This is a genomic window from Paraburkholderia tagetis (assembly GCF_022213065.1).
Lineage (GTDB): Bacteria > Pseudomonadota > Gammaproteobacteria > Burkholderiales > Burkholderiaceae > Paraburkholderia > Paraburkholderia tagetis.
Genome location: NZ_JAKLJA010000030.1, coordinates 1 through 90,453 on the forward strand (window position 1 = coordinate 1; position 90,453 = coordinate 90,453).

Here is a 90,453-nt window from a genome sequence, read left to right on the forward strand (position 1 = left end):
CCGGCGAAGCATAAGCCGGGCCTCGTGATTCACACGGCGGGCTGGCCGCTCGAAAAGGACACTTATGGCGGCTCGTTCCTCTACCACATCGACAACAACCAGGTGATGGTGGGCTTTGTCGTCGGTCTCGCGTATACGAATCCGTATCTCTCGCCGTTCGAGGAATTCCAGCGCTACAAGATGCATCCGGCGATCCGCAAATATCTGGAAGGCGGCAAGCGCGTTTCCTATGGCGCGCGCGCGATGACGGCAGGCGGGCTGATGTCGCTGCCCAAGCTCGTGTTCCCGGGCGGCGCTTTGGTGGGCGACGATGCGGGCTTCCTGAACGCCGCGCGCATCAAGGGCAGTCACGCGGCGATCAAGACCGGCATGCTCGCGGCGGACGCGGCGTTCGAAGCGGTGCAGGCAGGTCGCCAGAACGACGAACTTGCCGCCTATCCGGAAGCCTTCAAGCAATCGTGGCTGCACACGGAACTCTACAAGGCGCGCAACTTCAAGCAATGGATGAGCAAAGGCCTGTATCTGGGCACGCTGATGGTGGGTGTCGAGCAGAAGCTCTTGGGCGGCAACGTGCCGTGGACGCTGCATCACCAACATCGCGATCACGAGATGCTCAAGCCTGCATCGCAGTGCAAGCCCATCGAGTATCCGAAGCCCGATGGCAAGCTCACGTTCGACCGCCTCTCTTCCGTGTTCATTTCCAATACGAATCACGAAGAGAACCAGCCCGCGCATTTGACGCTGAAGGATGCAAGCGTGCCGGTGAACGTGAATCTGCGTACCTATGCAGGCCCTGAGGCGCGCTTCTGCCCGGCCGCGGTCTACGAATTCGTGAAAAACGACGACGGCAGCGATCGCCTGCAAATCAACGCGCAGAATTGCGTGCATTGCAAGACCTGCGACATCAAGGACCCGACGCAAAACATCGTGTGGGTCACGCCCGAAGGCGGTGGCGGGCCGAACTATCCGAACATGTAACATCGGAAATCGGGAAAACAAAGCCGCTCCTCGGAGCGGCTTTGTTGTTTCATGCAATCGCGGCGACCCATGCCGATCAAAGCGGGCGCGGTACGATCAGCTCGCCGCCAGCGCTTCCAGCCGCGCGCTCGTCATGCAAGCATGGACGTAATCAGGCGTCGCTGGCCGGGATCTTCGGCGTCGTCACGGCAACGTCGCCGTTCTGCGCGCGATGGCGCAGCGCATGGTCGATCAGCACGAGCGCGAGCATCGCCTCGGCGATAGGCGTCGCGCGGATGCCCACGCACGGGTCGTGGCGCCCGAAGGTCTCGACCGTGGACGGCTCGCCCGCCTTGTCGATCGAGCGGCGCGGCGTGCGAATGCTCGAGGTCGGCTTGATGGCGATCGAGACCGTGATGTCCTGCCCCGTCGAAATACCGCCGAGCACACCGCCCGCATGATTGCTGTGAAAGCCATCGGGCGTGAGTTCGTCGCCGTGCTCCGAGCCGCGCTGCGCCACGCTGGCGAAACCCGCGCCGATCTCGACGCCCTTCACCGCATTGATGCCCATCATGGCGTGGGCGATATCGGCGTCGAGGCGGTCGAAGAGCGGTTCGCCCCAACCCACCGGCACGCCGCTCGCCACCACGTCGATGCGCGCGCCGATCGAGTCGCCGTCTTTACGCAGCGCATCCATGTAGGCTTCGAGCTGCGGCACGACGTCGGCGTTCGGGGCGAAGAACGGGTTTTCGGGCACATGCTTCCAGTCGACGAACGGCACGTCGATCTCACCGAGCGCGCTCATGCAGCCGCGCACTTCCACGCCAAAGCGCTCGCGCAGCCACTTTTTCGCGACCGCGCCGGCCGCGACCGTGGGCGCCGTCAGACGCGCCGACGAGCGGCCGCCGCCGCGATAGTCGCGGATACCGTACTTCTGCCAGTAGGTGTAATCGGCGTGACCCGGACGGAAGGTCTCGACGATGTTGCCGTAGTCCTTGCTGCGCTGGTCGGTGTTGCGGATCAGGAGCGCGATGGGCGTGCCGGTCGTGCGCCCTTCGAACACGCCCGAGAGGATCTCGACCTTGTCCTCTTCCTGGCGCTGCGTGACGTGGCGCGAGGTGCCCGGACGGCGGCGGTCCAGGTCGATCTGGATGTCGGCTTCGGTGAGCGCCATGCCGGGCGGGCAGCCGTCGATGACACAGCCGATGGCCGGGCCGTGGGATTCGCCGAAGGTGGTGACGGTGAAAAGCGTACCGAGCGTGTTGCCGGACATGGCGGTCGTCCAAAGTGAATCGGGGAATCCAGCATTATGCCAGCCCGCGCGACGGCCCGCCCGGGTCGTCCGGGCGCGGCCCCGTCCCTGCTGCCCCTTCCTGCTGCCCCCCTGCTGTCCCCTCCTGCTGCCCCTTCCCCCTGCCGTCAGCGCCGCGCGCCGCGCAACTCGGCCACGGTGCGCTGCAACTCGTCGACCGTCACGTCGCCGGGCGCCACCGGCTCGCCCACCGCCAGCGTGAGCCGGCTCGTCAGCCCGCGCCGCACCGGCCGCTCCTGACCCGACGCCGCGTGCCGCGAGAATGCGCTGCCCCAAAGCCCGCGCAGCGCCATCGGCACGACCGGCGCGGGATGGCGCCTGAGGATCTCTGTCACGCCGTGGCGGAATGGACTCATGTCGCCGGTCTTCGTGAGCTTGCCTTCCGGGAAGATGCACACGAGTTCGCCCTCGGCGAGCGCGGCGGCGCAGGTCTCGTAGGCCGCCGCGAGCAGCGCCGGGTCCTCGTGCGCCGGCGCGATCGGAATGGCCTTCGCCTGCCGGAACAGCCGGCCCATCAGCGGCGAGCGGAAGATCTGGTGATCCATCACGAAGCGGATCGGCCGCGGGCTCTCGGCCATGATGACCACGGCGTCGACATAGCTCACGTGATTGCAGACCAGCACCGCCGCGCCTTCTGCGGGAATGCGCTCGGCGTGGACTAGCCGCACGCGATAGACCGTATGCACGAGCACCCACGCCACGAAGCGCAGCAGGAACTCGGGCACGAGCGTATAGATGTACGCGGCCACGACGATATTGAGCAGCGCCGTCGTCAGAAAAATGCCCGCAATGCCGACGCCCGCTGCCGTCAGCCCCATCGCCATGAGCGCCGAGACGATCATGAAGAGCGAGTTGAGGATGTTGTTCGCGGCGATGATGCGCGCGCGATGACTGGGCGCGCAGCGGCTCTGGATCAGCGCATAGAGCGGCACGCTATAGAAGCCGCCGAACATCGCGAGCAGGAACAGGTCGGCCAGCACCCGCCAGTGCGCGAGCGTGCGCACGAACTCGCCCACCGTGAGCAGATGCGGCGCGGCGGGCAGCGCATGGCTCGCGAAGAACAGGTCGATGCCGAACACGCTCATACCGATCGAGCCGAGCGGCACGAGCCCGATCTCGATGCGCCGGCGCGAAAGCCGCTCGCACAGCAGAGAACCGATGCCGATGCCGAGCGAGAACATCGCGAGCAGCAGGGTCACGACGTCGGGATCGGCGGAAAGCACGTCCTTCGCGAAGTTGAAGAACGAAGCCAGAAAGGTCGCGCCGACGAACCACAGCCACGAAATCCCAAGCAGACTCAGGAACACGGTGCGGTTGCCGTGTGCGAGACGCAAGTTGCGCCAGGTCTCGGAAAACGGATTCCAGTTGATGCGCAATTCCGGCTGCGGCGGCGCGCAGGGCGGCACGAATGCGCTGGCCACGCGGCCGATCAGCGCGATGCCGATACACAGACCGCCGAGCCACCACGCGCCCACTGGCGGCCCCGAGGTGACCGAAGCGACCGTGGCGGAAGCGCCCTTCGACACAGCAGACACGGGAGACACGGCATCAGACGCGCCGATGCCGGCCGCGATGCCGCCCATGATCGTCCCGATCAGGATCGCCACGAAGGTGCCCATCTCCACGAGCCCGTTGCCGCCGACGAGCTCGTCGGCCGCGAGTTTTTGCGGCAGATACGCGTATTTGATGGGTCCGAACACGGTGGAGTGCACACCCATCAGGAACGTGCACAGGTAGAGCAGCGGCGCGCTGTGCATCCAGAAGCCCGCCGCGCCAATCAGCATCACCGCGATCTCGAAGGTCTTGACCCAGCGCATGAGAACGGCTTTGTCGTATTTGTCGGCGACCTGTCCGGAAGTGGCGGAAAAGAGCACGAACGGCGTAATGAAGATGGCCGAGATCAGGAACGCCACGGTCTTCGGATCGACGCCCGAAAAGCGCGCCGCCTGGTAGGTCACGAGCGATGTGAAGCCGATCTTGAAGACGTTGTCGTTCATCGCGCCGAGAAACTGCGTCCAGAAAAACGGCGCAAAGCGGCGCTGGCGCAGCAGCGCGAACTGCGAGCCATGGCCGGTCGCATCGGGGGGCGCGTCGGGGGCCGCACGCTGCGCAACGGGCATCGGTCTTTCGCTCATCGAATTGGATTCATGCTGTAGGAATGGGAGGCCAGACGCGAAAAAGCGCGCTTGATGCGCGCTTTTTTAAGCGGGTTCGTGCGGGTTCGCCCCGGGATGCGGCTCGCGCGCAAATCCGCGCGCGGCGCTTCAATCAACGCCCCGAATTTTGCTCTTCTTCGGGCCAGTCGCGAATGTAGGCCTTGAGCAGCTTGTTTTCGAAGCCCTGCGCTTCCACCACCGCCTTCGCGACGTCATAGAACGAGATCACGCCCATGAGCGTGCGTTTATCCATGACGGGCAGATAGCGCACGTGATGCTCGAGCATCATGCGGCGCACTTCGTCGATGTCGGTTTCGGGCGTGCACGTAATGGGGTGGTCGTCCATGACCTTGCGGATCGTGGCGGTGCCGACGCTGCCACCGTGGGCGCTCAGCGTCAGAATGATCTCGCGGAATGTGAGCATGCCGACCAGGTCCCCATACTCCATGACGACGAGCGAGCCGATATCGTGCTCGGCCATGATGTTCACCGCGTCGTGCAGCGAGGTGTCAGGCGTAACGGTGAAGAGCGTATTGCCCTTGACTTTGAGAATGTCGCTCACACGCATGATGTGTCTCCTGTGCCGATGGGACCTGGCCGTGAAGCACCGAGGCTCATCTCATGCAACAAAATGTTGGCGGCCATGCCGCCTGTCGTGAATTGTGGGGAAAATGCCGAAAAGAAATTCCTACCTCTTTTCGATGCTATCGGAAAGGCCGGTAAAAGGAAAGCCACGGGAAAGATGTCGCGACCCCGCCCGAAAGGCTCGAATCCGTCAGAAAACGGCCCTCAAACACGCTGGTGGAGCGTCCCGACGCAGGGGCTTTCGGGGAGCTGCTAGGCGCCTCATCGGCCATTCCCCGCCCGGCGCGGCCGGTGTTACGATGCCAGCACCCTTCACCCGACGCCGGTTCGCGCCGGCCGTGCTGCCACGATGTCCGATCCACGCTTCGACACACTCGCGCTGCATGCCGGCGCCGCGCCCGACCCCGTCACAGGTGCCCGCGCGACGCCGATTTATCAGACCACGTCATTCACCTTCCGCGACACCGATCACGCCGCCGCGCTCTTCAACATGGAGCGCGCGGGCCATGTGTATTCGCGCCTCTCGAACCCCACGGTCGCCGTGTTCGAAGAGCGCGTGGCAGCGCTCGAAGGCGGCGCGGGCGCGATCGGCACCGCGAGCGGCCAGGCGGCGCTGCATCTGGCCATCGCCACGCTGATGGGCGCGGGCGCGCATATAGTGGCGTCCACGGCGCTCTACGGCGGCTCGCATAACCTGCTCGACTACACGCTGCGCCGCTTCGGCATCGCCACGACCTTCGTGAAGCCAGGCAACCTTGACGCCTGGCGCGCGGCCCTGCGGCCCGAGACGCGCCTGCTGTTCGGCGAGACGCTGGGCAATCCTGGCCTCGACGTGCTCGACATCGCCGGCGTCGCACAGATCGCGCACGAGCACGGCGTGCCGCTGCTCGTCGATTCGACTTTCACGACACCGTATCTGCTGCGTCCGTTCGAACACGGCGCCGATTTCGTCTACCACTCGGCCACGAAATTCCTCGGCGGCCACGGCACGACCATCGGTGGCGTGCTGGTGGACGGCGGCACCTTCGACTTCGACGCCTCGGGCCGCTTCCCCGAACTCACCGAGCCCTACGCGGGCTTTCACGGCATGGTGTTCAGCGAGGAGAGCAGCGTTGCGCCGTTCCTGCTGCGCGCGCGCCGCGAAGGCCTGCGCGACTTTGGCGCGTGCCTGCATCCGCAGGCCGCGTGGCAGCTCCTGCAAGGCATCGAGACGCTGCCGCTGCGTATGGAGCGGCATGTGGCGAACACGCGGCGCGTTGTCGAATTTCTCGACGCACACGACGCCGTCCAGGCCGTGGCGTATCCCGAGTTGCCGAAGCACCCCGACTACGCGCTCGCGAGGCGCCTGCTCCCGCGCGGCGCGGGCGCCGTGTTCAGCTTCGATCTGGCGGGGGGCCGCGAGGCGGGCAAGCGCTTTATCGAGTCGCTCGCGCTCTTCTCGCATCTCGCGAACGTGGGCGACGCGCGCTCGCTCGTGATCCACCCCGCCTCCACCACGCACTTCCGCATGGACGAGGCAGCGCTTGCCGCGGCGGGCATCGGCGCGGGCACCATCCGCCTGTCGATCGGCCTCGAAGACCCCGACGACCTGATCGACGACCTCAAGCGCGCGCTCAAGGCGTCACAGAAGGTGTCGCAGAAAGCGGCCCCCGGCGCCGCCGCCAAAACCGCAGCCTCTGCGGGCAAGGAGGCGTCATGATCGTCGACGTCGCAGACAAAGCCGTCTACGCCTATACGGGCGGACGCGCATTCGATCCGGCCCGGCCAGTAGCGGTATTCGTCCACGGGGCGCAGCACGATCACAGCGTGTGGGCGCTGCAATCACGCTATTTCGCGCACCACGGTTTCAGCGTACTGGCCGTCGACCTGCCGGGCCATATGCGCAGCGCGGGCCCGGCGCTCGCGAGCATCGGCGCGCTCGCCGACTGGCTCGACGCCCTGCTTGCGGCGCTCAAGGTCGAGAAAGCGTTCGTCGCCGGACACAGCATGGGCTCGCTCGTCGCGCTCGAATTCGCCGCGCGCCACCCGGAGCGCGCCTCGGCCATCGCGCTGCTCGCCACGGCTGTTCCGATGGCCGTCTCCCCCGCGCTGCTCGAAGCCGCGCGCGAGCGCGAGCCGGAAGCCATCGCGCTCGTGAACGCGTGGTCGCATTCGACGCTCGCCGCCAAGCCTTCGAGCCCCGGCCCCGGCTTCTGGCTGCGCGGCATGAACCAGCGGCTGATGGAGCGCGTCTCGGCGCAAGGCGCGCCGCAGCTCTTTCACACCGACTTCGCGGCCTGCAACGCCTACGCGAACGGCCTCGCGAGCGCGGCCAAAGTGCGCTGCCCGGTGCGTCTGATTGTCGGCAAGCGCGACATGATGACCCCGCCACGCGCGGCCAGCGCGCTCGCGGGTGCACTCGCTCAGGCGGGCGTCATCGTCGATACGGTGACTCTGGACGCGGGACACGCGCTCATGACCGAACAACCCGATGAGACGCTCGACGCGCTCTACGGTTTTGCGGTGCAGCATGGGCCGCGGGTGGGAAACGGTTAATCGGACTGTTGGCGGGCCGGCCAGTGCGAGCCGCTTGCAGGCGCGCCCGGCCCCGGTTGCACGGTCATGCGGATCGCCGCAAAATGATTGCATGAGCGACCCTTGCGCAGCGGCACGCAACGCGCAAAGGAGGAAACGATGAGCCACCCCACCCAGGCTGAACACTTCGCGAATTTCGCGCAGTTCTATCCGTTCTATCTGAGCGAGCACAGCAACCTCATGTCACGGCGGCTGCATTTCATCGGCTCGCTGGGCGTGATTGGCTGCGTCGCCATGGCGATCGCCACGGGCGACTGGCTCTGGCTGCCCGCCGCCGTGGTATGCGGCTACGGGTTTGCCTGGATCGGCCACTTCGCGTTCGAGAAGAACCGCCCCGCCACCTTCCGGCATCCCATCTATAGCCTGATGGGCGACTGGGTCATGTTCTCGGATATCTGTCGCGGAAAGATTTCGATCTAGCGGCGTGTGCTTCCCGTAACGGCTTTACGACGCCGGATGGGGCAACGCCGGATGATCCGCGCCCGCATCGGTAAGGCGAGCGAGTTCGCGCCGCATCGCCAGCAGCGAGGCGAGCGAAATCGAGAGTTTGTCGTTTTCCAGCGCACCTAGCAGCAAGGCGGCGTCGATATCGCTCGACTTGAGCTGATACGCCAGCTCCTTGCGATCGATCACGAACCGCGCGTAAATGCGCTCCACCGAGATTCGTGCGGGATTCGCGACCAGCACGTAATGCGGCTTCTCGCCGTCCTTTTCCAGCCGCCCGATCAACTCGTCCTCTTCCAGATCCGCCACGAGCCGCGTCACGGTCGCGAGGTCGCGGCGCAGCAGTTGCGCGAGCTGCTCGGCGGTGCTGCCGGGCTGCCCAGCGTCGCGCGCATCCGCCAGTCCCGCGAGCAACTCGAGGGCGTCCAGCAGATCGCTGCCCGGAAAGCTCGGCCGGTTGAAGCGCCCGGTGCGAATCTCGGGCAACACCGACGTGATCATCGCTCCCACTAGCGTGATGAACCAGCTCAGATACATCCACAGCAGAAACATGGGCGCCGCCGCGAACGCGCCGTACACCGCCGTATAGGTGGGAATGCGCCGCACGTAAAGGCCGAAGCCGCGCTTGGCCAGCTCGAACGCAATGGCCGCCGCAATGCCGCCCACCACGGCGTCGCGCCATTCCACACGGCAGTTCGGCAGATAGACGTAGAGCATCGTGAAGGCGACCGCCGTGAGCGGCAGCGAGGCGCCCATCAGCATCCAGTCGAATAGCATCGAGACATGCTGCTCGGTGGCGAGCGCGGCCGAGCGCGTGAACAGATACGACGAAATCGACAGGCTCACGCCGATCAGGATCGGCCCGAGCGTGAGGATCGCCCAGTAGACCAGCACCCGCTGTGCGAGCGGGCGCGCCTTGCGCACGCGCCAGATCACGTTGAACGCCGACTCGACCGTCATCATCGTCATGACCGAGGTCACGAACAGCACGATCATGCCCATCGTCGTGAGGCCCTTGGCCTTCGACGCGAACTGGTTGAGGTACATGAAGATCTGGCTGTTGATCTGCGCCGGCATCAGGTGGTCGGCGAGAAAGCCCTGCAGCGAATTCTGGAACGACGCGAAGATGGGGAACGCGGTGAAGAGCGCAAACGCAACGGTGGCGAGCGGCACGATCGAGAGCAACGTCGTGAACGTGAGACTGCCCGCCACCTGCGGAATGCGGTCTTCGCGGCTGCGCCGCGCGGCGAAGCGCGCCAGCCGCTCCACGATATCCAGGTCGATCCGTAATCTCGACAACACGTCCATTGGCCTGCCTTCTTCAGATGGCGCGCCACATGTCACAGAAAACTCGCGGCGAACCCACCCCCTATAATATCCCGTCCACCGACGAGGCCCGATGAAACCGATTCTTGTGCTTTATTACAGCCGCCACGGCGCGACCCGCGAACTGGCGCGCGCCATCGCCCAGGGCATCGACAGCGTGTCCGGCGCTGAAGCGCGCGTGCGCACGGTGCCGCCCGTGTCCACGGTCTGCGAGTCCACCGCGTCCGATATTCCCGACGACGGCCCGCCCTACGTGGAGCTGCGCGATCTCGAAGAATGCGCCGGCCTCGCGCTCGGCTCGCCTACGCGCTTCGGCAACATGGCCGCCCCGCTCAAGTATTTCCTCGATGGCACCACGCCGCAATGGCTCTCGGGCGCGCTCGCGGGCAAGCCGGCGTGCGTCTTCACGTCCACTGGCAGCCTGCATGGCGGCCAGGAAAGCACGCTGCTCTCGATGATGCTGCCGCTCCTGCATCACGGCATGCTGCTCGTGGGCATTCCCTATACCGAGAGCACGCTCACGTCGACGCAGAGCGGCGGCACGCCCTACGGCGCATCGCATCACGCGCGCGCCGACGGCCGCAGCCACGGCCTCACCGCCGACGAAAAAACGCTCGCCGTGGCGCTTGGCGTGCGGCTCGCGCGGGCGTCGCTGGCGCTCTCACAAGGCGAGCGGCCGTAGTCTGCTGTAGAGCACCATCGTCCGCGCGACACGCGGTCGCGAACTTTACCGTCATCAGAGAATGTGTGGCGCCAGGATGTTTCGACCGGCGCCATCGAGCCCCGCCGGGGTCAGCGCCCCGAGGTCAGTCCCGAGGTCAGTCTCAATGCCAGTCCCAATGCCAGCCTCCTCGCCTCTCCCGCACACCGACATCGCAGAACGTCGCGCCGCCGCGCTCGGCGCGTTCATCACGCTCGCCGCGCTCACGCTGCTGTGCATCGCCTGGGAATGGCGGCTCGCGCCGCTGCGCCCCGGCGGCAGCGCGCTGGTACTCAAGGCGCTGCCGCTTGCCGCGGCGCTGCCTGGCGTGCTGAAGCGCCGCCTCTATACGTTGCAATGGGCGTCGATGCTGGTCCTCCTCTACTTCGCCGAGGGCATCGTGCGCGGCATGACCGACCCCGCGCCCGGCAACCTGCTCGGCTGGATCGAAGTCGCGCTGGCGCTCGGGTTCTTCGGATGCGCGCTCGCCTATGTCGCGCCCTTCAAGCGCGCCGCGCGGCGCGCCAAACGTGAAGGCGCGTGAACCGCTGGCGTGTCACACTAACTCTTTAGCCAGAACAGCATACCGGCCGTCGAGCGCAGGCGCCCCCAGCGCCGCGCTCCGCCCCCGCAGACAACCCGCCCGCCATGACCCCAAGCACCGCACTCGCCCCGCAAGCCTTCCTCGACGCCTGCGCAGCCGCCATCGGCGCGCAGCACGTGCTGACCGACGCCCACGACACCGCGCCCTACCTCGCCGACTGGCGCAAGCGCTATCAAGGCACGGCATGCGCCGTGCTGTGCCCCGCGAGCGCCGAAGAAGTCACCGCCATCGTGAAGCTCGCGCACGAGCATCGCGTCGCGCTCGTGCCGCAAGGCGGCAACACCGGCCTGGCAGGCGGCGCGACGCCCGATGCGAGCGGCCGCGAAGCCGTGCTCAGCCTGCGCCGTCTGAACCGCGTGCGCGAGATCGACGCGCACAACAACACGATCACCGTTGAAGCGGGCGTGATTCTCGCCGAGGTCCAGGCGCGCGCCGCCGAGGCCGGCCGCCTTTTCCCGCTCTCGCTCGCCGCCGAAGGCAGTTGCACGATCGGCGGCAATCTCTCGACCAACGCGGGCGGCACCGGCGTGCTGCGCTACGGCAACGCGCGCGAGCTGTGCCTCGGTCTCGAAGTCGTGACGCCGCAAGGCGAACTCTGGGACGGCCTGCGCGGCCTGCGCAAGGACAACACGGGTTACGATTTGCGCGATCTTTTCATTGGCGCGGAAGGCACGCTCGGCATCATCACCGCCGCCGTCATGAAGCTGCACCCGCAGCCGGCCGCACGCATCACGGCGCTCGCAGGACTCGCATCCGCGCACGCCGCGCTCGACTTTCTCGCGCTCGCGCAGCGCTTCGCCGGACCGCTGCTCACCGGCTTCGAGCTGATGTCGGACTTTTGCATGCAACTGGTCGGGCGGCACTTCCCGCAGTTGCGCTATCCGTTCCAGCAGCGCCACGCGCAGGTCGTGCTGCTCGAACTCTCCGACAACGAAAGCGAGGAACACGGGCGCGTACTCTTCGAGCGCCTCATGGAAGCGGCGCTCGAAGAAGGTTTCGTGGAAGATGCCGTGGTCGCGGAAAGCCTCGCGCAGTCGCAGGCATTCTGGAATATCCGCGAGCACATTCCGCTCGCGCAGGCGCAGGAGGGGTTGAACGTGAAGCACGACATCGGCGTGCCGATCTCGCGCATCGGCGATTTCATCGAGGAAACCGACGCCGGGATCGCGCGTGCGGTGCCCGGCGCGCGCATGGTCACGTTCGGTCATCTCGGCGACGGCAATCTGCACTACAACGTGCAGGCGCCCGAAGGCGGCGACCCGCAGCGGTTCCTCGCGGAAAACGAGAAAACCTTGAACACCATCGTCTACGACAGCGTCGAGCGCCATCGCGGCACGATCAGCGCGGAGCACGGTCTCGGCCAGTTGAAGGTCGACGAGAGCGCACACTACAAGAGCGAAGTCGAGCTCGCGCTGATGCGCGCCGTAAAGAACGCGCTCGATCCGCTGAATCTCATGAATCCGGGCAAGGTAATCCGTTGAATGCAGCGCCGAATCCGTATTCGGCGCAAGGAGGCGAAGTGAAAGTCCGTGTGCTATCCGACCTGCATCTGGAAAACGACGAGCCGGACACGATCCCGCACGCCCAGGCCGACCTCGTCGTGCTCGCGGGCGACATCCATAATCATGGGCTGGGCTTGCGCTGGGCCGCCGAGACGTTCGATCCACAAGTGCCCGTGATTTACGTGCCGGGCAATCACGAGTACTACGACGGCGACCTGGGCGCGCTCGAAGCGGCCATGCGCGACGCCGCCGCGACGCTCGACAACGTGCATTTCCTGAACAACGGGACTTACGTCGATCCGGCAGGCCGCTTTCGGGTGCTAGGTACGACGCTGTGGGCGGATTTCGCGCTGTTCGGGGCCGACGAAGCCGCTGTCGAAGCGGCGATCCAGGCAGCAAAGCGCGTGATGCTCGATTTTCGCGGACTTATCCAGGTGTCGTGGCCCGCGAGCCCCGAGGCCGCCGCGCGCGATTTCACGCCTGCGGACTCGCTCGCGCTGCACGCGCAGGCGCGCGCGTGGCTCGAAGCGGAGCTGGCCAAGCCGTTCGCGGGTCAGACGATCGTCGTCACGCACCATGCGCCGCATCGGCTGAGCCTCGCGGCGCGTTACGCGGACGATCTGGTATCGGCGGGTTTCGTGAACGATCTCGGCGCGCTGGTGGGGGCGCCCGCTGCGCTCTGGGTGCACGGCCACACGCATACGTGCTTCGACTACACGATCAATGACACGCGTGTGGTGTGCAACCCTCGCGGCTATCGCGACCGGCGCACCGGCCAGCCGGAGAATCCGGCCTTCGCATGGGACAAGGTGGTGGAGATCTGAGCACCGCGCCGCCCGGCATGGGCGTGCACGGCAGCGGGCATGGCGGGGAAGGCCGCGCCCGCAGAGACGATCAGCGCAGGCCGCGCGTGCGGTCGTCCGGGCGCTGCACGCGCAGCCTGACGGGTTGAAGCTGGGCGCGGCGCATACGCAGCAAGTCGCGCGACGCGGCGATGCCGATCATGCCCATCATCACGGCGATGGCGATCATCAGATGCGTATTCATGGAAAACCTCGGGTTCTGGCGGATTGACGTTTCAGTTTCGCTACCTTATCAAGCCGCCGCGCTGGCGTGCGTAAGGAAGTGTTGCGATAACCCAAAGCTGTAACAGGCTGTCACCGCACGCCGTCGGATCCCCTGCTTCCAGGCTCCCCATCTCAGGCCAACTCGGGTCACCTCAGGTCCGCGCGAACTGCCGCAGCTCGGCCTGATCTTCCGCCATCGTCGCAGGCAGGTTCTCGCGCAGCAGCTCAACCCACGTGCGGATCTTCGCGTCGAGATACTGGCGCGATGGATACATCGCGTAGATATTCATCTCCTGCGACTTGTACTCGGGCAGGATCCATACGAGCTCGCCGCTGCGCAGCCCGCCGATGGCCGAATAGATCGGCAGCAAGCCGATACCCATACCTTCGCGCACCGCCACCGCATTGGCCTCGGCGACATTGACCTGGAACGTGGCCGGGCCAAGGTCGATCGTTTCGTCACGGCCGTCGGGACCCGTGAACTGCCACTGCGCCGCCGGAAACACCGGCGTCACCATCTGCAGGCAGCGATGATTCGCCAGGTCGCGCGGCGTCTGCGGCACGCCGTGGCGCTCCAGGTATGCCGGCGACGCGCAGGCAATGCTGAACGCGCTCGTCAGACGCTGCGAGACGAAGCCCGAATCCGGCAGATCGGTGGCCAGCACGAGCGCGACGTCGTAGCCCTCGTCGAGGATATCCGGCATGCGCTGCGCGAGCGTGAGGTCCACGTGCACGTCCGGATAGCGCTGCTGATACTGCCCCACCGCCGGCACCACATAGTGCTGGCCGAAGCTCGTCATGGCGTGAACCTTGAGCTTGCCCGAGGGGCGCGCATGCGCGTCGCCGGCTTCGGCTTCCGCCTGGTCAACGTAGGCCAGGATCTGCTCGCACCGCTGGAGGTAGCGCTCGCCGGCCTCGGTGAGCGCGATGCGGCGCGTCGTGCGATTCAGGAGCCGCGTGCGCAGATGCGCCTCCAGATCGGAGACCGCGCGCGACGCGTAAGCCGTCGTCGTATTCAGGTACTGGGCGGCGCCGGTGAAGCTGCCGGCTTCCACCACCCGCACGAATACACGCATGTTCTGAAGCGTATCCATAACAATCCTCTAGCTGACGGACGAATTGTTACACATTCCGTAAGGGCGATTGTCTCAGTTCCCGTAAGAATGCCTTGCATCCTTACCGGTTATTCGCCAATCAAGCAAAAAATATAATGCGGTACGTCAATCTACGCATGGAAAAGGAGTAAATCGTGCAGTCTCCGGTACCGAAAGGACTAGCCGCACTCACGGTTCTTACGTTCTCGTTGATAATCGCGGGCTGCGCCAGTACCGGGGGAATCGCACCGCAAGCGAAGCACACGGACGCATCCGAACTGGACGTCGGCTCGGCCATCCGCGCCGCCAACGCCGACGCTCAATGGCCCGCCAGCGACTGGTGGCGCGCTTACAACGACCCGCAACTGAACGCCTGGATTGAAGCCTCGATCGCGGGCAATCCGTCGCTCGCGGCCGCCCAGGCACGCGTGCGTGAAGCGCGCTCGATGGCTGGCGTAGCGCAAGCCGGCCTCCTGCCGCAGGTCAACGGCAGCATGTCCATCCAGCGCCAGCAGTGGGCCGACAACGTCTATTACGGTCCGGGCCCGCTCGCCGGCGCAAACACGTGGAACAACACGGCCACGCTCGGCCTCTCGTACCACCTCGACCTCTGGGGCCAGGACAAGAACAACGCCGAGCGCGCGCTCGACATGGCGCACGCCACGGCCGCCGACGCGCGCGCCGCGCAACTCGAGCTCGAAGTGAACGTGACGCGCGCGTACATCGATCTCTCGATGAACTACGCGCTGCTCGACATCGCCAAGCAGACGCTCGCCGAGCAGCAGAAGATTCTCGCGCTCGCGCAAAAGCGCCTCGCGGGCGGCATCGGCACGCAGCTCGAAGTGAGCCAGGCCGAAACGCCGCTGCCCGAATACGAACGCCAGATCGACGCACTCGAAGAATCCATCGCGCTCGGCAAGAACCAACTCGCCGCGCTCGCGGGCAAAGGCCCCGGCGCGGGCGAGTCGATCGCGCGCCCGGCGCTCTCGCTCGCCGCGCCGGCGGGCCTGCCCTCGGCGCTGCCGGCCGAGTTGATCGGCTATCGCCCCGACGTGGTCGCGGCGCGCTGGACCGTCGCCGCGCAGGCGCGCGGCATCGACGTCGCGAAGGCCGAGTTCTATCCGAACATCAACCTGCTCGTCTCGATGGGCGGCTATGCGGCGGCCGGCCCGCTGTTCCAGTTCCTCAAGTCGATGAGCGGCAGCTACGCGGGCGGCCCCGCGCTCTCGCTGCCGATCTTCGATGGCGGGCGTCTGCGCGCGCAGCTCGGCGCGCAATCGGCGGCCTACGACATCGCCGTCGAGCGGTACAACCAGACGCTCGTAACCTCGCTCAAGGAAATCGCCGACCAGATCGTGCGCATGCGCTCGCTCGCGACGCAAGAGGACGACGCCCATCGCTCGGTCGCGGCCGCGCAGCGCAACTACGATCTCTCGGAGGCCGGCTTTCGCCGCGGGCTCACCGACTACGTCAATGTGCTGATCGCGCAGACGCAGTTGCTGCGCGCGCAGGAAGGCGTCGCGCACATCCAGGCCGCGCGCCTGGCCGCTCATGCGACGCTGGTGGCGGCGCTGGGCGGCGGGATGATCGACCCGGCGAGCGGGGCAACGGCGGCAGGACCGACGCAAGCCGAGCAATTGCCCGCGCACGGCAAGAAGACGCGCGACGTCCCGCTCATGCCGGCAGCGCTGCTCGCGCCGAAGCTGCCTGACATGGGTGCGGTGGATGCAGGCAATAAGGTCGATGCGGCAGATGCTGCGGGCGCGGACCGCGCAGGCAACGCAGGCTCCTCCGCAGGCGCCAAAGCAAACGCAAGCGCCTCCGTGCACTGAAGCCCGCGACCATGCAAGCGTCCTCTCCCACTTCCACGCAACCGGGCGGCCCGCGCCTCTTCCACGCGTTCGCCGACTGGGCGCGCACCGACGGCCTCGTCTGGCTCTATCTCTTCAAGGCGATTGCCGCGGCGCTGCTCGCGCTCGGCATCGCGATGAAGCTCGATCTACCCTCGCCGCGCACCGCCATGACCACGGTGTTCATCGTGATGCAGCCGCAAAGCGGCCCCGTGTTCGCGAAAAGCTTCTACCGGATCTGCGGCACGCTGGTCGGCCTCGTGGTCATGCTCGCGCTGATCGGCCTGTTCGCCCAGCAACCCGAGCTCTTCATCGCCAGCACGGCGCTGTGGGTGGGCATCTGCACGGCAGGCGCCGCGCGCAACCGCAATTTCCGTTCGTATGGTTTCGTGCTCGCGGGCTATACGGCGGCGCTGATCGGTATTCCGGCCTCGCAGCATCCCGACGGCGCATTCATGTCGGCGATGACGCGCGTGGCCGAAATCTCGATCGGCATCCTCGCGTCGGGCTTCGTGAGCGCCGTGGTGTTCCCGCAGTACACGGGCGAACTGCTGCGCTCCACGGTGCGCCGCCGCTTCTCGTCGTTCGTCGATTATGTGTCGGCGTCGCTGGGCGGGCGCGTCGAGCGCTCGCAGATCGAAGCGACCAACGCGCGTTTCGTGGCCGACATCGTCGGCTTCGAGGCGAGCCGCAGCACGGCCGTGTTCGACTCGCCCGACGCACGCATGCGCGCGGGGCGCCTCGCGCGCCTGAACACGGAGTTCATGGCCGTCTCGACGCGCTTTCACGCGCTGCATCAGTTGATGAACCGCCTGCGCAACGGCGGCTCGACCGTCACCGTCGACGCGCTCGAGCCGTACTTCCGCGAGATCGCGCCGCTCTTCGACAAGTCCGGCGAGCCGGTGCTCACCGCGGCCGACGCAGTGCACGTCTCGAAGCAGCTCGAGGACTATCGCGCGACGCTGCCCAGGCGCGTGCGCGAAACGCGCATGCAGCTCGAAGCCGATCTGGACCAGCAAGGCAAGAGCGCGGAGACGCGCGCCGCGCGCCTGCTCGACTTCGACACGGCCACTGAGCTCTTCTACCGCTTCGTGCACGAAATGAACGAGTACACGGCGACCTACGCCTCGCTCGCCGTCGACACGCACTCGCGCGAAAAATGGATCGCGCGCTACGAGCCGAAGACCAATCTGGTCGCGGCCGGCGTGGCGGGCCTGCGCGCGGCCATCGTCATGGGTCTGCTCGCGACTTTCTGGATCGCCAGCGCGTGGCCGAGCGGCGCGACTCTCGTGCTCACCGCCGCGGCCACCTGTGCGCTGGCCTCCGCCTCGCCCCAGCCCGCGCGCATGTCGAGCCAGATGGCGGGCGGCACGATGCTCGCGTCCGTGGTCGGCATGTTCCTCACGTTCGGCGTGTTTCCGCATATCGACGGCTTTCCGATGCTGTGCGTCGCGCTCACGCCCGCGCTCGCATTCGGCGTATTCCTCACGACCCGCCCCGCGTATATGGGCTACGGCATGGGCTACTGCATCTTCCTGTGCTTCCTCGCAGGCCCGGACAACGTCGTGCAGTACAACCCGGCCGGCTATATGAACGACGCGCTGGCGCTCGTCATGTCGATGGTCGTCACCGCCCTCACGTTCGCCGTGCTCCTGCCGCCGTCCGCGCCGTGGCTGCGCAAGCGTCTGCTCGCCAATCTGCGCGGCCAGGCCGTGCACGCGTGCCGCGCGCGCTGGATCGGCACAAGCGGGCTCACGGGCCTGCGCAACCGCTTCGAAAGCGGCGCGCGCGACCTGATGTTCCAGTTGCATGCGCTCGCGGGCAGCGACGAGGCGCTCCGCCAGGACACGCTGCGCTGGATGTTCGCGACGCTCGAGATCGGCAATGCCGCGATCGATCTGCGCGAGGAGCTGGCCGCGGTATCTGCGCGACCTGCGGCGCAAGCCGGAACACAAACCGCCACGCAAGCCGCCGCGCCCGTGCGTACCACGGACGCACTCCGGGCCGGCACCGCATGGCGCGACGCCACCGATGCCACGCTCAAGGCCGTGAGCGCGCTGTTCGCGCGCCCCGACGCGAATCGCTACACCACCGCGCTCGCCGCGACCCGTGCGGCCATCGCGGCCTGCCAGGGCGTGCTCGAACGGATCGTCCAGGAAGACGCGCCGCGCGAAACGCGCCATCGGCTGCAGCGCATCCTGAGCCATCTGCATTTCATCCGTACCGCGCTCATCGATCCGCAATCGCCGTTCGCGGCGGACCCAGGCGCGACCCCATCGGCGGACAACCATCCCGACAACCCGCAAGGAGCAAACCATGCCGCGTGACGTTGCGTTTCTCGACGCCTACATTCCGGCGATCGTCCTGCTCTTCATCGTGGGCGCGGCGCTCACCTGGGTGCTCGATTCCGTACTGGCCCGAACCGGCCTCTACCGGATCGTGTGGCACCCCTCCCTCTTTCGCGTGAGCCTGCTCGTGGTCGTGTGCTGCGTGCTGGGGCTCGTCGTATATCGCTGAAATAGCAGAACTCGCTGAAAAACGCTGAACCGGATTCAAACGAATCATGACTATCCGAAACATCATTGGCTTTATCGCGACGGCCATCATCTTCGCCGTCGCCATTCTGGTCGGGCGCGTCCTGTGGGTGCACTACATGGACGAGCCGTGGACCCGCGACGGGCGCGTGCGCGCCGAAGTGGTGAACATCGCGCCCGACGTCTCGGGCGCCGTGGTCGAGCTGCCCGTGCGCGACAACCAGTTCGTGCACAAGGGCGACCTGCTCATGCAGATCGACCCGTCGCACTATCAGATCGCCGTGGAGCAGGCGCAAGCAGCCGTGGCCGCGCGCAAGGCCGAGCTGACCATGAAGCAGGACGACGCCCGCCGCCGCGCCGACATGGACAGCCAGGTCGTCTCGCAGGAAAGCCGCGAAAACGCCTCGCACACCGCGAATTCGGCGCAGGCGCAGTACCAGCAGGCGCTTGCCGCGCTCGACGCCGCGAAGCTCAACCTCGATCGCACACGCGTGATCTCGCCCGTGGACGGCTATATCACCAACCTGCAGGTGTTCCAGGGCGACTACGCGATCGCCGGCCAAGCCAAGCTCGCGGTGGTGGACAGCCATTCGTTCTGGGTCTACGGCTACTTCGAGGAAACCAAGCTGCCGCACGTGAAAGTGGGCAACAAGGCCGACATCAAGCTGATGAGCGGCGGCACGCTCGAAGGCCACGTGGAAAGCATCTCGCGCGGCATCTACGACCGCGACAATCCGCAAAGCCGCGAGCTGCTCGCCGATGTGAACCCCACCTTCAACTGGGTACGCCTCGCGCAGCGCGTGCCGGTGCGCATCCACATCGACAAGGTACCGGACGGCATGATCCTCTCCGCGGGCACGACCTGCACCGTGGTCGTGAAGCCGGGGGCCTGAAGGTTCATGAGGTTCATGAGGCCCATGAGGTTCATGTGAATGAAAAAGCGCGCACTCGGGCGCGCTTTTTCATTGGTGCGTCTGAACATTGCCTGAAGCTTCTAACCATAAACCAGGTATCGTCCGACAGCGAATCACCTGAACCTGCAAAACTTATCCCAGCGCTCGAACAGATTCCTACTACCTTGACACGCCTCAACACAAAAATGCGCGACACCTAAGAGTATTCTGAGTTTTGTGTCCTTCGCAAAGTGATGCGCGTGAGCTTTCTTTACGACCACGTTCCATTTATCTTCGCCCGCCCCCTCGCTGCGCCTACCCCAGCCGCCGCGCAAACGCCGGCGCCGCCGCGCATCGTCGTGCTGGGAATCGGCAATGTGCAATGGGGCGACGCCGGGTTCGGCATGCGTGCAATCGAGCGTCTCAAGGCCGGCTGGCAGTGCGCGTCGCACGTGGAGTTCGTGGCGGGCGGCACCCAGGGGCTCGCGCTCCTGCCGCTCGTGGAGTCGGCGCAACGCATGCTCGTCTTCAATTCGGCGGACTTCGGCTGCGCACCCGGCACGCTGTGCGTGCGCGAAGGCGACGAAGCCGTGCGGCATCTGCATACGCGTCCCGTGAGTCTGCACCAGATGGATTTCGCCGATGCGCTCGCGTGCGCGCAGCTCAAGGGCCACTATCCGCGCGAGCTGGTGCTGATCGGCGTGCAGCCGTTCGCGCACGACGATTACGGCACGGGTCTCGGCCCAACGGTGAGCGCGCAGCTCGATCCGGCGGTCGCGATCGCATGCCGCTGGCTGCGGCGCTGGCATGCGCAGCCGCGCCCGCTCGCGCAGCCCGTGTAAGCCCGTGTAATGGTGAACCCGCGTTGCCCGCGCCCATTGCGCTGCACTATTCTCGACTATTCAGAGCCGGATCCGGCCGCCACGCGGGCGCCCCACCAAAGCGCCAAGCGCCGAGCCCGCGACACCGCACGGGAGGATGGACGTCATGCGCCGTTACCGCGAGTTCCACCGCGAGTCGATTGACCGACCCGAAGACTTCTGGTGCCGCGAAGCCGCGCGCATCCATTGGCAGACGCCGTTCACCGAGGTGCTCGACCGCTCGAATCCGCCCTTCGCGCGCTGGTTCGTGGGCGGGCGCACCAACCTGTGCTTCAACGCCGTCGACCGGCACCTCGCCACCCGCGCCCAGCAAAACGCGCTCGTCTACGTGTCGACCGAGACCGGCATCGAGCGCCGCTACACCTACGCCGATCTGCACGCCGAAGTAAACCGCATGGCCGCCGTGATGCGCTCGCTGGGCGTGAAGCGCGGCGAGCGCGTGCTGATCTATCTGCCGATGATTCCCGAGGCCGTGTTCGCGGTGCTCGCCTGTGCGCGCCTGGGCGCGATTCATTCGGTCGTATTCGGCGGTTTCGCGGCGCCGAGCCTCGCCGCACGCATCGACGACGCGAAGCCCACGCTGCTCGTCTGCGCCGACGCCGGCGCGCGCGGCGGCAAGGTGATCGACTACACGCCGCTTGTCGACGAGGCCATGGCGCGCGCCGAACATGCGCCGCCGCGCGTGCTGCTGATCGACCGCCAGCTCGCGCCCGAGCGTCTGAACGCGCCGTATCTGGTCGACTACGAGCCGTTGCGCGAGCAGCATTACAACGTGCAGATTCCCTGCGAATGGCTCGAATCGAACGAGCCTTCCTACGTGCTCTACACCTCGGGCACCACCGGTAGACCGAAGGGCGTGCAGCGCGACGTGGGCGGCTACGCGGTGGCCCTTGCTGCGTCGATGGAATACATCTTCGAGGGCCGCGCCGGCGACACCATGTTCACGGCATCGGATATCGGCTGGGTCGTGGGCCATAGCTACATCATCTATGCGCCGCTGCTCGCGGGCATGACCACGGTGATGTACGAAGGCACGCCCGTGCGGCCCGACGGCGGCATCTGGTGGCGCCTCGTCGAGCAGCACCGCATCAATCTCATGTTCACCGCGCCCACCGCGATCCGCGTGCTCAAGAAGCAGGATCCGGCGCTGCTGCGCGCCGCCGATCTCTCGAGCCTGCGCACGCTGTTTCTCGCGGGCGAGCCGCTCGACGAGCCCACGGCGGTCTGGATCTCGGACGCGCTCGGCAAGCGCGTCGTCGACAACTACTGGCAGACCGAGACCGGCTGGCCGATGCTCGCGATCCAGGGAGGCGTGCAAGCGCTGCCGCAGAAGGTCGGCTCGCCGGGCGTGCCGTGCTACGGCTACGACCTCGTGCTGCGCAACGAGCATACGGGCGAACCGTGCGCGCAGGGTGAGAAAGGCGTGATCACGCTCAGCTACCCGCTGCCGCCGGGCTGCATGCAGACCGTCTGGGGCGACGACGCACGCTTCGTGAATACGTACTGGGAGAGCGTGCCGGGCCAGCAGGTGTATTCGACCTTCGACTGGGGCGTGCAGGACGAGAACGGCTACGTGACGATCCTCGGCCGCACCGACGACGTCATCAACGTGGCGGGCCACCGGCTCGGCACGCGCGAGATCGAAGAAGCGATCTCGTCGCACGCAGCGGTCGCGGAAGTGGCCGTGGTGGGCATAAACGACGCGGTAAAGGGTCAGGCCGCACTCGCGTTCGTGGTGCTGCGCGATGCGGCTGCGGCGGCGGATCCCGCAGCGGCGGACCAGCTCGCCGCCGCGCTCGCGGCTACCGTGGACCGTCAGCTCGGCGCCATCGGGCGGCCCGCGCGCGTGCACTTCGTCTCGATGCTGCCGAAGACGCGCTCGGGCAAGCTCCTGCGCCGCGCAATCGCGGCGCTCGCCGAGGGGCGCGAGCCGGGCGAGTTGCCGACCATCGAGGACGCGACGGCATTGCAGCAGATCCGCGAGGCGGTGGAGCAAGCCGGCAAGGCTTGAAGTGGCAAATGCGGTGGCAAATGCAGTGCCAAATGCGGTGGCAAGAGCGGCAGCAAATGCGCGGCAAGTGAGACGGCAAGCGACGGCGCGAGCGCGCCGTCTTCAAGAAAGCTGGGTGGCGCGTCGGGCCCGAGCCCCATCCTTCGTCATCTCCGCCTTCTCGCCGCCCTCTCCCGCCTCACCCGCCTCGACGCGCTCACGTGAGGGCAACGCCGCGACCGCCAGCGCCGCCACGAGCCCCGTCACCGCGAAAGCCACGAAATTCCACGACCAGTCCGCGCCCACACTTGCGATATAGCCGCCCATGAGCGGTCCGCACATCGCCCCGAAACGCGCGAAGGACAGCGCCCAGCCGGTGGCCGCGCCGCGCGCATGGGACGGATAGAAGTGCGTCAGATGCCCGGTGAGGATCAGCGAGGCGGAGATGCTGCCGATCCCCGCGAGCGCCACGAGTGCATAGCTCACGACGAGCGCGTTGCGGGTCATCAGCGCGGCGATCGCCAGCGCACCGATGGCATAGGCCAGCGCGACCGTCGCGCGCACGCCGAAGCGGTCGGCGACCTTGCCGAGCACCACGCCGCCGCACGCGGAAGTCAGGCTGAACACAAGCAGGAACGCGAGGCTCGAGCCGAGATCGTAGCCTTGCTTACGCATGATCATCGGCAGCCAGGTGTTCAGGCCGTACACCAGCAACATGCCGCAGAACAACGCGATCCAGAAGCACGCCGTCGCGCGCAGGCGGCGCCGCGCGAAGATCGCCGCCACGACATCGCGCAGGCTGGCGCGTTCGTGGGATGCTGCTCCCTGCGCCACGGGAAGCTCGCCCGTCACGCCGAGCCGTGCGGCCAGCGTCCGCGCCTCGCCCTGGCGTCCGCGCGCAACCAGATATTCGAGCGACTCGGGCAACGCGCGCGCCATCGGCACCAGTGCGAGCAACGGCAACGCGCCCATCGCCATCACGCCGCGCCAGCCCCAGGCGGGCAGCAGCGCCATCGCTGCGAGCGCCGCGCACAGGATGCCGAGCGAGTAGCCCGAGTACATCATCCCGTAGTTGAAACTGCGCCGCGCCGGCGGCGAATACTCGATGGTGAGCGCGGCGGCCACGGGAATCACGCCGCCGAGACCGAGGCCGCCCAGGAACCGGCACAGACCGAACCAGAACGGCGTGGGCGCGAGCGCCGCGCCCGCCATCGTGAGCGAGAACAGCGCGACGCAGGCGAGCAGCATGCGCCGCCGCCCGAGCAGGTCGCCGAGCGTGCCAATCGCCATGCCGCCGAAGAACATGCCCGCTAGCGCGTAGCTGCCGAGCGCGCCGAGCTGCATCGGCGTGAGGCTCCAGTGGCGGTCGGCGGCGAGCGCGGGCAGCACCGCGCCGAGACTGCCGACGTCGTAGCCTTCGAAAAGAACGGACAAGCCGCAGACGAGCAGGACTGCGCGCGTCGTGCGCGCGGGGATGGAGCGGGCATCGGACATGGGCGGGCACGGCGCCTTCCCGCCCGCGCATCTCCTGGTGCCTTAAAGAAGAGTCTTAAGGCGTGGGCACGGGCTTTCGGGCGCGATCGGTCAATTAAGGTTGATCGGTTCGCGCCAGATTACTTTAGATATAAATAATTTCACAGTCATTGTTAACCCGCGTCTGAGTGCTGACTGCGGGGCGGACTGCGGGCTGACTGCGGGGCTGACTGCGGCTTGACCGCAGATGGACGGCGGGTCGCCCAGACCCGCGCCGCTCAGCGCCCCGCCGGGGTGTACGACGCGAGAAAGTGCCGCAGAATGCCGGTCGAATACGTCCCGGCAATATCCGTGAGGAACGACGAGAACGAGGTGCTGGCGTGCTCGTCGGCGGTGTCGGAGATGGTGCGCACCACGGCGCACGGCAGGTCGTACTCGTAACAGACCTGGGCGATCGCGGCGCCTTCCATTTCCACGGCGAGCGCGCCGGGCAAGGCCGCGCGCAATGCGTCCACGGCTGCCGCGCTGGCCACGAATTGATCGCCGCTGATCACGAGCCCGCGATGCACGCGAGGCAGCGCGGTTTTAAAGCGCGGCAACGCGGCGCTAAAGCGCTCCGCGAGCGCAGCGCCCTCTTGCGCGACGAAGCGCTCGCACGCGGCGGCCAGCGCATCGGCCAGCGCATCGTCGGCATTAAAGCGCGAGCGCGCGAGCAGCGGAATTTCGTGGCGCGGGAACAGCGGCTCGGCGTTCATGTCGTGCTGGAGCAGCGTCTCGCCCACCACCACATCGCCCACATGCACGTCCGGCCCCACGCCGCCCGCGACGCCGGTGAAGACCACCGCTTGCACATCGAATACGTGGATCAGCGCGCTAACGGTTGCCGCAGCAGCCACCTTGCCGACGCGCGCAAGCGTCACCACGCAAGGCACGCCGTGCACCGTGCCGAGGTGATAGTCGCGCCGCCCGAGCGTGCGCGTGACCACACCCGATTCGGCCTGCATCGTGGCGATCAGGTCGCCGAGTTCCTGGGGAAGCGCGGCGAGCACGCCAAGCGGACGTGCCGCGGGTTGACCGGCGGCGCCGGGCTGAAGGGACGATGAGTTCATGGCTTCGATGGCCTGCCGAATTGCGTCGATGATTGACGTCGCCGATTTACATCGCTGACTTACGTCGTGGATGTAGATCGACGCGTTACGTCACTGTGTTGTTTTGGTTCGTGAGAGCGGCGCTCATTCCACCGGCTGCAGCTTCGCCACGGCCAGCGCGAGCCACTTCTCGCCGTGGCGCTTGAAGCGCACCTGCGCCTTGGCATCCGTGCCGCTGCCTTCGAGCGCCGTGATTGTGCCTTCGCCGAATTTCGTGTGGAACACGGCCTGGCCCACGCGGAAGCCCGTTTCGGCCGCGCGCTGCTCGTTGGCGAACGCGGGCGCCGGGCTCTTGTCCGCGACATAGGCATCGCGATCGCGGCTGCCGCCGCTCTTGTTGCCGCCACCGCCGCCGCCCGGACGCGCAAACCAGTCGCGGCCCCAGCCGGCGTTATCCGAGCGCCCGCCCCAGCGCGAGCCCGCCTCCACCTTCGGCGTGAGCCACTTGAGCGATTCCTGCGGCAACTCGTCGAAGAAGCGCGAGCGCACGTTGTAGCGCGTCTGGCCGTGCAGCAGGCGGCTCTGCGCGAACGAGATATAGAGCCGCTCCTTCGCGCGCGTGATCGCCACGTACATCAGGCGGCGCTCCTCTTCGAGGCCGTCGGCCTCCATCGCGCTGTTCTCGTGCGGGAACAAGCCCTCTTCGAGCCCGGTGATGAATACCGCCGTGAATTCGAGGCCCTTCGCCGCGTGCACGGTCATCAGTTGCACGGCGTCCTGGCCCGCCTGCGCCTGGTTGTCGCCGGCTTCGAGCGACGCGTGCGAAAGAAAACCCGCAAGCGGCGTCATGACATCGGGGTTCTGCGCGGGATCCGTGATCGCGGGCGCATCGAGCACTTCGATCTCGCCGTCCTGCGAGACGATCTCGGGCAGCGCGCTCGCGCCCGGGCGCAGCGGAATCGAGCGCGCCGGCGTGTCCATGCCGTAGCCTTCCTCGCTCACGAACGCGGTGGCCGCGGTCACGAGTTCCTGCAAGTTCTCCAGCCGGTCCTGGCCTTCGCGCTCGCCTTGATAGAACTCCGCGAGACCGCTCATGCGCACCGTGTACTCGACGGTTTCGGGCAGGCTCATCTGCGCGGTTTCGGCGCGCATCTTCGCGACGAGATTCGCGAACGAGCCGAGGCTCGTGCCGGCCTTGCCCGTGACGTACGGAATCGCCGCCGCCATCGAGCAGTTGTAGAGGCGTGCGGCATCCGCGAGCTGCTCGATCGAGCGCGCGCCAATGCCGCGCGTCGGGAAGTTCACGACGCGCGCGAACGCGGTGTCGTCGTTCGGGTTGTCGATCAGGCGCAGATACGCGAGCGCATGCTTCACTTCCTGGCGCTCGAAGAAGCGCAATCCGCCATACACCTTGTACGGCACGCCCGCGTTCACGAGCGTGTGCTCGATCGTGCGCGACTGCGCATTGCTGCGGTAAAGAATCGCGATCTCGTTGCGCGCGAGCCCCTGGTTGATAAGCGCGCGGATTTCCTCGACGATCCAGCCCGCCTCCTGCGAGTCGGTGGCCGCCTCGTAGACGCGCACCGGCTCGCCATGGCCCGCGTCGGTGCGCAGGTTCTTGCCGAGACGCCGCGAGTTATGCGCGATCAGATAGTTCGCCGCATCGAGAATGTGACCATGCGAGCGATAGTTCTGCTCGAGCTTGATCATGTGCTTCACGCGGAATTCGTTCTCGAAGTCGCGCATATTGCCGACGTTCGCGCCACGGAACGCGTAGATCGACTGGTCGTCGTCGCCCACGGCGAAGATCGCGTTGCCCGGCCCCGCGAGCAGCTTGAGCCACGCGTACTGGAGCTTGTTGGTGTCCTGGAACTCGTCGACGAGGATGTCGCGAAAGCGCGCCTGGTAGTGCGCGCGCAGCGGCGGGTTGTATGCGAGCAGCTCATAGCAGCGCAGCAGCAGCTCGGCGAAATCGACCACGCCTTCGCGCTGGCACTGCTGGTCGTAGGCTTCGTAGAGCTCGACGAATTTGCGGTTGAAGTTGTCGGTGACGTCGACGTCCTTCGGCCGCAGGCCCTGCTCCTTCGCGTTGTTGATGAAGTACTGGACGTTCTTCGGCGGGTACTTTTCGTCGTCGATGTTCAGGCCCTTCATCAGACGCTTGATGGCCGAAAGCTGGTCGGCCGTGTCGAGAATCTGGAAGGTCTGCGGCAGGCCGGCGTCGCGGTAATGCGCGCGCAGCATGCGGTTGCACAGGCCGTGGAAGGTGCCGATCCACATGCCGCGCGTGTCGATGGGCAAAAGCGCCTGCAGGCGCCCCATCATTTCGCGCGCGGCCTTGTTCGTGAAGGTCACGCCGAGGATGGTGGCCGGCGACGCGAGGCCCTGCTGGATGAGCCACGCAATGCGCGTGATGAGCACGCGCGTCTTGCCGCTGCCGGCCCCGGCCAGGATGAGCGCCGGTTCGTTCGGCAACGTGACGGCGGCGTGTTGTTCGGGGTTCAGGTTCGCGAGCAATTCGGGCATGAAATGAAGGGCGCAAAGAAGGCCGCAAAGAAAGCCGCAAGCAAGGGCACTATCAAGGGCACCCCGGCGGCGGGCTTTGAAGTAGACCATCATTATAAAGGCCATGCCGGCCCCGGACCGGCCCGCGGCCCGTGCTGACGGCGCTTCCCCTTATAATCGAAGGTTTTCAGCATCTTTTTTCGGCAGATTCCACCCATGAGCGACAGCACGCTAGCGAAAAGCTTCGAGCCGCAGACGATCGAAGCCCACTGGGGCCCCGAATGGGAGCGCCGCGGCTATGCCGCCGCGACCCTCACGCCCGGCCGCGCCAACTTCTCGATCCAGTTGCCGCCGCCGAACGTCACCGGCACGCTGCACATGGGCCACGCGTTCAACCAGACGATCATGGACGGCCTGACGCGCTATCACCGCATGCTCGGGGAGAACACGCTGTGGGTGCCGGGCACCGACCACGCAGGCATCGCCACGCAGATCGTGGTCGAGCGCCAGCTCGACGCGCAGAAGACCTCGCGCCACGACCTCGGCCGCGAGAAGTTCGTCGAGCGCGTGTGGGAATGGAAGCAGAAGTCGGGCTCGACCATCACGAGCCAGGTGCGGCGCCTGGGCGCCTCGATCGACTGGTCGCGCGAATACTTCACGATGGACGACAAGATGTCGGCCGCCGTGCGCGACGTGTTCGTGCGCCTCTATGAACAAGGGCTGATCTACCGCGGCAAGCGCCTCGTGAACTGGGACCCGGTGCTGCTCACCGCTGTCTCCGACCTCGAAGTGGCCAGCGAAGAGGAAAACGGCAACCTGTGGCACCTGAGCTACCCGCTCGCGGACGGCTCGGGCCACCTCACGGTCGCCACCACGCGCCCGGAAACGATGCTCGGCGACACGGCCGTGATGGTCCACCCGGAGGACGAGCGCTACGCGCATCTGATCGGCAAGATGGTCAAGCTGCCGCTCGCGGACCGCGAGATCCCCATCATTGCCGACGAATACGTGGACCGCGAATTCGGCACGGGCGTCGTGAAAGTCACGCCCGCGCACGACTTCAACGACTATCAGGTGGGCCTGCGCCACGGCCTGCCGATGATCGAGATCCTCACGCTCGACGCGAAGATCAACGAGAACGCGCCCGAAAAATACCGCGGCCTCGACCGCTTCGAAGCCCGCAAGCAGGTGGTGGCCGACTTCGAGGCGCTGGGCCTGCTCGAATCGGTGAAGCCGCACAAGCTCATGGTGCCGCGCGGCGACCGCACGGGCGTCGTGATCGAGCCGATGCTCACCGACCAGTGGTTCGTGGCGATGAGCAAGCCGGCCCCCGAAGGCACGTTCAATCCGGGCAAGTCGATCACCGAAGTCGCGCTCGAAGTGGTGCGCAACGGCCAGATCAAGCTCGTGCCGGAAAACTGGACGACCACGTACAACCAGTGGCTCGAAAACATTCAGGACTGGTGCATTTCGCGCCAGCTCTGGTGGGGCCATCAGATTCCGGCCTGGTACGGCGAGAACGGCGAGATCTTCGTTGCGAAGAGCGAGGAAGAGGCGCATGCGCAAGCCGACGCCAAGGGTTACAAGGGCGCACTCAAGCGCGACGAGGACGTGCTCGACACGTGGTTCTCGTCGGCGCTCGTGCCGTTCTCGTCGCTCGGCTGGCCGGCCGAAACGCCTGAACTGAAGGCCTTCCTGCCCTCCTCCGTGCTGGTCACGGGCTTCGACATCATCTTCTTCTGGGTCGCGCGCATGGTCATGATGACCACGCACTTCACCGGCAAGGTGCCCTTCGACACGGTCTACGTGCACGGCCTCGTGCGCGATGCCGAAGGCCAGAAGATGTCCAAGAGCAAGGGCAATACGCTCGACCCGATCGACATCGTCGACGGCATCGAGCTCGAGGCGCTGGTCGCCAAGCGCACCACGGGCCTCATGAATCCCAAGCAGGCCGCAACCATCGAAAAGAAGACGCGCAAGGAATTCCCGAACGGCATCCCCGCCTTCGGCACCGACGCGCTGCGCTTCACGATGGCCTCGATGGCCACGCTCGGGCGCAACGTGAACTTCGACCTCGCGCGCTGCGAGGGCTATCGCAACTTCTGCAACAAGCTCTGGAACGCCACGCGTTTCGTGCTGATGAACTGCGAAGGCCACGACTGCGGCTTCTCCAAGCCGGGCGCCTGCCAGCCGGGCGATTGCGGCCCGGGCGGCTACACCGACTTCTCCCAAGCCGACCGCTGGATCGTCTCGCTGCTCCAGCGCGTGGAAGCCGAAGTCGCGAAGGGCTTCGCCGACTATCGCTTCGACAACGTGGCCAACGCCATATATAAGTTCGTCTGGGACGAATACTGTGACTGGTACCTGGAGCTCGCGAAGGTTCAGATCCAGACCGGCACGCCCGCGCAGCAACGCGCCACGCGCCGCACGCTCCTGCGCGTGCTGGAGACGGTGCTGCGCCTCGCGCATCCGGTGATTCCGTTCATCACGGAAGCGCTGTGGCAGAAGGTGGCGCCGCTCACCGACGCGTACCCTCAGGGAGCAGCCGAGGGCGAGGCATCGATCATGATGCAGCCTTACCCCGTGGCCGCGCCGAAGAAGATCGACGAAGCCGCCGAGCAATGGGCCGCCGACCTGAAGGCCGTGATCGACGCCTGCCGCAACCTGCGTGGCGAGATGGGCCTCTCGCCGGCCACGAAGGTGCCGCTGCTGGTCACGGGCAACGCGGAGCGCCTCGCGTCGTTCGCGCCCTATGCGCAGGCGCTCGCGAAGCTCTCGGAGGTCCAGATCATCGCCGACGAAGCGACGCTCGACGCGGCCTCGGCGGGCGCGCCGGTTGCTATTGTTGGGACGGACAAGCTCGTGCTGAAGGTGGAGATCGACGTGGCAGCCGAACGCGAGCGTCTCTCAAAGGAAATTGCACGACTGACGAATGAAGTGACGAAGTGCAATGCCAAGCTGGGAAATGACAGTTTTGTTGCAAAAGCCCCGCCTGCGGTGGTTGAGCAGGAGCAAAAGAGGCTGGCAGAATTTCAGGCAACGCTGGGCAAGCTGACCGCGCAACTCGCGCGTCTGCCTGCCTGAATCGGCTTAAGGCGAGGTCAGGCGGCGCGCACGGCGCCGGACCCGCCAAGACCAGGACTATAGACATGCTTAAAGTTACCAAAGCGGTATTTCCGGTGGCGGGCCTCGGCACGCGTTTCCTTCCGGCCACGAAAGCGAGCCCAAAGGAAATGCTGCCGGTCGTCGACAAGCCGCTGATCCAGTACGCGGTCGAGGAGGCTGTCGCGGCTGGCATCACCGAAATGATCTTCGTGACGGGCCGCAGCAAGCGGGCGATCGAAGACCATTTCGACAAATCGTATGAGATCGAGGCCGAGCTCGAGGCACGCGGCAAGGAAAAGCTGCTCGAGCTGGTGCGCAACATCAAGCCGAACAACGTCGACTGCTTCTACGTGCGCCAGCCCGAAGCGCTGGGCCTGGGCCATGCCGTGCTGTGCGCGGAAAAGCTCGTGGGCGACAACCCGTTCGCCGTGATCCTCGCCGACGACCTGCTCTACGGCACGCCGCCCGTCATGCAGCAGATGGTCGAGGTGTTCGACCACTACCATAGCTCGGTGCTCGGCGTGGAAGAGATTCCGCCCTCGGAAACGCGCTCGTACGGCATCGTCGACGGCAAGGAGTGGGAAGACTCGATCGTCAAGCTCTCGGGCATCGTCGAAAAGCCGGCGCCCGAAGTCGCGCCGTCGAACCTCGGCGTGGTGGGCCGCTACGTGCTCAAGCCGCGCATTTTCGAGCACCTGCGCGCGCTCAAGCCCGGTGCGGGCGGCGAGCTTCAGCTCACCGACGCCATCCAGTCGCTGCTCGCCGACGAGCAGGTGCTCGCGTACAAGTATCACGGCACGCGCTTCGACTGCGGCAGCAAGCTCGGCTACCTGAAGGCGACCGTGGAATTCGCGCTGCGTCATCCGGAAGTGGCCGACGACTTCGCCGAGTATCTGCGCACGCGCAAGCCGGAGCTGGAAGGCTAGGCGCCCCCGGTCAGGCGCCTCCCCACGAGGCGCCGGCAAAGAAAATGGCCCGCAATCTCACGATTGCGGGCCATTTTTTCGTGCATTGCGCGTGAGCGCCGTGCGAAGCGCTTCAGCGGCGGCGCATCAGGAACACGAAGGTCTTGTCCTGCTGCGAGCTTTCCACGATCTCGTTGCCCGTCTGCTTGGCGAAGGCGGCAAAATCGCGCTGCGAGCCGGGGTCGGTCGCGAGAACCTTGAGAATCTGGCCGCTTTCCATGTCGGCGAGCGCCTTCTTGGCGCGCAGGATCGGCAGCGGGCAGTTCAGCCCACGCGCATCCACTTCCTTGTGAACCTGAATCTGCATCGGGTTGGATCCTTCGTTGGCGCGCCGCCTCGGAGGGCGGCGCAGAGTGCGTCACGGATAGCAGCGATTTTACCGCAGCCGCGTACCACGCCGCTTGGGCCTTCTTTGTTCCCTCTTTGCTCCCTCTTTGCGCCCGCCGTTGCCCCGCCTTTGACTCCTTTGCACCGCTCGGCAGCGCCCTCGATACCTCAGAGCGTCACCGCCTGCCCCGTGCGCAGCGACTCGCGCAGCGCGAAGCCGATTCTCGTGGCCTCTAGCGCGTCCTCGAGCGTTGCGCCCTGCCCCGCACCCGCCGCTGCGTCCTCCGCCGCCCCGGCCTCGCCGCCATCGCGCGCGCGCACCGCGGCGACGAACGCCTGCGCCTCGATAAGGAATGCTTCCTCGAATCGGTCGAAAAAGGTCGGCGTGCAAACGCTGCGCACGCCCTGCGCGTCGTAGATCTCCACGCGGTTCGCGCGCGGCACGTGGCCGATAGCCAGTGCGCCAGCCGTGCCGATCACCTCGCTCGACGTGTCGTTGCCGTGCGCCATGGTGCGCGAGGCATAGAACATCGCGAGCTTGCCGCCTTCGAACTCGCAGATCGCGACGCCGTTGTCGACGTCGCCGAATTGGCGCAGGCCCTCGTGCAGCGCGACCGCCCCTGCCGCGAAGACGCGCGTGGCGCGCGGCTTGCCCAAAAGCCAGCGCGCGACGTCGATGTCGTGCACGGTGCAGTCGAGGAAAATACCGCCTGAGGTGGGCGCGAAACGCACGAAGAAACCGTCTGGATCGTTGAGATCGCAGGTTTGCGAGCGCACGAGAAACGGCCGGCCGATCGCGCCCGCACGCACCTTCGAAAACGCGTCGTGATAGCTCGGGTCGAAACGGCGCATGAAGCCGATCGTCACCTGCTGGCCGGGAAAGCGTCGCGCCTCTTCGACCACGCGCTCGCATTCGGCCACGTCGAGCGAGAGCGGCTTCTCGCAGAACACGTGCTTGCCGGCGCGCAACGCATCGACGATCTGCTGTGCGTGCAGCGCCGAAGGCGTCACGAGCCACACGGCGTCGACCGATGTATCGGCGAGCAACTCGGCGTAGTCGCGGTAAAGCCGCATATCGCACCCAATTTCGGGCAACACATCGCGCGCCCACGCGAGATCGTCTTCGAGCGGGCTGCACACTGCCGCCAGCGTCGCACCCGGCACGCGAAACGCGAGATTCAGCGCATGCCGCCGCCCGAGCCGCCCCAGCCCCGCCACGCCCACGCGCAACGGCCGGGCACGTTCATTCGCTTGCATCGTTTTCCTCCCTGGCACTTCCTTCGGCATCCTGTCTATCTGGCGAGCACCGTGCTTCGCGCGCGATGCCACCACGGCCTTTAGCGTTATCCGCTCAGGTCACCCGCCAAGCGTCACCACCCGGCCTTCGCGCCACGACAGCGCCGCTGCTTCCGCGAGTTCGAGCGCCTTGAGGCCATCGGCCACGCTCGTGCGCACCGGCGTACCCTGCGTGACGGCCTCATAAAAATGCGCCATCTCGCGCGCATACGCCGCCCGATAACGCTCGAGGAAGAACGCCTCCGGCACGTCCTGCGCCACCGCGCTTTGGGTCCACGCCACTACTTCGGTGGGCTTCATGTTGCCCGCCTGAAGCATGCCTTCGCTGCCGAGAATCTCGAAGCGCTGGTCGTAGCCATAGGCCGCGCGCCGCGCCGTGTTGATCTGGCAAAGCCGGCCGCGCTTCGTGCGGATCGTGACGGCGGTCGAGTCGATATCGCCCGCATCGGCGATGGCGGCGTCGGAGAGGCAACTGCCTGTGGCGTGCACGGTCTCGGCTTCGTCGTCGAGAATCCAGCGGAAGATATCGAAGTCGTGGATCAGCATGTCCTTGAAGATGCCACCTGAGTGCTTGATGTACTCCACTGGCGGCGCGCCCGGGTCGCGGCTCGTCACGATCAGCATCTCGGGCGTGCCGATTTCGCCCGCGTCGAGCCGCGCCTTGAGCGCGGCAAACGTAGGATCGTAGCGGCGCTGAAAACCGATCATGGCCACCACGCCCGCGCGCGCGACCGCGTCGGCACACTCGCGCGCGCGCCCGATGGCGAGATCGACAGGCTTTTCGCAGAAGATATGCTTGCCCGCTGCCGCCGATTTCAAAATCAGTTCGGAATGCGTATCGGTTGAAGAGCAGATCACGGTCGCGTCGATCGAGGCATCGCCGAACGCACCGTCCAGGTCGGCCACCTGCGCACCGTGCTGCGCCGCGAGCGCGGCAGCCGCCTCGCGGTTCACGTCGACCACGTACTTCAGACGCACGCCGGGCTGACGCGCGAGGTTCGCCGCGTGAATGCGGCCGATACGGCCCGCACCAAATACTGCAACGTTCACCGCCACGCTCGGCGTCTTTGCTTCAGTCATCGTATCCTCCTGGGTCGGTCGATTCTTCCACGTTGAGTTCGAGCCGGTAGGCGAGCGCCACGAACAGCGCCTGGCACAGGCAAAACGTGCTCGTCAGCGAGCGGAACGCGAACGCGCTCCCCTCCTTCACATAGAGTTGCGCATCGGCGTGACGCGCGAGCGGAGAAAGTTGGCTATCCGTAATGACCAGCGTCTTCGCTTGATGCTGCTGCGCCACGCGCAAGCAGTACTGCGTTTCCTTGCCATAGGGCGCGAAGCTGATGGCGATCACCACATCGCCTTTCTTCACGCTGCGGATCTGTTCGTGATACATGCCGCCGAGCCCCGAGACGAGATGCACGCGCTTTCTCGTGTGCTGCAGCGCGTAGACGATATAGCTCGCCACCGCGAACGAGCGGCGCACGCCGATCACGTAGATATTGTCCGCGTGCTCGAGCATCTTCACCGCGGCATCGAACTGCGCATCGTCGAGCCCCGCCTCGAGTTCGTCGAGCCCGTTGCGGCACGCGCCGATGAATTCGCGCGCCACCGCGCCGCCGAGGTCCGGGCTCGCGTTGCCGTCTTTCTCCTCGATCAGCTGGCGTATGCGGTGCTGATAGCTCGTGGCCGACACACCCTGCCCCGCATAGGCTTGCCGGAACACCGCCTGCAAATCGGAGAAGCCGGAAAAGCCAAAGCGCTGTGCAAAGCGCACCACCGCCGACGGATGCACCCCGCAGCTCGCGGCGATGTCGCTCGTGCGATCCATCATGACGCTCGAACGGTTCTGCTCGATATACGTCGCGACGCTCTTTAACTGCCGCGGCAGCGCCTCGTATTCGTGTGCGATGCGTTGCATCAATTCGTCCACGCCCGCTACGGCGTCGCTGGTTTCATCAGCCATGATCTTTTTTCCTGTTGCTTGCTGCAGTGCAGCCAAACCGTGCCGCAACCCCGTGCCGCAAACCCATGCCGAGCCTGCTTGCGAGCGGCCTGCCAACGGAGCCGATTATAGGCAGCGCCACACCCGATTGGAATAAATTTTCCATTTTTATTTGCAATGAAATTTTTGTTGCAACTCACCAGGCGATCGCCTACTCTTGTCGATGAGCGAGGTCGCATGGCAGGCCACAGCGCGCGCCGCGTTCACCCCAAAAACGAACGACAGACCGAGAAGGTGGAGACTATGACGCAACGCAAGGGCAAGACCATGCTCCGAAGGTTGGCCGCGGCGCTCGCACTGGCAGCGGGACTGAGCGGCTTGAGCGTGCTGGGTGCACAACCGGCGCAGGCCGCCGACGCGCACTTCGTGTTGATCAGCCACGCGCCGGATTCGGACTCGTGGTGGAACACCATCAAGAACGCCATCAAGCAGGCCGACGAAGACTTCAACGTCGAGACCGACTATCGCAATCCGCCCAATGGCGACATCGCCGACATGGCACGCCTGATCGAGCAGGCCGCCGCGCGCAATTACGACGGCGTCATCACCACCATCGCCGACTACGACGTGCTGAAGAACTCCATCGGCAAGGTCACGGAAAAGAAGATCCCGCTCGTCACGATCAACTCCGGCACCGAGGATCAGAGCGCGAAGCTCGGCGCAATCATGCACGTGGGCCAGCCCGAATACGTGGCGGGCCACGCGGCCGGCGAAAAGGCCAAGGCCGCGGGCGTGAAGTCGTTCCTCTGCGTGAACCACATCGCCACCAATACCGTTTCATTCGACCGTTGCCGCGGCTTTGCGGACGCCATCGGCGTGAACTACAAGACCTCGACGATCGACTCCGGTCAGGACCCGACCGAAATCCAGTCGAAGGTGAGCGCGTATTTGCGCAACCATCCGGACACGGGCGCGATCCTCACGCTCGGCCCGGTGCCGGCGGCGGCCTCGCTCAAGGCGGTTCAGCAGATGGGCCTCGCGGGCAAAGTCTACTTCTGCACCTTCGACTTCTCCGACGAGATCGCCAAGGCGATCCGCGCGGGCACGATCCAGTTCGCCATCGACCAGCAGCCGTATTTGCAGGGCTATATCCCGGTGGCCGTGCTGGCGATCGTGAAGAAGGACCATACGACCGATCCGGCGAAGATCCGTCAGATCCTCGAAGCCAATCCCAAGTTCAAGCAGCGCCTCGAAACCTATGGCCTGCAACCCTCGTATGGACCGCGCAATATCCGCTCGGGCCCGGGTTTCATTACCAAGGAGAACCTCGACAAGGTTGTGAAGTACGCGGGTCAGTACCGCTGATCCGCCGGTCTTACGCGTCTTTCCGACATCTGCAACTGCAAGGGACCGCACCGGGAGCATTGCCGGTTGCGGTCGACACAAGGAGTCATCATGGGTGTAGCCGGCAAACACTTCCCCTCGCATGCAACGGACGGCGCGCAAGATTCGCGCGCAAACCCGCCGTCGGCGGCGGGGCCCGGAGCCACGGACGAGCGCGTGCGCCGCGAATCGTGGTTCGGGCACCTGCTCGGCCGCCCCGAATTTGCCGCGATATCCGGCACGGTGCTCGTATTCGCCGTGTTCGCGATCGGCGCGGGCGGCTCCGGCATGTTCGATCTCGACGGCGTGATGAACTGGTCGCAGGTCGCCGCCTATTTAGGCATCCTTTCCGTTGGTGCGTGCCTGCTGATGATCGCCGGCGAGTTCGACCTCTCGATCGGCTCGATGATCGGCTTCGCGGGCATGATGGTGGCCATTCCCACCATGTACCTTCACTGGCCCATCGCGCTGTCCATCCTGTTCGCGTTCGTGGGCTGTACCGCGCTTGGCGCATTGAACGGCTACCTCGTGATGCGCACCAGGCTGCCCTCGTTCATCGTCACGCTCGCGTTCCTGTTCATCCTGCGCGGCCTCACGCTCGCGCTCTCGATCATGTTTGCCGACCGCACCATCGTCTCCGGCGTGGGCGATGTCGCGAAGGCCGACTACGTGACCAACCTGCTCTTTCACGGCACCGCGTTCAAGGGCCTGTTCGTCGCGCTCGCGCATATCGGCATCGGCAAGATGCTCGAGAACGGCCAGCCGCTCGTGCCGGGCGTGCCGAAGGTGATTCTCTGGTGGTTCGCGCTCGTGGCCATCGGCGCATTCACGCTCGCGAAGACGCGCTACGGCAACTGGATCCTCGCCGTGGGCGGCGACGCCAACGCAGCGAAGAACGTGGGCGTGCCGGTCAAGCGCGTGAAGGTCTCGCTCTTCATGCTGACCGCGTTCTGCTCGTGCCTGTTCGCGGTGCTGCAAGTATGCGATATCGGCTCGGCCGCCGCCGACCGCGGCCTGCAAAAGGAATTCGAGGCCATCATTGCCGCAGTGATCGGCGGCACGCTGCTCACGGGAGGCTACGGCTCGGTGATCGGCGCGGCGTTTGGCGCGCTCATCTTCGGCGTCGTGCAGATCGGCATTACCTACACGAACATCGATTCGGACTGGTTCCGCGTCTTCCTTGGCGTGATGCTGCTCATCGCCGTGCTCTTCAATCACTACGTGCGCCGCCGCGTCGCGCAATCGTAAGCAGGAGGCCGACATGAACCCATTGGAAAACAGCACGCAAAACAGCGCCGACGCCCCGGATGCAAGCCAGGCTGCAAGCCAGGCTGCAAGCGGCGACATCATCCTCGCACTGGAAAACGTCAGCAAGTACTTCGGCAAGGTCATCGCGCTCAACGGCGTCACGTTGCGCTTAAAGCGCGGCGAGGTGCACTGCCTGCTCGGCGACAACGGCGCGGGCAAGTCCACGCTCATCAAGACGCTGGCCGGCGTGCACGCGCCCACCTCGGGCCAGTATCTCGTGGACGGCAAGCCCGTGCGCTTCGATTCGCCCAAGGACGCGCTCGACCTCGGCATTGCGACGGTCTACCAGGATCTCGCGCTGGTGCCGCTGCTCTCGGTGGCGCGCAACTTCTTCATGGGCCGCGAGCCGCAGAAGAAGCTCTTTGGCTTTATCAATGTGATGGATCTCGATGCGAGCGCAACCATTGCGAAAGACCGTCTCTCAGGGATGGGCATCAACGTGCGCGACCCGCATCAGGCCATCGGCACGATGTCGGGTGGCGAGCGCCAATGCCTCGCAATTGCGCGTGCGATCCACTTCGGCGCGCGCGTGCTGATTCTCGACGAGCCAACCGCCGCGCTTGGCGTGAAGCAGAGTTTCAACGTGCTCAAGCTGATCCATAACGCGCGCGCCAAAGGCATCTCGGTGATCTTCATCACGCACAACGTGCATCACGCCTACCCGATCGGCGACTCGTTCACGCTGCTCAATCGCGGCCGCTCGCTCGGCACGTACACGAAAGAGACCATCGGCAAGAACGAGGTGCTCGACATGATGGCCGGCGGCGCGGAGATGCAGAAGATGATTGCCGAGCTCGACGGCGCGACCATTTGAGGCGCGCGAACCGGCTCCGAACCGGCACCGCCCCGACTCCGAACCCGCATCGACCCGGCACCGAATACGACAGGAATGCTCATGGCCCTCCCCAGCACCCCACCTTCGCGCTTCGCGAGCGCGCGCAGCCGCGACATCGTCTGCCTCGGCCGGCTCGGCGTGGATCTCTACGCGCAGCAAGTCGGCGCACGGCTCGAAGACGTTTCCACCTTCGCCAAGTATCTCGGCGGCTCGTCGGCGAACATCGCCTTCGGCTGCGCGCGGCTCGGCTTGAACCCGGCCATGCTCACGCGCGTCGGCGACGACCACATGGGGCGCTTTCTCACCGAAACGCTGACAAAAGAAGGCTGCGACACGAGCCACGTGCGCATCGACCCCGAGCGGCTCACCGCGCTCGTGCTGCTCGGCCTGAAAGACCGCGAGACCTTCCCGCTCATTTTCTATCGGGAGAACTGCGCCGACATGGCCGTCGATGCAGGCGACTTCGACGAAGCCTTCATCGCCTCGTCCAAGGCGTTGCTCATCACCGGCACGCACTTCTCGACTGAGCAGGTGAACCGCACGAGCCTGGCCGCGCTCGATCATGCCCGCCGCAACAACGTGCGCACCGTGCTCGACATCGACTATCGCCCGGTGCTCTGGGGGCTGACCGGCAAGGCCGACGGCGAGACGCGCTTCGTCGCGAGCGCGGGCGTGAGCGAGCATCTGCAACGCATCCTGCCGCGCTTCGACCTCGTGATCGGCACCGAGGAGGAGTTCCGCATCGCGGGCGGCAAGGAGGCACTCGTCGACGCGCTCAAGCGCGTGCGCGAAGTGACGCCGGCCACGCTGCTCGTGAAGCGCGGCCCGCTCGGCTGCCAGATCGTCGATGGCGCGGTGCCCGATTCGCTCGACACGATGCCGCTGCAACGCGGCGTGGAAGTCGAGGTGCTCAACGTGCTCGGCGCGGGCGATGCGTTCGCGGCGGGCTTTCTTTCGGGCTGGCTGCGCGACGCGCCGCTCGAAGACTGCGCGCGCGCGGCCAATGCCTGCGGCGCGCTCGTGGTGTCGCGCCACGGCTGCGCGCCCGCGATGCCCACGCCTGCGGAACTCGACTATTTCCTGCGCGAAGCCGCCGCGGACCCCGTGCGCATGCGCCGCCCCGACCGCGACGCTACGCTGGCCCGCCTGCATCGCGTGACCCCCGCGCGCAAGCAATACGACGAGGTGCTGGGCTTCGCGTTCGACCATCGCAATCAGTTCTTCGACCTCGCCCAGCAGACCGGCGCCAGCGAAGCGCGCATCTCGCACCTGAAGAACCTGTTTGTCGACGCCGTGGCGCAGACGGAAAGCGCACTCGGCCTGCAAGGCCGCATCGGCGTACTGATCGACGATCGCTACGGTCAGGACGCGCTCAACGCGGCAACCGGGCGCGACTGGTGGATCGGCCGCCCTGTCGAGCTGCCGGGCTCGGTGCCGCTCGTGTTCGATCATGGCCGCTCGATCGGCACGACGCTCGCGGCCTGGCCCATCGGGCACACGGTCAAGTGCCTCGTGCAGTTCCATCCCGACGAGCCGCTCGAGCAGCGTCTCGAACAGGAAGCGCAACTGCGCGCGCTCTACGACGCCGTGCAGGCGAGCGGCCACGAATTGCTGCTCGAAGTGATTCCGCCGAAGCTCGATGGCAAGCCGAACGCGCCCGACACGGTCTGTCGCGCGCTCAAGCGGCTCTACAACATCGGCCTCTACCCTGAGTGGTGGAAGCTCGAGCCGATGGACGCGGCGCAATGGCGCGAGATCGACGCGCTGATCGCCGGGCGCGATCCGCATTGCCGTGGCGTGGTGCTGCTCGGCCTCTCCGCGCCCATCGAACAATTGACGAGCGGCTTTCGCGCGGCGGCGGCCTCGCAGACGTGCCGCGGCTTCACGGTCGGCCGCACGATCTTCTATGAGCCGAGCCTTGCCTGGCTCGCAGGCGAGATCGACGACAAGGAACTGATCTCGCGCGTGCGCCACGCCTTCGAGACGCTGATCGCGGCGTGGCGCGCGGCACGCACCCAAGCACGCGGGGCTGAGCGTCCCGCGGCGCACGCCGCGCGCGAGGAGAAAGCAGCATGAATCAGCGCATCGTTCCCATCTCCGGCGCCACGCAAGCGGCGCCCGACGCTCAGCCGAGCGCGGCGCAGAATTTGGCACAAAGCGCAACACAAGGTGCGACACAAGTCGCGACACAAGGTGCAACACAAAGCGCGGCGCAAAACGCGCCCGCCGCCACGGTGCGACTCACCGCAGCGCAGGCGCTGGTGCGCTTTCTCGCGGCGCAGCGCGTCGCCAGCGCAGACGGCTCGGGCCGCACCGAGCCGCTCTTCGGCGGCGTGTTCGCCATCTTCGGACACGGCAACGTGGCAGGCCTCGGCGAGGCGCTCTATCAATACCGTCACGAACTGCCCACGCTGCGTGCGCATAATGAGCAGGCCATGGCGCACAGTGCGATCGCCTATGCGAAGGCGCATTTGCGCCGCCGCATGATGGCCGTGACCACTTCGATCGGCCCCGGCGCCACCAACCTCGTGACGGCCGCCGCGCTCGCGCATGTGAACCGCTTGCCGCTGTTGCTCCTGCCCGGCGACATCTTCGTCTCGCGCGAACCCGACCCGGTGCTCCAGCAGATCGAAGATCCGCACGACGGCGGCCTCTCGGCCAACGACGCACTCAAGCCGGTGTCGCGCTACTTCGACCGCATCGTGCATCCCGCGCAACTGCTCACTGCGTTGCCGCGCGCGCTGCGCGTGCTCACCGACGCCGCGCTATGCGGCCCGGTCACGCTCGCGCTGCCGCAGGACGTGCAGGCCATGGCGTGGGACTATCCCGCGAACTTCTTCATGCCGCGCCTCGTGAGCTTTCACGCGCCCGCGCCCGTGCAAAGCGAAATCGACGCGGCCCTCGTGCAACTGCATCGCGCCAAGCATCCGCTCATCGTCGCGGGCGGCGGCGTGCTCTACTCGCGCGCCACGGCTCAACTCCAGGCGCTCGCAACAGCGCGCGGCATTCCGGTGGCGGAGACGCAGGCCGGCAAGGGCACGCTCGCCTGGGACGACCCGCTCAACGTGGGTGCGATCGGCGTGACGGGCTCGCCCGCCGCGAACGCGCTCGCACGCGACGCTGACTGCATTCTTGCCGTAGGCACGCGCCTGCAGGACTTCACGACCGGCTCCAATTCGCTGTTCGCGCATGCGCACGTGATCGGCGTGAACGCGAACGGTTTCGACGCGCTCAAGCATAACGGGCTCGCCGTGGAGGCCGATGCAAAGCTCGCGCTCTCGGCATTGAACGACGAACTCGTCAACTGGCGCGCCGATGCAAACTGGACCGCATATGCGCGACGCCTTGCCGACGAATGGCGCGCGAGCGTCGAGGCGCTCACGCACGCGCCGCAGGAGCGCCACAGCTTGCCCTACGATGCCGATGTGATCGGCGCCGTGCAGCGCTCGTCGAGCCGTTCGTACACGGAAGATATCGTCGTGTGCGCAGCCGGCACCCTGCCCGCCGAACTGCACAAGCTCTGGCGCGCCGGGCAACCCGGCGCATACCACGTCGAATACGGCTACTCGTGCATGGGCTACGAGATCGCGGGCGGGCTCGGCGCGAAGCTCGCGCGACCCGAACGCGAGGTCATCGTCATGGTCGGCGACGGCAGCTATCTGATGATGAACAGCGAAATCGCCACCTCGGTGATGCTTGGTGCGAAGCTCATCATCGTCGTGCTCGACAACCGCGGCTATGGCTGCATCAACCGGCTTCAGCAGGCCTGCGGCGGCGCGCCATTCAACAATCTCTTCGAGGACTGTGCGCAAGGGCCGCTCGGCGCGCCGCGCATCGACTTCGCCTCGCACGCGCGCTCGCTGGGCGCGCAGGCCGAGCACGTCGCCAACGTCGTCGAACTCGAAAACGCGCTGCAACGCGCGCGTGCGGCGTCGCGTACCTACCTCATCAGCATCGACACCGATCCGGCGCGCACGACCGAGGACGGCGGCTGGTGGTGGGAAGTGGCCGTGCCCGAAGTGTCGACACGCGCCACTGTGCGCGAGGCGCGCGAGCACTACGACGCGAATCTTGCCGCGCGCGGCCATCGCGAGCGGCCCGGCGACGCGCAGCCCGCAACGAAGGACGCGCCCGAAGGTGAAGCGCAAAGCGGCAAGAACGACCGCGACGCAGCCGACCCAACTCACGCATGACGAAGACTCACGGTCCTGAGATCGAGGAACGCACATGAGCGCATTTGAAGTACGCATCGGCATCAATCCGCTGTCGTGGATGAACGACGACCTGCCCTCGCTCGGAGGCGAAACGCCGCTTTCCGTGGCGCTTACCGAAGGGCGCGAGATCGGCTACGAAGGCTTCGAGCTCGGCAACAAATTTCCACGCGAGCCGCAGGCGCTCAAGACGCTGCTTGCGCAATACGACCTGTCGCTCGTGTCCGGCTGGTACTCCGGCATGCTCGCGCGACGCAGCGTGGAGGAGGAGATCGCCGCCGTGGAGAAGCATCTCGACCTGCTCGCGCAGAACGGCGCCACCGTAATGGTGTACGGCGAAGTGGCCGATTCGATCCAGGGCGCACCGCGCCCCCTCTATCAACGGCCGCGCTTTTTCAGCGACAAACAGTGGGACGAATACGCCGCGCGCGTGGACGCGTTCGCGCGCCATACGCTCTCGCGCGGCGTGCGGCTCGCGTATCACCACCACATGGGCGCCTACGTGGAAACGCCCGCCGATGTCGACAAGCTCATGACGCGCACGAGCGACGCGGTAGGTCTGCTGTTCGACGCGGGCCACCTCACATTCGCAGGTGGAAATCCCGTGGTGGAGCTCGACAAACACATCGCACGCGTGTGCCACGTTCATTGCAAGGACGTGCGCCCCGCCGTCGTGAAGCTCGCGCGCAACCGCAACTGGAGTTTCCTCGATGCGGTGCTCGCGGGCGCATTCACGGTGCCTGGCGACGGCGCCGTCGATTTTCCGGCGATCGTCGCGCGCCTGAAACGGCATGGCTATCGCGGCTGGCTCGTCGTGGAGGCCGAGCAGGACCCGGTGATCGCGCCGTCGTACGCATATGCGCAGAAGGGCTATCGCACGCTGCGCTCGCTAATCGATTCGGATACCGTATCAAGCAATACCAGCAAGGAGGCAGCATGAGCTTGCTTGTAAAGGCCGAGCGCGAAGGCCAGACGATCGCGCGCGTCACGCCCGACACGGCGGGCTGGCGTTATGTCGGTTTCGCCGCATACCGGCTCGCGGCAGATGAACTGGTCTACGTCTACGAGACGGACCGCGAAAGCTGCATCGTCGTGCTCTCGGGCGCCGTGGATATCGAGGTGGATGGCCAGCGATTTTCCGGCCTCGGCTCACGCGACAGCGTATTCGAAGATTCGGCGCCCTACGCGCTCTATGTGCCGCCCGGCAAGAAAACCACGGTGCGCGCTGCGCGCGACGCCGAACTGGGTGTGGCGAGCGCGCCTGCCCAAGGCACGCTGCCCGTGCGGCTCATCGAGCCCGCGCAAATGAAGCGCTCCACGCGCGGCAAGGGTGCGAATACGCGCTATGTCTGCGATATTCTTCCGCAGACCGAGCCGGCGGAGTCGCTGCTCGTGGTGGAAGTGCGCACGCCTTCGGGCCATTCGTCGAGCTATCCGCCGCACAAGCACGACGCCGATCGCCTGCCGCACGAGAGCGCACTGGAAGAGACCTATTACCACCGGCTCAATCCACGGCAGGGCTTCGCGTTCCAGCGCGTCTATACCGACGCGCGCGATCTCGACGAAACCGTGGCCGTGGAGGATCACGACATCGTGATGGTGCCGCGCGGCTACCATCCCGTGGTCGTGCCCTACGGCTACGATTCGTACTACCTGAACGTCATGGCCGGCCCCAAACGCGAGTGGCACTTCCACAACGATCCCGCGCACGAGTGGATCATCGAGCGCGACGCGAAATAGCGTCGAGCTAGGCTCAAGCGAGGCTCAAGCGAGCTGGAACTTGTTCACGAGACGCTTGAGCACCTTGGCCTGGTCGTCAAGCGATTGCGCCGCTGCCGTGGCCTCTTCCACCAGCGCCGCGTTTTGCTGCGTGCCCGCGTCCATCTGCGTGACGGCGCGGTTGATCTCCTCGATGCCGGCGCGCTGCTCGCTCGATGCCGCCGAAATCTCGCCGATGATGTCGTTCACGCGCTTCACGGCTTTCATGACTTCTTCCATGGTCTGGCCCGCGTCGGTGGCGAGCGTCGAGCCGTTCGCCACACGCGCGACCGATGCGGTGATGAGCGCCTTGATCTCCTTGGCCGCCGCAGCGCTGCGCTGCGCGAGATTGCGCACCTCGCCCGCGACCACCGAGAAACCGCGCCCTTCCTCGCCCGCCCGCGCGGCTTCGACCGCCGCGTTCAGCGCCAGAATGTTGGTCTGAAACGCGATGCCCTCGATCACGCCGATGATCTCGGCGATGCTCTTCGCGCTGTCGTTGATCTCGTTCATCGTGGCCACCACGCGGCCCACCACGGCGCCGCCCTGCTGCGCGATCTGCGAGGCGTTGCCGGCCAGTGTGCTCGCCTGCTGCGCGTTCTCCGCGTTCAGGCGCACCGTGGAGGTGAGTTGCTCCATGCTGCTCGCGGTGCGCTCGAGCGCGACGGCCTGCTCTTCGGTGCGATGCGAAAGATCGAGATTGCCCGTCGAAATCTGGCCCGAGGCGGCGGCAATCGCCTCGGCGCTCGCGGCGATCTCGGCCACCGTCGACGAAAGCCCGTTCTGCATGTCGCGCAGCGCGCCAAGCATGCTGGCCGCATCTCGCGCATGCACCTCGACCGGCTGCGCAAGATCGCCCGAGGCGATGCGCGCGGCAATGGCCTTCGCGTGCGCGGGCTCGCCGCCAAGCTGGCGCGCGATGCGGCGCACGACCCATTCGCTCACGAGGAACGCGAGCACGAAGAGCGCCACCGTCGCTGTGGCGATCATCACGAACGACGACTTGTAGATGAACGCCGATGCCGCGATCGTCGCCTTGGCGGCAGCGCCGCGCTGCGCGACGAGCCGGTCGACGAGCGTCTCGAGTTTTTCCGTTTCGACGAGCAGCGAGACGTCCTGGGTGCCGACCTGCCAGTTCATCTGTGAAAGATCGAGCGGTTGTGCCTTCACGAGCGTCACGAACTCGCGCACGTGGCTGCTCCATGTTTGCGCCGCCGCTGCGAACTGCTTTTGCTGCGCAAGCGCGTCGCCTCCCTCGCCTCCCGATTGAGATGAATATTGTCCGAGCACCTTCATCTCGACCACAAGTGCGGCGAGGTCCTTCTCGATGTTCGAGCCTAGCTCGTCTCGCTCCTTCGCGGTGGTCGCGGTAAGCAGCATCTTCTGCGCGCGGCTGGCACGCAGCACGTGACCACGCGCTTCCTCCGCGGCGCGGCTGGCAACATGGCCCTGCTCATAGATCGACTCCGTTGAATCGTTCAAACGGCTGATCTGTGCGAGCGAGAAAGCACCGATCGCGAGTGTGCCGACCAGCACCACCGCGAAGGCGACGCGCAGCATCGTCTTCACCGACAGCGATTTGCCCTCGCGCGCCGTCCTGGCTGAGGCTCGCGGGGCGTGCGGCGAATCCTCGGCCTGCGCATCCTGCGGCACGAAACCGGCGCGCCGGCTCCCCTGCAATGCAGCTTTCATGTCTCGATGGTCTCCTTCTTGTTGTACGGCCGGCCCAAAGGAGTCCCCTGGGTCCGCCACAACCCGGTCTACGGCAAGTTTGCCTACGAACTTTAGCGCCGCCGGCTTTGGCAGCGCCCAGCCTTCCCGCAAATCGAAAGCTGGCAAATCCACGTTTCGCTCATCAGCACATTACCGGCAATTCAATCGGACCCGATTGCATAATCAGTCTGGCGCAATGCCAATTGCATTCAATCCAGATTGGATAATGATCGCGGCAGCGAATTTTTAGCTTGATTCAGACATTAAATTATCTCGAACCCAACCTTAATTGACGATTTGATAATCGTCATGAATTTTATCAATTGCCATCTCCTCAATGACAATCGAGTTTATTCTATTGCCACTATTACTTACCCGTGCAAACGCGATGAATCTTGCCGAAGCGCTCAGCGTGAAAATCCCTTTATTGCCCGCCATCGGCACGTATGCTCACCCATCCGCATAAAGCGGATCACCGTTGATTTAAGCGAAAGTTCCGATATCCCGCTCGCGAAATATTTAGCTTTTCGCGAGCGGCTATTTTTATAGCCGACCAATACCCACCCATTCCGCTCCGAGTCCCGAGGCAATACCGCTTGAATACCGACCAGGATTATCCGCTTACCGCCCCACTCATCGCGTCCGAATCCACGCGCACGGCTGAATCAATGGGCGACTGCGGCGAAAACCTCGAGTACGACGCGGCGTTCATCGAACTTGAACGCATCGTCGCCGGCATTGGCGATCAGCAATATGGCGACACGCTCATTGCCGCTGTCACGCCGGACTGGCAACTCGCCAAACAACAGGCCGAGGCGCTGCTGCAACGCTCGAAGGATCTACGCGTCGTCGCATGGCTTACTCGGGCATGGACGGAATCCACCGGACTGGCGGGATACGCGAAGGGTCTGGCGCTGGCCGCCGACCTGCTCGGCAGCCGTTGGGACGGCGTGCATCCGCGTATCGAAATCGACGAGGACGGGCAACCCGACCCATTCTCCCGCACGAATGCGCTGCAAGCCTTTTTCTCGCCGGAAGCACTCGGTGCTCGCGCTCGTGCGGCGAGCCTGCTGCGCGTACGCGGTATCGATCTTTCGCTACGCAAAGCTGCAGCGTTGCTCGACGGCGCGACGGAGAACGAAGCAGATGTCACGCGGCAAGAACTGTGCGTCGCGCTCAATGCGGAACGGGCCACGCTCGACGTCGTCGGTGAATTGCTCACCCACATCAAGAACCTTCGTCTCAATGTGTCGAGCCGCCTGGACGAAACGTGGGTACCCGACATGAGCGCAGTGGAAAAGCCTTTGCTGACCGTGTTCTCTGTGCTATCGGAAGGCACGGCACCTGAGTCCGCAGCGTCGCCGCAATCGGCCACTGTCACGTCGGCAATATCGGCGACTGCGAACGGCATGTCGTCCACAGGCTCGAGCCATTCCGGCGAGGTGCGCTCCCGCGACGAAGCAAGCCTCCTGCTCGAACAGGTCTGCATCTACCTGGAGTCCTGCGAGCCGGCCCACCCCTCGTCGTTGTTGATCCGCCGCGCCCAGCGCCTGTTGCCAATGACGTTCTACGAAATCATTCGCGACATGACGCCGGAGGCAATTCCGCATATCGACTTGCTGGCCGGTCTCGGCGGCAACGCCTGACGCGATCCGCGCAACCGGCCTTCATGACGCAGCACCATCTTTATTACATAGGATTCCGAACATGAGTAACTCAAAATCGACAGGGCAAAAATTCATTGGGCGTAACCGCGCACCTCGGGTTCAGATCGAGTACGACGTAGAGACTTATGGAAGCAACCAGAGCGTCGACATTCCGTTCGTCATGGGTGTTCTATCCGATCTGGCTGGCAAGTCCAATCAGCAGCAGCCGAGCATGGACCAACGCAAGTTCCTGGAAATCGACGTCGACAACTTCGACGACCGGCTCAAGTCGGTGCAGCCGCGCGCGGCCTTTCACGTGCCCAACGAAATTTCTGGCGACGGCAAGCTGGCCATCGACCTCACCTTCGAGTCGATAGAAGACTTTTCGCCGGCAAGCGTTGCGCGCATGGTGCCCGAGCTGAACCAGTTGCTGATGGCCCGGCGCCAGCTCTCGAACCTGCTCTCCTATATGGACGGCAAGAGCAATGCCGAGACGATGCTCATGCACGCGCTGAAGAGCCGCCCGTTGCTCGAGTCGATCGCCCGCATCACGGCTCAAACCACAGACAAACCCACGGCCCCCGCCCGAGACCAGCCGTCAGGCTCGCCGTCGGGCGGCGAGCCCGAAGCGTGACGGCACCGACCGCCCTGCGGCCCATCCACCTGCCTCCCGGTGAAACTCCCATGAAGACTGCCGAAGCCGTATTGCAAACGACGACCCTCGAGTTCCCGTCGAACGACGCATTCGCCGTCGCTCTCGTCGACGAACTGAATCCGCGCAGCGACCGCGCGCGCGAAGCCATCGACGCCGCCGTCAAGACACTTGCCTTCCAGGCACTCGAGCACGCGGTCGTCGTATCGGACGACGCCTACCAGACGATCCAGACGATCATTGCGGAGATCGACCGCAAGCTCTCGGATCAGATCAACACGATCATTCATCACGCGGATTTCCAGCAGCTCGAATCGGCATGGCGTGGCCTGCATTACCTCGTGACGAACAGCGAGACGAACGAGCAGTTGAAGATCCGCTACATGCCCGCCACAAAGACGGAGCTGAACCGCACGTTGAAGCGCTACAAGGGCGTCGCGTGGGACCAGAGCCCGATCTTCAAGAAGATCTACGAAGAAGAGTATGGCCAGTTCGGCGGCGAGCCGCTGGGTTGCCTCGTGGGCGACTATTACTTCGATCACGGGCCGCAAGATGTCGAAATGCTCGGTGAGATCGCGAAAATCGCGGCCGCCGCACACTGCCCGTTCATTAGCGGTGCTTCGCCGGCCGTGATGCAGATGGAGTCGTGGCAAGAATTGTCGAATCCGCGCGATCTAACCAGGATTTTCCAGAACAGCGAATACGCGGCGTGGACCCATCTGCGCAAATCCGACGACGCACGCTATCTCGGCCTGACAATGCCGCGCTTTCTTGCCCGCCTGCCCTACGGTGCGCGCACGAATCCCGTGGAAGCCTTCGACTTCGAGGAAAACGTCGACGGCACCACTCATGATCGCTATGCGTGGATCAATGCCGCATACGCCATGGCGACCAACATCAACCGTTCGTTCCGCCAGTTTGGCTGGTGCACGTCGATTCGCGGCGTCGAATCGGGCGGCGCGGTGGACGATTTGCCGGCGCACACGTTCCCGACGGACGACGGCGGCATCGACATGAAATGCCCGACCGAAATCGCTATCAGCGATCGCCGCGAGGCCGAGCTCGCGAAAAACGGCTTCATGCCGTTCGTGCATCGGAAGAACTCCACCGTTGCGGCGTTCCTCGGGGCCCAGTCGCTGCAAAAACCCGCCGAATACCACGATGCGCTTGCCACTGAAAACGCCAAGCTCGCCGCGCGTCTGCCCTATATCTTCGCCTGCAGCCGATTCGCTCACTACCTGAAATGCATCGTGCGCGACAAGGTCGGCTCCTTCAAGGAGCGCGGCGAGATGGAGGCCTGGCTCAACGACTGGATCCTCCATTACGTCGACGGCGATCCACAGAACTCCTCGCAGGAAACCAAGGCGCGCAAGCCGCTGGCCGCAGCGCGCGTCGTCCTCGAAGACATGGAGGACAACCCCGGCTATTACAGCGCCAAATTCTTCCTGCGTCCGCACTATCAGCTCGAAGGTCTCACCGTATCCCTACGGCTCGTCTCGAAGGTACCCGCACTCAATGGGTCCGCCTCCGGGTAAGCCACTTCCTGACGTCTCTTCTCAACTCATAGGAGAACATAATGTCTGTAGATATGTACATGCTCGTAGACGGAGCCAGCGGCGAATCGAAGGATGCCAACCATAAAGGCTGGACCGACATTCAGTCGTATTCGTGGGGCGCGAGCCAGCCCGGTTCGATGTCGACCGGCGGCGGCGGCGGCATCGGCAAGGTCAGCTTCGACGACCTCACGGTAGAAGCCTATGCCGACAAGGCCACGCCGGCGATCCTCAAGTACTGCGCCAACGGCAAGCACCTCCCGCAGATCCAGTTGTCGATCTGCAAGGCAGGTGGCTCGCAGGTCGAGTACAAGCGCATCACGCTCACGGATGTGCTCGTCGTCGCAGTGCAGCAGAGCGCCGACAAGAACTCCGACGCCGTGAAGATCACCTACCGCTTCCAGGCAGCGAAGGTCAAGCAGCAGTACTGGGAGCAAACCGACCAGGGCGGCAAGGGCAGCGAAAGCGTGCTCACCTGGAACATCAAGGAAAACCGCGAGATGTAATGCGTCTTTAGTTTTTCAGCATCATATTTAGTTATGCATAGCGTGCAGGCGGCTCGCCGCCTGCACTGCCTTGTCTCCTCGTATCGCCCGCCATGAGTCACGCCACGATGCCGCACTCCGCAGCGCTCGAAGATGTTCAGCGCCGCTACCCACCCTGCCTGTTCGATCGCCTGATCGCAGACCGTGAGCCGACGCGCGCGGCCAACGATACCAGGCGCAAGTCGCTCCACGAGGCAGTGCTGCGCGACCTCGCGTGGCTGCTCGGCAGCATCAACACGCGCGGCGTGAACAATCTGCGCGACTTCCCGCAGGTCGCCACCTCGGTTCTCAATTTCGGCATTCCAGCGCTGGAGTACGTGACGTTGCAAGCCGAGGCCGCGCGACTACTCGAAGTCGAGGTGCGCGAGGCAATCGTTCGCTTCGAGCCGCGCCTCGCTCGCGAATCGCTCGACGTTCAATGTCGGCCGGCGACCACACCAGGTGGCCAGCCCTGCCTCGAACTGCGCATCGAAGGTGACTTGATCGCGTTGCCCGCCCGCACCCGGATCGTGCTCGTCGCGGATTTCGTCGAGGCCGGCGAAGGACTCGTGTTCAGGTCGCGAGGCGCCTCATGACCCCAACGCGCCTGCTCGATTACTACAACCGTGAACTCGCCTACCTGCGCGAGCTCGGTTCCGAATTCGCCTCCGCATTTCCCGGCGCTGCCGCCCAGCTCGGCATGCGCGACACACAGACTGCCGATCCGTTCGTCGAGCGCCTGCTCGAAGGCTTCGCGTTTCTGGCCGCGCGCATCCACCTCAAGATGGATGCCGAGTTTCCGCGCTTTTCCGAGCGCCTGCTGGACGTCGTCTATCCGCATTACCTTTCGCCCATGCCATCAATGGCGATCGTGGCGTTGCAACCCAATCTGCTTGCGGGTTCGATGCATTCAGGCTACACGCTCCCCGCGGGCTCCGCGCTGAAAGCGCAGCTCGCCGAGGGCGAACAGACGGCCTGCGAATTTCGCACCGCGCACGAAGTCACGCTATGGCCGCTCGAGATCGTCGACGTCAAGTTGCGCGCCGACGCCAGCGCGCTGCCGCTCTCGCGCTGGCCGCTCGGCGGCAGGCACGTGGGCGGCGCGCTTCACATCACGCTGCGCGCACACGGGGTCACCGATATTCGCGAACTGCCGCTCGAGAAGCTGACGTTCTTCGCGAGCGCGCAGGATACGGTTACCCATCCCCTGCTCGAGCGCGTGCTTGCACACAGCGTCGGCGTGTGCTGCCACAGCGAAGAGGATGGTCCGCAGCGCGCCACGTGGCTCGGCACGGAAGCCATTCGTCACGAAGGCTTCGATGCCGATCAGGCCATGCTGCCCTCGCGACAAAGTGCCTTCGAGGGATATCGGCTATTGCAGGAGTATTTCGCGTTTCCGGAGCGTCTGGCGTTCTTCAGCCTCAACCGGCTGGACCATGCACTGCCAGGCCTGCGCGGGCGCACCTTCACGCTGACGGTCCTGCTCGATGCGGCCGCGCCCGAACTCGAACGCGCGGTCGACGCACGCAGCCTCGCGCTCCATTGCACACCGGCGGTCAACCTCTTCGAGCGGCGCACAGATCACATCGCGATTTCGCCATCGCACCATGAGCATCATCTGGTCGTCGACCGGATGCAGCCCGCCGATTTCGAAATCTTTTCCATCCGCAGAATCACGGGCCAATCGCAGGCCGGCGCAGCCAATATCGACTTCTTCCCGTTCTACGGCGGCCACGAAAGTTCGTCCATGCAGCGCGGCCGCTACTTTTCCATGCGCCGGGAGCCCCGGCCCATCGCACCCAATGCCGCCCGCTCGGCAACCCGCGCTGCCTACCCGGGAAGCGAGGTGTATGTGTCGCTCGTCGACCAGCACGATGCGCCCTGGCCCGATGCGCTACGCCATATCAGCGCCGATGCGCTCTGCACCAACCGGCATCTGCCGCTGTCGATCCCGCTGCACAACGCAACGGATTTCACCTTGCGCGCGTCGTGTCCCGTGGACACCATCAAGGTCCTGCGCGGTCCCACTTCGCCTCATGGCGCCCTCGCGCAAGGTCAGTCGACATGGCGGCTCATCAGTCATCTCGGGCTCGACTATCTGGGACTCGTGGATGCGGGCGAAAGCGATGGCTCGCAGACACTGCGCGAGCTGCTACGCCTCTACGCCGATGGCGCCCGCCACAAGCTGCTCGCCCAGATCGACGGCGTGCGCAGCGTGCGAATCGAGCCCGCGTATCGGCGTCTGCCGCATCCTGGGCCGGTCATGGTCGGCCGCGGGGTCTGCATCTCGCTCCTGCTCGACGAGTTGGCCTTCGCCGGCGGCAGCACCTACCTCTTCGAAGCGGTGCTCGAGCAATTCCTCGCGCGGCATGTATCGATCAACAGCTTTAGCGAACTCGCAGTGTCGACGCTGCAGCGCGGCAAGATCCGGCGATGGCCTTCACGCATCGGCAGGCGGCCCGCCATATGAACGCACGCGCATACGAAACGCCGTCGTGGTGGCATGAGGTCGAGGCCGCGCCCTACGCGCACGACCTGTTTCATCTGCTGCGCAGGCTCGACGCGCAAGCCGCGCCCCATCCGCGTCTCGGACGGGCATGGTCCCCCAGCGACGAACCCGTGCGCATCGGCCAGCAGCCGTCGCTCGCGTTTGCACCCGCGTCGGTAGCAAGCGCGAACTCGAACGCAGGCGCGGGCGACGAACCATTGCCTCATCTGTCGATTCACGGCTTTGGATTATTCGGCCCGAATGGTCCCTTGCCGCTCCATTTGACGGAGTTCGCAAGGAACCGCCTGCGCAATCACGACGACCCGGTCCTGTGCGCGTTCGCCGATTTGTTCCACCATCGACTCACCTTGCTGTTCTACCGCGCGTGGGCCGACGCGCAACCAACCGTGAGCGCCGACCGGAACGGCCATTCGTCGTTCGACCACTACGTCGCTTGCCTCGCGCACCTCGGTCTCGCGTCGCTGCCTCACGGCCAAACGCCGAGCCCGCATGCGCTCTACGGCATGACCGGCCGGCTGGTTCGCAAAGCGCGCGATGCACACGGACTGCAGCAGATTCTCGCAGCGTGGCTGGGCATGCCGGTGCGCGTCGTCGAATGGGTGCCGCAATGGATCACGCTCGAGCGCCGGGACCGCGTGGTGCTGGGACCGGCGGCACCCGGCGCGCGACTCGGAGAGGGCGCGATGATCGGCGCGGCAGTGCGCGATGCAAGCAGCAAGTTCGAGATTCGCGTGGGTCAATTGACGCTCGAGCAGTTTCGCGCGCTGCTGCCCGGTACGCCCACGATGCACGAGTTGGCGGCATGGGTGCGCGCCTATGTCGGCTGCGAGTTCGCCTGGGACGTGCGGCTGGTGCTCGCGAACGACGCCATCGTGCCGATCAGTCTTGGCGACACCACGCCGCTCGGGTGGGGCAGTTGGCTCGGCGCGCGCGCGAGTGCTCCTGACACCGCGCAAGGCGAGTCTTGTGCCGACGATTTTGTCTATTCGCCCGAGCACGTCCTTGCGGCCGGCGCACCGCGCCGCGGCAGACCGCATCCGGTCGCGGACGCATCGCCTGAGTTGTCTGCCACCGATGATCCATTACAGGCGCTGACATGACACACATCGTTACCGCGAACCTGCCGTCCGGCTTCGAGGCATTGGACTTCCGCTCGCTCACCGGCACCGAGCGGCTCTCCACCCTCTACACCTTCGATGTGGAAATGGTCAGCCCCAGTGCCTCTCTCGATCTCAACGCCCTGACCGGCAAGCCGCTCAACCTCGCTATCGCCACGCCCGGCGCACCGCGCTATCTCGGCGGACACATCGTGCGCTGCGCATTCGGCGGCCGCGAAACCGATACCTCGCGCAGCTACGTCTACGCCCTCACGCTGCGCCCCTGGCTCTGGTATCTCACCCGCACCGTCGATTCACGCATCTTCCAGAACCTCAGCGCGCCCGACATCGTTCGCCAGGTCCTCCAGCCCTACGGTTTCACCGTGGAGACGCGTCTCGCCGCGCGCTACCGTACCTGGGACTACTGCGTGCAGTACCAGGAAAGCGACTTTGCATTCGTCAGCCGCATGATGGAGCGCGAAGGCATCTACTACTACTTCCGTCACGAGGCCGACCAGCAGGTGCTCGTGCTCATCGACGACATCGCCTCGCACGATCCGCTCGCCCTCTACCCGGCCCTGCCCTGGCTCGCCTCCGACCGCCTCGTGCTTCCTGGCGAAGTCGGCGTGGAGGACTGGCGACCCGCCGTCGAGCTGCGCTCCGGCGTGTTCGCCGTGAACGACCACGATTTTCGCAAGCCTCGCGCCGATGTCTCGCAGCGCCGCGCCAACCCGCTCGGCAACGACCACGCCAGCTACGCGAAATACGACTGGCAGGCCGGCTATATCAACGCCGACGAGGGCGAGCGCTACGCCACCGTGCGGCTCGAAGAGGAACAGGCCGGTCATGCCCAGAGCCGCGCCAGCACCCATGCCCGCACCATGGCGCCAGGCTACATCGTCACGCTCGAAGGCTGCCCGCGCAGCGCCGAGAACGTCGCGAACCTGATCGTCGCGGTCACCTACCGGCTCCAGGAAGGCGGCTACGCCAGCGGCAGCGGCGAGGCGCACCTCGACTTCGATTTCGTCGTGCAGCCCACCTCGCTGCCCTGGCGCGCGCCGAGCATCACGCCGGTGCCGCGCGCCACCGGCCCGCAGACCGCCGTCGTGGTCGGCCCGGCCGGGGAGACGATCTGGACCGACGAGTACGGCCGCGTAAAGCTCCAGTTCCGCTGGGACCGCTACGGCCAAGGCGACGAGAACAGCTCGTGCTGGGTGCGCGTATCGAGCGCCTGGGCAGGCACCGGGTTCGGCGTGCTGCAAGTGCCGCGCATCGGCCAGGAGGTCATCGTCGATTTCCTGAACGGCGAGCTCGACCGCCCCATCGTCACAGGCCGCATCTACAACGCCGAGCAGATGCCACCGTTCGCCCTGCCGGGCGCGGCCACGCAAAGCGGCATCGTCACGCGCACGCCCGGCGGCACCACAGCCAACGCGAACATGCTGCGCTTCGAGGACAAGACCGGCGCAGAGCAGGTGATGCTGCACGCCGAGCGCAACCTCGACATCTCCGTCGAGAACGATGCCTCGCAAACGGTCGGCGGAGACAAGACCACGATCATCAATGGGACCTCGATCACGAAGATCAACGGCAACTCGGTGAACGAAACCCATGGAAACGCGCTGACGATGATCGCCGGCACCAATTCGCAACTCGTCATCGGCAATAACCTGACCGGCACCATCGGCTCGCAGGAACTGCTGAACACGAACCAGCTCATCGCGTCGATTATTCAGGAGTTCGTGATTGGCCAGCAATTCACAGCCATCGGATCGACGCTTGGCTCTGTGGGCGTGAGCGGTCAGAACATCGGCGTCCAGTTGGGCATGACCGGAGTCCGGGTCAACAAGATCTGCACGGCAGTAGACGCAATCGAGACCTCGGTCACGCACGTCGGCTGTTCCGTGAAGTTCTGATCCTGCCTTTCCCTCGGGGGATGCATCGCACCTGCAAGCGTTGACGCTTTTCCTGAGCCACCCTTCTTCCAAAACCATTACTGAGAGGCTGACATGATGCACAACGTTACGGCGATACTGCCCCCCGGCTTCGAGACGTTGAGCTTTCGCTCGCTAAGAGGCACCGAGAGGCTCTCGACCCTCTACACCTTCGATGTGGAAATGGTCAGCCCCAGTGCCTCTCTCGATCTCAATACGCTGACCGGCAAGCCGCTCAACCTCGCTATCGCCACGCCCGGCGCACCGCGCTATCTCGGCGGACACATCGTGCGCTGCGCATTCGCCGGCCGTGAAACCGATACCTCGCGCAGCTACGTCTATGCCCTGACGCTGCGCCCCTGGCTCTGGTATCTCACCCGCACCGTCGATTCACGCATCTTCCAGAACCTCAGCGCGCCCGACATCGTGCGCCAGGTCCTCCAGCCCTATGGCTTCACCGTGGAGACGCGTCTCGCCGCGCGCTACCGCACCTGGGACTACTGCGTGCAGTACCAGGAGAGCGACTTTGCGTTCGTCAGCCGCATGATGGAGCGCGAGGGCATCTACTACTATTTCCGCCACGAAGCCGACCAGCAGGTGCTCGTGCTCATCGACGACATCGCCTCGCACGATCCGCTCGGGCTTTACCCCACGCTGCCCTGGCTCGCCCCCGAGCGTCTCGTGCTTCCTGGCGAAGTCGGCGTCGAGGACTGGAGCCCCGCCGTCGAGCTGCGATCCGGCGTGTTCGCCGTGAACGACCACGATTTTCGCAAGCCTCGCGCCGATGTCTCGCAGCGCCGCGCCAACCCGCTCGGCAACGACCACGCCAGCTACGCGAAATACGACTGGCAGGCCGGCTATATCAACGCCGACGAGGGCGAGCGCTACGCCACCGTGCGGCTCGAAGAGGAACAGGCCGGTCATGCCCAGAGCCGCGCCAGCACCCATGCCCGCACCATGGCGCCAGGCTACATCGTCACGCTCGAAGGCTGCCCGCGCAGCGCCGAGAACGTCGCGAACCTGATCGTCGCGGTCACCTACCGGCTCCAGGAAGGCGGCTACGCCAGCGGCAGCAGCGAGGCGAGCTACGACTTCGACTTCGTCGTGCAGCCCACCTCGCTGCCCTGGCGCGCGCCGAGCATCACGCCGGTGCCGCGCGCCACCGGCCCGCAGACCGCTGTCGTGGTCGGCCCGGCCGGGGAGACGATCTGGACCGACGAGTACGGCCGCGTGAAGCTCCAGTTCCGTTGGGACCGCTACGGCCAGGGCGACGAGAACAGCTCGTGCTGGGTGCGCGTATCGAGCGCCTGGGCCGGTACCGGGTTCGGCGCGCTGCAAGTGCCGCGCATCGGCCAGGAGGTGGTTGTCGATTTCCTGAACGGCGAGCTCGATCGCCCGCTCGTCACGGGCCGCATCTACAACGCCGAGCAAATGCCGCCGTTCGCCCTGCCGGGCGCGGCCACGCAAAGCGGCATCGTCACGCGCACGCCCGGCGGCACCACGGCCAACGCCAGCATGCTGCGCTTCGAGGACAAGACCGGCGCAGAGCAGGTGATGTTGCACGCCGAGCGCAACCTCGATATCTCCGTCGAGAACGATGCCTCGCACACCGTGGGCGCAAACCAGACCACGGTGATCGACGGCGACTCAACGACGATCATCAACGGCAGTTCGTACACGACCATCGAGCAGGACTCGATCACGACCATCAACGGTGATTCGTGCACCACCATCAATGGCGACTCCTGCTCGACCATCAACGGCAATACCACTTCGCTGATCAACGGCAACTCGGGCGCCCTCCAGAACGGCAACGTGGCGGGGATGATCAACGGCACGTCGACCCAGGTGGTCGTTGGCAACTCGATGATCGGCACCGTGGGTTCGCAGGAAATCCTCTCCATCAACCAGCTCATCGCCTCCGTGGTGATGGAAATGGTAAGCGGTTTGCAGACTTCGGCCGTCGGAGTCGCCGTCGGCGCGGTGGGCACCGGCATTCAGGTCATGGGATGCTCGATGAGCCAGACCGCGTTCAGGCTCAGCAATACCCACATGGCCGTCGATGCCATGGATATGTCGGTAAACCACGTTGGCTGCCACTGCACGTACTGACGCACAGGTACATCCATGAGAATCATCAAGCCCATGGCCGCCGGCATCCTGACACGCATTTACCGGCTCGACGGCATCGAGCGGCTCGGCGTGGCGATGCCGCTCATGACCACGCTCGAAGATACCCCCTGCATCGTGGGTGAGCAGGAATTGACGCGGCTCGCTCCCGAAGTGCTGCGCGCCGCCACGCTCGACGCAGGGTACGCCAAGCCGCACGCGGAATTCCTCGTTGCCGGGAGCGCCTTCGCCGCACATTGCGACGCGCAGCGCACGAGCCGCGTCGGCATCGCGTTCGGCGGCCACGCGAAGCATCTGGCTGTCGCCTTTCCCGACACGCCCGACGAAGCGAGCATCGCGATCGACGAATTCATGCCGGTCGCGATCGACACGCCCGAGCGGCGCGCACTCTACGGCGAATGGGATCAGGCAAGCGCAGCCGCCGATCCGTTCGGTTTCCCGCCGGCATTCGAGCGCGGATGGTTCAACGTGGCGCCCGCCGATCAGCAGCGCCGCGACCTGCAAGCCTGGCCTGATGCGGTGCCGTGGCGCATCGCCGGCATGCACCCCGTTCACGCCCGGCAGCAGGGCACCTTGCCGCCGCTGCGCGGCCGTTGCTTCGCGATACGGCAAGGCACGCCGGGCCTCGAACCGGTGCCGATGCGCCTGTCGACCGTCTGGTTCATGCCCGACCGGGAACGCGCCGTCCTCATTTTTCACGGTGAAATCCCCGTCGAGCAATTCGATGCGAACGACATCGAATGCCTGATGCTCGCCGTCGAGACACCGGACGAGCCACGTAGCACGGAGCATTATGCGCAGGTTCATGCGAAGCGCACACATGCGCGGGACGCGGCGATGCACTCGCTGGTCGATGCGGACCTGATGCCTTCGAAGGTGAATTCCGCAGCCTCTTTCCCCGACCCCACGCCGCCCGCCCCGGCCTGGCAAAGCGCCATGCAGCGTTACGGCGAACGGCTGATGCGCGACGCCCAGGCGCGTACGCGCGCGTTGCAGCCGTCGGCACTCGCCGCCGCGGCCGTGCCACCCAGCGCGAGCTTCGACGCGCTCGGCATGCCCAGTCTCGCTCCCGCGCTACCGCGCCTGAGCGAACTCGCCGACTTCGTGGCGAAAAACCAGGCCATGGCAGACGAAGCCACAGCGCAGGCTCGTTCGCACGCGGCCGTGGCACAGGCACGCATGGCCGCGCAACCCGGCGTGCCGCAAGGCATCGGCGCAGGACGCCGCGGGCCGCCTCAGATCAAGAGGCTGATGGATACCCTGCGCGCCACGCCAGCCGCCACGCCAGTTCTACCGCCCGATCTCGAGAACAAGCTGCTCGCCATGTATCGGCAGTCGGCCCAGCATCAGGAAGCCGCTTTTACCGCCACGGCGGAAGCTTCGCAGTCCGCAAGGATGAGCGTGAAGGAAAAGCTGGCGCGCGGCGAGTCGCTGGCCGGCGAGGATTTGACAGGCATCGACCTGAGCGGACTCGATCTGCGCGGCGCAGACCTGAGCAATGCGCTCATGGAAAACGCCAACCTGAGCGGCACCGACCTGAGTGAGGCCACGCTCGCGGGTGCGGTGCTCGTGCGCGCGGCCCTGCATCGCACGCAGCTCGCGGGCGCGAACCTCAGCGAGGCCAATCTGTCGCTCGCCAACTGCGAGGAAACCTCATTCAAAGGCGCAACACTCGAGCGCGCGACGTGCGAGAAAACGGTCTTTCGCCGCTGCGACTTCAGCTCGGCGCATCTGGAGCGAACCGACCTGCGCGAGTGCGAATGGGAAGCACCGCGCTTCGCCGGGGCGGCGCTCAAGGAGCTCGTTATTGTCGGGCAAACCTTGGCGGGCGCCGATTTCAACGGCACGACGATTCGCAAGATGTCATTCGTGCAATGCACGCTGAAGGAAACGTCGTTCGGCAAAGCATATATAGAGGGATTCGGTTTTCTGGACACTCGCGCGAGCCAGTTGAACTTCGATGGCGCAACGATCCGCAAGGCATGCTTCATCAAGAACACCCAGCTCGACAGCACGCGCTTCGCCGGCGCGACGCTCACGGAGGTCAACTTCCGCTCGGTCCCCGCGCCAGGCCTTTGCCTCGAAGGTGCAAGCACCAGCCAATGCGACTTCTCCGACGCCGTGCTCACGGGCGCGAACCTGCGCGGTGCGAAACTGCACCGCGCCATACTGATCCGCACCGACCTCACCGATGCCGATCTGTCGAACAGCGACCTGATCGGTGCGTTCATGCGCGGTGCGAATCTCACACGCGCGAAGCTCGCCGGCGCGAACCTGTTTCGCGCGCTGCTCGCCGAGGCGCGGCTCGACGATCTCGCCGGGCTCGAGGATGCCTACACGGTCCAGACCACGTGGGTCCCGCGCGCGAGGGCAGCGGCATGACGCTCACACGCGACACCCTGCTCCAGCACGTGCGCGACGGCGCACCCGTGCGCGACGTCGAACTGCACGGGCTCTCGCTGGAGGATTGCGACCTCGCCGGCGCGCGGTTCGAGGGCGTGACCTTCGCCGGGACGACATTCGCGCGCGCGTCGCTGCGCGAGTGTCTGTTCCAGCGCTGCGAGCTGCGCGACGTCACGCTCGCGCACGCGGACCTGAGCGGCAGCGTCTGGCACGACTGCCGCTTCACGTCTGTGGACGCATCGCATAGCGCGCTCGCCCATGCCCGGCTGAACGGCTCGCAGGCAAGCGACTGCGATTTCACCTCGGCACGGGCACAAGGGCTGGCCTGCATCGAGAGCACGCTCGAACGATGCCGGTTCGACGCTGCCGAACTAGACCGCGCCACGTTCGAGCAAACGGTGCTGGCCGGCATCTCGGTCAGGCAGGCGCATATCGAGAAAACCGTGTTCCACAAGATCGACCTGCGCGATGTCGCCTTCGCCGAAGCGCAACTGATCAACACCGCATTCATCGGCTGCAAGCTGGACGGCCAGCGGCTTCACGATCTGACGCTGAAGGCCTGCCAGTTCGCCCAGAGCTCGCTGACGAATGCCGTCTTCGACCGCGCCTCGCTGCCCAACTGCAATTTTCAGGACACGGAGCTCGCGGGCGCATCGTTCGTGGCGACGCAGGCACCCGGCGCGATCTTCTATCGGGCGCGCCTGGCGCAAGCCCGCTTCCACCAGGCGCACTTGCCGGGTTCGATGTGGATCGAGGCCCGCGCGCAGCACGCGGACTTCAGCAGCGCATCGCTGGAAGCCGCGCAGTTCCAGCGCGCGGATGCAAGCCACGCCTCATTTGAGGGCGCGCACCTCGTACGCGCCGACTTTTCAGACGCTGTCCTCACGGACGCCAACATGCACGACGCACATATCGACGGCCTGCGCTGCCAGGGCGCCGTCGACGCCCCCTGCGCCGGGCATCCAGGCATCGCCCCCGACGACGCCGCGCAACTGGCCGCCGAGCGATGGTCGCGCGAGCGCGACGCGCGCCTGCGCACCGACACCTACGGAGAATCATGATGAAGACGAACCTTGCAACCTCTCCCGTCAGCCGGCCCAGCGCCGCCGGACCATTTCCCGCCGGCACGGTCCTCGCGCCGCTGACCGATGGCCTCTGGCTCGTCGCCACGCATAACGCAAGCGTGTCGTGCCGACGCGCCTTCTCATGCTTGATCGATCCGCGGCCCGGCGACCGCGTCGCGATATGCGGGAGTGGTGGCGAAACCTTCGTGCTCGCCGTGCTCGAGCGCGCGGACGAGAACACCGTCACCCATTTGCGCGTGGACGGCGATCTGCTGCTCGAAGCAACCCACGATCTGCAAATTCGCGCGGGCCGCGAACTGATCGGCGCGGCGCAGCAGACACTGCGGCTCGACACCCAGGAGCTGCGTGTGGGCACGCGAACAGCCCATCTCACAGGTGAGGACGTCGAAGTGCAAGCGGGCGAAGCGCGCCTGCATACAGGCCTCATGCGCGTCGTCGCGAACGTGCTGGAAAGCGTCGCGAAGCGCATCACCCAGGTGAGCCGCACTTCGTATCGCAGCGTCGAGACAGTCGATCATCTGCGCGCAGCGCACGTCGATCATGCGGCCTCCACGAGCATGCGCCTGCACGGCTCCACTGTGGTCCTGACCGCCGAGCAGCTAATCAAGGTCGATGCCGAACAAATCCATCTGGGGTGAACGTCATGGTCATGGTCAATTCCAGTGTCGGTGGCGGCAACGACGCCGTCAGCGTGAACGCCACCCCGCCCCTCGGCACACCGGTCGGCTATGGCAATCACGCCAGCCGCAGCGAGGCGATTCCCAACGTCCCCCACATCCAGGTGGGGGGTGGCCCGATCCACAACACGACAACCATCATCCCCTCCACCAAGGGCGATGCGGGCGGTTCGATGGGCGGCTGCGCGTCCGGCACGGTTCAGTCGTACAACCGCAATACCAACGGCTCGGCCAAAGTGTTCGTTGGCGGCAGCCCGGTGACGCGCAACACCGACCCCACCACGCAGAACTCAACGAACACGCAGGGCACAGGCACCTCGGCGAGTCAATACATCGTCTACGTCTTTAGCTGATGAGCATTCCCAATCTCCCTCCCAGCGCGGCCATGTCGCTCGTCGATCCCGCGCGCCGCCGCTGGATCGCCGCGCTCGGGGGCCTCCTCGTGACGGGCTGCTCGTCCACGCCGCCCGCGAGCGACGCGACCGCCTACAGCGTGCGCATCGCGGTAGACAAGCTCGTGAATCCGGACAGCCGCGGCCGGCCCTCGCCGATTCTCGTTGGCGTCTACGAGCTCAAGGCCACCGACGCCTTCGGCCTCGCGAGCTTTCCCGCGCTCCAGGATCGCGCAAAAGAGACGCTGGGCGAGGACCTCGTGTCGCTCGAGCAGATGGTGCTGGTGCCGGGCGAGCGCCGCATCGTCAAGCGTCGCGCCAACGAAATGGTCCACGCGGTGGGCTTCGTGGCCGGCTATCGGCAACTGGAACAAAGCGCCTGGCGCAGCTCGGTGGAACTGCATGCCCCGCGCCGCAACGCGCTGCTCTCGATCGTCTGGCCGTTTTCGCCCGATCCGCCCGCCATTGCGCTGCGTGTGGGCGAACGCAGTCTCGTTTCAGACATCAACGGAAAAAATCAATGAACACATTCGATGCATTGCACGACGCACCGCCCGACGCCTTGCCCCCACGCACTCCGCACGCTGCGCGCAGCAAGGTCGTCTGGTCGGAAGGCATGTATCTGCGGCCGCAGCACTTCCAGCAACTCGAGCGCTACCTCGAAGGTTACGTGCAGCAGCGCTGCGGCGCCCTCGAGGGGCCGTTCTGGGGATTCGCGGCGCTCGATCTCGACCTGGACGCCCTCACGCTCGGCAAAATCGCGGTCCTCGGCGCGCAAGGCATCTTTCCCGACGGCACGCCGTTCGACCTGGCGAATGCCGATGACCTGCCCGCACCGCTCGACATCCCGACGAGCGCAGACGGCGAACTCGTCGTGCTCGCGTGGCCGGTCCAGCGCCCCGGCGCCGAAGACATCATTTTTGAAGAGCAGTCCGAATCGATCGCGCGATACGGCGTTTGCACCTGCGAAGTCGCAGACACCAACGCCGTCGCGCTCGGTCCCGCCACGCTGGACCTCGCCCGCCAGCGCGTGCGTCTCGCCCTCGCCTCGCAGCTTGGCGGCGAATGGCAGACGCTCGGTGTCGCGCGCGTGCGCGAGCGCCTCGCCGACAACCGCGTCGTGCTCGACCCGCGCTACGTGCCGCCCATGCTCGTTGCCAGCCGCCACCCGGTGCTGCAAGGCTATGCGGGCGAGCTGCACGGGCTGCTGGAGCAGCGTGCCCAGGCGCTCGCGCAGCGCATTGCGCAGCCGGCGCGCGCAGGTGTAGCGGAAGTCGCGGAATTTCTGCTGCTGGCGCTCGTCAACCGCGCGCTCGCCGATACGTCGCGTGCGCTCTCCAACAACGTCAGCCATCCGCACACGTGGTTTCGCGAATGGCTGCGACTCGCGTTCGAGCTCAGCACCTACACGAGCGACGCGCGAACGCCCGCGTTGCGGCCGGTCTACCGGCACGACGATCTGCACGGCAGCTTCGCGCCGCTGATGGCGCAGTTGCGCACGGCGCTCTCGATCGTGCTCGAACAGCATGCCGTGGCGCTGCCGTTGCACGAGCGGGCGCACCGCGTATGGGTTGCCGAAGCGCCGTCGCTCGACTTGCTGCGCGACGCGGGCTTCGTGCTAGCAGTCCAGGCGGACCTGCCCGCCGACACGATGCGCTCGCGCTTTCCCGCGCAAATCAAGATCGGCCCGGTGGAGCGCCTCGCCGACCTCGTGCACCTGCAACTGCCCGGCATCGGCCTGCGTCTGCTGCCTGCCGCGCCGCGCCAGATTCCTTATCACGCGGGCTTTCACTATTTCGAGCTCGAAACGGCCGGCGATCTGTGGAAGCAACTCGAACAGTCGGCGGGGCTCGCGCTGCACGTCGCCGGCGAGCTGCCCGGACTCACGATGACCTGCTGGGCGATCCGTCGCTAGCGCGCCCGCACACATTGCGCTGCGCGCTGCCTTCGCCCTCTCCACTGAGCCATGAACACCGTTGCCTTGTCGTCCAACGATATGCCCCTCGATGCCGCGCGCAAAACTCACGCGCCTGAGCCCTTTCCCGCGGTGGCCAGCGGCGCCACGTACCCGCGCAACCGGCTGGTTTCCCTCGCCAGCCGGCTGCTCGACGCCATCGTGCAGATCAGGCTGCAAACGCCAACCGAACCGCGCGCGCTGCGCGAGCAGCTCATGCGGGAAATGCGTGCGTTCCAGTCCCATGCCCAGCAAGCGGGGTTGTCGCCGGAAACCATCGTCGCCGCGCGCTATTGCCTTTGCACGGCGCTCGACGAAGCGGTTGCGCTCACGCCCTGGGGCCGCGCGCATGCCTGGTCCTCCTATGGATTGCTGGTCGCCTTTCATAACGAGACCTGGGGCGGCGAAAAATTCTTCCAGTTGCTCGCACGCCTCTCGGCGCAGCCGCATCTGCACGTCGATCTGATGGAGCTCCAGTATGTGTGCCTCGCGCTCGGCTTCCAGGGGCGCTACCACGTGATGCGCGATGGGGCCGTCAAGCTCGAAGGGCTGCGCCACCGCCTCTACCGCCTGCTCAGCACCACGCGCGCGCCCGTGCCGGAGGCGCTGTCCGCGCAATGCCGCGCGCCGGACAGCGCGGCGGCGCCGCGCCTGCGCTTCGGCTTGCCGCCCTGGGTATGGGTTGCCGGCGCCGCGCTGGTGGCCGCCGTGTGTCTCGCGGGGTTCCGTTTCGCCATCGACACGCGCGCGGGCCGCACCGAAGCGGCCATCGCCGCACTGCGCCTGCCCCAGGTCGCGATGCCCGTGCCCGACGATATCGCCCGCTGGCTCGCCACCGACATCGCCTCGGGCCGGCTCACCGTGCGCAGCCTGGCGGACCGCACGATCATCGCCATCCGCGGCGACGGCGCATTCGCCTCCGGCGCGACGGCGGTCGAGCCGACCTATCTGCCCACCGTCGGCCGGATCGCCATGGCCCTGAACCGCTTTCCCGGCGCGCTGACCATCACGGGCCACACCGACAATCAACCGGTTCGCACAGCATCGATCCCTTCGAACACGGCGCTTTCGGTGGCCCGCGCGACCTCGGTCAAGGAGGCGCTGCTCGCGGCCGGCCTGATCGGCAACCGGTCGATCGGGGTCGAAGGCGTCGGCGACATGCAACCGATCGACACCAATGCAACGCCGGCCGGCCGCGCGCGTAACCGGCGCGTGGACATCGTGCTGTACGTGTCGCGCGGCGCGCCCGCTTCCTCGCCCTCTCAACCCTCATGAATGTACTGAGACGCTTCTTTCAATTCCTCATCTCGTCGCTGCTGTGGGTCAGCATTGCCGTGCTGCTGCTGGCCGCGTGGGTCTGGTTCTACGGGCCGCTCGTCGGGTTCGGCGAAAGCTTGCCGCTGCAAAGCCGGCGCGCACGCGCGCTCGTGATTGCCGTGTTGCTGGCGTGCTGGCTCTGGTGGCTCGTGCGGCGCCTGCGCGCACGCGCGGGCAAAGCCGGACTGATTGGACCGATCGCGCGCTGGCGCGAATACCGCCGTCAGCAGCGCGAGCAGGCGGCCGCCGAAGCCGGGCCCGACGCGGAGCGCCTCGTCGAACTGCGCGCGCGTCTGCTCGACGCGCTCAAGCGGCTACGCGAATGCGTGCCGTCGACGTCGCGCGTCGCGGCATGGATCGACCGCTTGACCGGCCGCAGCCAATACCGCCTGCCATGGATCGTGGTCGCGGGGAGCGCCGGTTCCGGCAAGACGAGCCTGCTGGCCGGCAGCGGTTTGCGCCTGCATGGCCCGCTCCCGGCTGGCGCGCCGGTGCCGACGACGACCCAGTGCGACTGGTGGTACGCCGACGAAGCCGTGCTCGTCGACACGCCGCACGATACGCTCGAAACGCGTCAGGACGGCACGCCGGAGCCCAATGGCATCTGGGCGACGCTCACCGGGCTGCTGCGCCGCTATCGCCCCCGCCAGCCGCTCAACGGGGTGCTGCTGACCGTGGCCGCCGACACGCTCGTCGCCATGTCCGCGTCCGAACGCACGGCATGCGCGGAGCGACTCGCGCGGCCGTTGCGCGCGATGCAGACACGCCTCGACGTGCGGGTGCCGGTGTATGTCTGCGTCACGCGAATGGACCGGCTGCGCGGGTTTTCCGACTATTTCCGCAACCTCGGCCACGAAGCGCGCGAAGCGGCGTGGGGGATCGGCTATGCGCTCTCGGATCCGCGCCCCGGCAACCCGCTATGGCCGGCTCATAACGGCCTCGCGGAACTCGCGAAACGTCTCGACGACGGCCTGTGCGCCGCGCTCGACGCCGAACCGGACGCCGACGCACGCGCCCACGCCTACCTGTTCCCGCAGCAATTCGACGTCGTGCGGCAGGCCATCGCGGCATTCTGCGAAAGCCTCTTTCGCGAATCGCGCTTCGAAGCGCCGCTGCATTTGCGCGGCATTTATTTCACCGCCGCGCGCAACGGCCCTTCGACCACCGATTGCGTGCTGAGTCCCTCACTCGACGCGGCGGCCCCCCAGCGCGAATTCGCGGCGCCCGCCGTGCCGGCCGGATCCGCCGAGCGCAACGGCTTTTTCATCAAATCGCTGTTGCGCGACGTGCTGTTCGCCGACACCGGCTTCGCGGGCGTGAGCCGCGCCGAGCGCCGCCGCAACGCGCTATGGCAAACCGTGCTGGCGACGGGCGCCGTCGCGCTGCTCGCGGCCCTCGTCTGCGGCTGGATAGTCAGTTATGCGAATAACCGTGCGTATCTGGACGAAGTCGACGCGCGCGTCGCCACCTTCGAGCGCGACGCGGCGCAACCGCTCGAGGCCGCCGATCCGCAAAGCCTCGCGCCCATGCTCGACGCGCTGAAAGCACTACCCGACTCGCCGCGCGTCGATCTTCATTCGCCCCCGTTCTTCCGCTACCGCTTGGGGCTCTTTCAAGGCGAGCGCATCCGCGAAGCCGCCGAGGACGCTTACCAGCGCGCGCTACGCGAGAAGTTGCTGCCGCTCGTCTCCGCCCACCTGGAGCAACTGCTCTCCGGCGCGCCCACCAACGATATCGAGTACGACTATGCAGCGCTGAAGGCTTATCTGATGCTGCACGATCCGGCTCACTACGACGGCAGCTTCGTCGCCGCCTGGCTGTCGCTCGACATCCAGCGCACCCTGCCCGCCAGCACGACCGAGGCCGAGCGCACCCAGATCGACGCGCACCTGTCGAACCTGTTCGCCTCGCGCAGCATCGCCGCTGCACAGCCATTCGGACAACCCATCAATCAGGCGCTCGTCGACGCCGTGCGCGCGCGCGTGGCCCAGGTCCCGCTGCCCGAACGTACCTGGCGGGTCCTGCGCCGCGAGCTGCTGCGGACGATGAAGGCCCCACCGGTCACGATCGCCGATGCCGGCGGCCCGCAAGCCGCGCTGGTGTTCGTGCGCGCGAGCGGCAAGCCGCTGACCGACGGCATCGCGCCCCTCTTCACGTACCGCGGCTACTGGGACACCGTCGACAAACGCATCGGCGAGATCACCGCCTCGCTCGCCCGCGACGATGCCTGGGTGCTCGGCATCGCCGGCGCCGCGAAAGCGGACAGCGCCACGCTCGCGGGATGGACGGAACAGGCCCGGCGCCTCTATCTGAACGAGTACGTCACGACATGGGACGCGTATCTCGGCGATTTGCGGCTCGCGCCGGCGCCGTCGCTGCAACAGAGCATCCAGCGCGCACGCGTGCTCTCCGCCCCCGATTCGCCGCTGCGCAACCTGTTGCAGGTGGCCGCGAAGGAAACGCAACTGCTGCGCACGGAAGCGGGCAGGCCGCAACTTGCCGCGCGCTGGCGACAACGCATGGACGTCGCGCGCCATTCGCTCGAAGCCGTATTCGGCAAGACCCCGGCGAACGGCGCGCCCACCGGCCAGGACGCCCCAACGGAAACCATCGTCGATGCGCACTTCGTCGCCTTGCGGCAGCTCGTGGCCGGACAAGGCCCGGACGGGCGCGGCGGCGCGCCGCTCGATACGGTCCTGCAAAACGTCGATGCGCTCTACAGCTACCTGACTTCGGCGAGCGCCGCGCTCGCCAGCGGCGGCGTGCCGCCCACGACCGACGTGTTCGCCAAACTGCAGGCCGATGCGGGCCGGCTGCCCGTGCCGTTGCGCGGGCTCCTGAGCGATCTGTCACGCAACGCGGTGCAAGGCGTGGGCGCGTCGGCCAGGCAAACGCTCTCGGAGCAGACCAGCAACGGCGTCGGCAACGTGTGCCGACAGATGATCGCCGGACGCTACCCGTTCGTGCGCAGCGCCACCCGCGACATGCCACCGGACGAGTTCGCGCGACTGTTCGCTTCGGGCGGTGTGCTCGACGACTACTTCCAGAAGAATCTCGCCGCCCAGGCCGACACGAGCGGCCCGCGCTGGCGCTTCCGGCCGCTCGCCGTGGCGAGCACGGACGGCATGGGCTTCGCCGCCGACGCCCCGCGCGACGCGCGGATGCTCGACGCCTTCAGCCAGGCCGCGAAGATACGCGATACCTACTTCGGATCGAGCGGCCGCAGCCCGGCCTTCGAAGTCGTGCTGACGCCGCAGGAAACCGACCCGGACATCCTGCAGTACACGCTCACCGTGGGCACCCAGACCCTGCGCTACGCGCATGGCCCGTCCACCTCCCAGGTCGTCAAATGGTCCGCCGACAGCACCCAGCGCGCGGTGCTGGAGATCAATACGGTGAGCGGACCGCAGACGCTGCAGGGCGAAGGGCCGTGGGCGCTGCAGCGCCTGTTCGACAAAGCGCAAATCGCCCCGGGCAATACCGCGGACAGCCAGAACGCGACATTCGACGTCGATGGCCACACGCTGACGCTGCGCATTGCGGCAGGCACGGCCGGCGGCGACGCACTGCACCGCGCCGAACTGCTCGCCTTCCGCTGCCCGGCCTGACGTAGCGCGCCGGCATGCCCGCAACACATATCCCCCCGTTCCGCCCTGCGAGTCCCTCCCATGACTGAACAAACCAGTTCCAGCATCAAGATTTCCGTGCTCACCTGCAACGGCGCCGCGCCGGGAAACGTCGTCGGCACCGAATTCGGCAGCGAGTTTGGCAGCGGCGGCGGCACGATCGGCAACGGCGCCGGCAACGCCCTCGTGCTGCCCGACGACACGGGCGGCGTGGCCGCCCACCACGCGGATCTCCGCTGCGTGGCCGGCGGCTGGCGCATGCGCAATATCAGCGAGCGCGGCACGCTGACGGTCAACGGCAAGCCGCTCACGCCCGGCGGCGACATGCGCGTGGGCGTGGGCGATTTCATCGGCCTCGGCCCCTACGTGCTGCGCGTGGCGCCCGGGCTCGTGGCCCCGGACTGGCAAGCCAGCGCCGCGCCGGCACGCGTGGACGACGCGCAGCGCATGCAGGCAGCAGCGGCGCCGGACGGGCTGAGCCTGCCGCATCGCGAAGCCGGCCCGCTCTCCGATGCGCCTTCGTCCGGTTGGCTCTCGGACGGCACCACGCTGCTCGAGTCGCCGATCGCGTTCGGCGACCTGACGGACCTGCCGGTGGATCCACTGGCCCTGTTCGGCTCCGTCAACCGCGCATGGCCGGGTGCACACAATCCGCAAGCCGCCGACCTGTTTGGCGAGGAAGTCGGCCCGACTTCGCGAGCCGACGCAGCGCCCGCGCCACGGGAGCCGCGGGCCCGCGCAGGCGAGCGCAGAAACCCGACAGAATTGAACAGCGCATTCACGATGAGGATGACGACGCCCATGCCCGAACCCCGCGACGAAGGCTTGCGCATGGGTACGGACGATGCGGCGGCCGTCGCGCCGCTATCGCGGGAAGCATTCGAGGCGCACAGTCAGCTCCAGGAGTCGGACAACGCCGCTACGGCGAATGCGGCCGGCGATCAGCGCTCCAACGACACGCCATACCACGCCACTGCGGAGCAGGCGCGCGTACCCATGAAAGTCCGTTACGACACGCATTTCGGCGCCTCGCTGCACGACGTGACACCGGTCACCCTCTCCGGGCAGCCGTTTCGATTCGACGCACCCGAACCGGCCGCGGCTCAAGCGTTCAATGTGCCACCCGTATCCACGCAGGGCGAGCGCGCTGCTGAATCGGCCGCGACCCTCATCGCTACGCCCGGCGTAGCGACGCCCGCAGCGCCCGCCGAGCCGAAGCAGCAAAACGCAGGCGACTCCGCCGGCGACTCGCGGGTTCGCTCCGCCGGGCACCACGCCCCAAAAGCCGCCGACGACCGGTTCGCAGCACTGCGCGCGTCATTTCCCACAGCATCCACCGCAGCAGCGCGATTCGAGGACGGCGCCGCGCCGGCTCCGGTCGACGTCATCGCCTCGCTGGCGAGTCATTGCCTGAGTGACGCGAGCGGCGCACAGCCATTGCCCACGACGCCGGAGGACACCGTCTCGGACCTCATCGCGGCGTTCTTCGCGGGCGCAGGCATTGCGGCACACGATGCGGCGGCGGCCGGGCTCGACACCGAGTTCATGTATATGCTCGGCGGCGTGGCCCGCACGCTGCTCGGCAAACGCACCGGATCGTCATAGAACGACACCCGCAGTCGTGCGGCCCACGAGGCCCGATACGCAAAAGGTCACGCAGGAGGTCGGCGCCGGAATGGCCGATTCTCGACAAAAGATGTCCGGACCGTTCAGTCGAGACACATTACACTGCGCTTTATAACTCCTATACATGACCTTTTCACGCCATCGCCGCGCGGGACCTCTTTACCCTGATGGACCCCGTTCCGGACGCAGCGCCCGCGTGAAGCCTTTTCGCTTATCGACAATATGGAAACCAGCCTCGACAAGCGCGCCGCTTCTGCGTCCGCGTCCGCCGCCGGTGTGCAGCGCACCGTGTACTCCGTGCTCGGCGCCATCAGTTTTTCGCATCTGCTCAACGACATGATCCAGTCGTTGATCCTGGCCATCTACCCAATGCTCAAGGACAACTTCTCGCTCTCGTTCACGCAGATCGGCCTCATTACGCTCACCTACCAGATCACGGCCTCGATGCTGCAGCCGCTCGTGGGCGTCGCCACCGACAAGCGGCCGATGCCCTACTCGCTGCCCGTCGGCATGGGCTTCACGCTGTGCGGCCTGCTGCTGATGTCGGTGGCGCCGAGCTTCCTCGTGCTGCTCCTGGCGGCGGCGCTCGTGGGCTGCGGCTCCTCGGTGTTCCATCCGGAGTCCTCGCGGGTCGCGCGCATGGCCTCGGGCGGCCGCCACGGTCTCGCGCAGTCGCTCTTCCAGGTGGGCGGCAACGCGGGCACGTCGCTCGGGCCGCTGCTCGCCGCCTTGATCGTCATCCCGCATGGCCAGCGCAGCATCGCGTGGTTCTCGGTGGCCGCGCTCATCGCGATGTTCGTGCTCACGCAGATCGGCCGCTGGTACAAGGCTCATCCTGCGATGAAGAAAAAGCGCGCCGATACCCCGCACGTCACGCTCTCGCGCGGCCGTGTAGCCATGGCCATCGGCATTCTCGTCCTGCTGGTGTTCTCGAAGTACTTCTATCTCGCGAGCATCAACAGCTACTTCACGTTCTATCTGATCGACCGCTTCCACCTGCCCGTGCAGGCTGCGCAGATCCATCTGTTCGTGTTCCTTGCGGCGGTGGCGGCAGGCACGATCATCGGCGGGCCGGTGGGCGACCGCATCGGCCGCAAGTACGTGATCTGGGGCTCGATTCTGGGTGTGGCGCCGTTCACGCTGCTGCTGCCCTACGCCAACCTGTTCTGGACCAGCGTGCTGACCGTGATCATCGGCGTGGTGCTCGCCTCGGCGTTCGCTGCCATCCTCGTCTATGCGCAGGAGCTGATCCCCGGCAAGGTGGGCATGGTCGCGGGCCTGTTCTTCGGCTTCGCGTTCGGGCTCGGCGGCATCGGCGCGGCAGTGCTCGGCCAGCTCGCGGACGCCACCAGCATCGGCTTCGTCTACAAGGTCTGCTCGTTCCTGCCGCTCATCGGCATCTTCACGGTGTTCCTGCCCGATGTCGAAGGGAAACGCGCGAAGAAGGCGGCCTGATTCGATTGCGGCGGCGCGCCCGGCCGGCACCGCCTTGGACGCGCGGCGACTTCGTACTAGGCTTCTTGAATCACGCCGCCGCGCGCCCTTGAACGTCGAGCGGCGGCGGCCTTCCCGACGCCCGCGCGAGGTCCGCCATGCAACTGTCCACGGTAGAGATCGTCAAGCCCGAAGCCACCAACTTCATCCTCGGGCAATCCCACTTCATCAAATCGGTCGAAGACCTGCACGAAGCGCTCTACGGCGCGGTGCCGGGCATCCAGTTCGGCCTCGCGTTCTGCGAGGCGTCGGGCAAGCGCCTCGTGCGCCGCTCGGGCACCAGCGACGCGATGGTCGAAATGGCCACCGACAACGCGCTGCGCATCGCGGCGGGCCACAGCTTCATCGTCTTTCTCGGCGACGGCTTCTTCCCGGTCAACGTGCTTAATGCCGTGAAGGCCGTGCCCGAGGTTTGCCGCATTTTCTGCGCGAGCGCCAATCCAACCGAAGTGCTGATCGCCGAAACTGAAAAGGGGCGCGGCATTATCGGCGTGGTGGACGGCGAGCCGCCGCTCGGCATCGAAACCGGCGAGGACGTGCGCTGGCGCCTCGATCTGCTGCGCGCGATCGGCTACAAGGCCTGAGCGCCGATGGCCGCGACGCTGCTCACTGCCAGTACGCTGCGCGACGCGATTGCGCAGCGCACGCGCCACGCCTTGCAATGCGGCGCCCTACAGCCCATCGAAACCGCGCTCACACACATCGACGATGGCGGTGTGCGCTTTGCCATTCGCGAGGTGTCGAGTCTCGCGCGCAAGGAAGCGGCGCGGCGCGCAGATGCGCCTGCTTCGCAAGGTATGCCTCAGACGCCGCGGCGCAACCCCTTCCTGCCTTACGACGACGATCTGTGCGTGGGCGAGCTCTCTTCGACGCATGTTGCGCTGCTCAACAAGTACAACGTGCTCGACGAGCATCTGTTGATCGTCACGCGCCGCTTCGTGCCGCAAGAGGCGCTGCTCGATCATGCCGATTTCGCGGCGCTGCTCGTCGCGCTGCGCGGCTTCGACTCGCTCGGTTTCTACAACGGCGGTCCGGAAGCCGGCGCGAGCCAGCCGCACAAACATCTTCAGACCGTTCCGCTGCCGCTCGATGCGGTGGGAGCAGCGGTGCCCATCGAGACGCTGCTCGACGCGGCGCCGCCCGACGGTGGGCGCGTGCCAGGGCTGCCTTTCGCGCACGCGTTCACGCGACTCGAACTGGCCGGAAGCGCCACCGGAGAAACGGCAGGCCAGGATGCACAACGCGCACTCGATGCTTATCGGGCGCTGTTGCACGCGGCCGATATCAGGACTACTGAAGTCGACGGCGTGCCGCATCAACGCACGCCCTACAACCTGCTCGTCACGCGCCGCTGGATGCTGGTGGTACCGCGCGAGACGGAGCGCGTCGACGGCGTCTCCATGAACGCGCTCGGCTTCGCGGGTTCGCTCTTCGTGCGCGATGCGGCGCAACGCGAGACGCTCGCGCGCATCGGGCCGATGACGGCGCTCGCGCGCGTCGCGAAACCGGCGCGGCTGAACGCTAGCGATGAGCGATGAGCGCTGAACGCCTGGCGCGGCGCTCTGGTTAGCTCACGCCTAGCCAGTCGCGCACGATGTCTTCGCGCTGCGCGAGCGTCTGCGGCGTGCCCTCGAACACGATGCGCCCATGCCCCATCACGGCGACGCGGTCCGCCAGCCCCGGTGCGAGTTCGAGCCGCTGTTCGATGAGCAGCACCGCGATGCCGCGCTCGCGCAGAGCACGCAGGCACGCGCCCACGCGCGCGGCCATCTGTGCGGAAAGCCCTTCGGCGGGCTCGTCGACGATCAGGAGATCGGGGCCGCCCACGAGCGCGCGGGCCAGCGCAAGCATCTGCTGCTCGCCGCCCGAGAGCACGCCCGCACGTGCGCCGCGACGCTCTAGCAGGATCGGAAAAAGCGCGTGCGCGTCGTCGATGGTGAAGCGTGTGGCGCGCGGTTGTGTGCCGTTCTTCGCGCCCGCCTTTGCATCCGGGCGATGTTTCGCGAGACCCAGGCGCAGGTTCTCGTCGACGCTCAGCGTCGGGAACACGTCGCGCTGCTCCGCGACGTAGCCAAGACCCATCCGCGCAACCTCGAACGTGCGCAGCGGCGCGAGGTCCACGCCCGCGAAACGGCGCACGCCTTCGGCGTCGACCATCGACATCAACGCCTTGGCGAGCGTCGAGCGCCCGGAACCGTTGCGGCCCGCGAGCGCGACGACCTCCCCCGCGCCGACGCGCAGATCGACGCCATGCAGCACCTGGCTTGCGCCATACCACGCGCGCAGGTTCCCGACTTCGAGGAGCGCGCTCATGGCGCCCGCCTCACGTGGCCGGGGGCATCAGGACTCGCATCGAAGCGCGCATCGAAATGCGCGCCCAGATACGCATCGCGCACGGCGGCATCGGTACGAATCGCCTCGGGCGTGCCCGTGGCAATCACGTGCCCCTGCACCAGCACCGAGACGCGGTCGGCAAGACCGAACACCGCGTCCATGTCGTGCTCGATCAGCAGCACCGTCTTGCCCGCCGTGGTCGCGCGAATCAGATCGACGGCGCGCGCGGCTTCGGCGCGGTTCATGCCAGCGGTGGGTTCGTCGAGCAGCAGCGTATGCGCGCCGCCCGCGAGCGCGAGGCCCAGGTCGAGCGCGCGCTGCTCGGCGTAGCTCAGCGTCGCGGCCTCGCGTTGCGCGACGTGCGCGAGACCGAGGGCGTCGAGCAGTTCGGCCACCTGGGCGTCGGCGCGGGCCGAGCCGAACCAGCGCGCCGCCAGCCCCGCACCGCCGCGCAGCGACGCCAGCACCGCGCAACGCAGGTTCTCATGCACAGGCAAACGCGCGAACACGCTTGTAGTCTGGAAACTGCGCGCGAGGCCGCGTCTTGCACGCGCGGCGCTCGCAAGACGCGTGATGTCCTCGCCGTGCAGCACGATGCGGCCCGCGCTCGCGCGGCGTTCGCCCGCAATCAGGCTGAACAGCGTGGACTTGCCCGCGCCGTTGGGGCCGATCAGCGCGTGGCGCTCGCCCCGCCGCACCTCGATATCGACGCCGCGCAGCACGGCCGTCGCGCCAAAACGCTTCTCGATGCCGATGAGCCGCAGCGCGGGCGTCATGGCGCCTCCTTTCGTGGATCGAGCGGTTCAAGCGGTTCAAGCGGTTCAAGCCGCTCAGAGCGATCGAGCCGCTCAAGCCGTTCGAGCGCGCGCACGGCTCGCCGCGCGCGACACCCCGCCCAGACCGCTACGATCGTCGACGCGACAATCGTCACGGCGAGCCCCGCCGCAGCGCGCGCCGGGAGCGTGCCGAGCCATGCGCCGGGATCATCGTTGCCGAAGCGCAGCGCGTAGGCCCATTGCACCGCCAGCACGAGCGCCAATGCGCCGCACGAGGCCGCGAGCGTAGCCATCGTCCAGTACGCGCCGCAATGCCGCCAGCCGTGCCGCGCGAGCGCCGCGCGCTGGCGCGCCATCAGGCCAGCGAGCCCATCGGGTGCAGCCAGCACCACGACGACGAAAAAGAGTCCCACGTACAGCATCCAGGCCCGCGACACGCTCGCCACGCCCACGCTGAACGCCACCCACACCAGCGCGCCGAGCACCGGCCCGAAGAACGACGCGGTCCCGCCCGTCACGGTTGCGATCAGCACGGCGGCCGAGCGCATCATGCCAACGCTTTCGGCGGCCGCCAGCTCCACGTTGATGAGCGTGAGCGTGCCCGCGACGCCGGCGAAGCCCGCAGCGAGCACGATCATCGCGGCCCGCACGCGCGCCGGCGACGCACCCAGCGCGGCGGCGCGCACCGGGTTGTCGCGCACGGCATTGGCGAGGCGCACGAACGGCGCGCGCGACAGCACGTAAATCGCGGCGCTCGCAACGAGACACCACACGGCGATTACCCAGTACGCCTGACGATCCGGCCCGAAGGTCCAGGCTGTCACGCTTGCCACGGTTGACACGGTGGATATGACCGGCCCGCTCGCCCGGTCGATGGCGACGCCCGCCTCGCCGCCGAACCAGTCGGGCAGCGCCCACGCGGCGGCGGCGACCAGCTCGCCAAGCCCGAGCGTGATCATGGCGAACGCGGTGCCGGCACGGCGCGCGGCAACCAGTGCGATGACCACGCCGACCGCTGCGCCCGCCACGCCGCCCGCAAGCGGCAGAAGTGGCAACGGGATCGCGTAATGATTGAAAGCCTGTGCGGCCACGAGCGCCCCGAGCCCGGCGGGCGCCGCATGGCCGAACGACAGTAGCCCGGTCTCGCCGAGCAGGAGGTTGTACGAAAGCGCGAAGACGATCATCGTCGCCGCCTGGGCGAGGCATGCTAGCAGCCATCCCTGCGGCACGCCAGCGGGCGAAAGCCACGCCGAAACGAGCGGCGGGAGGCCGAGCAGCGCCGCGAGCGCGACCCACGGCGCGCAGCGTATCGAGCGCGCCCGAGCCACCATTGCGCGTGACGCCGGCGCGCATGGCACGGGCTGCGGACCAGTCGCCTCCACCCGGGAGCGGGATTTATCGGCTTTCATGGCGCGTCACGCGTCCTCGCCGCGCTGGCCGAAAAGGCCTTGCGGACGCACCGCGAGCATCGCGACCAGCAGCAGATACGGCAACAGCGGCGCCACCTGCGCCAGCGTGAGCGCACGCCACGCGGGCGCGAGCGTCACGCCAAGGAACTCGGCCAGGCCGCCCAGCGACACGTCGCTCGACACCGCGAAGGTTTGCAGCAGGCCCACCGCTAGCGAGGCAACGAACGCACCGGAGAGCGAGCCGAGCCCGCCCGTCACGACCACCACGAACACGATCGAGCCCACCGATTCGGACATCGCCGGCTCGACCACGAGGAGCGGCGCGGCGACCACGCCCGCGAGCGCGGCGAGCGCCGTGCCGAGCGCGAACACCATCATCTGCACACGCGGCACGTCGTGGCCGAGCGCTTCCACCGCCGCCCGATGCGTGAGCGCCGCGCGCACCACGAGGCCCGTCTGCGACACGCGCAGCGCCGCGTAGATCGCGCCGAGCATGGCGAGCGCCACCAGCATCGCAAACGCGCGATAGCGCGAGAACGCCGCGCCGCCGAATCTGAAGAGCGCGCCGTCGAGCCACGCGGGCACGCTCGCCGCGAGCGGCTGCAATCCCCAGACGAGCTTGACCAGTTCGCCGATCGCCAAGGCCGCGCCGAAGGTCAGCAGGAGCGCATTGAGCGGGCTGCCCGTGCTGCCGGTGCCACCCGCCCTGCCCGCGTGGGCCGGGTGCGCACGGCGCAGCAGCGTGCGCTCGAACGCGGCGCCCGCGAGGCCGGCGGCGAGCGGCGCGAGCACGAGCGCCCAGCCGAAGCCCAGCATCGCCCCAAGCGTGACGCCCAGATACGCACCCAGCATGTAGAAGCTCGCATGCGCGAAGTTGAGCACGCCGAGCATGCTGAAGATCAGCGTGAGCCCGGCGGACAGCATGAACAGCAGCAGGCCGTAGCTTGCGCCGTTGAGCATGTCGATCACGAAAGCCTGCACGGAAGGTGCCTTGAACGTTGCGTTGCTTTGCGTCGCGTCGCGTTAAGTCGAGCGAGCGCGGGAGCGAATACGGGAGCGAAGCCCGCGTTCAGGCCGCCGCCGTGCCCATGCCCGCGCTCTCGACCACGAGCGGCGCGAGCGCGGCGTGCAAGGCGTCGGGCAGCGCGCTCACGGGGCGGCGCGTTGCGCGGTCGACGTAGACGTGCACGAAATGCCCCTGCGCGGCGGGCGTGGGTTCGCCCTCGCGAAAGAGACCGACTTCGTAGCGCACGCTCGACGAGCCGAGCCGCGCCACGCGCAGCCCCGCCTCCACGCGCTCGGGAAACACGAGCGGTGCGAAGTAGTTGCAATGCGTTTCGACCACGAGCCCGATAGTCGCGCCATGCTCGATATCGAGCGCCTGCGCGCGAATCAGATACTCGTTCACGACGGTGTCGAAGTAGCTGTAGTAGACGACGTTGTTGACGTGACCGTAGACGTCGTTGTCCATCCAGCGCGTGGTGATGGACAGGAAGTGACGATAGTCGGAGCGTGCAATGGCGACGGGTCGGTTCATCGGCGGGATCGATTCATCGAGTGGCTGAGGTTCGGGGAGACAGCCGGGGCGTAACCGGCCATCGGATGCAAGGCGCTCACGAGTATGCGTTCACTGCCCGGGCCGCTCGACGTATTCGAACGGCAGGCCGCGCCGGCGCATCCATTCGCCGAGCGCCGGGCCCGTACCCGCACGCCATGGCCGCAGCTTCGCGGGCTCCACGAGCTGGTATTCGAGCAACTCCGGCGAGAGCGCAATCGTGCCCGCCGCCTTCACGTGATACGCGATGATGAGCTCGTTCTTGCGGACGAACTCGTAGACGCCCACGAGCTCGACGCTCTGCGCGCGCAGCGCGGTCTCTTCGAACACCTCGCGGGCGATGCCCTCCTCCGGCGTCTCGCCGTTCTCGAGGAAGCCGGTGATGAGCGCGAACATGCCTTCGGGCCAGGCCGCGTTGCGCGCGAGCAGGATGCGCCCCTCGTACTCCACGATAGCGGCCACGACGGGCAGCGGGTTGTTCCAATGGACATAGCCGCAGGCGAGGTCGGGACACGCGAGGCGCCGGCGGCCACCCTCATGCTCGGGATCGGCGCGTTCGGTGAGGCGCGAGGCACAACGCGGGCAAAACTGGTATTCGCTCATGAGTCGGTAGGAGTCGCAGATTGCGCGGCAGCCGTTCGGTGAGGCGTCCTGGTCGTAGCCTCACGACGGCACGCAATGGCAAGAAACAGCACGAAACGGCTATTTTAGTGTGCCATCGCAGACGGCGTGCAGACTGCTCTCTATCCAAAGCATTCCGACGCGGGCGGCTCCCTCACCCACGCGCAAATACGCACAAACACGCTCTCATGCGTTCATGCACGCGCACGCGCGGCGCGCCACGCGAGCCCCGCCGCGCCCGCGAGCAAGACCAGCGCCGCGAGCCAGAGCGACGGAGAGAACGAGCCCGTCGAAGCCGCGAGCGGCGCGGCAACGAGCGGCCCCGCAATCTGGCCAATCCCGTAAGCACCCGTCGCGTACCCCATGAGCGCGGCGGCATGATCGCCGCGCAGAAGGCGCGCCTCGCGCATGGCGAAGAGCGTGATCGCCGTGAACGGCAAGCCGATCAGCACGCTGCCAAGCGAGAAGCCCGCGGCGTTCGGCCAGACGATGCCGAGCGCGATGCCCAGCGCCTGCAGCACGTAGCACGCGGCGAGCATGAGCCGGTTGTCCCAGTGCAGCGGCAGGCGCGCCGCCGAAAGCGCTCCCACGATCAGCGCGACGCCGAACATCGGCCAGAACAGGTCGGGCCAGACGGAGCCCGGCAGCGCATGGCGCGCGATCACGGGCAGGAAGGTCGCCGTGATGATGTAGCCGAAGCCCGGCACGCCGTAGAGGAGCACGAGCCAGAAGGCGTCGGCGCGAGCGCCAGCGGCCGGCGCTGCGGATGCAGCGGTGGCATTAACTGCCGCAGCGGGTTGCGCCACGCCTGCCGCTGGACGAGCCCCCGCCCCCGCACGGCCCTGCGCTTGGCGTGCCTCACGCCTATCGTCGCCGAAGACGGGCCACACGAGCACGGCAATCAGCACGCAGATCAACCCGAAGCCGATCCAGCCCGCCTGCGCGCCGAAGCCGCCCGCCGCGCTCACCATCAACCCGGTCGCGACGATGCCCACGCCCGGCCCCGTGTAGATCACGCCGCCCCACTCGTTCGCACCAAGCTGCGCGAGGCGCCGCAGCCCCCATTGCGACGCGAACACGAAGGTCGCCGCGCTCACGGCGCCCGCCACGAAGCGCACGATGGCCCAGATCCAGAACGATTGCGTCAGGCCCATCGCCACGGTCAGAAGCGCCGTCGCCGCCAGCCCGGCGCGCACGATGCGCGCAGGCGCGAAGCGCAGCGCGACGCACCCCACCGCACCGACGAAATAGCCCGCGTAGTTGAGCGACGCCAGCCAGCCGCCATGACGCAAATCGAGCGCGCCACCATGCAGCATCAGCGGCAGGAGCGGCGTGAACGCGAAACGCCCGACGCCAAGCGCTGCCGCCAGCGCCGCCATGCAGGCGAGCGCGGCACGCCGCGCGGCGCGCGAACGATGGGCCGGGTGCGCGGGAAGCGCGCGAGCGGCGTCGGTACGGGAAGCGATGTCGTTCATGTTCGGCGATTACTAAATCGGCAATGAGTGAGGGATGGCGCAAGCGTCGTGCGGGACACCACCGTGACCATCTTAGCCGCCACAAACGTTCACAAAAAATGAATTATGATGAACGAACACATCCCAAGGAGAGAATCATGGATCTCGCCGCGCTGGCGATCTTTCGCGCCGTCGTCCGCGAAAACGGCGTGACGCGGGCGGCCGCCAAGCTCAACCGGGTGCAGTCGAATGTCACTACCCGCATCAAGCAGCTCGAAGATCAGCTCGGCACGCCGCTCTTCACGCGCGACGGCCGCCGCCTCGTGCTCACGCCTGCGGGCGAGACGTTGCTGCCCTACGCCGAGCGCCTGCTCGCCCTCGCCGACGAGGCACGCCATGCGCTCAAGGCCGGCACGCCAAGCGGACGCCTGCGCCTTGGCGCGATGGAAAGCATGGCGGCCACCCGCCTGCCGGGCGTGCTCGCGCGCTATCACCAAAGCTGGCCCGAGGTCACGCTCGAACTGGAGACCGGCACCACGGACCGCCTGATCGAGCGGCTGCGTGAATTCGAAGTGGACGCCGCGCTGATCGCAACGCCGCTCGCCGGACCGCCCGATGCCGAAGTGTTCGACTACGTGCGCGTGTACCGCGAGGACCTCGTGATGATCACGCCGCGCGGTCATCGGCCGATCCGGGCGCCGGGCGACGTCGCGCTCTCGACGCTCGTGGCGTTCGAGCGCGGCTGCGCCTACCGCAACTATGTGGAAGCCTGGTATCTGGAGCACGGCATCCGGCCCACGCGCGTGCTGGAGCTCGGCTCGTATCACGCGATCGTCGCGTGTGTGGCGGCGGGCGCCGGCGTGGCCGTCGCGCCGCGCTCGGTGCTCGATCTGCAACGCAACGCCGACGACGTGGCGATGCATTCGCTCGGCAAGTCCGGCCAGATCGATACGCTGCTCACGTGGCGACGCGGGCATTTCTCTCCCGCGCTGGACGCGTTGAAAACAGCGCTGCTCGAGCATGCGCAAAGCGAAGCTGAAGCGCGTGCTCGCGGTGAGACGACCGAGACGACCAGGACGGCCAAGGCGGAGGGTTTGCCCACCGGTGCCTGAGCGCACCCGCAAGCGACCAAACCGTGCCGCGCCCCAACGCTGCGGCACCAAACAAAAAGGGCTGCCCTTCCGGACAGCCCTTTTGAACTACAGCGCGGTCTCTCGGCCGCGCTTCGTACCTGGCGATTCGCTTTACAGCTTCGCCTCGACCCAGCCCTTCACGCCCGCAAGCGCGGCGCTCAGGTTAGCCGGCTCGGTGCCGCCCGCCTGCGCCATGTCCGGACGGCCGCCGCCCTTGCCGCCCACCTGCTGGGCGACGAAGTTCACGAGCTCGCCGGCCTTGACCTTCTTGCTGGCCTCTGCGGTCACGCCCGCGATCAGGCTGACCTTGCCGCCGTCGACAGCCGCCAGCACGATCGCCGCGCTCTTGAGCTTGTCCTTGAGCTTGTCCACCGTCTCGCGCAGCGTCTTCGAGTCCGCGCCTTCGAGCGTGGCGGCCAGCACGTGCACGCCGTTCACCTCGATGGCCTGGCCCGCGAGTTCGTCGCCCTGGCTCGACGCCATCTTCGACTTGAGCGCGCCCAGTTCCTTCTCGAGCGACTTGACCTGGTCCTGCACCTGCGCGATGCGCTGCGTGAGTTCCGAAGGCTGCGCCTTGAGCGCCGCGGCTGCCGCGTTCACACGCGCGTCGAGGTCCTGCACGAAGCGCACGGCGTTGTCGCCCGTGATCGCTTCCACGCGGCGGATACCCGCAGCCACGCCACCTTCCATGACGATCTTGAAGAAGCCGATGTCGCCGCTGCGGCTCACGTGCGTGCCGCCGCAGAGTTCGCGCGAGAAGCCGAGGTCGAGCACGCGCACTTCGTCGCCGTACTTCTCGCCGAAGAGCGCCATCGCGCCGCCCTTCACCGCTTCGTCGTAGGGCAGCACGCGCACGATGCCGGGCGCGTTCGCGAGCACTTCCGCGTTGACGATTTCTTCGACGCGACGAATTTGCTCATCGGTCATCGGCGCGTTGTGCGCGAAGTCGAAGCGCGTCTTCTCCGCATCGACGAGCGAGCCCTTCTGCTGCACGTGCTGGCCCAGCACTTCGCGCAGCGCCTTGTGCATCAGGTGCGTGGCCGAGTGGTTGCGCGCCGTGCGGGCGCGGCGAATGGCGTCGATTTCCGCCTTCACGATATCGCCCACCTTGAGCGTGCCCTGCTCCAGCGTGCCGTGGTGGCCGCTCACATCGGCCTGAACCTTGAGCGTGTCGATCACCGCGAAGCGCACGCTCGCGTTGGAGATCACGCCCTGGTCGCCCACCTGGCCGCCCGACTCCGCATAGAACGGCGTGTGGTCGAGCACGACCACGGCGTCCTGGCCGGTCTTCACTTCGCTGACCGAGGCGCCATCGACGTACAGCGCGACGATCTTCGCGTCGTCGAACACGATTTCCTCGTAGCCGTGGAACGTGGTCTTCGCGCCCGAGTATTCGAGGCCCTGCGCCATCTTGAACTTGCCCGCCGCGCGTGCCTGCTCGCGCTGGCGCGCCATGGCGTCGTCGAAGGCCGGCTCGTCGACGGTGACGTTGCGCTCGCGGCAGACGTCCGCCGTGAGGTCGAGCGGGAAGCCGTAGGTGTCGTGCAGCTTGAACGCGAGTTCGCCGTCGAGCGTCTTGCCACCCTTGGTTTCAAGATCCGCCAGCGCGGCTTCGAGAATCGACATGCCGTGCTCGATGGTCTCGAAGAAGCGCTCTTCTTCCTGGCGCAACACGTCGGTCACGCGCTGCTGTGCTTCCGTCAGCTCGGGATAAGCCGCGCCCATTTCCGCGACGAGATCGGCCACGAGCTTGTGGAAGAAGCCGTTCTTGCGGCCGAGCTTGTAGCCGTGGCGGATCGCGCGGCGCACGATGCGGCGCAGCACGTAGCCGCGGCCTTCGTTGCCCGGAATCACGCCGTCGACGATCAGGAACGAGCAGGCGCGGATGTGGTCCGCGATCACCTTCAGCGAGTTGTTCGTGAGGTCGGCGGTGCCCGTCTCGCGTCCAGCGGCCTTGATCAGGTTCTGGAACAGGTCGATCTCATAGTTGCTGTGCACGTGCTGGAGCACGGCGGCGAGGCGCTCGAGGCCCATGCCCGTGTCGACGCACTGCTTGGGCAGCGGCGTCATGTTGCCCTGGGCGTCGCGGTTGAACTGCATGAACACGAGATTCCAGATCTCGATGAAGCGGTCGCCGTCTTCCTCGGCCGATCCCGGGGGGCCGCCCCAGACTTCCGGGCCGTGGTCGTAGAACACTTCCGAGCACGGGCCGCAGGGGCCGGTATCGGCCATCTGCCAGAAGTTATCCGAGGCGTAGCGCGCGCCCTTGTTGTCGCCGATGCGAATGATGCGCTCCGCCGGCACGCCCACTTCCTTCTCCCAGATGTCGAAGGCTTCGTCGTCTTCCTTGTAGACGGTGACCGTGAGCTTCTCCGCCGGCAGGCCGTAGACCTTCGTGAGCAGTTCCCAGCAGTAATGGATTGCGTCGCGCTTGAAGTAGTCGCCGAACGAGAAGTTGCCGAGCATCTCGAAGAACGTGTGGTGGCGCGCGGTGTAGCCGACGTTCTCGAGGTCGTTGTGCTTGCCGCCCGCGCGCACGCTGCGCTGCGCGGTCGTGGCGCGCGAGTACGGGCGCGATTCGGTGCCGAGGAACACGTCCTTGAACTGCACCATGCCCGAGTTGGTGAAGAGCAACGTGGGGTCGTTGCCCGGCACGAGGCTCGACGAGCGCACGATCGTGTGGCCCTTCGACTCGAAGAACTTGAGGAATTTCTCGCGGATTTCGGCGGCTTTCATAGCGTGCTGTATGTACCTTCGGGGCGTTCAGTGCTGAATCTTGTGAGATCGTCCGGGTCCGCGCCTGCACCCGGAATGCACCTGGATGCGCGCGAAATCGGCGATGCTGAATCGAACGATTATACGGGATCGTTGCGCGCTCGCGGCGGCCCGCTCGGGCAGTGTGCACAGGCGCGACAGCGTGCCGGCGCGCTGGCTTATTCACGCGATTTTGTTTCGCACAGCGAAACCGTGTACCGAAATCCACCATTCGTCGACGGGATCGCTTAAGATGCCCCGATCGGCCGGCTCGCTGCCCGCAAGTGCGAAGCCCAAGCCCTAAAACGACATTGGAAGACACAGCATGGGCGCTCTCAGCCATATCCGCGTACTCGATCTCACCCGCGTCCTTGCCGGACCGTGGTGCGCACAGACACTCGCCGACTTCGGCGCCGACGTGATCAAGGTGGAGCGCCCGGGCGCCGGCGACGACACGCGCCATTGGGGGCCGCCGTACCTGAAGACGCCAGACGGCCATGACACCGAGGAAGCCGCCTACTATCTCGCGCCGAACCGCAACAAGCGCTCGGTGACGCTCGACATCGCAACACCCGAGGGCCAGCGCATCGTGCGCGAGCTCGCCGCGCAGAGCGACGTCGTGCTGGAGAACTACAAGGTCGGGCAGTTGAAGAAGTACGGGCTCGATTACGAGTCGCTGCGCGCCGTGAAGCCCGATCTCGTCTATTGCTCGGTGACCGGATTCGGCCAGACCGGGCCGTACGCGCCGCGCGCGGGCTACGACTTTATCGTGCAAGGCATGGGCGGCTTCATGAGCATCACCGGCGAGCGCGACAGCCTGCCGGGCGGCGGTCCGCAAAAGGCCGGCGTGGCGATTGCCGACCTCATGACCGGCATGTACGCGACGATTGCCGTGCTCACGGCGCTCGCGCACCGCGACCGCACGGGCGCGGGCCAGTACATCGACATGGCGCTGCTCGACGTGCAGGTGGCCATGCTCGCGAACATGAACACGAACTACCTCGCGAGCGGCACGCCGCCGGCGCGCTGGGGCAACGCGCATCCGAACATCGTGCCCTATCAGGCGTTCCAGACGAGCGATAGCTGGATCATTCTGGCGGTGGGCAACGACGGGCAATTCCGCAAGTTCGTCGAGGTCGCGGGCCGCCCCCAACTCGCCGACGATGCGCGCTTCGCGACCAATCCCGAGCGCGTGCGCAATCGCGAGACGCTGGTGCCGATCGTCGCCGATCTGGTCCGCACGCGCACCAAGGACGACTGGATTGGCGCGCTCGAAGGCGCGGGCGTGCCGTGCGGGCCGATCAACGACCTCGCCGAAGTGTTCGAGAACGAGCAGGTGATCGCGCGCGGCATGCAGGTGGACGTGCCGCACCCGTCGGGCGCACAGGCGCGGCTGGTACGCAACCCCATCCGCATGAGCGAGACACCGCCTGCCGTGACGAGCCATCCGCCGACGCTGGGGGAGCACACCGTGGAGGTGCTGCGCGATGTGCTCGGGTACAGCGAGGAGCAGGTGGCGGCGTTGCGGGGCAAGGGCGTCGCCTGAGGCGCAGGTGCGCGCGTCACTGGTGACGACTGGGGCGCGCGGGGTGCCGCGTGGGCGTCAGCCCGCTGCGCCTCTGCTCATCGACATCAGCCATTCGAAGCCCTGCTGCCAGTCGCCGAAGCCGCTTTCCGCGTTGATGTGCCCGCGCGCGCCGATGTCGATCCATCGGCTACCCCAAGCGTTGGCGCAGCGTTGCGAGAACGCCAGCCCGCCATAGGGATCGTCGCGGCTCGCGACCACGATGCTCGCGAACGGCAGCACGGGCGCCGGTTCAAGCGGCACCGAATCGAAGCCGCTGGCGTCGCGCGGGAATTCGGGGCCGTGCGGGTCGGGCACCGCCACCAGCAGCGCACCCGCGATTTTCGCGAGCGTCGCCGCGCTCGCATGACGCGCCGCCCAATGCGCGATCGTGAGACAGCCGAGGCTGTGTGCCGCCAGCAGCACGCCGCCCTCGCCCAACGGAGCGTCGCTTCCGGTACTCCCAGTACTCAACGCGGCTTCGAGCGCGCCGCACCATGCGTCGCAGTCCGGATGCATCCAGTCGCCCATGCGCACGCGCTCAAAGCCCGCGTGCGCGGTCTCCCAGCGCGTCTGCCAGTGCCCCGGCCCGGAATTCATGTAGCCCGGCAACACCAGCACTCGGGGTTCGTTCATCGTCTTTTTTTCCTTTTGCACACATCTTGCACGCCTCTTGCGCGCAGCACGTCAAACAGCGCCCTGCGCAACGCGCCGGCGCAACGCCCGCGAGCCCGGACTGGCAGGCCTGGTCTCGTCAGGTAGAATGGAAGACACCACTGGGCGCCGGGTTGCGACTTTCCTTATGTACCGCGCCCTCGAACGACTTCCCTTTTCGCATGAATACCGAACGTAAAGACGCCGACCGCACGGACGCGCCTGCGGCATCCAATTTCATCCGCAACATCATCGACGACGACAACCGCTCGGGCAAGTGGGCGCAGCGCGTGGAAACGCGCTTCCCGCCGGAGCCGAACGGCTATCTGCACATCGGCCACGCGAAGAGCATCTGCCTGAACTTCGGCGTGGCGAAGAGCTATGGCGGCGTGTGCCACCTGCGCTTCGACGACACCAATCCTGAAAAGGAAAGCGTCGAGTACGTCAACTCGATCATCGACGCAGTCACCTGGCTCGGCTTCGAGTGGAAGAAGGCCAACGACAACCGCGACTACCTCTTCTACGCGAGCGATTACTACGACAAGCTCTACGAATTCGCCGAGCTGTTGATCCAGCGCGGCAAGGCCTACGTGGACAGCCAGTCGCCTGAAGAGATGCGTCTGAACCGAGGCTCGGCCACTGAAGCCGGCAAGAATTCGCCGTTCCGCGATCGCTCCGTCGACGAAAACCTCGACCTGTTCCGCCGCATGAAGGCCGGCGAGTTCGAGGAAGGCGCGCACGTGCTGCGCGCGAAGATCGATATGGCGTCGCCGAACTTCAACATGCGCGACCCGGTGATCTACCGCATCCGCTTCGCGCATCACTACCGCACCGGCGACAAATGGTGCGTGTATCCGATGTACGACTACACGCACTGCATCTCGGACGCGCTCGAGAACATCACGCACTCGCTGTGCACGCTCGAGTTCGAAGACCATCGTCCGCTCTACGACTGGGTGCTCAATGAACTGGCCGATGCCGGCGTCTTCACGCGCCCGCTGCCGCAGCAAATCGAGTTCTCGCGCCTGAACCTCACCTACGCGATCACCAGCAAGCGCAAGCTGCTGCAACTCGTGACCGAAGGCCACGTGGACGGCTGGGACGACCCGCGCATGCCCACCATCGTCGGCGTGCGCCGGCGCGGCTTCACGCCCGAATCAATCCAGCTCTTCTGCGAACGCATCGGCGTGACCAAGGTGGATTCGTGGATCGACATGAGCACCCTCGAAGGCGCGCTGCGCGACGACCTCGACGAGAAGGCGCCGCGCACGGCCGCCGTGCTCGACCCGCTCAAGCTCATCATCGACAACTATCCGGAAGGCCAGAGCGAAGACTGCACGGCGCCCGTGCATCCGCATCACCCGGAGCGCGGCCTGCGCACGTTCCCGATCTCGCGCGAGCTGTGGATCGAGCGCGAAGACTTCAACGAAACGCCGCCGAAGGGCTACTTCCGTCTGTTCCCGGGCAACAAGGTGCGGCTGCGCTATGGCTTCGTGATCGAATGCACGGGCGCGGAGAAAGATGAAGACGGCAACGTGATCGCCGTGCACTGCAACTACTTCCCGGACAGCAAATCGGGCACGGAAGGCGCGAACAATTACAAGGTCAAGGGCAACATCCACTGGGTGAGCGCGCCGCACGCGTGCCCGGCGGAAGTGCGCCTCTACGACCGTCTGTTCCGCGAAGAGCAGCCCGACGCGGGCGGCCGCGACTACCTCGAAGCGCTCAACCCGGATTCCAGGCGCGTGACGCAGGCATATCTGGAGCCGGGCGCACGCAATGCAGCGCCGGAAGACCGCTATCAATTCGAGCGCCACGGCTACTTCGTCGCCGACCGCTACGACTCGAAGCCGGGCGCGCCGGTGTTCAACCGCATCGTCGGTCTGCGCGACAGCTGGGGCAAGTAAGGCCTCATAGCGGCGCGCAGGCAGCGCCCCCATCGAATGCAAAGCCCGCACGTTCATCTCGTGCGGGCTTTTTCTATTTCCTGCAATAATGGCGGCGCGGGCGGCTCAGCGGCGCCGCGCAATTCGATGCAGCGATTCGTGGCGTCAGATTCGTGGCATCAGTCAGACGCGATCATGTAGCGCGGCGAGCGAAAGCGTCGTGCCGAAAAGCCGCGCGAGACTGCGGCTCGCGTATTGGTCCACGTCGGTGGGCGCGACCCAAGCCCAGGCGTCCATCTCGGGAATCATCACGCCATCGTGCCGGCTTGGGAAAAGCGACACGCAGTGGCATTTCGACAGATCGAGCTCCCCGGCGTCGGCCCGCGCGGCGAACAGATGCAGGTCCTTGTCGCGCCGATACGCGAAGCGCCCGAGATCGACGAGCCGCGACGCGTCGATCGCGATGCCGGTCTCCTCAACCATTTCGCGCAATGCGCTCTGCGCCTGCGTTTCACCGGACTCGCCCTGCCCCTTCGGAATGTCCCAGTGATTCGTGCCGGTCGCGTGCGCAAGCAGCACGCGGCCATCCGGGTCGAGCAGCACGATGCCGCACGAGACGATCTTGCCGTTCACTGCGTGCTCAGTGCTTCTTCTGATAAACCCAGGCACCGCTGCCGGCCTGGCAGAACTGCGGGCGCAGCGTCATCGACTGCCCCTTCGCGGTCACGACCACTTCCGAGTCTCGGCAGGTCTTGTCGCCGTCCTTCTGCATCTTGGACGGCGTAATGGTGGCGTTCATCTTCACGGGGTTACCGAGACCGTCATTGGTCCAGTTGCTGGTTTCGCCGTCCGCCTTGTTCGCGACCGAATCTCGCACTGCACGGGCGAGCGAGTTGTAATCTGCCTGCTTCATCCAGGTAGCCGGCGTGTCGTTGAGAAAGCCCAGATTGGCGGCGTTAGCGGCCGAACCAGCCGAAAGCAGGAGCACGGCAGCAAGGCCGGACAGAATACGGGGCGATTTCAGCATTGAATGTTCTCCCTGCGGGAAAATAAGGGGCAAATAAAAAGTCAATTAAAGAGCAATCATTAATTGCGGAAAAGCATAACACGCGCCCCAATTTTCACCTGCCCCAGCGGGACGGAGCGGCGGCGCGCCTCGCCCGGCGCTTAGGAGATTTTTCGGCAATTTTCCGACCAGGGCAATCGCATGAAATGTAAAAGCGCCTGTCACAAAAGTTGTAAACCCGCGCCATGACGCGTTTACTCTGGCTTTTGCCCGGAGAAGACCCCATGCAGGACGTGCTGAGCATCGAGGA

Annotated in this window: 72 protein-coding genes; 47 read left to right on the plus strand and 25 right to left on the minus strand. The window is 66.3% G+C overall.

The window, feature by feature from the left end; all coding sequences use genetic code 11:
- The coding region (locus L5014_RS27180) for an electron transfer flavoprotein-ubiquinone oxidoreductase (protein ID WP_238466896.1) at positions 1-978 on the plus strand (978 nt) is incomplete at its 5' end.
- A 151-nt stretch (positions 979-1,129) separates the two neighbouring features.
- Here L5014_RS27180 and aroC read toward each other — a convergent pair.
- From aroC to L5014_RS27195, 3 genes are all read right to left on the minus strand, one after another.
- Complete coding sequence (gene aroC, locus L5014_RS27185) at positions 1,130-2,230, minus strand: chorismate synthase (protein WP_238466897.1); 1,101 nt, start codon at positions 2,228-2,230, stop codon at positions 1,130-1,132.
- 146 nt (positions 2,231-2,376) lie between these two features.
- The gene (locus L5014_RS27190; RefSeq protein WP_238466898.1) at positions 2,377-4,404 is read right to left on the minus strand and encodes an MFS transporter; all 2,028 of its coding nucleotides are present in this window, start codon (positions 4,402-4,404) and stop codon (positions 2,377-2,379) included.
- Positions 4,405-4,537: 133 nt separating this feature from the next.
- Positions 4,538-4,993 (minus strand): CBS domain-containing protein, encoded by a 456-nt coding sequence (locus L5014_RS27195; protein ID WP_238466899.1) that lies wholly within the window; start codon positions 4,991-4,993, stop codon positions 4,538-4,540.
- Positions 4,994-5,359: 366 nt separating this feature from the next.
- On the opposite strand from L5014_RS27195, the gene L5014_RS27200 reads away from it, so the two are divergent.
- The 3 genes from L5014_RS27200 (at position 5,360) to L5014_RS27210 (ending at position 8,004) form a co-directional block, all read left to right on the plus strand.
- Positions 5,360-6,709, plus strand: a complete 1,350-nt coding sequence (locus L5014_RS27200; RefSeq protein WP_238466900.1) for an O-acetylhomoserine aminocarboxypropyltransferase — start codon at positions 5,360-5,362, stop codon at positions 6,707-6,709.
- Positions 6,706-7,545, plus strand: coding sequence for an alpha/beta fold hydrolase (locus L5014_RS27205; protein ID WP_238466901.1), 840 nt, complete (start codon positions 6,706-6,708; stop codon positions 7,543-7,545). Before L5014_RS27200 ends, L5014_RS27205 begins: the two co-directional genes overlap by 4 nt.
- Before the next feature lie 138 nt (positions 7,546-7,683).
- A complete protein-coding gene (locus tag L5014_RS27210) occupies positions 7,684-8,004 on the plus strand; it encodes an Mpo1-like protein (RefSeq protein ID WP_238466902.1) in 321 nt (106 codons plus the stop codon).
- A 24-nt stretch (positions 8,005-8,028) separates the two neighbouring features.
- On the opposite strand, the gene L5014_RS27215 is transcribed toward L5014_RS27210, so the two are convergent.
- Positions 8,029-9,336, minus strand: a complete 1,308-nt coding sequence (locus L5014_RS27215) for a YihY family inner membrane protein (protein WP_238466903.1) — start codon at positions 9,334-9,336, stop codon at positions 8,029-8,031.
- A 91-nt stretch (positions 9,337-9,427) separates the two neighbouring features.
- Here L5014_RS27215 and wrbA point away from each other — a divergent pair, with 91 nt between their 5' ends.
- The 4 genes from wrbA (at position 9,428) to L5014_RS27235 (ending at position 12,984) form a co-directional block, all read left to right on the plus strand.
- Entirely contained in the window at positions 9,428-10,036 is a 609-nt protein-coding gene (gene wrbA / locus L5014_RS27220; RefSeq protein WP_238466904.1) for an NAD(P)H:quinone oxidoreductase, read from the plus strand.
- Between the two features lie 145 nt (positions 10,037-10,181).
- Positions 10,182-10,598: a DUF2069 domain-containing protein gene (locus L5014_RS27225; protein WP_238466905.1), complete on the plus strand. Its 417-nt coding sequence runs from the start codon at positions 10,182-10,184 to the stop codon at positions 10,596-10,598.
- 104 nt (positions 10,599-10,702) lie between these two features.
- Positions 10,703-12,139, plus strand: a complete 1,437-nt coding sequence (locus L5014_RS27230; RefSeq protein WP_238466906.1) for an FAD-binding oxidoreductase — start codon at positions 10,703-10,705, stop codon at positions 12,137-12,139.
- Between the two features lie 38 nt (positions 12,140-12,177).
- Positions 12,178-12,984, plus strand: coding sequence for a metallophosphoesterase (locus tag L5014_RS27235; protein ID WP_238466907.1), 807 nt, complete (start codon positions 12,178-12,180; stop codon positions 12,982-12,984).
- A gap of 70 nt (positions 12,985-13,054) precedes the next feature.
- Here the strand turns inward: L5014_RS27235 and L5014_RS27240 are convergent, their stop codons facing one another.
- Positions 13,055-13,207: a hypothetical protein gene (locus tag L5014_RS27240; protein WP_238466908.1), complete on the minus strand. Its 153-nt coding sequence runs from the start codon at positions 13,205-13,207 to the stop codon at positions 13,055-13,057.
- 172 nt (positions 13,208-13,379) lie between these two features.
- A complete protein-coding gene (locus L5014_RS27245) occupies positions 13,380-14,321 on the minus strand; it encodes a LysR family transcriptional regulator (protein WP_238466909.1) in 942 nt (313 codons plus the stop codon).
- A gap of 155 nt (positions 14,322-14,476) precedes the next feature.
- On the opposite strand from L5014_RS27245, the gene L5014_RS27250 reads away from it, so the two are divergent.
- The 6 genes from L5014_RS27250 to L5014_RS27275 all read left to right on the plus strand — a co-directional run bounded on the left by L5014_RS27250 (position 14,477) and on the right by L5014_RS27275 (position 22,490).
- Complete coding sequence (locus tag L5014_RS27250) at positions 14,477-16,153, plus strand: efflux transporter outer membrane subunit (RefSeq protein WP_238466910.1); 1,677 nt, start codon at positions 14,477-14,479, stop codon at positions 16,151-16,153.
- An 11-nt stretch (positions 16,154-16,164) separates the two neighbouring features.
- Positions 16,165-18,498, plus strand: a complete 2,334-nt coding sequence (locus L5014_RS27255) for an FUSC family protein (RefSeq protein WP_238466911.1) — start codon at positions 16,165-16,167, stop codon at positions 18,496-18,498.
- The gene (locus tag L5014_RS27260) at positions 18,488-18,688 is read left to right on the plus strand and encodes a DUF1656 domain-containing protein (RefSeq protein ID WP_238466912.1); all 201 of its coding nucleotides are present in this window, start codon (positions 18,488-18,490) and stop codon (positions 18,686-18,688) included. The genes L5014_RS27255 and L5014_RS27260 overlap by 11 nt, the downstream gene beginning before the upstream one ends.
- Before the next feature lie 46 nt (positions 18,689-18,734).
- Positions 18,735-19,598, plus strand: a complete 864-nt coding sequence (locus tag L5014_RS27265; protein ID WP_238466913.1) for an efflux RND transporter periplasmic adaptor subunit — start codon at positions 18,735-18,737, stop codon at positions 19,596-19,598.
- A 260-nt stretch (positions 19,599-19,858) separates the two neighbouring features.
- A complete protein-coding gene (locus L5014_RS27270) occupies positions 19,859-20,440 on the plus strand; it encodes a HyaD/HybD family hydrogenase maturation endopeptidase (protein ID WP_238466914.1) in 582 nt (193 codons plus the stop codon).
- A gap of 145 nt (positions 20,441-20,585) precedes the next feature.
- Entirely contained in the window at positions 20,586-22,490 is a 1,905-nt protein-coding gene (locus tag L5014_RS27275) for a propionate--CoA ligase (RefSeq protein ID WP_238466915.1), read from the plus strand.
- Positions 22,491-22,592: 102 nt separating this feature from the next.
- On the opposite strand, the gene L5014_RS27280 is transcribed toward L5014_RS27275, so the two are convergent.
- From L5014_RS27280 to L5014_RS27290, 3 genes are all read right to left on the minus strand, one after another.
- Positions 22,593-23,963, minus strand: coding sequence for an MFS transporter (locus L5014_RS27280; protein ID WP_238466916.1), 1,371 nt, complete (start codon positions 23,961-23,963; stop codon positions 22,593-22,595).
- Between the two features lie 257 nt (positions 23,964-24,220).
- The gene (locus L5014_RS27285) at positions 24,221-25,051 is read right to left on the minus strand and encodes a 5'-methylthioadenosine/adenosylhomocysteine nucleosidase (protein ID WP_238466917.1); all 831 of its coding nucleotides are present in this window, start codon (positions 25,049-25,051) and stop codon (positions 24,221-24,223) included.
- A gap of 123 nt (positions 25,052-25,174) precedes the next feature.
- Complete coding sequence (locus tag L5014_RS27290) at positions 25,175-27,556, minus strand: UvrD-helicase domain-containing protein (RefSeq protein WP_238466918.1); 2,382 nt, start codon at positions 27,554-27,556, stop codon at positions 25,175-25,177.
- Positions 27,557-27,751: 195 nt separating this feature from the next.
- On the opposite strand from L5014_RS27290, the gene L5014_RS27295 reads away from it, so the two are divergent.
- Together L5014_RS27295 and galU are read left to right on the plus strand one after the other, a co-directional pair.
- Entirely contained in the window at positions 27,752-30,619 is a 2,868-nt protein-coding gene (locus L5014_RS27295) for a valine--tRNA ligase (RefSeq protein ID WP_238466919.1), read from the plus strand.
- Positions 30,620-30,684: 65 nt separating this feature from the next.
- A complete protein-coding gene (gene galU, locus L5014_RS27300; protein WP_238466920.1) occupies positions 30,685-31,566 on the plus strand; it encodes a UTP--glucose-1-phosphate uridylyltransferase GalU in 882 nt (293 codons plus the stop codon).
- Between the two features lie 112 nt (positions 31,567-31,678).
- Here the strand turns inward: galU and L5014_RS27305 are convergent, their stop codons facing one another.
- From L5014_RS27305 to L5014_RS27320, 4 genes are all read right to left on the minus strand, one after another.
- Positions 31,679-31,906 (minus strand): sulfurtransferase TusA family protein, encoded by a 228-nt coding sequence (locus L5014_RS27305; protein WP_028208042.1) that lies wholly within the window; start codon positions 31,904-31,906, stop codon positions 31,679-31,681.
- 194 nt (positions 31,907-32,100) lie between these two features.
- Positions 32,101-33,189 carry a Gfo/Idh/MocA family oxidoreductase gene (locus tag L5014_RS27310; protein WP_238466921.1) on the minus strand — a complete coding sequence of 363 codons (1,089 nt, stop codon included), beginning with the start codon at positions 33,187-33,189 and terminating at the stop codon, positions 32,101-32,103.
- A 99-nt stretch (positions 33,190-33,288) separates the two neighbouring features.
- Positions 33,289-34,308, minus strand: a complete 1,020-nt coding sequence (iolG, locus tag L5014_RS27315) for an inositol 2-dehydrogenase (RefSeq protein ID WP_238466922.1) — start codon at positions 34,306-34,308, stop codon at positions 33,289-33,291.
- The gene (locus L5014_RS27320) at positions 34,301-35,191 is read right to left on the minus strand and encodes a MurR/RpiR family transcriptional regulator (RefSeq protein WP_238466923.1); all 891 of its coding nucleotides are present in this window, start codon (positions 35,189-35,191) and stop codon (positions 34,301-34,303) included. The genes iolG and L5014_RS27320 overlap by 8 nt, the downstream gene beginning before the upstream one ends.
- 282 nt (positions 35,192-35,473) lie before the next feature.
- Between L5014_RS27320 and L5014_RS27325 the strand changes: the two genes are divergently transcribed.
- From L5014_RS27325 to iolB, 7 genes are all read left to right on the plus strand, one after another.
- Entirely contained in the window at positions 35,474-36,535 is a 1,062-nt protein-coding gene (locus L5014_RS27325) for a sugar ABC transporter substrate-binding protein (protein ID WP_238466924.1), read from the plus strand.
- 90 nt (positions 36,536-36,625) lie between these two features.
- On the plus strand, positions 36,626-37,801 hold the full coding sequence (locus L5014_RS27330; RefSeq protein WP_238466925.1) for an ABC transporter permease: 1,176 nt from the start codon (positions 36,626-36,628) through the stop codon (positions 37,799-37,801).
- Between the two features lie 13 nt (positions 37,802-37,814).
- Positions 37,815-38,675: an ATP-binding cassette domain-containing protein gene (locus tag L5014_RS27335; RefSeq protein ID WP_238466926.1), complete on the plus strand. Its 861-nt coding sequence runs from the start codon at positions 37,815-37,817 to the stop codon at positions 38,673-38,675.
- An 81-nt stretch (positions 38,676-38,756) separates the two neighbouring features.
- The gene (locus L5014_RS27340; RefSeq protein WP_238466927.1) at positions 38,757-40,772 is read left to right on the plus strand and encodes a bifunctional 5-dehydro-2-deoxygluconokinase/5-dehydro-2-deoxyphosphogluconate aldolase; all 2,016 of its coding nucleotides are present in this window, start codon (positions 38,757-38,759) and stop codon (positions 40,770-40,772) included.
- Positions 40,769-42,889: a 3D-(3,5/4)-trihydroxycyclohexane-1,2-dione acylhydrolase (decyclizing) gene (iolD, locus tag L5014_RS27345; protein WP_238466928.1), complete on the plus strand. Its 2,121-nt coding sequence runs from the start codon at positions 40,769-40,771 to the stop codon at positions 42,887-42,889. The genes L5014_RS27340 and iolD overlap by 4 nt, the downstream gene beginning before the upstream one ends.
- 34 nt (positions 42,890-42,923) lie before the next feature.
- Positions 42,924-43,847 carry a myo-inosose-2 dehydratase gene (gene iolE, locus L5014_RS27350; RefSeq protein ID WP_238466929.1) on the plus strand — a complete coding sequence of 308 codons (924 nt, stop codon included), beginning with the start codon at positions 42,924-42,926 and terminating at the stop codon, positions 43,845-43,847.
- Entirely contained in the window at positions 43,844-44,647 is an 804-nt protein-coding gene (gene iolB, locus L5014_RS27355; protein ID WP_238466930.1) for a 5-deoxy-glucuronate isomerase, read from the plus strand. The genes iolE and iolB overlap by 4 nt, the downstream gene beginning before the upstream one ends.
- Positions 44,648-44,671: 24 nt before the next feature.
- Here the strand turns inward: iolB and L5014_RS27360 are convergent, their stop codons facing one another.
- Complete coding sequence (locus L5014_RS27360; protein WP_238466931.1) at positions 44,672-46,357, minus strand: methyl-accepting chemotaxis protein; 1,686 nt, start codon at positions 46,355-46,357, stop codon at positions 44,672-44,674.
- 617 nt (positions 46,358-46,974) lie between these two features.
- On the opposite strand from L5014_RS27360, the gene tssA reads away from it, so the two are divergent.
- The 21 genes from tssA to L5014_RS27465 all read left to right on the plus strand — a co-directional run bounded on the left by tssA (position 46,975) and on the right by L5014_RS27465 (position 74,535).
- Positions 46,975-48,024, plus strand: a complete 1,050-nt coding sequence (gene tssA, locus L5014_RS27365; RefSeq protein ID WP_238466932.1) for a type VI secretion system protein TssA — start codon at positions 46,975-46,977, stop codon at positions 48,022-48,024.
- A gap of 52 nt (positions 48,025-48,076) precedes the next feature.
- Positions 48,077-48,658: a type VI secretion system contractile sheath small subunit gene (gene tssB, locus L5014_RS27370; RefSeq protein ID WP_420800149.1), complete on the plus strand. Its 582-nt coding sequence runs from the start codon at positions 48,077-48,079 to the stop codon at positions 48,656-48,658.
- A 50-nt stretch (positions 48,659-48,708) separates the two neighbouring features.
- Positions 48,709-50,211 carry a type VI secretion system contractile sheath large subunit gene (gene tssC, locus L5014_RS27375; protein ID WP_238466934.1) on the plus strand — a complete coding sequence of 501 codons (1,503 nt, stop codon included), beginning with the start codon at positions 48,709-48,711 and terminating at the stop codon, positions 50,209-50,211.
- Between the two features lie 41 nt (positions 50,212-50,252).
- Positions 50,253-50,735 carry an Hcp family type VI secretion system effector gene (locus tag L5014_RS27380; RefSeq protein WP_238466935.1) on the plus strand — a complete coding sequence of 161 codons (483 nt, stop codon included), beginning with the start codon at positions 50,253-50,255 and terminating at the stop codon, positions 50,733-50,735.
- A 107-nt stretch (positions 50,736-50,842) separates the two neighbouring features.
- Positions 50,843-51,349 (plus strand): type VI secretion system baseplate subunit TssE, encoded by a 507-nt coding sequence (tssE, locus tag L5014_RS27385; RefSeq protein ID WP_238466936.1) that lies wholly within the window; start codon positions 50,843-50,845, stop codon positions 51,347-51,349.
- Complete coding sequence (gene tssF / locus L5014_RS27390) at positions 51,346-53,223, plus strand: type VI secretion system baseplate subunit TssF (protein ID WP_238466937.1); 1,878 nt, start codon at positions 51,346-51,348, stop codon at positions 53,221-53,223. Before tssE ends, tssF begins: the two co-directional genes overlap by 4 nt.
- Positions 53,220-54,362 carry a type VI secretion system baseplate subunit TssG gene (tssG, locus tag L5014_RS27395; RefSeq protein ID WP_238466938.1) on the plus strand — a complete coding sequence of 381 codons (1,143 nt, stop codon included), beginning with the start codon at positions 53,220-53,222 and terminating at the stop codon, positions 54,360-54,362. Before tssF ends, tssG begins: the two co-directional genes overlap by 4 nt.
- Positions 54,359-56,275, plus strand: a complete 1,917-nt coding sequence (locus L5014_RS27400; RefSeq protein WP_238466939.1) for a type VI secretion system Vgr family protein — start codon at positions 54,359-54,361, stop codon at positions 56,273-56,275. Before tssG ends, L5014_RS27400 begins: the two co-directional genes overlap by 4 nt.
- 93 nt (positions 56,276-56,368) lie before the next feature.
- Positions 56,369-58,405, plus strand: a complete 2,037-nt coding sequence (locus tag L5014_RS27405; RefSeq protein ID WP_238466940.1) for a type VI secretion system Vgr family protein — start codon at positions 56,369-56,371, stop codon at positions 58,403-58,405.
- Between the two features lie 15 nt (positions 58,406-58,420).
- Positions 58,421-60,805: a DUF2169 family type VI secretion system accessory protein gene (locus L5014_RS27410; protein WP_238466941.1), complete on the plus strand. Its 2,385-nt coding sequence runs from the start codon at positions 58,421-58,423 to the stop codon at positions 60,803-60,805.
- Positions 60,802-61,887 carry a pentapeptide repeat-containing protein gene (locus L5014_RS27415; protein WP_238466942.1) on the plus strand — a complete coding sequence of 362 codons (1,086 nt, stop codon included), beginning with the start codon at positions 60,802-60,804 and terminating at the stop codon, positions 61,885-61,887. The genes L5014_RS27410 and L5014_RS27415 overlap by 4 nt, the downstream gene beginning before the upstream one ends.
- Positions 61,884-62,549, plus strand: coding sequence for a DUF3540 domain-containing protein (locus L5014_RS27420; RefSeq protein ID WP_238466943.1), 666 nt, complete (start codon positions 61,884-61,886; stop codon positions 62,547-62,549). Before L5014_RS27415 ends, L5014_RS27420 begins: the two co-directional genes overlap by 4 nt.
- A 5-nt stretch (positions 62,550-62,554) precedes the next feature.
- The gene (locus L5014_RS27425; protein WP_238466944.1) at positions 62,555-62,941 is read left to right on the plus strand and encodes a PAAR-like domain-containing protein; all 387 of its coding nucleotides are present in this window, start codon (positions 62,555-62,557) and stop codon (positions 62,939-62,941) included.
- Positions 62,941-63,504 (plus strand): type VI secretion system lipoprotein TssJ, encoded by a 564-nt coding sequence (gene tssJ / locus L5014_RS27430; RefSeq protein WP_238466945.1) that lies wholly within the window; start codon positions 62,941-62,943, stop codon positions 63,502-63,504. Before L5014_RS27425 ends, tssJ begins: the two co-directional genes overlap by 1 nt.
- Complete coding sequence (tssK, locus tag L5014_RS27435; protein WP_274389536.1) at positions 63,501-64,895, plus strand: type VI secretion system baseplate subunit TssK; 1,395 nt, start codon at positions 63,501-63,503, stop codon at positions 64,893-64,895. Before tssJ ends, tssK begins: the two co-directional genes overlap by 4 nt.
- A gap of 51 nt (positions 64,896-64,946) precedes the next feature.
- Positions 64,947-66,209, plus strand: a complete 1,263-nt coding sequence (icmH, locus tag L5014_RS27440; RefSeq protein ID WP_238466946.1) for a type IVB secretion system protein IcmH/DotU — start codon at positions 64,947-64,949, stop codon at positions 66,207-66,209.
- On the plus strand, positions 66,206-69,859 hold the full coding sequence (tssM, locus tag L5014_RS27445; protein WP_238466947.1) for a type VI secretion system membrane subunit TssM: 3,654 nt from the start codon (positions 66,206-66,208) through the stop codon (positions 69,857-69,859). Before icmH ends, tssM begins: the two co-directional genes overlap by 4 nt.
- Positions 69,860-69,919: 60 nt before the next feature.
- Positions 69,920-71,482 (plus strand): hypothetical protein, encoded by a 1,563-nt coding sequence (locus L5014_RS27450; RefSeq protein WP_238466948.1) that lies wholly within the window; start codon positions 69,920-69,922, stop codon positions 71,480-71,482.
- Positions 71,483-71,725: 243 nt separating this feature from the next.
- A complete protein-coding gene (locus tag L5014_RS27455) occupies positions 71,726-72,958 on the plus strand; it encodes an MFS transporter (RefSeq protein WP_238466949.1) in 1,233 nt (410 codons plus the stop codon).
- Positions 72,959-73,095: 137 nt separating this feature from the next.
- A complete protein-coding gene (locus L5014_RS27460) occupies positions 73,096-73,581 on the plus strand; it encodes an adenosine-specific kinase (RefSeq protein ID WP_238466950.1) in 486 nt (161 codons plus the stop codon).
- A 6-nt stretch (positions 73,582-73,587) separates the two neighbouring features.
- Entirely contained in the window at positions 73,588-74,535 is a 948-nt protein-coding gene (locus L5014_RS27465; RefSeq protein WP_238466951.1) for an ATP adenylyltransferase family protein, read from the plus strand.
- Positions 74,536-74,563: 28 nt separating this feature from the next.
- On the opposite strand, the gene L5014_RS27470 is transcribed toward L5014_RS27465, so the two are convergent.
- From L5014_RS27470 to L5014_RS27500, 7 genes are all read right to left on the minus strand, one after another.
- Positions 74,564-75,310: an ABC transporter ATP-binding protein gene (locus L5014_RS27470; protein WP_238466952.1), complete on the minus strand. Its 747-nt coding sequence runs from the start codon at positions 75,308-75,310 to the stop codon at positions 74,564-74,566.
- Positions 75,307-76,107, minus strand: coding sequence for an ABC transporter ATP-binding protein (locus tag L5014_RS27475; RefSeq protein ID WP_238466953.1), 801 nt, complete (start codon positions 76,105-76,107; stop codon positions 75,307-75,309). The genes L5014_RS27470 and L5014_RS27475 overlap by 4 nt, the downstream gene beginning before the upstream one ends.
- The gene (locus L5014_RS27480; RefSeq protein WP_238466954.1) at positions 76,104-77,438 is read right to left on the minus strand and encodes a branched-chain amino acid ABC transporter permease; all 1,335 of its coding nucleotides are present in this window, start codon (positions 77,436-77,438) and stop codon (positions 76,104-76,106) included. Before L5014_RS27480 ends, L5014_RS27475 begins: the two co-directional genes overlap by 4 nt.
- Before the next feature lie 84 nt (positions 77,439-77,522).
- Positions 77,523-78,497, minus strand: coding sequence for a branched-chain amino acid ABC transporter permease (locus L5014_RS27485; RefSeq protein ID WP_238466955.1), 975 nt, complete (start codon positions 78,495-78,497; stop codon positions 77,523-77,525).
- An 88-nt stretch (positions 78,498-78,585) separates the two neighbouring features.
- Positions 78,586-79,053 (minus strand): acyl-CoA thioesterase, encoded by a 468-nt coding sequence (locus L5014_RS27490; RefSeq protein WP_238466956.1) that lies wholly within the window; start codon positions 79,051-79,053, stop codon positions 78,586-78,588.
- A 90-nt stretch (positions 79,054-79,143) separates the two neighbouring features.
- Positions 79,144-79,674: an NUDIX domain-containing protein gene (locus tag L5014_RS27495; RefSeq protein ID WP_238466957.1), complete on the minus strand. Its 531-nt coding sequence runs from the start codon at positions 79,672-79,674 to the stop codon at positions 79,144-79,146.
- 212 nt (positions 79,675-79,886) lie between these two features.
- Complete coding sequence (locus L5014_RS27500) at positions 79,887-81,167, minus strand: YbfB/YjiJ family MFS transporter (RefSeq protein WP_420800148.1); 1,281 nt, start codon at positions 81,165-81,167, stop codon at positions 79,887-79,889.
- Between the two features lie 137 nt (positions 81,168-81,304).
- On the opposite strand from L5014_RS27500, the gene L5014_RS27505 reads away from it, so the two are divergent.
- Positions 81,305-82,258 (plus strand): LysR family transcriptional regulator, encoded by a 954-nt coding sequence (locus tag L5014_RS27505; RefSeq protein WP_238466958.1) that lies wholly within the window; start codon positions 81,305-81,307, stop codon positions 82,256-82,258.
- A gap of 132 nt (positions 82,259-82,390) precedes the next feature.
- Here L5014_RS27505 and alaS read toward each other — a convergent pair whose 3' ends face one another.
- Positions 82,391-85,015 carry an alanine--tRNA ligase gene (alaS, locus tag L5014_RS27510; RefSeq protein WP_238466959.1) on the minus strand — a complete coding sequence of 875 codons (2,625 nt, stop codon included), beginning with the start codon at positions 85,013-85,015 and terminating at the stop codon, positions 82,391-82,393.
- A gap of 343 nt (positions 85,016-85,358) precedes the next feature.
- On the opposite strand from alaS, the gene L5014_RS27515 reads away from it, so the two are divergent.
- Complete coding sequence (locus L5014_RS27515) at positions 85,359-86,579, plus strand: CaiB/BaiF CoA transferase family protein (protein ID WP_238466960.1); 1,221 nt, start codon at positions 85,359-85,361, stop codon at positions 86,577-86,579.
- Between the two features lie 57 nt (positions 86,580-86,636).
- Here L5014_RS27515 and L5014_RS27520 read toward each other — a convergent pair whose 3' ends face one another.
- Positions 86,637-87,233, minus strand: coding sequence for an RBBP9/YdeN family alpha/beta hydrolase (locus tag L5014_RS27520; RefSeq protein WP_238466961.1), 597 nt, complete (start codon positions 87,231-87,233; stop codon positions 86,637-86,639).
- 200 nt (positions 87,234-87,433) lie between these two features.
- Between L5014_RS27520 and L5014_RS27525 the strand changes: the two genes are divergently transcribed.
- A complete protein-coding gene (locus tag L5014_RS27525; protein ID WP_238466962.1) occupies positions 87,434-89,158 on the plus strand; it encodes a glutamine--tRNA ligase/YqeY domain fusion protein in 1,725 nt (574 codons plus the stop codon).
- Between the two features lie 162 nt (positions 89,159-89,320).
- On the opposite strand, the gene L5014_RS27530 is transcribed toward L5014_RS27525, so the two are convergent.
- Positions 89,321-89,770: an NUDIX domain-containing protein gene (locus tag L5014_RS27530; RefSeq protein ID WP_238466963.1), complete on the minus strand. Its 450-nt coding sequence runs from the start codon at positions 89,768-89,770 to the stop codon at positions 89,321-89,323.
- Positions 89,771-89,777: 7 nt separating this feature from the next.
- Positions 89,778-90,164: a hypothetical protein gene (locus L5014_RS27535; protein ID WP_238466964.1), complete on the minus strand. Its 387-nt coding sequence runs from the start codon at positions 90,162-90,164 to the stop codon at positions 89,778-89,780.
- Between the last annotated feature and the right edge of the window lie 289 nt (positions 90,165-90,453).

Bases quoted from the DNA above. Each gene is read 5' to 3' on its own strand.
- wrbA (WP_238466904.1), top strand. From the start codon at position 9,428: ATGAAACCGATTCTTGTGCTTTATTACAGCCGCCACGGCGCGACCCGC.
- L5014_RS27295 (WP_238466919.1), top strand. From the start codon at position 27,752: ATGAGCGACAGCACGCTAGCGAAAAGCTTCGAGCCGCAGACGATCGAA.
- L5014_RS27535 (WP_238466964.1), bottom strand. From the start codon at position 90,164: ATGCTGAAATCGCCCCGTATTCTGTCCGGCCTTGCTGCCGTGCTCCTG.
- L5014_RS27200 (WP_238466900.1), top strand. From the start codon at position 5,360: ATGTCCGATCCACGCTTCGACACACTCGCGCTGCATGCCGGCGCCGCG.
- L5014_RS27240 (WP_238466908.1), bottom strand. From the start codon at position 13,207: ATGAATACGCATCTGATGATCGCCATCGCCGTGATGATGGGCATGATC.
- L5014_RS27525 (WP_238466962.1), top strand. From the start codon at position 87,434: ATGAATACCGAACGTAAAGACGCCGACCGCACGGACGCGCCTGCGGCA.
- L5014_RS27205 (WP_238466901.1), top strand. From the start codon at position 6,706: ATGATCGTCGACGTCGCAGACAAAGCCGTCTACGCCTATACGGGCGGA.
- tssF (WP_238466937.1), top strand. From the start codon at position 51,346: ATGACCCCAACGCGCCTGCTCGATTACTACAACCGTGAACTCGCCTAC.
- L5014_RS27380 (WP_238466935.1), top strand. From the start codon at position 50,253: ATGTCTGTAGATATGTACATGCTCGTAGACGGAGCCAGCGGCGAATCG.
- L5014_RS27265 (WP_238466913.1), top strand. From the start codon at position 18,735: ATGACTATCCGAAACATCATTGGCTTTATCGCGACGGCCATCATCTTC.
- L5014_RS27215 (WP_238466903.1), bottom strand. From the start codon at position 9,336: ATGGACGTGTTGTCGAGATTACGGATCGACCTGGATATCGTGGAGCGG.
- L5014_RS27400 (WP_238466939.1), top strand. From the start codon at position 54,359: ATGACACACATCGTTACCGCGAACCTGCCGTCCGGCTTCGAGGCATTG.
- L5014_RS27335 (WP_238466926.1), top strand. From the start codon at position 37,815: ATGAACCCATTGGAAAACAGCACGCAAAACAGCGCCGACGCCCCGGAT.
- L5014_RS27455 (WP_238466949.1), top strand. From the start codon at position 71,726: ATGGAAACCAGCCTCGACAAGCGCGCCGCTTCTGCGTCCGCGTCCGCC.
- L5014_RS27425 (WP_238466944.1), top strand. From the start codon at position 62,555: ATGGTCATGGTCAATTCCAGTGTCGGTGGCGGCAACGACGCCGTCAGC.
- L5014_RS27410 (WP_238466941.1), top strand. From the start codon at position 58,421: ATGAGAATCATCAAGCCCATGGCCGCCGGCATCCTGACACGCATTTAC.
- iolE (WP_238466929.1), top strand. From the start codon at position 42,924: ATGAGCGCATTTGAAGTACGCATCGGCATCAATCCGCTGTCGTGGATG.
- L5014_RS27480 (WP_238466954.1), bottom strand. From the start codon at position 77,438: ATGGTGGCTCGGGCGCGCTCGATACGCTGCGCGCCGTGGGTCGCGCTC.
- icmH (WP_238466946.1), top strand. From the start codon at position 64,947: ATGAACACCGTTGCCTTGTCGTCCAACGATATGCCCCTCGATGCCGCG.
- L5014_RS27255 (WP_238466911.1), top strand. From the start codon at position 16,165: ATGCAAGCGTCCTCTCCCACTTCCACGCAACCGGGCGGCCCGCGCCTC.
- tssG (WP_238466938.1), top strand. From the start codon at position 53,220: ATGAACGCACGCGCATACGAAACGCCGTCGTGGTGGCATGAGGTCGAG.
- L5014_RS27195 (WP_238466899.1), bottom strand. From the start codon at position 4,993: ATGCGTGTGAGCGACATTCTCAAAGTCAAGGGCAATACGCTCTTCACC.
- L5014_RS27495 (WP_238466957.1), bottom strand. From the start codon at position 79,674: ATGAGCGAATACCAGTTTTGCCCGCGTTGTGCCTCGCGCCTCACCGAA.
- L5014_RS27275 (WP_238466915.1), top strand. From the start codon at position 20,586: ATGCGCCGTTACCGCGAGTTCCACCGCGAGTCGATTGACCGACCCGAA.
- L5014_RS27405 (WP_238466940.1), top strand. From the start codon at position 56,369: ATGATGCACAACGTTACGGCGATACTGCCCCCCGGCTTCGAGACGTTG.
- L5014_RS27420 (WP_238466943.1), top strand. From the start codon at position 61,884: ATGATGAAGACGAACCTTGCAACCTCTCCCGTCAGCCGGCCCAGCGCC.
- L5014_RS27280 (WP_238466916.1), bottom strand. From the start codon at position 23,963: ATGTCCGATGCCCGCTCCATCCCCGCGCGCACGACGCGCGCAGTCCTG.
- tssJ (WP_238466945.1), top strand. From the start codon at position 62,941: ATGAGCATTCCCAATCTCCCTCCCAGCGCGGCCATGTCGCTCGTCGAT.
- L5014_RS27245 (WP_238466909.1), bottom strand. From the start codon at position 14,321: ATGGATACGCTTCAGAACATGCGTGTATTCGTGCGGGTGGTGGAAGCC.
- L5014_RS27490 (WP_238466956.1), bottom strand. From the start codon at position 79,053: ATGAACCGACCCGTCGCCATTGCACGCTCCGACTATCGTCACTTCCTG.
- L5014_RS27285 (WP_238466917.1), bottom strand. From the start codon at position 25,051: ATGAACTCATCGTCCCTTCAGCCCGGCGCCGCCGGTCAACCCGCGGCA.
- L5014_RS27515 (WP_238466960.1), top strand. From the start codon at position 85,359: ATGGGCGCTCTCAGCCATATCCGCGTACTCGATCTCACCCGCGTCCTT.
- L5014_RS27290 (WP_238466918.1), bottom strand. From the start codon at position 27,556: ATGCCCGAATTGCTCGCGAACCTGAACCCCGAACAACACGCCGCCGTC.
- L5014_RS27210 (WP_238466902.1), top strand. From the start codon at position 7,684: ATGAGCCACCCCACCCAGGCTGAACACTTCGCGAATTTCGCGCAGTTC.
- L5014_RS27225 (WP_238466905.1), top strand. From the start codon at position 10,182: ATGCCAGTCCCAATGCCAGCCTCCTCGCCTCTCCCGCACACCGACATC.
- tssE (WP_238466936.1), top strand. From the start codon at position 50,843: ATGCCGCACTCCGCAGCGCTCGAAGATGTTCAGCGCCGCTACCCACCC.
- L5014_RS27450 (WP_238466948.1), top strand. From the start codon at position 69,920: ATGACTGAACAAACCAGTTCCAGCATCAAGATTTCCGTGCTCACCTGC.
- tssC (WP_238466934.1), top strand. From the start codon at position 48,709: ATGAAGACTGCCGAAGCCGTATTGCAAACGACGACCCTCGAGTTCCCG.
- L5014_RS27475 (WP_238466953.1), bottom strand. From the start codon at position 76,107: ATGACGCCCGCGCTGCGGCTCATCGGCATCGAGAAGCGTTTTGGCGCG.
- L5014_RS27465 (WP_238466951.1), top strand. From the start codon at position 73,588: ATGGCCGCGACGCTGCTCACTGCCAGTACGCTGCGCGACGCGATTGCG.
- L5014_RS27230 (WP_238466906.1), top strand. From the start codon at position 10,703: ATGACCCCAAGCACCGCACTCGCCCCGCAAGCCTTCCTCGACGCCTGC.
- tssK (WP_274389536.1), top strand. From the start codon at position 63,501: ATGAACACATTCGATGCATTGCACGACGCACCGCCCGACGCCTTGCCC.
- galU (WP_238466920.1), top strand. From the start codon at position 30,685: ATGCTTAAAGTTACCAAAGCGGTATTTCCGGTGGCGGGCCTCGGCACG.
- L5014_RS27505 (WP_238466958.1), top strand. From the start codon at position 81,305: ATGGATCTCGCCGCGCTGGCGATCTTTCGCGCCGTCGTCCGCGAAAAC.
- L5014_RS27190 (WP_238466898.1), bottom strand. From the start codon at position 4,404: ATGAGCGAAAGACCGATGCCCGTTGCGCAGCGTGCGGCCCCCGACGCG.
- tssM (WP_238466947.1), top strand. From the start codon at position 66,206: ATGAATGTACTGAGACGCTTCTTTCAATTCCTCATCTCGTCGCTGCTG.
- L5014_RS27415 (WP_238466942.1), top strand. From the start codon at position 60,802: ATGACGCTCACACGCGACACCCTGCTCCAGCACGTGCGCGACGGCGCA.
- aroC (WP_238466897.1), bottom strand. From the start codon at position 2,230: ATGTCCGGCAACACGCTCGGTACGCTTTTCACCGTCACCACCTTCGGC.
- iolD (WP_238466928.1), top strand. From the start codon at position 40,769: ATGAATCAGCGCATCGTTCCCATCTCCGGCGCCACGCAAGCGGCGCCC.
- L5014_RS27500 (WP_420800148.1), bottom strand. From the start codon at position 81,167: ATGAACGACATCGCTTCCCGTACCGACGCCGCTCGCGCGCTTCCCGCG.
- L5014_RS27520 (WP_238466961.1), bottom strand. From the start codon at position 87,233: ATGAACGAACCCCGAGTGCTGGTGTTGCCGGGCTACATGAATTCCGGG.
- L5014_RS27310 (WP_238466921.1), bottom strand. From the start codon at position 33,189: ATGCAAGCGAATGAACGTGCCCGGCCGTTGCGCGTGGGCGTGGCGGGG.
- L5014_RS27470 (WP_238466952.1), bottom strand. From the start codon at position 75,310: ATGAGCGCGCTCCTCGAAGTCGGGAACCTGCGCGCGTGGTATGGCGCA.
- L5014_RS27325 (WP_238466924.1), top strand. From the start codon at position 35,474: ATGACGCAACGCAAGGGCAAGACCATGCTCCGAAGGTTGGCCGCGGCG.
- alaS (WP_238466959.1), bottom strand. From the start codon at position 85,015: ATGAAAGCCGCCGAAATCCGCGAGAAATTCCTCAAGTTCTTCGAGTCG.
- L5014_RS27360 (WP_238466931.1), bottom strand. From the start codon at position 46,357: ATGAAAGCTGCATTGCAGGGGAGCCGGCGCGCCGGTTTCGTGCCGCAG.
- L5014_RS27330 (WP_238466925.1), top strand. From the start codon at position 36,626: ATGGGTGTAGCCGGCAAACACTTCCCCTCGCATGCAACGGACGGCGCG.
- L5014_RS27460 (WP_238466950.1), top strand. From the start codon at position 73,096: ATGCAACTGTCCACGGTAGAGATCGTCAAGCCCGAAGCCACCAACTTC.
- L5014_RS27340 (WP_238466927.1), top strand. From the start codon at position 38,757: ATGGCCCTCCCCAGCACCCCACCTTCGCGCTTCGCGAGCGCGCGCAGC.
- L5014_RS27260 (WP_238466912.1), top strand. From the start codon at position 18,488: ATGCCGCGTGACGTTGCGTTTCTCGACGCCTACATTCCGGCGATCGTC.
- L5014_RS27320 (WP_238466923.1), bottom strand. From the start codon at position 35,191: ATGGCTGATGAAACCAGCGACGCCGTAGCGGGCGTGGACGAATTGATG.
- iolB (WP_238466930.1), top strand. From the start codon at position 43,844: ATGAGCTTGCTTGTAAAGGCCGAGCGCGAAGGCCAGACGATCGCGCGC.
- iolG (WP_238466922.1), bottom strand. From the start codon at position 34,308: ATGACTGAAGCAAAGACGCCGAGCGTGGCGGTGAACGTTGCAGTATTT.